The sequence below is a fragment of the uncultured Treponema sp. genome (genome assembly GCF_945873775.1).
Classification (GTDB): domain Bacteria; phylum Spirochaetota; class Spirochaetia; order Treponematales; family Treponemataceae; genus Treponema_D.
In genome coordinates this window covers 1-115,343 of the sequence record NZ_CAMCEC010000002.1, presented here as the reverse complement: position 1 = coordinate 115,343, position 115,343 = coordinate 1, and the positions used below count along the sequence as shown (strand labels likewise).

Sequence of the window (115,343 nt, the reverse complement as noted above, 5' to 3'; positions counted from 1 at the left end):
ACAAATACTGTTATTATAATCCTGTTATGAAAGTATTATTCAATAAAAACAGAAAATAAATTTTCTCCGTTATCGCGATATGATAGAGCACTGTGGTATTTTCTATCACAGTGCATTTTTTTTACGGAGGCTAATATGACTGGAATTGAAATGAGTATCATACAAGCATTGTCAAAATGTGGCGGAAAATCCAGATGTGTATCTTCTGCTACTGTAATAGGAGAAGTGCTTGCTAAGTATTGTGCAATTGGTGATGAAAAGATTTATTCGGCAATACTTAATATGGCAAAACAAGATGATTCACCAATACTGATTCAAGCAAAAGATAAGAGCAAAGAAAATGTCTTTGAATTAGCTTATAGATATACTGAGGTTAAATTATCTAAATTTGGTGAAAAATCAAGATTTTCAAAAATTTAAAAATATTTTTTTCCGCTATCGCGATATGATAGCGGAATCTGTTATAAGTAATCCAACATTAAATAAATAGTTGCTTTCGCAACGTTGGAGGACTTATGAAAAAACTCATTTCTTTGTTGGGGCTGTTGCTTATTGCTTCAGCAGTATTTGCACAAAAGTTCGAGCTGAAAACTGCGGATAAAACGCCATGTACAATTACTCTCAATGGTGATTTTATTGTCATTGAAGAAACTTTATTTGGCGGTTATATAAACCGTATCACAATCCCTAAATCACAGTTTACTTCCACAAAAGCAAAAATCGATTCTGAACAAGGCGGTAAATCTGTAATCAATAATCAGCCTTTTATGGAATCTGGTGATGTAATTTACATCATAGAAGACCAGAAAAATCCATCAATCGTTGGATTCCTTTCTGGAAGAGCTGTTTATCAACAGAATCCAGTTATTGGTATCTGGCTTTACAAAAAAGATATAGCTGCAATAGCTAAAAAATTGAAACTGTAAGCATTTCTACTTGCACGCGCTTCATTTTTCTATGTGAGGCGCATAATCAAGGTGGTTTCTATGAGCAAGATTTATCTGAAAAAAGTGAACCTTATTGGTTACAAAACTTTTAGTAAATCCGCAACAGTTGAATTACAGAAAAACCTAAATATAGTATTTGGTCCATCCGGCTGTGGAAAATCAAATCTTTTTAGTGCTATAAATTGGGTTTTATTCGATAACAATACACCAAAGAAGTTTGTAGATAAAATTCTTTTTCAAGGTAACGAAGAATTGCAAAAAGCAGACTTTGCCGAGGTGTCGTTATTTTATGGTGAAAAATGTGAGCCGTCTGATGAAGATATAATCATTACCCGTCGGTTAGAAAGAAATGGCAAGGAAAGTTTCTTCATTAAGAATAAGCGATTATCAGATTTTGAAAGTTTAAAAGAACAAGTAAGTAAACTTAATTTGCCAACTTTATGTATTCTCGATAATTTTGATAAGAATAAAAAACATTGTAAAACATCAAAAATTTATTCAGAAATCGCCTTTCGAAGCCAATGTGAGCAGACTGTTGTTGTTTATATCGCAACAAGAATATACGTAAATTCTCAATTGGCGGTTTAATTGGCATTTCTCATTGCGAAGGTACAACACAGTCTTATTGCATGAATATTGTTTTGTAGTTTCAGGGAAGTCAAACTATGAAAATTTTTTTTATTTCAATTACTAATTATTTTAAAGCATTATTCGCAATTATTGCAGGAGTTTTATTTCCTTTGTCTCTTATTTTGTTTGCATATCCAAAACTATTAGGTGAAATAATAGTTTTCGGGTTTTTCCTATTGTCCATAATTATTTGTGCTCTTATCAGGAAAAGAAAAATCAAACTGGATGTTTTGGAATTATTGACAATTTTTGCATTGATTGTTTATATCCAAGTAATTCATATTACCCTTTTAGCCCATGAATCAAATGTTCATCTTCTGATAGTAAAACTAGCTGAATTCAAACTTGGCACAAATGATGAAATAACAGCTGCTTTTTCAAATTTAATTATTGTCAGTTATTTGGTGATTTCAATCTTAGGTATTACCTGTCGGCATATTTCAGAGGCACATAAAGAATTCTCTCAAGATACATTAAATACAATGTTCATTGATATTGATAACAGATTAAAGAAAACTCAATTAACAGAAGAACAAGCAGTTTATGAAAGAGAAAAGATAAAATCAAATGCAGATTATTATTCAGATCGTGACGGTGTATTCAAAACAGTTTTCAAATGCATGGTTGCTTATATTATCTTAACTGCAATTCATTTTTTTGCTGGAATAGGTTCTGATATGTATATTCGTAAACTAATCCTCTCGGAAGCTTTTGGTAAAAATATTCCATTAACAATTGGCGCAGCATATCCTTTTATTGTCTTGTTTGTTCTTTTTGCAATTACTTGTTTCTGGAGCAAAAGTGAACAAACGTAATAAAAAGAAACATCTTCAAAAATTATGCTTGCGTTTTGTATGACTACATATATCAATTATTTAGGCGAGATAATTTTATATCAATAAGATGGGAGAATAATATGAAACATTTAGAATGGAAAAATTTTCACAGTGAGATTTTATTTTCATTGTTAAGCCGCAGCTACACAGTCTCAGATTTACAAGTTACAGAAAATTTTTATAAACAGTTTTATAATTTTATTGGATTAACAGAAGACGAAACAAATGTTTTTTGTTCAGATTTGGAAAATATTGAATACACAACAAATGAAAAACAAACTTTTCTTTTTATTCAACGTGCAAACAAGGGAGTTCTTTTTGAAAACAACCTTGATACAAAATATTCAGATGAAACAGAACTGAAAAAAAACTACAAAAGAGTTATTTCTGATGGTACAAATATTATCAAAATTGTTCGTTTTTTTCATAAAAAAGATGATTGTAAAAAATGTTCATATCAATTAAATAATTCAGTCTTTATTACTGCAGAGCAGTTATCTGATTTCTTTATAGATTGGTGTTATTCACAAGAATATGAATCGCTCGCTACAGGTATGTACCGTCAATATGCAAAAAAATTATTGAGAATGTAAAAAAATCCAAATTCTCTCCGCATAGTCATAAGAATAAGCCAGTTGCCTTTGGGATTACATTACAGAAAATATAGTTTCTTGAAGAAAGTTACAAATTTGAATTACAAAATCTCTAATAAAACCACAAATAAAATCCGTGTTTTTCATACCAAAAAATCTTTGCGTTTCTGATAAAAGTCGATATTTTCGATATAATAAAAAAGTTGAATATATGCGGTTGAGTTTTGCGTATACAACTGCGAAGCAGATGAAGCGGACAAAAAGCCATCCGGAAATTTAAAATCTGAACAAACTCAAAATGGAGCAAAAAATGACAATACGAAGAGCGAACGAAAAGGACATTCCTAGAATTATTGATTTGTTGGGACAGGTTCTGCAGATTCATGCGGAGATTCGGCCGGACATTTTTATTCCGGGAATGACAAAGTACACAAACGCGGAGCTTTCGCAAATGCTAAAGGACGAGTCGAAGCCGATTTATGTTGCCGCAGACGAGAACGGCATTTGCATTGGCTACGCTTTTTGTCAGATTCGCGAGCAGCCGTTTTCAAACAACATGGTGCAGTTCAAGTCGCTTTTTATTGATGATTTGTGCGTTGACAAAAGCACTAGAGGCCAGCACATCGGTGAAAAACTTTTTGAACACGTGAAAAGCGAGGCGAAAAGTCTTGGCTGCTACGAAGTTACGCTCAATGTGTGGGCAGGAAACACTTCGGCGGAAAAATTCTACGAGAAAATGGGGCTAAAGACAAAAGAGCGGCAGCTGGAATATATTTTGTGAGTGGGAAAATTTTGGATTTGGAATGACGGCAAGTTGCCGCTCGGTTTCGACAGGCTCAACCAGCGTGACGACTTCCAAAAACTTGATTGAAAATTAAAATCGAATCGGAAAAGACAAAATGACACAGACTGAAAGACGCGAATGGCTGATAAAGTATCTTCTTAACGAGCCGAATTCGCCGGATGAATACAAAAAAATCGAGATTCCGCCGAACGAAGGCAAAGACGTGCAAAAAGATTTGCTACGCTCGCTGATGAATGTGCGTCCGCCGCGGCCGGTTTCAGAAGAATTCTTTAAGATTCAGGATGAATATTTAAAAGAACGCAACAAAGAACGCGGAATCACCGATATTGCCACGCTGAAAAGCGTTCCGTCGGACAAAAGGCTTTTTTTGTGGCAAGGCGACATCACAACGCTGAACGCAGACGCAATTGTGAACGCCGCAAATTCCGCGCTGCTCGGCTGCTTTGCCCCGCTCCACGCGTGCATCGACAACTGTATTCACACATTCGCCGGAATTCAGCTGAGGCTTGCGTGCAACGAGATTATGCAAAAACAGGGCGCGTCTGAAAAAACTGGAAGCGCGAAAATCACGCCGGCGTTCAATCTGCCTTCAAAATACGTTCTGCACACGGTCGGTCCGATAATCCGCGCCGCAGTAACCGAACGCGACAAAATCCAGCTCGCTTCGTGCTACACAAGCTGCTTGAACCTTGCCGCACAAAACGAACTTGAAAGCGTAGCGTTCTGCTGCATTTCAACAGGTGTTTTCAGATTTCCGCAGAAGCTCGCCGCACAAATCGCCATAAAAACCGTGAAAAACTGGCTCGATGAGAACAAAAACTCAACTGTAAAAAAAGTAATTTTCAACGTGTTCGCAAGCAAGGATTTGGAGATTTACAGGGAAATTTTGGGAAAAAAGCCGGAACTGGCACAAGGCGAATGCTTAGGCTAGTCCGGCTTATTTTTTATGTGAGCTATAAATTTGAATATCCCATTAGGTATTCATCTATCTCCCTTGCGCATTCTCTTCCTTCCGCAATTGCCCAGACAACAAGCGACTGGCCTCTGTGCATGTCGCCTGCGGTAAAGACTTTGTCCGTTCCGGTGAAGTATGAGTTTGCGCCGGAAGTTGCGACTGTGTTTCTTGCGGAAAGCGGTGCGCCGAATACGTTTGCGGTGTAGTCCTCGCAGCCGAGGAATCCCGCGGCAATCAGAATCAGGTCGGCCGGAAGTTCTTTTTCGCTTCCTTCGATTTCGCAGAGAGTGCGTTTTCCGTCCACGTTCTTGAATTCAACCTGAACTGTTTTTATTCCGCAGACTTTTCCGTCTTTCTGATAAACTTCCTTGATTGTCGTTTTGTAGACGCGCGGGTCATGTCCGAACTTTTCGATTGATTCCTGTGCGCCGTAGTCTGTTTTGAGGACTTTTGGCCACTGCGGCCACGGATTGTCTGGCTGGCGTTCCGTCGGAGGGCAAGGCATCATTTCAAGCTGGGTTACGCTTGCCGCTCCGAGCCTTATGCTTGAGCCTGTGCAGTCGTTTCCCGTGTCGCCACCGCCAAGAATCACCACGTGCTTTCCTTTAGGATCAAAGAAATTCCTGTCCGAAAAGTCTGAGTCCAAGAGGCTTTTTGTAACGCTCTTGAGCCAGTCCACGGCGAACATTATTCCCTGCGCCTCGCTTCCCTGGGCAGACAGAGGACGCGCTTTCTTTGCTCCGCAGCACAAGGCGACCGCATCATATTCAGAAAGAAGCTGCTTGGCATCCACATTGCGTCCGACATCGGCGTTTGTTATGAACGTGACTCCTTCCGCCTTCATAAGCTCGACTCTGCGCTCTACAATTTTTTTGTCCAGCTTCATGTTCGGAATGCCGTACATCAGAAGTCCGCCGATTCTGTCATCCCTCTCGTAGACGGTTACATTGTGTCCGCGCCGGTTCAGCAAATCCGCGACAGCAAGTCCGGCCGGTCCTGAGCCGATTACCGCGATTTTTTTGTCACTTCTGACTTTCGGAATCTGCGGTTTCATGTAGCCTGACTCGAATGCCTTCTCGATTATGTAAAGCTCGTTGTCATGGATTGTTACGGCTTCATTTATGTCGCCGCCGTTTCCGCAGTTGCAGGCTTTTTCGCACAACGCGGGGCAGACTCTTCCTGTGAATTCCGAGAAGCTTGAGGTTTTCAGAAGCCGCCATGCCGCCATGTCGTACTGGCCTTTGTAAAGCGCGTCGTTCCATTCAGGAATAAAGTTGTGCAACGGACATCCCGTCACCATTCCTGCAAGCTTGATTGCGCTCTGGCACATCGGAACTCCGCAGTTCATGCATCTTGCCGCCTGTTCCCGCCGTTCCTTGTCGTCAAGATAATTGTGGAATTCCTTGAAATTCTTTATGCGTGAAGATGGCTCAATCCAGGAATCCTCAACGCGCTTGTATATCATAAATCCGTCGTTTTTACCCATAGTGTACCCCTGACTTTTTCCTATGCAGTGAGCTTTTTAAAAGCTTCAAGAACTGCCTCATCGTGATTCAAACCGCGCTCTTCGCCTTTTGCGATTTCCGTCATCATCTTCTGATAATCATTAGGAACGATTTTCTTGAAGTGCCTGATGTAGTTGTCGAAGTCCTTGAGAATTTTCTTCGCAAGCTCCGAGCCGGTCTCCTTTGCATGGCGCTGAATCAAGTCCTTTATGATTTCAATGTCGTGGCTGTCTGAAACTTCTGTCATTGAAACAAGCTGCTTGTTCAGTCTCAAATACAAATCGTGGTTCATGTCCAGAACATAAGCTGTTCCGCCTGACATTCCGGCGCAGAGGTTCTTTCCTGTTCCGCCCAGAATTACTGCGGTACCGCCTGTCATGTATTCAAGTCCGTGGTCGCCGCAGCCTTCTACAACCGCAACCGCCCCGGAATTTCTTACGCAGAACCGTTCGCCGGCAATTCCGTTTATGAACGCGCTTCCGCTTGTCGCTCCGTACAAGGCAACGTTTCCGATGATGATGTTTTCTTCGGCCTTGTAAGCTGCTTTTGCTGAAGGGTGGACTACGATTTTTCCGCCGCTCAAGCCTTTTCCGAGGTAGTCGTTTGCGTCTCCTGTAAGGTTCAGCGTGAGGCCTTTCGGAATGAACGCGCCGAATGACTGTCCGCCGCCTCCCATGCAGTTTACAACGTAGCTGTCTTCCTCAAGCGATGAGCCGAAATTCTTCTGGATTTCCGAGCCGAGTATTGTTCCCACGGTTCTGTCCGTTGAGGAAACTGAAAGCTCAAAAACACCTTTCCTTGCTTTCTTTGACTTTTCAAATGCCTTTAAAAGCTTTGACTCGTCTACGGTTTTTTCAAGCTGGAAGTCGAAAATGTCCGCTGGCTCAAAGTGTGTCTTCGCGTCTTCCGGAGTTTTCCATCCGATGATTCTGCTCATGTCCACAAGGTTTGCCCTAGGGAACGCACTTTTTTCCTTGAGAGCAAGAAGCTCCGTGTGTCCGCACATCTCGTCAATGCTGTGGAAGCCGAATTTTGCCATGATTTCGCGCAGCTCTTGTGCAATGAACTTCATGAAATTCTCGACGTATTCAGGTTTTCCGGTGAAGCGTTTTCTAAGCTCGCTGTTCTGGGTCGCCACGCCGAAAGGACAAGTGTCAAGATTGCACACGCGCATCATCGCGCAGCCCATCGTAATCAGAGGAGCTGTGGCAAATCCGAATTCCTCCGCGCCCAAAAGACAGGCAATTGCAACGTCGCGGCCGCTCATAAGTTTGCCGTCCGTCTCAATCACAACGCGCGAACGGAGTCCGTTCTGAATCAACGTCTGGTGAGTTTCCGCGAGCCCTAATTCCCACGGAAGCCCCGCATGGTGAATTGAAGAAATAGGAGCCGCTCCGGTTCCTCCGTCGTGTCCGGAAATCAGAATTACCTGTGCGCCGGCCTTTGCAACACCAGCCGCAATCGTTCCGACGCCCGCCTCAGAAACAAGCTTGACGGAAATTCTGGCAGCACGGTTCGCGTTCTTCAGGTCGTAAATCAGCTGCGCCAAATCTTCAATTGAATAAATATCGTGGTGCGGCGGCGGCGAAATCAAAGAAACACCAGGAGTTGCATAACGGGTCTGCGCAATCCAAGGATAAACTTTTTTTCCAGGAAGATGTCCGCCTTCTCCGGGCTTTGCTCCCTGCGCCATTTTAATCTGAATTTCCTTTGCGCTCAGCAGATATTCTTCCGTAACGCCAAAACGTCCAGACGCAACCTGTTTGATTGCGGAATTCGCCTCAGTTCCAAGACGCTCAGGTTTCTCACCGCCCTCGCCGGAATTTGATTTTCCGTGCAGATGGTTCATCGCCAAAGCCATGCAGCGGTGCGCTTCCTCGGAAATTGAACCGTAGCTCATCGCGCCAGTCTTGAACCGTTTTACAATTTCAGAAACCGGCTCAACTTCATCTATGCTGATTTCTTTTCCTTCCGGGAAACTGAATTTGAGCATCGCGCGCAAAGTGTGGGGATGAGAATTGTCGTCAACCAGTGCCGTGTATTCCTTGAATCTTTCGTAGGTTCCTGTGCGGGTGGCTTCCTGCAATGCGATAATCGTTTCAGGTGAATAAAGGTGATCCTCGCAGGTAGGACCTCGGCGCAGCTTGTGGTTTCCGACCGAATCAAGGTGGGTGTTCACGGCAAGTCCGAGCGGATCAAATGCCTTGTTGTGATGGAAGTTCACGTCCTCGTCAATTTCTTTAAGTCCGATTCCACCGACGCGGCTGACTGTGTTTGTAAAATATTCGTCGATTACGTCCTTGCTGATTCCGATTGCCTCGAAAATCTGCGCGGACTGATAGGACTGGATTGTCGAGATTCCCATCTTTGCGGCGATTTTTACAATTCCGTTTATGATTCCCTTGTTGTAGTCGTCGATTGCGGTGTGGTAATCCTTGTCCAAAAGCTTCTGGTCAATAAGCTCGGCGATACATTCATGCGCAAGATAAGGGTTAACCGCGCGCGCTCCGTAGCCCAAGCACATCGCAGCCTGATGGACGTTTCTGACTTCCGCAGATTCAAGGATAATTGAGATTGCCGTGCGCTTTTTTGTGCGGATCAAATACTGCTCGACTCCGCTTACAGCAAGAAGGCTTGGAACGGCAACGTGGTTTTCGTCAACTCCGCGGTCGCTCAAAATGATTATGTTGCTTCCGTTGTGATATTCACGCTCGATTGCGACAAAAATATTGTCCAGCGCCTCTTTAAGCGAAGTGTTCTTATAATACAAGAGCGAAACAACTGCGGTTTTCAGTCCGGGGCGGTTCAGGTTTTTAAGCTTGAGCATATCGACGCCGGTCAGAATCGGATTGTTTATCTCAAGAACCGTGCAGTTCGCGCTTTTAGGCTCAAGGAGATTTCCGTCTGTTCCCACATAAACTGTCGTGTCTGTGACGATTTTTTCACGCAGGGAATCAATCGGCGGATTTGTAACCTGAGCGAACAGCTGCTTGAAGTAGTTGTAAAGCGGCGGATGCTTGTCGCTCATAACCGCAAGTGGCGTGTCTATTCCCATCGCTCCGGTCGGTTCAACTCCGTTCTGCGCCATCGGAAGAATCATCTCGTTCACATCTTCGTAGTTCCAGCCGAACGCACGGTACATTATGTCGCGCTCTTCCTGCGTGTAGACCGGAATTTTCTTGTTCGGAATCACAAGATCCTTCAGCTTCAGAAGATTCAGGTTGAGCCATTCGCCGTAAGGATAAAGATTTATGTACTGCTTTTTTGCTTCCTCATCGGAAATAAGACGCTTCTGGACTGTGTCAACAAGAAGGATTTTTCCGGGCTGAAGGCGAGATTTTTTCACGATGTTTTCTTCCGGAATGTCAAGAACTCCCACTTCTGAAGAAAGAATGAGCATATTGTCTTTTGTGATGTAGTAGCGGCTTGGGCGGAGTCCGTTTCTGTCAAGAGTTGCCCCGACAAAATCTCCGTCGCTGAAAAGAATTGCGGCAGGTCCGTCCCAAGGCTCCATCATCGTTGCCCAGTAATGGTAGAAGTCGCGCTTCTGCTGGCTCATTGTCCCGTCGTTTTTCCATGGCTCAGGAATGCAGACCATGACGGCAAGCGGAAGAGGCATTCCGTTCATCACAAGGAATTCCAGAGTGTTGTCGAGCATTGCGGAGTCAGAGCCGGTCGCGTCCACCGCCGGAAGAATCTCACGCAGCTCCTCGTCCTTGAAAACCGGGGAATCAAGAGTTTCTTCTCTTGCCAGCATTCTGTCAACGTTTCCGCGTATTGTGTTGATTTCTCCGTTGTGCGCGATGAATCTGTTCGGATGCGCCCTCTGCCAGCTCGGCTGTGTGTTCGTGCTGAATCTTGAGTGGACAAGCGCAAGGGAGGAAGTGTAGTCCTCGGACTGAAGGTCTTTGTAGAAAGTCCTGAGCTGCTGAACAAGGAACATTCCCTTGTAGACAATCGTGCGGCTTGAAAGCGAAGCGATGTATGTGTTCAGGTGCGAATGCTCAAACTGACGGCGCAGAATGTAAAGCTTGCGGTCAAAGTCAATTCCGCGGCTGATGTTTTCCGGACGCTCGATAAAGCACTGCATTATGCAAGGCATACAGTCTCTTGCGCGCTGACCAAGAACATCGGGATTTACAGGAACTTTTCTCCAGCCGAGAAATTTGAGGTTCTCCTTTTTTGCAAGGACTTCAAGCATTTTCATCGCCTGCGAGCGGATGTATTTGTCCTGCGGAAAGAAGAACATTCCGACGCCGTAGTCGCGCGCTTCCTTCAGCTCGATTCCCTCCTGCTTTGCCGCCTGCTTAAAAAACTGATGCGAAATCTGAACAAGAATTCCAACGCCGTCGCCGGTCTCGCCGGTCGCATCTTTTCCCGCGCGGTGCTCCAGCTTTTCAACTATGCAAAGCGCGTTGTCCACGATTTTGTGAGTCGCCGTACCGTCAATGTTTACAACCGCCCCGATTCCGCAAGCGTCATGCTCAAATGACGGATCATACAAAGTTCTGTTTTTTTCAGTCATAGTAACCCCTTGCATAAAAAAAAGGCGCTTTGCAAAAAACAGACACTTAGCCTGTATTTTACAAAACGCCTTCGTTTCGTTCTTTAAACTATATAAAAAATCAAATAATTTATCAAGAGATTGACAGAAAATATTGTCAAAAATATTGCTGGCGGATTTAATTTGAAACTGCGTCAAAACCGCTTTCTTTGCTTTTTCCTTCTATATTAATGAATATTCCGTTTGGCAGACAGGCGGCCCATTGTCCGTGCGTGCTTATTTCTCCGCTTTGAATGCAGTTTTTATTTTCGCAAGGTGAATCTATGAATTTTGCTTTTCCGCTTTCAACTTGAATTGAGCTTTCTCCAAGAAGTCCTTTGAATTTATAAATTCCATCTTTTGAAAGGCTGTAGATAAATTTTTCGCTTGGAGTCTGCACAAAAAGTTCCGCCGCCTTTTCATTTTTTTTGCTGAACAAATTGAAAAACGAAAGAAAAATCACAATTAAAAAAATCAAGACAAACACAATGTCGAATGGTTTTAAGCGCAAGTTCATATAGATTTTTTTATAAATTCAAGAATTGTTTCTGCGTATTTTATGGCATTTTCGGTGTCAATTTCTGATATTTCCAAAGGGTATGGGTAGCGAGATGTAACAGAGTAGTTTTTTAATACAGCGCATTCAAGCGTTAAGGAGTCAAAATAATTCGAAATATTTTTACAATCGTTTTGTAAAAGCATTAAGTCATGGGTTCTTTTTACTTCGTGGTTATTTTTTATTAAAAATGCTTTTAATGCTTTTTCGGCACATTGCTGGCAGTGATAGCAAATGATTTCTAAAGGCTTTGGATGCATTGAGCAAAGATATTTTGCGGATGATATATCTTTGTTTGCATATTCAATCCATTCTTTGGCAGTTCCGTATATTTCATTAGGCATATATTTTAATTCCCTTGTTGAAAACTTCTTTTTCAATATATGGCAATGAACTTCGTTTTTTAAAATCACTTTGGCTGCCTACTAGAATGTCTACTGGTCGTTTTTGGTTTTTGCTTACCGCTATGTTTATTTTGGTCATTGCATCTAAAGGCCGCATTGTGTTGTCTGGAATTACAACATAAATATCAAAGTCGCTGTTTTCTGAAGGAGTTCCATTTGCATAAGAACCAAAAAGAAATATTTCTTTTACAGAAACTACACTTAAAATTGATTTCGTTATTTCTTCTAGTTCTTGCTGAATTTCTTTTGTTATAACTTTTTCTTTCATTAAATCAAATATAACATATATCGAATGAAAAATATAGTTTAGTTTTTTCACCTGGTAAACCGCAATGTTTTTACGCTGAAATTTCCGCGGAAATCTGCCGAAATATTTAAAATATGGCTAAGAAAAATTCTTTGAAAGTTGTTTTTGATTCTCCTGTTGTGCTTGTTTTTTCTGTTGTTTCAGCGGCGGTTTTTGTTGCTGATTTGATTTTAAAGCTCAATGTTTCCGAAAAAATTTTTGAATGCCATGGAGCAAAATCTGTTCCTGCGTTCGACTTTAAATCGGCGTTGGATTATGTAAAGCTTGTTATTTATCCGTTAGGCGGCACAAATTCAACTTCTTTCTTTTTGAATACTGGATTTATTCTTTTGCTCGGCCCTGTATTGGAAGAACGTTACGGCTCGGTTATGCTTGCCCTTATGATTTTTATAACTTCCCTTGTGGGCGGAGTTTTGACGGCTTGCGTTTCAACATTTGGAATTTCTGGATGTGGCGGAATTGTCTTTATGATGATAATTCTTTCGGTTCTTTCTGTGTTTATAAAAAAGCAGCTTCCGGTTTCATGGGTTTTTATTTTTGCCCTTTATCTTGCGTTCTCTCTTTTCAGCGGAAAAAAAGTTTCAGGATTTATGCCATTTATGCAGGAAAGCATTCCCGTTTTTATTCAGCTTGCGTCTGGAATCTGCGGAAGCCTTTTTGGATTTTTTGTCTGCCCAAAGAAACGTTCTTCGCAAACCCAGAAAAAGCAGCAGGAAAAAACAATTGAAAATGAGCTTGAATATTCTTCCAGCAGCGATGAAACTATAGTTGGAAACATCAGTTTGTAGCAAATTTTCTTTTAACCTTTTTTTAACTTTTTGCGCTATGGGTTTGTCTTTTCTAAATGCAATAATTGATATATAATTCAGTTTATGGAATGCAAGGTAAAAAGATTCGGAATTCTTACAAGTGGCGGAGATGCTCCTGGACTTAATGCTGCAATAAGGGCTTTGTGCCGTGCCGCAAAAAATAAGTATAATATGGAAGCTGTGGGAATTTTCAACGGCTACCGCGGGCTTATAAACGGAGACATGAAGGTTCTTTCTGAAAATGAGCTTTCTGGTCTTATAGCTCAAGGCGGAACAATTCTTGGAACTTCAAGGGAAAAGCCTTTTAAAAATCCTGTTGTGAATGAAGCGACCGGTCTTTTGCCAGTTGAAGCCATAAAAGAAAACTACAAAAAATGGAATCTTGATGCTCTTGTTTGTATCGGCGGAAACGGAACGAACACAACTGCAAGCCTTTTGTTTCAGTCTGGATTGAATGTAATTGGACTTCCAAAGACAATTGACAACGATATTGAAGGCTCTGATGTAACATTCGGATTTTATACAGCTTTGGATGTTGCGACTGATGCGATTGACAGAATCCACACTACAGCCTGCAGCCATGGCAGAGTTATGATTGTTGAAATCATGGGACACAAAGCTGGATGGCTTGGACTTTATTCAGGAATTGCTGGCGGCGGAGATGCTATTTTGATTCCAGAAATTCCTTATGATATAAACAGCGTTGCAAAAAAAATAAAGGAACGCAAAGCTTCTGGAAAGAATTTTTCGATTGTTGTTGTTGCAGAAGGCGCAAAGTCAAAAGAAGAATCTTTGCTTGACAAAAAAGCTTTTAAAAAGGCGAGGGCGGCAATGCAATGTTCTATAGGCGCAAGAGTTGCAAAAGAACTTGAAGAAGCAACTGGCTTTGAATGCCGTGCGACTGTTGTTGGCTACTTGCAGCGCGGAGGAACACCATCTCCTTATGACCGCCTTCTTTCCACACAGATTGGAGCTGCCGCCGCTGATTTTCTTGCTCAGGAAAAATTCGGAAATCTTGTTGCGGTTCAGAATGGAAAGATAAAGCCAGTTCCGCTTGACTGTGTTGCTGGAAAAGTAAAAAATATTCCTCTTGATCATCCTATGCTAAAAACTGCCAGAGACTTGGGTATTTGCCTTGGAGACTAATTTTAAATGCCGGTTCTGCGCTGAATGCCTTGGATTTGGCTGCGCTGGCGAGCTTCCCGGAATGGGCGGTGTAAATGTAAATAAAAATTTCATTTTGAACTGTGCCACTTGGAAGAAAATAGATTTCGGTCCGTTTGACTTTGGCAAAAAAGAAATCCGACTTGCTCCTATGACTGGCGCGGTTGAAAATGTAGGCTACTCTGACGAAAAGCAATTTTACTTTGACTTGATAAATGAATGTTCAAAGTTTGGAACAAAGCTTAGCATTGGCGATGGCGTTCCAGACACAAAGTTAAAGTGGGGAATTGAAGCCGTTCAGTCAGCAGGAAAAAAAGCGGCGGTTTTTATAAAGCCTTACAGCAACAAAAAAATTCTTGAGCGTTTTGAGTGGGCGCAAAATATTTCTGAATATTGCGGAATCGACATTGACGCATACAATATTGCAACGATGCGGAACAAAGTTTATCTTGAAAAAAAAGATTCGTCTTTACTGATTGAACTGAAAAAATATTTTTCAAAAAAAGGAATTCCATTTGTAATAAAAGGAATTTTTACAGATGAAGATTTAGAGCTTGTTAAAGAAGTAAAGCCGGATGTTGCTTTTGTTTCAAATCACGGCGGACGCATTGAAACACGTGAGGGCAGTTCCGCAGAATTCCTTTGTGTAAACTTTAAAATGCTAAAGTCAAACTGCGCGGAGCTTTGGGTTGACGGCGGAATACGTTCCTGGAGCGATGTGTTTAAAGCCCAAAGCTACGGAGCTTCAGAAGTTCTTGTTGGACGACCTTTTGCTTCTGCTCTTTGCAAAAAAATTTCTTTTGATAATATTTTAAAAAATTGAGGTAATAAATGAAAAACGAAAATAATTCCATGAACTACAAAATTGCTATGGCTGGCGTTTTTTCTGCGCTTAGCATTATTTTGAGTTTTACGCCGCTTGGATACATTCAGCTTGGAAGCGCAATTCAAATAACTTTAATGCACATTCCTGTAATTCTTGCAACTCTTTTGGCTGGGCTTGTTCCGGGGCTTGCAACTGGATTTATCTTCGGTGTTTCTAGCCTTGTAAAAAATCTTATGACTGGAGCCGCCGCGAGTCCGTTTTTTATGAATCCGCTTGTTTCTGTTTTGCCGAGGCTTCTTTTTCCTGTTGCTGTCTGGGGAATTTTTACTTTGCTCAATTTTATTCCGCGTATGCCAAAAATTATAAGCGGTGCTGTTGCTGCTGCACTTGGAACTTTTATTCATACAGTTCTTGTTATGGGCGCGATTTTTATTTTCTACGGAAACATTTTTCTTCCGCTTGTTCTTGGCGCAATTGAAAAAATCGGAATCAGCACAGAAAATATTTCAGGCTTCAAGGCGTTTGCCGCGATTATTGCAACAACGATGATTACAAACGGATTTTTTGAAGTTATTTGCGCGGTTGTCCTTTCATGCGCTGTTCTTGGAAGTGTTTATGCTGTCGGCTCCAGAAAGTCAAAGATTTCAAAATTTGAAGAATAGTTTTTCAACCTTAAAACAGAATTGACTTTTTATTTTCTTATGGATATATTTTTGCTATGAAAAACACTCAAAGAAATGAACTTGCAGTTTGCGGTTTTGCAGCTGTAAAAACATTGGAAAAAATCAACAGCCAGAAAATCCGCCGCTTATATTTTATGGAAGAAAAAAGCTCCTTTGTTTGGCGGACTTTGCAAGAAAATGGCTGCTTCAAAACGTCCTTACAATAAAGTCGCAGATTCTGTTGAGCTTGAAAAGCTTTGCGGAAGTGTTCACCATCAGGGCGTTGTTGCGATGATTGACACTCCTGTAATTCTTCCGCTTAATACAGAGATTACAGCGCGCTGGGTTGAACAAAAAGAAGATGCTGTGATTCTTGACCGTGTTGGAAATGCAAATAATCTTGGCGCAATTGTAAGAAGCGCGGCGTTTTTCGGCATAAAAAATATTGTAATTCCATTGGACGAATCCCAGTCTTCAATCACAACCAGCAGCTACCGGGTTGCAGAAGGCGGAATGGAATTTGTAAACATTTATTCTGTAAGGTCAATTCCGTTTTTGCTCAAAGACATGAAAGGAAAAATGGCTCGTTTTGGAACTTCACTAAAGGCGCAGAAAAAAGTTTCAGAAATGAAATCGCTTTGCCAGGAAAAACCGGCGTTGGTTGTGCTTGGAAACGAAGAAAACGGAATCAGTGAAGAAGTTGCCCAGAACTGCGATTCACTTGTAATAATTCCTTTTGCCGGAATGGGAGAAGCCGGTCCTAAAGTTGACAGTTTGAATGTTGCGCAGGCGGCTTCTGTAATAATGTACGAGCTTAAAAAATAAAATGAAAAGGTATTTGTTTTTAATTTCTCTTCTTTTTCAGCTGCTTTCCGCGGAACTTTTTGCACAAACAGAAAAATCTCCGTTTAAACTAAATCCTGTTGCGGACGGAATTATTCTTGGAGCCGGAATTGCTTTTACAACTTCTGCGGTTATTGCTGAAAAAACTCTGGACTTTCCTGAGTATACAGAACGAAGCTATGATTTGGATTCAGTAAATTTCATAGACAGAAAACTTTCCCAAAAATACAACCGTACTCTAGACAACCTTGGAACTGCAACTTGCACCGTGAGCCTTGCTCTTCCGTTTGCAGTTTATGGTGCTGGATTTTTTAATGATTTTCTTTCCACGGAAGATATTCTTACGCTGACTACGATGTATGTTGAAGCTTATCTTTTTGATTATGGTGCGAAAAATTTTTTGAAGATGGGAATAAGAAGAGTCCGCCCTTATATGTATTATGATGGCTACCCGAAAGACAAACTTGACGACTATGACTTTGAGTTTTCAAGTCCAAGCGGACACACAACGGATTCTTTTTTGGGCGCAGGATTTCTTTCGTATACATTTTGCCGTTATTTTCCTGAATCAAAATGGAAAATTCCTGTAATTGCGGCATCTTACTCAGTTGCTATTGGAACGGCGGGGCTAAGAATTGCAAGCGGAAACCACTTTCTTACTGACACAATTTTTGGCGCGGCTTTGGGCACTGTCTGCGGAATTGGAGTTCCGCTTGTGCATGAGCTGATTGCCTCGCATTCAGAAAAAAAAGAAACTGCATTCAAAAAAGGAAGCGTGCGTTTTTCTGTAACGCCAGTTTCCGTGAACTGGAAAATCGCCCTTTAAAACATTGTCATAAATATAGATTCCCGCATCAAGTGCGGGAATGACAAAAGTTCAAATCGGGAATGGCAGAACTTAAAGTCTGGAATGGCAGGAAAATGTATTGTCATTGTTGGGCTTGAGCCGATCGGCAATCTAATGAATGACATTAATAATTTTCTTTTATCACAACTGACCATTCTTTGCCTTTGTAGGAATTGTAGCCGGGCGTTTTTGAATATCCAAAAACTTCAAGCGCTCTGCTGGTTTTGTTTGTATAGAATCCCATTTTTTGTCCTTGCGAAATATGCTCAAATGCTTCCCAGTCTGTAAGCCGCCGTTTTAAAATTTCATCCTTGTTTTTTGAAGCTATTACAAGTCCGTCACTATTTATTATGAATATTTCGCCTGAATGGGAAACTTTCGCGCTTGAAATTATGTTCAGTATGAATTTCCAGTTGAACCTTGTTGAAATTATTCCGACAATTGTTCCGTCTTGGGCGCGCACAGGACAACTGTACGAAACTGTCCAGTCTTTTACCGATTCAGAGTAATACATATCTGAATAAGTTGTACTTTGTGATTCAGATGTTTCCTTGAACCATTTTGTGTTCTGCATTGAACGTCCGCGTAAATTTTTATTTACACCTACGCATACAACAATTCCGCTTGTGTCCGTAAGAAGAATATCATGGTAAACTTCATAAATTCTTACAAGACTTTCTATTGTGTGTTCTGCTGAAATTCTTTTTTCTTCAGTGGGATTTGCAAGGCAGTCGATTATTTTTCCGAATGTTGCCCAGGCTTGAACATCGCAGTAACGCTCAAAAAGGTTTCGGTCGACTTTGTCGATTGTGTCGAACGCCATTTCCGCAGTTCTTATTCCAATCAACTTGTGCATTTTTATTTCAATCTGGTCAACGACTTTTTGGCATGTCTGATTTTGCGTGTCGTTTTTTTCGGATATGTTTTTAATTTCGTTTGCAATTACGCGGAATCCTTTTCCGACTGTTCCGGCTCTTGCCGCTTCAATTGAAGAGTTAAACGAAAGAATTCTTATGTTTTGCGACTCGTTGTATATTTCATTGAGCGAGCTGTGCAATGATTCGTAGTCTTGAATAAGCCCGTCAAAAACTGTGCTTAGCTTTTCTGATTTTGTGTCTTCCATTTTGTTCCGCCTATATCTGCTGAAAAAAAAGGGACTGCGCACCAAGTGTACACAGCCCCATTGCTATTGTTTTCTATTATAATGAAAATAGAATAACTTTCAATAGTCAAGCTGAAGAATGACACAAACCAATTTGTCGTTGTTGGATTTGAATTTTCATTGTCATTGTCGCGCTTGACGCGACAATCTCTTGCAATAGATCTTCGGGTCAAGCCCGAAGATGACAGAGGAATCAATTCGAGTAATGACAGAGACTCAAGCGTGTGGGAATTGGCAATTTTTAATATACAAAAAGCCGTTAGGCTTTTCAAATCCGTGTGTCAAAAGAACCTGCCATTATTGAAAATTTAACTTGTCTGGTTTATACTCATGCCTATGGCGGAAAAGAATACAAAGAAAAAGAGAACGGGAATAGGGCTTGCGCTTTGGCTTTTGGCTGCTCTGCTCATTCTTATAATTTTCCTTATAAATCAAGATAAAATTGCAAGCAACTTAAAGGCGACTGGATTTTTCAGTAAGACCGGCTTAAAGACTCCTGAATTTGTAGAAAAGGCGGAAGCAAAAAGTTCTTCTATTGCTGACAAAAATGAAGTTGCACCTATTGAAACTATTGAAATTGACTTGAACGGCGTTGGCTCTCATGTTGAAGAGGAAAATGCGCAGTCAGCGGCTCAAGAAAATATATACGAAAACATAAAGGCGCAAAATGACGCTGCAAAAAAACAGCAGGAAGCCGCAGTTGAAGAAAAAGTAAATTCCAAAACAGAAAAGAAAGAATCCGCGCAGAAGTCTGAGGAAAAAGAAACAACAATAAGAAAAGAAGTTTCTGTAAAGACAGAACCAAAAACTTCCAGCATGAAGCTAAAACTTTATTTTATGACAATAAACAGCGATGGTTCAGTTTCAAGAAAAGAAATCACCCGCGAAATGAAAAAGTCCGACAGTCCGCTCATGGATGCAATAAACGCTTTGATAAAAGGTCCTGTCGCTTCTGAAGAAAATTCCGGCTGTCGTTCGCTCGTTTCTGAAAACACAAAACTTATCGGCGCTTCTGTAAAAAATGGAACTGCCACTTTGAATTTTAGCGGCGACTTTGAATTCAACCAGTACGGAATTGAAGGTTTGCGCGGACAGCTTCAGCAGATTGTGTTTACTGCGACCGCGTTTCCTACTGTTGAAAATGTTCAGTTTTTGGTGGACGGCGAAAAGAAAGAGTACCTTGGCAGCGAAGGCGTTTGGATTGGCACTCCGCTGAACCGCAACAGCTTTTAGCTTCTACTCGGAAACTTTGTAGCTTTCCAAAATTTTTGTAAAATAGCTTCTGTTTTTTTGATAGACGCTGTCGAATATTGTAAGCGTAAGAAGCGAAATTGTGCTATTGTTTTTATTCTGTGTGATGATTTTAAAATCGCGGGTTACATTTTCTGATTCAGGCTGATAAAAAACATTCATCACAGAAATTTTATTTTCGTTTACAGTTATTTTTCTTTGCGGCGCAATTGAATACGACAAGTCTGTGCTTTGGCAAAGGCGGCGCAAAAGTGTGTCCATCGCATGATTTTTTTGTTCTTCTGGAACTGTCATTGTTGTCATTGAAAGAATTGCAAAATCCTCAAGAATCCACAAGTTTTCCATTGACTGCTTCCACATTGAGTCCAGCGTGATTTTTTGCGAGCCGAACTCTGCCGCAATTTCTTGCGATTTTGTTTTCTTAAAGCTGCGTTTTTTGTCTTTTGGAAGTCCTTCAATTCCTTTGAAGAGTGAAAAGCTTTCGTCAGTTGAAGACACAAGATGGCCGGCTGTTTCCATTGAAAAAATGCTCTGTCCGTTAGCTTCTTTTATTTCTTCAATGTTGAAAATCGGAACATAAGGATTGAACAGAATGCTTACGTTTCCGCCGAACTGATGAAAATCCTGCTGGCTATTGATTTTTTTGCATGAATCAAGATTTTCTTTTTGCCTGCGCGAAGTGAATTCGTAAAACAAATCGTGCAGGTAGTTTATGATTTCTGTGTCTTGCTCGGAAGTTGCTCCCTGAATTTTTTCACCTGTAAATTCCATTCCGGCTTTTGATTCAGGATTTACAGAAACATAAATTGTTATGTCCTTTTCCGGCGTGCTGTTTTTTTCATCAGCAGGAGAATAAAAGCGTGCGGCGTAAGTGCTTTCATTGTAAAAAAGAAATCCGACTATGGCTTCATTTTTAAAGCTTCTGTCTCTGTAGTAAACGTATTCACCGGAAGTGTCGGGAATATATTGCTTTGCTCCCGGAAGAGAAAATGCAGAGAATGATGCAATAAAAATAAATGTCAAAGCCAGAATTATTCTTTTCAATGTTTTTTCCTTTGTATCAGTTTTTATGAATTCAATTTGTCGAATTCAGCCTTTACAATTTCACTAACTTTTGCAGCGGCGTTTTCAAGCGGAACAAGTTCTGCCTGTTCGCTTGATCTCATTTTTATTTCTACGTTTGGAAGATTTTTGTCTCCAACTGTAATTCTTACCGGGAAGCCGATTAAATCCATGTCGTTGAATTTTACACCAGGACGTTCATCGCGATCGTCAAGCAAAACTTCAACACCAGCTTTTAAAAGCTCGTCATAAATTTTGTCTGCCGCTTCTTTCATTGCTCCGCTGTATTTTATTGGAACAATTGCAACTTGATAAGGCGCAGTTGACATCGGCCAGATAATTCCGCGGTCGTCATGGAAGGATTCAATAATTGAAGCAAGCACGCGGTCAACTCCGATTCCGTAGCAGCCCATTGTCGGAACAGCGGACTTTCCGTTTTTGTCAAGGTAAGTTACGTTCATTGACTCTGTGTATTTTTTTCCAAGCTTGAAAATGTGTCCAAGCTCGTTTCCTTTTGTTGTGTAGAACGGTTTTCCGCAGACAGGACAGATGTCTCCGGCTTTTGCAGTTCTAAGGTCGGCTGTTTTCCATGCTGAGAAATCTCTGCCGTATTCAACGTGAACAAAATGAGTGTCGGCTTTGTTTGCTCCCACAAGGAAGTCATGCATATCAAGCACAGAATTGTCCGCGATTATAGGCACGTTTGAAAGGTTTATAGGACCTGCGAATCCGACTGGCGCGCCTGTGATTTTTGTGTCTTCTTCGGCGGTTGCAAGTTCTACTTCCGACGCTTTTAAGAATCCTGCAAGCTTTGCTTCGTTTATATCAAGATCGCCTCTTATGCAGACAGCAACAAAGACTTCTGGATAAAATTTTATGTTTCCTTCTGTAACTGTCTTTAAATTTTTGCAGCAGTCAAGCTCCCTAAGATCAAGGCAGACGTTTGTGGCTTTGTAAATCAAAGTTTTTAAAAGCTGATGCTTTGAGCATTTTAAATATTTTTCCAAGTCGTCAATTGTTCCAACGTTTGGAGTACTGATTGGCTCATAGCTTTTTTCTGTTGTCTTTACAGGATTTCCGTCTATATCAACTGGAACGTCTTTTGCGCATGAAGCTTTTTCAACATTCGCCGCATATCCGCATTTGCACAAAATAAGCGTGTCGTCTCCGATTTCACTTTCAACCATGAATTCTTCAGAGCCGCTTCCGCCCATTGCGCCGGTGTCAGCTTTTACAGTTATTACATCCAGTCCAAGCCTTTTGAAAATTCTAAGGTATGCTTTTGCGTAAGCCTGATATGACTGGTCAAGGGATTCATCGTCAGCATTGAGAGTATAGCCGTCCATCATATTGAATTCACGGCCGCGCATAACTCCGTATCTAGGACGGATTTCATCTCTGTATTTTGTGTTTATCTGATAGCAGTTGATTGGAAGCTGCTTGTAGCTTGTAAGACCCTGGCGCATAATTGCTGTGTATGCCTCTTCAGCCGTCGGGCTTACAACCATGTCCTGCTGCTGGCGGTTCTGCGCTTTGAGCATTTGTGGTCCCATAGTTTCCCATCTTCCGCTTTCTTTCCAAATGTCTCCGGGAACAATTACAGTCGGCTTAAATTCCATTGCGCCCGAAGCTTCAATTTCTTCCTTGATGATTTTTTCAAGTTTTCTGTATGCTCTTAAACCGAGCGGCATATATGTGTAAAGTCCGTTTCCGAGTTTTCTGATTAAGTCGGCGCGCATCATAAGCTGATGGCTAGAAATAATTGCTTCTGACGGAGAATCGCGAAGTGTCCTGAATGGAATTTGTGAAGTTTTCATAATCGGATATTTTAATGAAATTCAAGCCTATGTTCAATATTTTGTCTTCTATAAAATGCGCGCCGTTTTGCTAAAGTCGTTTTCTAAAATTCCGATAATCGAAAGTAGCAGTCTTGTTTTTGCAAAGCAGAAGCAAAGCTGTGGGAGGAAAAAATGGCGTATGGAAGCAATCCTTATGGCGGGTTCAGTGCTTACCGTGAAATCGGAGTAAAAACTGCCAGCCAAGGAAAACTTGTTGTAATGCTTTACGACGGTGCTGTTTCAAATTTGGAAAAAGCGATAGCCCTGATTTCTGAAGACGGAAAAATTGCACCAGGCAGCATTGAAAATTTTGGAAACTATCTGCAAAAAGTTATGGACATAATCACGGAACTTGAAGTGAGCCTTAATATGGAGCAGGGCGGTGAAATTGCAAAAAATCTTATGTCGCTTTACGTTTTTTTTAACAAGCAAATCTTGGATTGCACAATAAGCCATGACAAGAAAAAACTTTCGTTTGTGCGTGATATGCTTTCCCAGCTTCAGGATTCCTGGATTTCGGCTTCAAACAGCACTGCAAATGCCCAGACAAAAATTCCGGGAACTGCGCCGTCGCTTAACATAACAGGATAATTTTAGCTGCAAGTTTGCTTTGAATTTGCTGAATTATTTTTGATGCGGAGAAATTTTATGGAACAAAAAATTAGTAAAGAAGAACTTGACGAGCGTGTTGCGATTCTTAAAAAATTCAAAATGCTTCTTGAGCAGCAAAGAAAAAAGTTCCAGGAATATTTAAAAGTTCTGGAAGCTCAGGAAAATAAAATTTCAGAAGAAGATTCTGATTCCTTGATTGCGCACAGTGAGCTTGAAGCGCAGATTGTTCAGGGAATCGGTTCGTTGCAAAAAGTGATTGTTCCGATGCAGGAACTTTACAATAAATCTGGAGCGGCTTTTTATAATCCAAAGGAAGCTTTGCCGGTTTCACAGATTCAAGATGATTTGTCCAAACTTCAAAGCCAGGTTCTTGCGCAGAATGAAAAAAACCGTTCGCTTTTAAAAGTTAGAATGGTTCAGCTTAAAAAGCAAATTTCAGAATTTAGAAATCCGTACCGTTCTTTGAATTCAATCTATGCGCAGAAATCTTCTTCGTCTGGAACAAGAATTCAAATTGAAGTTTAACTTTTTATAAAGAGAAAAATTATGTCGGCAACAAAAAGAATTACCAAAAACATGATAGTTGATGCTGCCCTGGAAATTTTTAGGGCAGAAGGATTCGATGCTGTTACATCTCGCCGTGTTGCTTTTAAACTTGGATGTTCAACACAGCCGATTTATTTTGAATACAAGAATATGGACGAGCTTAAAAACGACATTGTAAAAAAAGTTGTCGGTCAGCTTAATGAGATTTTCAGTTCTGTATCTAATGAAGGTAAAGAAGAGCCCGATGAATTTGTTTACCGTTCGTTTGGACTTTCGTTTCTTAAATTTGTTCAGGCAGATCCTTTTGTTTTTAGGCAGATTTATATTGTGGACGGAAAAATCGGAAGGCAAGTTGACAATCTTAGAATGCCTATAATTCTTGACATACTTGAAAATAAATATGGCTATAAAAAAGAAACTGCGCTTGCAATTCACAAAATGGCATCTTGCTCTTTAATGGGCATGGCGGTTTTTGTCAGTTCTGGATACAAAAAAATTAGTGAAGATGAAATGCAGAAAAATCTTGGAATTCTTTTTGCTTCCATTTGTTCTGTTTACGGGCCGCCTCCAAAACTTATGAAAATCGAAAAATTTAGAAATCACTTTGAAAAGCTTATGACAAGCTTAAAAAAATAAAAATCCAACTGAATTTTTTCTTACATTGAAGAATTTTATTTTATACATTAAAATAGAGCGTTATGGGTGGAAAAACTGAAAAAAAAACTTCGGCAGTAAAAAAAACATCTGCAAAAATTTCAAAGGCATCTAAGCCTGAGCCAAAACAAAAAACTTCAAAGACAGCGGCAAAAACTGAAACAAAGACTGCAAAAAAAACAACAGCAGTAAAAAAATCCGCTGCAAAAGAAAAAGTTCCCGTAAAGAAAATTCCTGCATTAAAAAAATCAGAAATAAAAAAAGAAACAAACGTTGTTTCAAAAACTCCTGACGTTTCCGTTGTAAAAGCTTCCACAAAGCCAGTTGCCTTAAAAAGCAAAGACTACGGCGATGACAAAATTATTCACCTTGACGCGCTTGAGCATATCCGCTTGCGTTCTGGAATGTACATTGGACGTTTGGGCGACGGTTCAAATCAGAATGACGGAATTTATATTTTGCTAAAGGAAGTTGTTGATAATGCCATTGATGAATTTATCATGGGCTTTGGCAAAAAAATTGAAATCGAAGTAAAAGACAACCGTGTAAAAGTTCGCGACTATGGACGTGGAATTCCGCTTGGAAAAGTTGTTGAATGCGTTTCAGAAATTAATACCGGCGCAAAATACAATGACGATGTTTTTCAGTTTTCAGTTGGAATGAACGGAGTCGGAACAAAAGCCGTAAATGCGCTTTCTTCTTATTTCCGTGTGGTTTCTGTTCGTGCAGGTCAATGCGCGGAAGCTATTTTTGAGCAAGGAAAACTTGTAAGCCAGCGTTCTGGAAATTTAAAGCAAAAGCAGCCGGACGGAACTTATTTTGAATTTGTTCCTGATGAAGCGATTTTTGGAAAATACAATTTCAACATGGAATTTGTTGAAAAGCGAATTTGGAATTACGCTTATTTAAATGCAGGGCTTACTTTAAAACTTAATGGTCAGGAATACAAAAGCGACAACGGACTTTTCGATTTGCTTAACAAGGAAATTGAAGGAACTTCGCTTTATGCGATAGGAAGTTATCAGGGCGAACGATTGAAGTTTGCTTTTACGCATACAAATAGCTACGGTGAAAATTATTTTTCATTTGTAAACGGCCAGTACACTGCGGACGGAGGAACTCACCTTGCGGCTTTTAAAGAAGGATTTGTAAAAGGAATAAATGATTTTTACGGAACTTCATATAAAAGCGAAGACATACGCGAAGGAATGGCGGCAGCGGTTCTTGTAAAAGTCAAGGATCCTGTTTTTGAAAGCCAGACAAAAAACAAGCTTGGCAACACAGATATTCGCCAGTGGATTGTTTCAGAAACACAAAGCGGACTTGATGACTGGCTGCATCATAATCCTGAAGCTGCAAAAAAAATTCAGGAAAAGATTCAGGCGAACGAAAAGCTCCGCACAGAACTTAGCGCGGTAAAAAAAGAAGCTAAGGAAGCCGCAAGAAAAATCAGCATAAGAATTCCTAAATTAAAAGATTGCCGTTTTCATATTCAGGATGGCGCAAAAGGCGAAAACAGCATGATTTTTATAACAGAGGGAGATTCTGCTTCCGGCACGATGACGCATTCCCGCAACGCTGATTACCAGGCGATTTTTAGTTTGCGCGGAAAGCCTGAAAATATGTACGGAAAAAAGCAAAGCGAAATTTATAAAAATGACGAGCTTTACCAGCTGATGATGGCGCTTGGAATTGAGCAGGATGTTGAAAATTTAAAATATTCAAAAATTGTAATTGCAACCGATGCCGATAACGACGGCTTCCATATTAGAAATCTTGTAATGACATTTTTCCTTGGATACTTTGAAGAGCTTGTAACTTCCGGCAGAATTTTTATTTTGGAAACTCCGCTTTTCCGTGTAAGAAATAAAAAAGAAAATATTTACTGCTACAGCGAAGAGGAGCGAGACAAGGCTCAGAAAAAACTTGGGGCTTCTGCGGAAACAACGCGATTCAAAGGACTTGGAGAAATCAGTCCGTCAGAATTTAAAGACTTTATTTCGCCGGAAACAATTCACCTTACGCCTGTTGAAATAAGCCAGCTTAAAATGGTGCCAAAGCTTCTTTCATTCTACATGGGAAAAAATACGCCGGAACGAAGGGCTTTTATTGAAAAACATTTGCTTAGCAATGCTGACATCGATGCATGAGGATTTTTAAATGGCATTTGTAAAAAATTTATTCGACAAGAATTTTATAGAATATGCAAGCTACGTTATACGCGACCGTGCGATTCCAGATTTGGAAGACGGACTTAAGCCTGTTCAGCGCAGAATAATGCATACGCTTTTTAATATTGACGACGGAAGAATGCACAAGGTTGCAAGCGTTGTAGGCGACTGCATGAAATTTCATCCGCACGGAGACGCTTCAATTGGAGCGGCGTTAGTTGTTCTTGCAAACAAAGAAATTTTTATTCAGCGTCAGGGAAACTTCGGAAACCTTTACACTGGCGACACAGCTTCTGCTTCCCGCTATATTGAATGCTGCGTTCATCCTCTGGCAAAAAAATTTTTGTACAATCCAAACATTACGGAATATGTTCCAAGCTACGACGGACGAAGCAAAGAGCCTGTTGTTTTCCGTGCAAAAATTCCAGTTGTTCTTCTTGGCGGAGCGGAAGGAATTGCAGTTGGAATGTCCACAAAAATTCTTCCGTACAATATAAAGGAAGTTCTTGATGCTGAAATAAAAGCTTTGCGTGGCGAGCCGTTTGAAATCTATCCTGACTCTCCGACTGGCGGTCTGATGGATGTAAGCAATTACAATGATGGAAACGGAAAGATAATTACACGCGCAAAATTTGATTTGAGCGACGAAAAGAAGATTGTTATAACGGAACTTCCTCTTGAAACAACTTCCAAAGATTTGCTTGATTCAATTGACGCGGCTTATAAAGCTGGAAAAATAAAAATCAGTTCAGTTGAAGATTTTACAACTGACCACTGCAATATTGAAATAAAACTTCCGCGCGGCGTTTATTCCAAAGATGTAGAAAAAGCTTTGTATGCTTACACTTCTTGCGAAAAATCAATTGCCTGCCAGATGCTTGTTATAAAAGACAATATGCCGGTGGCAATGACGGCTACAGAAATTATAAAATATTACGCAAAAAAACTTACCGGCATTATAAAAGACGAGCTTGAATTTGAACGCGGTTCTTTGACAGAAGAACTTCATCAGCGCACGCTTGAACGCATTTTTATTGAAGAGCGGATTTATAAATCCATTGAGCAAATGAAAACTGCGGAAGCTGTAAACAAAGCTGTTAAAGATGGATTTGTTCCTTTTAAAGATGAGCTTATAAGAGATGTTACGGACGAAGATGTTGAAAAGCTTTTAAAAATTCCAATCAGGCGAATTTCACTTTTTGACATAAATAAAAACCGCGATCAGGTAAAAGCCATCAATGAACGTTTAAAGGAAATTGCGCGCCGGCTAAAGCATTTGACTGATTGCGCTGTTGAATATCTTGGCGGAATTCTTGATGAGCTTAAGAGATTTTCCGCGCTAGACCCAAAGCAGGATCACACGGCAATAAGCCCTGCGCTTCTTGAACGTCAGACAAAAATAACTTCATTTTCTGCAGTTGATGTAAAGCAGATTGTTCAGCGCGATACTCCGTTACGTTATGATGAAAAAGGCTACCTTGGAACTTCTGTTAACGGCGGAAGAGAAATTTTAAAAGTTACGCCTTTTGACAGAATCCTCATTGTGCGCAAGAGCGGACTTTGGAGCGTTTGCGATGTGCCGGACAAGCTTTTTGTTGATTCTGGAATTTGGTTTTGCAATTATGCGGACAAAGATATTATCAGCAAAATTCTTTTTACAATAATTTACCGTGATCCAAAAACGAAATTCTGCTTTATAAAACGCTGCCGAATTTCCGGCTGGATTATGAACCGCGATTACAATTTTGTGCCGGACGGAATGGAAGTTCTTCACGTTGATACAAGAGCTAAATTTAAATTCACTTTGAATTATACTAAAAGGCCTCGTGTAAAAATCACAGTTCAAGAATTTAAAGCGCAGGATTTTGAAGAAAAAGGATTAAAGACTAACGGAGTCCGGCTTGAGTCCAAAGAAGTTGATTCTATAAAAGTTGAAGATTCAGGTTTGCAGACAAAACTTGATTTATAAAATAAAACAGGAACAAAAAATTGGATAAGGAAAAATTAAAAAATCCTGAGTATAAAAGAATGTATCAGGTTTTAAGGGAGCGGCTGGCAAAAAATATTGCGCGTTCAGTTTTGCTGCTTTTGCTTTTTAATGTAATGCTGTCTTTTTTGCTTACAAGCGGATTTTCTCCTGCGATGCTTTTTAACGGTTCTGCTGCCGGATATGCAATTTCGTTTGTGTTTACTTCGCTGATACTTATTGTTGTTTTTACGCTTGCTTATGGAATTGTCGCTGACTTTACAAATGTTGTTCTTGGCAAGAAAAATTCTCCAGGCGGAATCTTCTGCGGATTTTTTGAAAAGTCAAAACGTATATTTTATTCTTCAGTTTTTTTTACGCTTGTTGTAATTTTTGTTGCATCTGTTTCTGCCGCACTAGTTTTTGTTTTTAAAGAGAAAATTATTTCCTGTTCAAGTTTTTTTGCTCAGGCATTTTCAAATGAAAATTTAAATCAGCTTGATTTTGAAAAAATTGCAAAGGCTTTTACGCTCGCTCTTTTTTACACGGGAATTTTCTTTTTGGTTTTTGTATTTTGTTTTCTTCCATTTATTTTTGTTTGGAATGCGCTTCTTGAAAATAAAAAAATCAGTTTGAAAACTGCAATTGAAAAAAGCCTTTTCATTGTCCGTGGAAGATATTTTCATTATTTAGGATTTGTGATTTTTGTCTGTCTGAAAAATTTTGCGGTTTTATTTGTTGCGGTTTTCCTTAATGCAATTCTCTCTGGAAAGAATAATTTCATTTCTCTTTTGCTCGGATTTTACGCATTCCTTCAGTATTACACAATTCTTGCAAAAATTTATTATTGTATTCCAATTTACTATTTTTCATTTTTGAGCGTTAACGGAATGATTGGCGGAGATAAAAATGAAGGTTCTTCTTGAAGAATCAAAAGCTGAGCTTGTCATAAAAAATTCCCGTTTTATTTCAGAAGTTTTTCCAGTTGAAACTCAAGCGCGGGCAAGGGAAAAACTTCACGAAGTTAAGCAAAAATATTTTGATGCGACTCACGTGGTTCACGCTTTTTCTGTTGGCTTAAAATCTGAAACTTTTGGCATGAGCGATGATGGCGAGCCAAGCGGAACTGCAGGGCGTCCTGTTCTTGATGTTTTAAAAGGAAGCGGAATTACAAATATTTTGCTTACGGTAACTAGATATTTTGGCGGGACACTTTTAGGAACAGGCGGACTTGTCCATGCGTACAGTGAAAGCGCAAAGCAAGTTCTTTCTATTTGCAAGGCGGAATCTTATGTTGAAAAATCTTCATTTTCGTTTTCATGCGGCTACGATTTGTATCAGACTATAAAACATTTATTTGAAGGCTTTAACATTTCAAATCTGACTGAAAATTTTGGAACAGATATTTCAATTCAAGGTGAAATCTTTTTATCCGAAAAAAATACATTTCTTGAGCAAATAAAAAATATTTCAAAAGGAACAATAAAATGCATTTGATTTTTATTCGTCATGGAGATCCGGATTATTCAATCGATTCTGTTACAGAAAAAGGGAAACGTGAAATAGAACTTTTAGGCAAGCGCATTTCAAAACTGAATGCGACAGAATTTTTTGTTTCTCCGATGGGACGCGCTCAGGCTACAGCAAAAGCCTGCTTGGAAAATATTCAGGCGGATTTTTCAAAGCCTCCGATGAAAGTTTCAACGTTGCCTTGGCTTAGAGAATTCAGCTACGACATAAAAGATTTTAAAACTGGAAAAAACAGAATTGCATGGGACTGGCTTCCGCGTGATTATTTCGGCGAAAAAAAATACAAAGACGTTCAAAAGTTTTTCCAGACGAAATCAATGAAAAGCGGAAACATAGAATTTCATTACAAGGAAGTTTGCCGCGGACTTGATGAAATTTTAGCATCTTATGATTACAACCGCATTGATTCAAAAATTCCTTTGTACAATTGTTTGCCGCATATTTCAAAAGAAGAATTTTTGATTGATACGCATCTTGAGCCTGAACAAAAAGATTTGGATGAAAAAAATCTTGTTTTTGTCTGTCATTTGGGCGTGATGTTCGTTATGCTGAGCCATCTTACGGGCATTAGTCCTGTTCAGCTTTGGCAGGGATTTTTTGTTGCTCCAAGTTCAGTTACAATTGTTGGCGCAGAAGAAAGAGTCCCTGGCGAAGTTGTTTTTAGAATTCAGCAGATGGGAGACGTAAGCCATTTAATCGGCGGAAATGAAAAAGTTTCTGCGTCCGGATTTTTTGGAAACTGTCTTTCTATTTAAATTTTTATTTTGGGAAAAATTGAATTTTTCATTGATTCTATTTATACTTGCCTTATGAATTATAATTCAATGACTTATGAAGAACTTGAACTTCCGAAGAAAGGCGACAGAGTTGTTGTTGGACTTTCTGGCGGTGTTGATTCTACAATGACCGCAATGCTTTTAAAAGAAAAGGGCTGCGATGTAACTTGCGTAACAATGTCTTTGTGGCAAGAAGCGGATTTAAATCTTCCCGATGATTATAAAATTCCAGACAGCTGCTACAGTCCCAAGGAAGTTGAAGATATAGAAGAAAATAAAAAGTTTTGCGCTGAACAAAACATTCCGTATGTTGTTGTTGATGTAAAAGAAAAATATCAGCAGGAAGTAATAGAATATTTTAAGCGTGAATACAGAAACGGCCGCACGCCGAACCCGTGCATAAGATGCAACCGCTTTATAAAATTTGGCGCAATGCTTTCCGGCTTAAAAGACTTGGGAATTGAATACGATTATTTTTGTACAGGACATTATGCAAAAGCCGTGCGCGGAACAGAACCGCTTTTTTCACTTTATGGAGAAAACGCTTCAAAAGATGAAAGGGGAAAATGCCGTCCAGTTCAAATTCACACTGCGCTTGATATTACAAAAGACCAAGCTTATTTTTTGTACAGAATCCCGAGTGCGATTTTAGAGAAAGTCAGGTTTCCGCTTGCAAGTTTCAGCAAAAAAGAAGTTTTTAAAATGGCTCGTGAACGCGGATTAAAGGCTGCTGAAAAAGAAGAAAGCCAGGATTTTATTCCAGCTCCGATGCTTGAATATATGTTCAAGGACAAGCCTTCTGTGCCAGGAGATTTTATTGATTTGGACGGAAAAGTTCTTGGCCGCCATAAGGGAATTGAGCATTATACAATCGGACAGAGAAGGGGACTTGGAGTGAGCGCGCCGTATCCACTTTACGTTGCTGAAATTGACAGGGAAAAGAATCTGGTGGTTCTTGGAAAAGACAGCGACTTGTTTTGTTCAGGGCTTATTGCGGACGATTTAGTTTGGCCTGCAGACTACGATCCTTGCTGCGAATTTGATGCAATGGTAAAAATCCGTCTTGCTTCAAAACCTGTAAAAGCTCATGTTGCGCCGTACCAGCCAATGGAAAATGAAGAGTTTTGCGGAAAAGCTTACAAGGTTGTGTTTGATGAACCGCAGAGGGCAGTTGCGCCAGGCCAGTCCGTTGTTTTTTATAAAGACGGAATAACACTTGGCGGCGGAATTATTTCAAAAGCAATCAAAGCCTAGTAAATGTCCAGTTTGTAGGAAATTGTTGAAGCTGAATTTAAAATGTTGACAATTGTAATTGTCAGTGTTGAAGAGCCTTTGTTCAGCTGAACAATTCCTGCCAGCTGCTTTGTGCTGTCTGGATAAATTTCTTTAACGCTGTAATGCTCGTTTCCTTTTACGCAAAGTTTTCCGTTGCTTTCTTTTAAAACATCGTAGGAAATATTTTCTACAGTCGCTCCGTTTACCGCTGTGATTGTTTTATATGGAACTGCAACATTTTGACGGGTTCTGTAAACATAATATTTTCCTGCTGGCAGTCTTCGTTCATTCAAAAGATTGTGCGAGACTCCGTTTTTGTCTGTTAAAGTTATTGTTCCCATTGTGAGCGGAAGCTCTCTTCCTGCACGCGGCATAAGAATTCTTGGGTTTACAGCGGAATTATTTTTTGAATCAAAGACTTTGAATTCCAAGCAGCTTTGTCCTTCCTGCCAGCCTGTGTTTCCGCTTGTTCCAAGATATTCGCCAGATTCAACAAACTGCTTTTCTTCTAATTCTTTTGAAATTGTGCTGTCGTCAAGATTTGCGTAAACTGTAGAAAGCCCGTCTTCGTGCGAAACAATCACGGAAGTTCCCAATGCGGATTCAAACCAGCCAAAGTCGTCGCTGTGGTCTGAAATTATGGCGGTTATTCTTCCCTTGTCTGCCGCCTTGACTTCGGAAGGATCTTTAAAAATCAACGATGAATTTATCGTGCCCCCGCGAAGCTGCCCAAAATATGAATAGAACGAATCTGCCTGAGTTTCTTTTTGCGGCCAGTCGAATGAAAATCCGCAGAAACCAAAAAATGCGCAGACCAAAGTTAAAATTATTTTTTTCATTTTTTTCTCCGCAAGAAATATTTAAGTTCAATTTCAAGCTTTTGTAATTTTATGTCATTATCAATCTATTGAAATTTTATAACAGATTCCTTTGTCGTAGCACAGGAATGACAAAAAACTTCTATTTTTTTGAAATTGAAATTTTTGAAATCTTTGTGTTTCTTCCAATGAAAAGTGAATTTTCATAAGTCTGAATAAACGAGCATTCGCCTTCAAAGCTGAACGATGCCATTGGATAAACAAAAGATTCAAGAATTGTTACTGTATATTTTTTTCCGTCTTTGCTAAGAACAAAAACAAGCTCGTTGTTGTCAGAAAATTCTATCTGGGAAATTTTTCCTTTAATTGGAATTTTTTTGCTTGTGGATTTTTTTGAGTTGACGATTCCAAGAAAATCTTTTCCGTTGAAATAAACGTAATCAGAATTGTTGTTGAACTTTACAAGCGTCTGGCGGGAAAGGGAATTCTCAAGATACTCATGGTAAATTACTTTTGAATGTCCGCCGTTTTTTTCTGCAACAATAAATCTTTGCTGGTCTTGCCCTGAAACACAGGCGATTTTGTTTCCGTCTTCGGAAATTGCAACGCCAAGAATTACATCGCAATTGCTTCCGCCCGGCGCAAACTTCTGGTCAATTTTTCCGTCCGGCAAAAAAGAAATAACAGTTCCGTCTGCATATCCTGCGGCAGTTCCGTTTTTGCTCGATGAAAAGGCTGTGATTGGCGAATAATGCTCGTAGTTCCATTCGCGTTTTCCTTCCGAATCGCATTTTACAAAAGAAGTTCCGCCCGGCTGCATTACAAAAATTCTGTCTTGATCAAAAAACGGAAATCCAGCTTCGTTGATTGTTCCTGCCAAAGTTCCGTCTGCGAAAAAAAAGTCAGTCTTCGTGCCGCTTGCCCCGAATGTTGCGTACCATTTTTCTGAAATTGCCGACTTGAAAGGAAATGTTATTGATGAAACAATTTTTCCGTCAGTTGTAAAATATCCTATGTTTTGTGAAAGCTTAAATGGAATTTTTTTTGCGTCATTTGAATTTTCTTGAATATGTGAAATGTCCTCTGTCCATTCCGGCGTAAAATGAATTTCCGAACCCATTGGCTGCACTGAAAAAATAATGTACAAGGCGCAAAATATAACAGCTATAGGAACAAGCAGATTCTTTTTTTTCTTATTAAAATTCATAATAGGCTATTTTATAGAAAGCAATGATAATTTTCAATGCCATTAGAATTTTGCAAATAAGCCGATTTATTTATAAACAGATTGCGCAATAAAAAAGTTAAAAAAAATGCCCTCCAATGCTGACAAATAGAATATTTTGAATCATAATTATAATAGACTGTTGCTTTACGGTGCAGATACTCCGGTCAAGCCGGAGTATGACATAGTGGCAAGCCCGAAGATGACAAAGAACAACTGCCATTACCGTGCAAAAATGAAATGTCATTACCGGGCTTGACCCGGTAATCCATGTGCAGTTTTTATAAACAAATTAAGGAGGAATCTTTATGAAAAAGCTAATTTTTTCTATTTTACCAGCATTTTTATTCGCATTCATTTCGTGCATGAATATGAGTTCGGGCTCTGGCGAAAACGGCTCTGTGCGTGTCGTTCTGCCCGGAAGTTCTCGCGCCGCCTACAATAAAGACAATGCAGACAAATTCACTGTGCGCCTTTATAATGATGATTTTGACAAAACAGAAGAAGGTTCTCTGGGGGGGTAATAGAGTTTGGCGACCTGGAGCCTGGAAAATACACTGCAGAAGCTGAAGCTTGGAACACAGCTGAAAACCTTCTTGAAGGAAGCGGAAGTGCAAAAATTACTGTAAAAGCCGGCGAAACTACAGACTGCAACATCAAAATGATTCTTGAGGGCATTTTCTATTCAAAGTATATGCTTCTTCCTGATTATTCCGGCAATATGTATGCCTACGACTATTTAACTTGCACTGAGAAGAAAACATGGTCTACTGATTCTATTTCTCCTCAATATTCCTATTTTGCAGAAGGCAATGATGGAAGCATTTATTATACGAAACTTGACCAATCCACTAGTAACTACAAAATATATAACTACAACTTTACAACTAATAACGAAGGAATAAAATTTACTATTACTAAAACAAATACAGGATTTTTTGACGGTTGCTATGACAGCACAACAGATATTTATTGGCTTATTCGTAATACAGACGGTGGTAATCTATATTTATACAAAAAAAATGCAGAAGGCGCTTCTGAAGAAGAATATAACACAGGAATTACCCAGAATAGTTTTGGAAATTGCGCAGTTAGAGGTGAAAATCTTTATTATTCATTTGATAATTCAATTGAATATGCGACATTCGACTACGCGAGTGGAACAACCGAAGTAAAAGCGAAAAAAACTTTAGCTGATTTTGGTGTTTCAGGCACAATAACAGACATGGCGGTTCTTGAAGACGGAACAGTGGCAGTCCTTGTGCGCTCTGTTGGCGTGGGTACTGAAACAGAAGGCTTTGGCAATATGTCGCTTAAAGATAAAGGCACTGTATACAGCCGCGGCGCGCTTGTTCTTTTGTCTTCGGACTTGTCAACTTATGAAGTTTATGGATGGAAAGATTCTTCAAGAGAAATAAGAGCAACTGGCAAAGATACTCAAACTGGCACTCTAACAGAGTGGACATCAATAACAGCATACATTCCAGAATATGAAGAGCGCAACTCGCACTTTTACGGACCGGTTAAAATTGTAGCAATCCGCCCTAAGGAGCTTGTGATTGCAGACTGCGGCGCAAACTTTGTCCTGCCGGATTATGACGGCAAAAAGAACGGCAAAAGGAACGGCAAAATGTACGCTCACAACAGGCTTATGACCGTAAACCTGCGCAACTTTGCCATAGGCTGCAAAAAAGAATTCAGTGAAAGCGAGCTAAAGTTCAAAGACCTGATGATCAGCGGTGGCAGCACAGACTCGTATACAATCCAAGCAAGCAGCAGTTACAATGCATGTGAAGGCGAAAAATAAAGCAACTATATTGCCTGAAAACTGTCATTCCCGCAGTTGATGTGGGAATCTGAAATAGATACTCCGGTCAAGCCGGAGTATGACATGGTGGCAAGCCTGAAGATGACATAAAAGATACCTTTACATTCTGTCATAAAAGCTGTTAGATTTTTCAAATTATCGCGGCAAGTATAACAGCGAATTTCCTTGTCCTGCTGAAAACCCTTGCGAATATAGGCAAAAATCAATTTATGTGTTAAAATCTGCAAATTGAATTTTATGCGGCACACACCAGTGTCGAAGATGAGGTTTTTATGGCAAAAGAAAAAGATGTGCATGCTTGCACTTTGGACAAAATCATCAGTCTTTGCAAGAGAAGAGGATTTGTTTATCAGGCTTCTGAAATTTATGGCGGAATGGCTGGCGCATGGGATTACGGTCCTCTTGGCGTTGAATTCAAGCGCAACATTCAGAACGAATGGTGGCATTATATGACTCAGCTTCATGATGATGTTGTTGGTCTTGATTCTGCGATTTTTCAGCATCACACAACTTGGGAAGCTTCCGGCCATGTAGGACATTTTTCTGATCCGATGATTGACTGTACAGAATGCAAGGCAAGATTCCGCGCTGATCAGCTTATTGAAGATTATTTTGACAAGACTGGCGAAACTCCTTCAAAGCCGGTTGATACAATGAGCCACGAAGAAATGAAGGCTTTTATTGATGAAAAAATCAACTGCCCGACTTGCGGAAAGCATTCTTGGACTGATGTGCGTGAATTTAACTTGATGTTCAAAACTCATCAGGGACCAGTTGCCACAGAAGCTTCTTTGGTTTATCTTCGCCCGGAAACTTGCCAGGGAATTTTTACAGACTTCAAGAATATCGTTCAGTCAAACAGAATGAAAATTCCGTTCGGAGTTGCCCAGGTTGGAAAGTCGTTCCGCAATGAAATTATCTTCAAGAATTTTATTTTCCGCACTTGCGAATTTGAGCAGATGGAAATGGAATATTTTTGCAAGCCGGGAACAGAAGATGAAACTTTTGCACGCTGGAGAAAAGACCGCTGGAATTTCTATTTGAAATACGGAATTGCAGAAGACCATCTTAACTGGCATCATCACGATAAGCTGGCTCACTACGCAAAGGACGCTTACGACATTCAGTACAAGTTCCCGATTGGCTTTGAGGAAATTGAAGGAATTCACAGCCGCACAGACTTTGACCTTTCGCAGCATGAGCAGTATTCAAAGAAAGATATGCACTATATCGATCAGGACGACGGAAACAAACGCTACATTCCTTACGTTGTTGAAACTTCCGCCGGACTTAACAGAAACTTCCTTATGTTCCTTTGCGAGGCTTACGAAGAGCAGAATGTTGCAAAAGAAGGCGAACCTGAAGACTTTAGAACAGTTCTTCATCTTGATCCTCGTCTTGCGCCTGTTACAGTTGCGGTTCTTCCTTTGATGAAAAAAGACGGACTTGCAGAAAAGGCAAAAGAAATTCAGCATATTCTAAAAGAAGATTTTGTTACTGATTACGATCAGAGCGGAACAATCGGAAAACGCTATAGACGCCAGGATGAAATTGGAACTCCATTCTGTGTTACAGTAGACCATGACACGCTTGATTCTTCCAGCGCGGATTTCAATACTGTTACAGTTCGCTTCCGTGATTCAATGGAGCAGAAAAGAGTTTCTCTTGACGATTTGATTCCTTTTATTCAGAAGGAAATAAAATCTTACGTTCCTGTAAAACGCTAACTGTTTAACTGTCATTTGTCATTGCCGGACTTGATTCGGTAATCTTATTTCAAATGACAGTTAGTAGTTGTATTGGCAAAATTCGTCATTAGACTTATTTAAGGCTGGTTGCAAGTTATGGAATACGTTGCTCTCGGAAAAACAAATCTTCTAGTTAGCCGCACTGCTTTTGGCGCGGAAAGCCTTGACTGCAAGGAAATCGAAAATTTCGGTGAAGATGCAGACGAAAAGGCTTGCGCTATTGTTCATCAGGCTTATGCTGGCGGAATGAATTTTTTTGACACATCGCATTCCAAGCCAGTCTGTGAAAAACGGCTGGGAGCTGCCTTGCATGGAATAAGGCATAATGTAATTCTTGCAACAAAAACTTCTGGCCAGGACTTGCATGAAATCCGCCGTGATTTGGATGAAAGCCTTATGTCGTTGGAAAGCGACACTCTTGATTTGTTTCAGCTTGAAAATCCGCTTATTGTTCCAAAGAAAAACGGCATGGACGGAATTTACAATGAGCTTTTGTCTTTAAAAGAAAAAGGAATTGTAAAGCACATTGGAATTGCAACGGAAAATTACGACATTGCAAAAGAAGCTATTGAAAGCGGACTTTATGAAGTTGTTCAGTTTCCGTTCAACATGATTTCTCCGGATTCAGTGAAGGCTCTTGTAAAATTGTGCCAGGAAAAAGAAGTCGGCTGCATTGCTTCACAGCCATTGAATGGCGGAGTTGTAAACGACATTCCTTTGGCTTTTGGCTTTTTGCATCAGTTTGAAAATGTTGTTCCTGTCTGGGGAACTCATACTCAGGAAGAGCTTCAGCAAATTCTTTTTTTTAACGACCATCCGCCAGTTGTTGACAAGTCATTTAAAGAAGAAGTACAAAAGGTTCAGAACTTTTTCAATTAACAAGTTAGAGCAATGTCATTATCGGGCTTGACCCTGCGATGTTTCTGAAATAAACTTGGTTAATAATTTGTTTTTTTTTGTCATTGCCGGACTCGATCCGGCAATCTAAAAATCTGCTAGATTTCCTAACCGAGTTTGCTAAGCAACCATCGCAGATCAAGTTGGAGAATGACAATTGACGTAGCATGAAAATGACAATTGTCGTGGCACAGGAATGACAGTATTAAATCAACTGATTTTACAAAGTGTCGCCAAGGGCTTTCCGCAAATCTGCGGACTCTTCTTTGTTCATTGTGCGCACAATTTTTATCGCATTGTCATCTGTCTGAATTCTTTTTGGCGTTCCGTCTGGATTTACGCTTCCCACAATTTGAACAATAGGATTTTTAGGGCTTGTTGGAGAAACATCAACAACTTGTCCGACTCTTCCATTTGAAAGAAAAACAAATGCTCCGATTGGGAAAAGCGAAATGCTGTACAACAGCGCTTTGATTACAGTTTCGTCATAAAGATGATTGCTGTTCTTTAGCATTTCAATCATGCCTTCGTAAGTTGTTCTTGCCTCTCTGAAATTTCTTGGAGCGGTGATTGCTTCAAATGAGCAAGCCACGCCGATTATTTTTCCGTAGAGCGAAATGTTGTTCTTTAAAAGATGCCGCGGATAGCCAGTTCCGTTTTCGCGTTCGTGGTGGTCTAAAACTCCCAGCTGAATTGTAAGCGGAAGCCCTGCGGTTCTCACAATATTATACCCGATTACAGTATGAGTTTGCATCTGCGCTTTTTCTGAATGGCTAAGCGGATTGTTGTTCATGTAAAGCTGAGGCGGAAGTCTTATCTGTCCTATTTCATGCAGAATGCTTGCGACTCCAAGTTCTATAAGTTTTTCATAAGGCATTTTTATTTGCAGTCCGATTATGATTGCAAAAATCGCAGTTCTAAGGCTGTGGCTTATTAAAAAGTTTTTATTTCTTGCTTCAAAGCTCGGTGAAATTCTAAGCAGGAATTTTTTATTTTCCCTTACAAAGTTGCAAAGCTCAAGCACTTTTCCGTTTAGCTCTGGCAATGAAATTATTTTTTGAGTCGCATATTTTGTGTAGACATAATTTATAAATTCCATAAATTTGTCGTAGGCGTTTTGTGATTCTAAAAGTTTTCTATTGTCTTCTTCTTTTGAAATAGAAGCCGGCTCGGAAGGGAAATTAAAAGGCTGCTGTGCTGTCTGCTGATTTGCGTTTGCAGAAAAATTTTGGTAAGCAGGTTGCACTTGCGCAGCTGGATTCTGAAAAACTGGCGTTGGGTTTTGCTGCTGAAAAATCTGCTGTGGCTGAACTTGCGGCTGGACTTTTTTTTCTGGCTCTGGAGTGTCTGAAGTAAATTCTGAAAGATCTACTTCTTCGCTTGTTTTAAATTTTTCAGGAATCTGTTCTTCTGGAACGGAATCTTCCTCATCTGTAAATTCAGAAAGATCTACTGATTCCGTTTCCCCAAGTGAAATTTTTTTGTGTTCTGTTTTTTCTGGATTTTTATCTTCTTCAATTTTGGAAAGAATTTTTTCATCTTCGCTGTAGACTTCAAGAAAGCCCCACTTTTTTAAACATGAAAGTACTTCTGGTGTTACTGCGCACGGTGGAGTTGCCAGCAAAAAAAGAGAGTCAAGCATTACATCTGAGTTGAAATGTGTGTCAGGTTTTATTTCTGCAACTTTGTATTTGACCATAATTCTTTCCTATTCATTTTATTATCGGCAGAATTTTAGAAAAGTTAATATATAGGGTATCTATAAAAACTCACTTTACAGTTCGCTTTTATAGATACCTGCAAGTTTTAATTCGTTATAATATCACGAATTAAAACATTGCATTCTCAGAGTTGCCTTTAAAAACTGAAGTTTTTAGAGGCTATTTATAAAAACTGGTCATGCAGTTTTATTTAAAAAAATGAAAAGACCAAAGGCAACTTCCTCTGATCTTTTCTCACGGAGATATTTAACATCTTTGTTTAGATGTATGTAAATTCTTTACAGGCGTCTGGATGTCCTCTAAGATTTCTCAAAGAACCGCCCGTAGTAAATTTCTATCACTGCACGTTTATATTATCGGTGAGGCTTGGAAAAACTTTAATTGGAATTAGGAAAAAATTTTTTATATAGGTTTATGGATTTTAAGAGTTCAGTGTAAATCAGATTTGAATAACGTATGCTGTAAAGTTTTTTTTCTGCTTCTGAATTATTTGGAATTTTTTCTGAAAGTGAATCGAGCTGTCTTTGCGTTGGAAATACAAGGGCTGCCGCATCTTTTGCGGAAGACGATGAGATTTTTTGATCTATTTCATTTAGCTTGCCAAAAACTTCTGGAATTGCAAGAGGAGAGCGGAGCGCTTTGTTGCAAAGATTGATTCCTCTTTTTGCAAAGGACTCAAGGATTTTTAAGTTTTCACCAAATTGACTTTTTTGCTGCTCAAAAGAAATTCCTTTTGAGTTTGACAGTTTTTTCTTATTCTCTTGGGCCTTTTCAAAAAATATTTTTTTTCTATCTTTTGCAATTGGCTTTAAAAGAAATTCTTCCAAGCTGAATTTTTCTATTCCATTTATTGCAAGGCTTTCTGGTGTAAGTGAAAAAGTTTTTATTCCTTGAGCAGATGCGCTTGTGCAATTTTTTTCAAACCACCATGAAAAAAGCTGCATTTTTTTATCTGTTAGAATTTCGTTTCCGTTGTAGTCTTTTGCGTAAAATGGCGCGGCGGAAAACAAAGTTTGAATATTTTTTGTTTCAGCTGTTTTTGTGCGAATACTTTCGTAATGAATTTTTTCTTCAAACTTTGAGCCTCTAATGTGAGTTTCTTTGTTTGGAAATCCTAAGTCCATTCCTGCTAAATAAATTTCAGAAGCTCCACACATTCTTGCAAAGTCCCATGCAGTTGTTGTTACGCTTCCTCCAGCCGCAAGCAAGCCTTTTTCTCCAATGTTCTTTTCAAAAAATTTTCCGATTGGAAACATCGAAGAAAACAAGACAATTTCTTTGCACTGAAACCTGAACACGGAAGGGTAAACTGCGATTTCTGTAACAAGAATAGATTCAGGTGATTTTAAAAATTCAAGATGAAGAGAGCAGTAATACTGCGGGTCGGCAAGAATTATAAAATCCGGCTCAACATTAAATTCCAAGCACGAATGAAGAGCCGTGTCTACGCAAACAATTATTGCTCTTTCTTTTATTTCGTTTAAATGCGGAAGAATTTTTTCTAGGCTAGGACCTGCCGCTATAATTACAAAAGGAATTCCGTTTGCTGTGTTTAAAAATTTATTTACTCCGTCCAGTTTTTCAATGTAGCCTAAATTTTTGCAGCTGTTGCTTAGCCAAAGCCTTGAAAATTTTTCGAGAGTGTTTGTGTTGACTTCTTCCTTTTGCTTGTTCTGAAATATTATGTTTTCAACTGAATCAAAATATTCTTGATTGTGTGCTGTATGAGATTTGGTTTTAAAAATATGAGTTTTAGAATATGAGCAATTTGAAATTAATGCGGCGGTTTGTTCAAGTGAAGCTCCAATTATGAATATCAGTTTTTTATGCTCAAAAACTGGCGACCAGTCTATTGCGTTTAATGCGGAAAAAAAAGATGCAGTGTCTTCTTCAATGATAATCAAAGTTGGCTCTGGAATTTTTTTTGCAAACTCTACAGGTCCGTAGCCTAAGCCAAACCCAAGAAAAATCGCAGTGTCTTTTTTTTCTGAGTCAAAACTATTTACAAGACTGCCAGCTTCTTTTTCTGGATTATATTTTGAATGAAGCAAAAGATTTTTTCTTTTTGCAGTAAGGCTTCCGTTTTTTGCAGTTTCAAATTCAATTTCATTTGAAAACTTAACTTCTAGTGAATTTGAAAGTTCCGGAAAACGCTCTTTAAACAAAGAATAATTTTTATTCCAAATCGAGTTCAATAGTCATATTCTCCGTTATTGGTGTTCCAGGCTCTGGGTTTTGATCGGCAACCCAGCCTTCGCCTTTTATTACAAAGTTTAAGTCATCTCTTGCCAAAAGCGGAATCAAATCTCTTTTTGGGCGTCCTGTAAAATCTGGCACGACTTTTCCAATTGAAAGCGGCAAATTTTCTTTTATTGTGATGCGGCCTGAATGTTCAAGGCTTGCGGCTCCTTCACGGTTTATTCCCAGATGATCGATTATTTCATCAGCGGCTTTTGCAATTACTGGAGCTACAATTCTTCCTGCGTAAGTTTCGCCTTTTGCTTTTTCAATAACGATGTACAAAACAATCTGCGGATTTTCGATTGGGAAAATTGCCATGCAGTTTGAAAGAAAGTCCGTATTGCTATATCCGCCGTTTACGGTATCTGCCATTTGCGCAGTTCCTGTTTTTACACCGATTGAAATGTCTCTTAACGAAGCTCTTGTTCCCGTTCCGCTTTTTGCAGTTGTTTCCATGCAGCTTAAAAGATAGTCCGCTGTTGAACTTTTTAAAACGCGGTTTCCGTAAGTCGGCTCATGCTCGTATTCAGTTTTTCCGTCTATGTCCGCTATTTTTTTTATAAATGTAAGTTTTATTTGAACGCCTTTGTTTGCAAGAACTGTTGCCGCCTGAACCATTTGCAGCGCGCTCACGCTTATTTCCTGGCCGATTGACATTGTGGGCTTGCTTCGTGCAGACCAGTATCTGTCGTTCTGATTTTTTACAGAGCCTCTTGTTTCTGACGGAAGCTCAACGCCAGTTCTTTCTCCAAATCCAAACCGCCTGATGTAAGACAAAAATTCTTCTGTTGTTATTTTTTCGCTCATCTGTGCCAGCGCATCATTGCATGAATATTTCAGCGCGCTTCTTGCGTTAAGCCAGCCGTGATGGTCAAGACAAGTTATTCTGATTGTTTCGCCTGCGGTAGTTTTTCTTTGATAAATTCCATCGCATAAAAAACTGTCATCAGCGGTAATTGATTTTGAATCAAGGAACGATGCCACTGAAAAAATTTTGAACACGCTTCCCGGCTCGTAAGCTGTAACAGATGCTCTGTCTGTCATTTCCTGTGTTGAAGCAGAAGTGTATTCATTTAAATTTGCGGATGGCAAGCTTATGTATGAGAGTATTTCTCCGTTTTTTGCATCTGCAGCAATCAGCATCAGACTTTCAGCTTGAGTTTCTTCCATTGATTGCTTTGCGATTTTTTCAAGTTTATACTGAAGCCCTGAGTCGATTGTTAAATAAACGTTGCTTCCGTGGATTGTTCCAGTTGCATCGGGATTTGGTTCTGGAGAAAGAATGTTTTGCTTGGAATATTCAATTCCGCTTAATCCAGTTCCGTCATCGCCCATGTAGCCTATTAGCTGGCTTGCCAAAGAATTTTCTGGATAAAGCCGGCCGGGAATTTTGTCAAAGCGGGTGAAGTTGTAGTAATTGTTTTCATCAATTATTTTTATAAGCTCGTCGTATTGTTCCTGGGAAATTTTTTTCTTGATATAAATGAAATTTGCGTTTTTTGCATTTTGAATTTTTTGTGTGATTTCTTGTATTCCCATGTTTAATGGAGAGCAAATTCTTTCAGCGAATTCATCTGGATATTTTATGAGTTTTGGAGTTACAACAAAGTGGTAGAAATTTGTCTGGACTGCGAGCGGTTTTCCGTTTCGGTCTGTGATTGAACCGCGCTCAATTGTTACTGGAGCTGTAATTGTTTTTTTCTGCGGATAAAAAGCCAGCTTTGCAAATTTCACATAAACATAAACTAGCCCGACTGCGCATATAAAAAAAATAAATCCAATGCGGAATTTATTAAAAAAAACACTCATTTAAAAATCACCTTGCCCAAAATATTTTTCTGTGCCACAAAGCCGTAAGTTCTTGAGTCAATTGAGTTTTCAAAATTATCTCCTATTGCAAGAATCATTCCTCGTGGAACACAAGGGCTGTTTTTTATCAGATTATACTGAAGTTCTGTAAGCGAGTAATTTTTTTCTCCTACGTGCAAAGTATATCCTGAATCTGATGAATATTCTAGGGAGTCGCCTTCTGTGGCAACACACCTTTTTACAACAAGACTGTTTTTATAAAAATAAATTACAATGTCTCCAGTTTTTGCATTTTTCCATCTGATTAAAGTTGAGTTGCCGAATGGATTTACGATTCCGTATGAAAGCTTGCAGGCTAAAATTTTTTCGTTGTTATGAATTGAAGGTTCCATTGAAATTCCTTGCACAGAAAGAATGTCAAAGGCGAAAATTTTTATTGCGGCTCCTATAAAAATTCCTGCGAGTATATATTTCCAAAAATTTGATTCTGGTGAGTTATTTTTCATTACTATATTCATCGTCAATAATTGCTAATATCAAAAACTTTTTTTGTCGATATTGAAAATATGGAAATAATAAATTGCTTGGAATCTTCTGCTTTTAGAAAAAATACTACACACTTGATTCGACACAATGTTTTGCGTAGCGTTCGTACTTCTGCAAAGCCTGTTTATAGAACACGAAATGTTTTTAGCGCAAATTCAGTTAGATCTGATTTTAATATTTTCTCATTTATTCAGAATCTTCGTGGGCAGATTGGAGTTGCAGGAAAGAGGATAAAAATTGCTTCCCGGTTTGCATGGCTTGTTCCTGTTTTTGTTTTGTGCGCGGCTTCACCTTTTTTTGTTTCCAAGTTTATTTCCTTTTCTGAAAGCTTTGCAAAAAATATAAATTTAAATCCTGTTTCAATGGACGAGTTTCAAGTTCTTGACAATGCGATGAGCGAATTTGCTTTTGACCGGACTTCGTACTTTGACAGTGAAGGAAATATTTTTTCAGAAGACGGAACTAAGGTTGTATCTAATTCTGTTTTATTAAAGCAGCCTGTTGTTTTTCAGAATTACACAGTAAAGCCGGGAGACACGATAATCGGAATTAGCTCAAAGTTCGGGCTTTCAAATATTTCAACTTTGATTGCTGTAAACAATATTGGAAACGTCCGCTCAATTTATGCAGGCCAGAAACTTTCCGTTCCTTCTGTAGACGGACTTGTTCATTCGGTTTTAAAAAGTGAAACTCTTGATTCTATTTCAAAAAAATATTCTGTTTCTGTTTCTGATTTGCTTGACATAAATGACTTGTCATCTGAAAAACTTCAAGAAGGTCAGAAAATTTTTATTCCGGGCGCAAGGCTCGACAGCAATTCTTTACGAAAGGCAATGGGCGAGCTTTTTGTAAATCCGCTGAAAACAAAATACAGGCTTAGCTCAAGGTTTGGCTCGCGCGCAGATCCGTTTACAGGCGTTGCTTCCCATCACACTGGAATCGACATGGCTTGTCCTACGGGAACTCCGATTTATGCTTCTATGAGCGGAAAAGTTGCATACACAGGATTCTCTTCTGTGTTTGGAAACTATGTGATTATAAATCATTATGACGGCTATCAGACTTTGTATGCGCACATGAGCAAAATCATTGCAAAAAAAGGCGAGAGTGTTGGTCAGGGCGCAAAGATTGGACTTGTTGGAAACACCGGATATTCTACTGGCCCGCATCTTCATTTTACGGTTTATAAAAATTCAAAGCTTGTAGATCCGCTTACAGTTTTAAAATAAATTTTAGAGGAAATTTATATGAACAAAAATTTCAAGTTGCGCAGTTTTGCTTTTATAGTTTTCTTTGCATTCATTTTCCCGGCTTTTTCTCAGATTGAATTTGGCAGTCTGGATTTAAATAATGATGATTTTCTTTTATTTTCTGCAGAACAAAATATTCCGGGAACGCCTTCTTACAAGTCGCTTTTTTTCACTCAGCTTGATGAACAAAAAATAAAAAAAGAGCCTGTGATTTTGACTTGCTTCCCGGAAAAAATGGAGTTGCTCAATGAAAATAAAATTCTTCAGATTAGAAACAGATACGGAACTGCAAAATATTCTGTTGAAGATAAAAATTTAAAATGGACTTCTCTTGCTTTTGGAATTCCAGAAAACTATAGCCGTGCGAATTTAATTTCTGCAAGTCCAGACGGAAATTATTTTTGCTATGTGAAGAAAACAAAAAACACAACTGGAAAACTTTTTGTTGTTGACTGCAAAACTCAGGAAGAAAAAGTTCTTCTTGAAAAAACACCTTTTAGCTATAAAAACATAAATGCAAAATGGTCGCCAGACAGCAAATTTCTTCTTTATGAAAAAGATGGCTGTGTATATTTTATAACTCCAAGCGAGCTTTTCAAAAAAATAAATTTGCCTGAAAGCTATAGAAAAATTGGAAACGGAACAATCAACAATGTTCAGTGGACTCAAAATGGAAATATAATTTACGTTTCAAATGATCTTGTTTTTTTAATTGAAGAAAATGAGCTTTACACAAGAGGTCTTTACGCATCTCTTATTGGAAGCGGAAAAATTATCGGGCGAATTCCAAATTCATTTGATCCGCTAAAAGATAAATTTTGGACAAATGAAGACGGAACAAAATTTGCGATAGTTTCAAGCAAAAATACTCTTTATATTTATTCTGCCACGGAAAGCGAGGAACTTAGCTATTTAAAGCCTGAAGGTGTTTTTCCTTTTTCAGAAACAGACGGAAGCGGCTATGATTTTAAAATCTTCTGGAGCGGAACTTCTTCACCTGTTTTGTGGTGCGATTCTTTTTCTTTTGAAAATCCAAAGAGAGTCAGCTATGCTTATTCTGTAAAAGAAAAAATGGAGCTTTTGTTTAAAGCTGAAAATTCCATTTCTCCAGTTGTTTCGCCGGATAGAAAAAAAATCGCTTATACAGATTCTGGAAAATTTTTTGTGTACGATATTTCTGCGCAGAAAATTGTTTTGTCAAAGCCAGCGGAAAAAATTGTCTCAGCTGTCTGGAACGGAAATTTTTCAATTTATATTGGCGGAGAAGAAACTGTAAGACTTGTAAATTTCCGCGGAGATGAAAAAGTTCTTTTCTTATCTTCTGCTTGCCAGCCATATTGGAGCAACGGAAAAATTTTATGCAAGTCTGAAATTTCAAAAGAGACATTTGTTTACGAGGCGGACAAAAATACTTGGAAAGCAACATTGCCGTCCTCTACAGAAAATTTTTCACGGCTAGAAAAAAATGGAAGGTACAGAGTTTTTCTTGGATCTTCTGTGAATTCAAAATTTTCAAATTCAATTTATGTAAGATCTCTTTCTGGAAAAACAAAAACATATTCTGTTTATAAAGAAACTGAAAAATATTCAGAGCCTCTAAAGAAAGCATCTATTGTTTTTGACGCATTGAAAAATTCAGAAGGACTTGCGGAAGTTCTTTATACGCTTGATGATTTTAGAGTAAAGGGAACTTTCTTTTTGAACGGAGAATTTATCCGGCGTTATCCGCACAAAGCAAAGCAGATTGCATTTTCTGGAAATGAATGCGCTTCAATGTTTTTTAGCTGTGCCGATTTGCTTGAAAATAATTTTATAGTTGATAAAGATTTTGTTCAGCGTGGACTTGCAAGAAATGAAGATGAATTTTTTACTGCGACAGGAAAAGAACTTTCGCTTTATTGGCATGCTCCGTTTTATCATTCAAATCAGCTTATGAAAAATGCGGGCGCAGAGGCTGGTTATAATTATGTTGAAGCCTTTAGCAAATTCAATGACAGAATTACATTTGAAGAAAGCAAGGAAAGCGGCAAAGAATATTTAGATGCAAGTTCTCTTGTGGATTCATTTGCTGAAAATCTTTATGACGGAATTGTGATTCCAGTTTCAATTGGAAAAATGGACGGAACACGCCGAGATTATCTTTACGAAAAACTGGATTTGCTGATTTCTTCTATTTTGGAAAACGGCTACGAAATTGTTTCGTTGAAAGATTTGCATTAAATAGAATTCAAGTTTTATGGTTTTCTGTCATTATCAGACTTGCCCCTGCAATGTTTCTGAAAAAACTCGATTGATAATTTATTGTAAGTTTATAAAAGATTCCCGTATCGTGGTACGGGAATGACAGTTTAGTAATTATTTTGAATCTATTTGACTAAATGTTTTCAATAACGTAAAGTTAAGTATGTTTGTGACTAACAAATGTCAGTGCAAGGAATGTCAGAATCCTGCGCTTTCAGTAATCCGCGACAATGAAATTATTCCGCATGAGCCAGGTTTTTGCTTTGAACATACGGAAGATAAAATCGGTCATCTTACATCGCTTTTGAATTATATAAATTCGCATGAAAAAATTATAGGGCTTTGCGCTTACGGAATATCCGTGAACGGCGTTGATCTTTCCGGCAAAAAATTTTACGGCTGCAATTTTCAGCATTCAACTTTTTCAAACATACATTCAACAGGCTTAAAATTTAAAATATGCACGCTTGATTTTTCAACATTTTCAGATTGCGATATGCTGAACAGCGACATTCAGTTTTCCTCTTTTTCCGGCTCGAAATTTATTCACGTAGTTTTTACAGGAAGCGATTTGGTGCATAACAATTACAACGGAATAACTGCTTACCAATGCAGTTTTGATGATTCTGATTTTTACAACAGCCGCTTTATCCGCGCAATTCTTATGAACACATCAATGAAAAACTGCAATCTCAAAAAAGCGATATTTTACAATTCAGCAAGGGAACACGTTTCGTTTAAGCTTTCAAATACGCGGGAAGCTTTAATTGACAGAAACAAAAGCGGCTTGATTGAAGACTTTTCGGAATCGGAAGGAGAAGACGAGCTATGAAACTTTATTTCCATTTGTGCATAGACGGATTTACAAATAGCTACACGATTTTAAATGACAGTCCAGATGTAAAAGAAGCGATTATTGTCGATCCCGGAAAAATCGACATGGAAACAATAAACTTAATTGAAGAAGGCGGTTACAAACTGTCTGCGGTTTTGATTACACATAAACATACTCATCATATACAAGGGCTTAGAACTCTTAAAAAAATTTATACTCCTGTAGTGTATGCGGCTGATGCTGGAATTTACGGAATGGACTGCTCGATTTTAAATGGAGATGGAATTATAAAGATTGCAGGTTTCAATGTTGAATTTTTTTCTGTGCCGGGGCATTCTCCAGACAGCATGGTTTATAAAATTGAAGACGTGATTTTTACAGGCGACACTTTGATTTCTGGAGTGACGGGAAGCACTTTGAGCCAGTATTCCCATAAGCTTCTTTGCAAAAAAATAAAAGATAAAATTTTTTCACTTCCTAATAGAACTGTTGTTTTCCCCGGACACGGTTCTCCAAGCACTATTGAAAGTGAAAAGCAATTTAATATCGATTTGATTTAAAACTATTCCAGCCTTTGAACAAGCGCAACTCTTCCGCAGGCAAGTCCCCAGTTGTCAAAAGCATAGCTGTTTAGAATTTCTGCCGCGTCAACAAAAGCCTGAGCATTCGTGCTTTGAATATATTCCGCGCTTTCTGGTTGAATTCTGTTTACTGAGCCGCGTCTTGCAACTTGAAGAAAATAATTTCTTACATTTGAAAAAGACTGCTGCATTATGTAAGCCATGAATTCATTTTGCATCAAGTATTCATCGTTTGTGTCATAACCAAGTCCCGGTTGTGTTTCCCAAAATTTCTTTAGAAAATTCAAAGAGCCTTCGTCGAACATATTATAGCAAGTTGCAACGATATTTCTAAAATCTTCATCAGTAAAATAAATTCCGTGCCAGCTTTCGTGCGCCATAAAAGTATGCCTAAGATATTCTGGAGATTCTCTGCTGAATGAAACAACCGCGCCTTTTCCGGCTTTAAATCCGTTTTTGTCTTTTTGTATGATTTTATTTGCAATAAGAATTTCTTTTAGGATTTCTTCGTAGCTGTTTATCTGGAAATTTTCCTGTTCAACTAAAGAAAAGAAATTCGCCAAGTCATCGGCTTTGTAGTCGTGCGCATTGTAGCCGTGCTTATTTTTTACAAAATCATCAGAAACTAAAGTTCCTTTGTAACCGGCTTTTTCAACAAAATATGCGATTCTTGTAAAAAATTGATTTTGAATTTTGTAATCTGAAAAATCAAAAAACAAAACTCCGGGAAAAAGCTCCCATTCAAAAATCTCATAGTCGCTTCGTCTCCAGTTTTTTTCCGGCCAGTTGTTTACAAGTCCCAAGTCAGTTTTCAATGGATACAAAACTTTTCCGGCTGTGTCTTGCGCAAGAATTGAATCCGAAGATTTCATTATGAATTTTTTTACAAGTTCTTTGTTTTCTTGCAGCGTAATTTTTTCAAAGGGATTTTTTAACGCAGATGCTTGCAATGTTTTTGAGCTTGCGTTTTTTGAAAGCCGGATTGAAAGTTTTTCACTTCCAGCTGTAAAAGTTATTCTTTCTTGATTTTTAAAAGTGCCGATGTTGTCTGTAGCTGAAATTCCAATTTCAATTTTTGGCATTATGCGCGTTGGAATATTTTGGTCTGGAAAAAGATTTTTTGCATCACTGAAATCCGCGGAATCAAAATCCCATTTTATTTTTCCTCCGCTCGGTCCGAATGCAAAAAGCGGAATATTTTCGTTTTCCCAGCCAAGAGCCGCTTCTGTTATCTGCGCTTCGGTTACTTTGAATTTTGCATTTCCGTATACAAAAAATCCGGCTGGCACAATGTCGTTTTGCGCAATTGAAAATACAACTCTAAAATCTTCGGATTCAAACTCTGAAAAATTTCCGGTTACAAGTTTTCTTGAATATATTGATGTCTTTAAAGTTCCGTTTGAAAAATCATCGTCAAATAAAAAGCCCAAAGCAAAAACGCTTTCTCCTGATTTTGGAATTGAATTTTTTGCAAATGAAATTCTTACAGAAAGTCCTGCGCCTGATTTTTTGTAGCGGACGTTGCTAAAATGCGCCTTTTGATTTTCTGTGAATTTAAAAAACATATATTGTTTTTTCTGCGGATTAGAAATTTTTGCTTCCGCCGCAGCTTTGTTCAATGCAATTAAATTTTCTCCGCTCATTCCGATTGAAGAATTTTTAGCTTTGAATGCGCAAGATGAAAATGCAATAACCAAAAACAATATTAAGGATTTAAAAAAAAATTTCTGCATGGAAACATACTAAACTTTTTTTTTAGTTTACGCTACACTGATAAAATGTTCGCTTTTGTTCCAGGAAAAGACGCGCTTTTGTTTCTTGCAAAAATTCAAAAGAAAATTATTTCTAATTTCAATTCAAATTGTTCTGCGGAATTTTTTGCAGTTCCTGTTTTTCCGCTGTGGGCATTCTTTGACTTTGCTTTGCCTGAAAAAATAATTTCCTGTGAATTTCTTGAGCCGATTCTAAAAGATGAGAAATTTATTTTTCCAGTAAAAATTATTTTCTTAAAAGATGGAACAGAAAATGAAATAAATCTTAAAGTTGTATTTGTAAAAATTCTTGGGGAAAGAAAAAGCAGCCTTGAATTTCATCTTGATTCAGACGAAATAAAAAACTGCTTTCCATATAAAATCAGAGTTTTTAAAACTGGAAATGTTCTAGTTCAAAATAACAGCTGGCAGTTGTTCGATGAAAAATGGGGCAAATGCCAGCCGCTTTAAACTAGCGCATTACTTTTTCGCCGCGATCCATTGCAATCAGTCCGGACTTTAAGAATTCAAGAATTCCGTAAGGCTCAAGCAACCGCTTCAATGAACTGATTTTTTCTTCGCTTCCAGTTGCTTCTACAATCAAAGTGTTTTCTGAAACATCAACGATGTGTGCGCGGTAAATGCTGCAAGTTTCAATAATTACGCCCCTGTTTTCTCCGGCGGCTTTTACTTTTATCAATGCAGTTTCGCGCTGGCAAGTTGAAGAAGAATCGCAGTGTTCAATAGAAATAACTTCCACAAGTTTTGAAAGCTGCTTTTCAATTTGCTCAAGAATATATTCGTCTCCGCGCACAACGATTGTCATGCGGGATTTTTCAGGATCTGCCGTTTCGCAAACTGTGAGCGAGTCTATGTTGTATCCGCGGCGGCTAAAAAGTCCAGACACGCGGCTTAATACACCTGCATGGTTTTCAACAAGAACAGAAAGCACATACTTTTTCATTTTAAACTCCTATAAAAAGTCAATGAGGAAATGTTATTTTCCTAATTCAGAGTAAATTCCAAGAAGCCGAATTTCTTCAACTTTATCTGAAAGTTTTTCCATTAATGATTTTACATATTCCGCCGCATTTTGATTTTTGATTTCAGCGTCCGCATAGAACCAGTATCTCCACGGCTGTCCTGCAATCGGGCGGGATTCAAGGCGTGTCATGTTCAGTCCGCAGTCGTTGAAAACTCCAAGCACGTTGTACAAAGCTCCCGGCTCATTTTTTGTCTTGAAGATAAAGCTTGCCATGTTTGCAGGAACATTTGCTTCTTTTGCTCCAGTTGGCTTTGCAGTGTGGTTTGCCTGAATTACAACAAAGCGCGTAAAATTTCCCGGATCATTTTCAATATCTTCCGCAAGAATTTCAAGCTTGTAAAGAGATGCGTTGAGTGAACTTGCGATTGCGGCATTTTCCTTTGAATTCTTTTCCGCTACAAACTGAGCTGCGGTTGCTGTGGAAACTGCGTCTATGAAATTCCAGTTTTTGTGGTTGTCCAAAAATTTCTTGCACTGGCTTAATGCCTGCGGATGTGAGTAGACATTTTTTATGTCAGCAATTGTTGCGCCTTTTATTCCAAGCAAAGCGTGGCGGATATTTAATGTTACAGCTCCGGCTATGCTTACGTCTTCAAATCTGCTGAAGTTGTCGTAGTTTTGGAACACGCTTCCTGCAAGGCTGTTTTCAATTGGAACCATTCCGTAGTCGGCTTTTCCGTCCACAACGCTTTGGAAAATTTCTTCAAATGAATCGACTGCAACGGCTTCAACATCATGCGAATCAAAGTAGCGTGAAATTGCCTGTTCCGCATAAGCGCCTCTTTTTCCGCTGTAAACGCAGACAATTTTTCCGCTTGAATTTTTTTGCTCGGAATGCACAACAGAAGAATTTTCTTCACGGATGTGTGCAACTGATTTTCCGATTACTGGAGCAAGTGCTTCAATATCATGCATCATTTTGTCGAACTGGGCAGGAAGCATGGACTGCGCTCCGTCGCTCATTGCTTTTTCAGGATGATTGTGAACTTCTACAATTATTCCGTCTGCTCCTGCCGCAATGGAAGCAAGTCCCATGGAAGGAACTTTGTCGCGGATTCCAACGGCATGGCTTGGGTCTACAATAATCGGAAGGTGAGTTAGAGAACGCAAAACTGGCACTGCGGAAATGTCCAGTGTGTTGCGTGTTGCGTGCTCAAATGTTCTTATTCCGCGCTCGCATAAAATTACGCTGTCTGTTCCGCTTGAAAGCAAATATTCCGCGGACATCAAAAGCTCTTCCAATGTTGCGGTGTAGCTGCGCTTTAAAATTACAGGCTTGCCGATTGCTCCAACTTTTTTTAGAAGATCAAAGTTCTGCATATTGCGCGCGCCAATCTGATAAACATCAACATAGCCTTTCATCAGCGGAATAAGAGATTCAGAAACTATTTCTGTAACAATAGGAAGTCCGAATTTTTCTCCAGCTTCTTTTAGGTATTTTAATCCTTCTTCGCCCAATCCCTGAAAACTGTATGGGGACGAACGCGGCTTGTATGCTCCGCCTCTGAGCATGACTGCTCCACTGGAAGCAACTGCAGCTGCAATTTCCATCATCTGCTCACGGCTTTCAACGGCGCAAGGTCCTGCAATGGAAACAACGTGCTGTCCGCCTATTCTTATTATTTGTCCGCGATTGTTTGGAACTTCAATTATTGTGTTTTCTTTTTTAAATTCCCGGCTTGCAAGTTTGAACGGCTTGCTGATTGGAATGACATTGTTTACGCCCGGCAGAAGCTCAACTTCTCTTACATCCATAGAAACTTTTCCTACGGCTGCAATAACGGTGTCTTCTTCTCCGACGATTTCGTTAAGCTTGAAATTTTTTTCTTTTAGAAACTGGCAGATGTGTTCTTTCTGTTCTTCAGTTGAATCTTTCTTTAATACAATAACCATTTCAAGAAAATCTAGCACAAACAGTTGAATTTTTCAATTCCTGCTTTTGTATAAAAAAAAGCCACTGCCGGTTTTATTCCAGCAATGGCATCTTGAATTTGGTGCCTGTATTGCAGCGAAAATTAACTGTGGCTGTTCCAGCTTACGGTTCTAAGAATGTCGCCAAAGACTCCTGCCGCTGTAACTCCTGCACCTGCGCCGTATCCGCGGACTGTAAGCGGAATTGGTGTGTAGCGCGCTGTGTGGAATACAAATGCGTTTTCTCCGCCGCGTACTCCAAAAAGCGGATCTTCTGGCCCGACTTCAAGCATTCCAACGGAAACTTTTCCATCTTTTATGCTTGCTCCCATTCTAAGAACTTTTTTGTCTTTTCTAAGTGAAGCCATTTTTTCTTCAAAGTAAGAATCCAGCTCAGGAAGCTTTGCAAGGAATTCTTCCACAGAACCTTCAAGAGAAAATCCTTGCGGGAAAATTGAACGCATTTCAATGTCTTCAAGCTCAATGTTCATTCCGCTTTCACGGGCAATGATTAAAGCTTTTCTTGCAACGTCAGTTCCCTTTAAGTCATCGCGCGGATCTGGCTCTGTGTAGCGCAGCTGCTTTGCTTCAAGGACGGCTTCGCTGAATTTTTTCCCTTCATCAAGTTTTCCAAAGATGTAGCTCAAGCTGCCGGACATAATTCCGTTGAAGCCTGTGAGCTTGTCGCCCGACTTGAACAGATTCTGCAATGTGTCAATAATTGGAAGTCCTGCGCCGACATTTGTTTCGTACAAAAATCTTACGTGCATTTCGTTTGCAGTGTCGCGGAGTTTTTTGTAGAAATCCATGCTCATTGAATTTGCGCGCTTGTTTGGAGTTGCAATGCTCATTCCAGCCTTGAAAATATCAAGATAGCGTTCCGGCAAATCATAGCTTGCAGTGCAGTCAACAAAAATTGGATTGATAGGCTTTGTCTCTTTTACAAAGTTGATTATCTCATCAAGGTTTGTCTTTGTTCCGTTTTTCTTAACTTGATCTCTCCAGTCGCCAAGAGAAATTCCTTCCGCATTGAAAATCATTCCATCGATATTTGCAATTGCCATAACGCGGATGTCGATTCCCTGCTCCAAAAGCATTTTCTGCTGCTCGCCAATCTGGTCAAGCATTGTTCCGCCGATTGTCCCAGCTCCGAATGCAAAAACCTGAATTGACTGAACTGTGTTAAAGAAGAACTGGTGGACAACGCGCACTGCCATGTCGCCGTCTTCAGCTTTTATTACAGCTGAAATTGAACGTTCGCTTGAGCCTTGCGCAATTGCAAGAATGTTTACATCGCGGCTTGCAAGTGAATCAAAGAAAGTTCCTGCAACGCCTCTTTTTTCTTTCATGCCGTCGCCGATTATTGAAACGATGGCGCAGTCAGCCTGGACTTTTATAGGATTTATAAGTTTTGTTGAAATCTCAAGTGAAAATTCTGATTTAAGAACATCCTGAACTTCATTTGCAAAAGCTTTGCGCACGCAGAATGAAATTGTATATTCAGAAGACGACTGGGTAATCAAAAGAATTGAAATGCCTGCATTGCTAACCGCAGAGAAAATCCGCGCCGCCATTCCTTTGCGTCCCTTCATTCCAGAGCCGCTTACAGAAATCATTGCGCAGTCTTTAAGGCAAGAGATTCCGCAGACAGGACCTTTCTTTGCGGAGTTTTCAAACGAACCTTTTCCGATTCTAGTTCCGCGCGCAGAAGGATTGTGAGAGTTCAAGCTCCAGGCTTCAATTCCTTTTGCGGCAAGAGGCGCCAATGTCTTTGGATGAAGAACTTTGCTTCCGAAGAATGAAAGCTCCATTGCTTCTTCGTAAGTCATGTCGTCTACAAGAACAGCGTCTTTTACAACTCTTGGGTCTGCTGTGTAGATTCCGTCAACGTCAGTCCAGAATTCAACTTTAGAAGAGCCAAGACAAGAGCCAACAATCGCCGCGCTAAAGTCAGAGCCGTTGCGTCCCAAAAGTCCCATTACAGGTTTTGCGCCAGTTCCAGAAATCCAGGAGCAGATAAATCCTGGGAACAAAAGAATTTGCGCTAAAGGAGCTGAACCGTCTCTGTAGTCAGCAAAAGCGTCCGCGCAGTGAGCATAGTCCGGCTCGCCTTCTTTCTGGTCGCCAGTTGTATAAATGAATTTGCGTGAATCCAAAAGTAAAACGCTCTGTTTTTTTGCAAGAAGGACTGCTTCAACAATCGGAGCGCAGATTAATTCGCCCATGCCCATGATGCGGCAGTGAACGGTGTCCGGACATTCTCCAAAAACCGTAAGGCCTGCAAGAAGTTTTTCAAGTTCAGAAAATAGCGGCTCGATTTTTGCATTTACAGATTCTGTGCTGAATTCTGGCAATGCTGATTTTATTTCTGCGCAAATGTCCGCGTGAATTCTACGAAGCTCGCTTACAAAAGATTCAGCTGTTCCGCCGGAAGCGCAGCCGTCAATGGCAGATTGAAGCTTGTTTGAAACTCCTGCAACAGCACTTACAACAACACTGATTCTGTCAGACTTTGCACGTCCGACCATAATTTCCACGCTGTCAAGAATACGGCGGGCAGAACCCATGCTTGTTCCGCCAAACTTTAATGTAAGCATAAAAATCCCCTGCTTAAAAAATATTTCGTTATACTACCATTAATAGAATGAAAATTCAATCAAGGGGAAATTTTACTGGGAAAAGAGAGGGTGCGGTTTTTCCGTAGCAGGATTTTTTCTTCCGCAAAAGACAAATTGCGATTTGCCAATATAAGCACAAGGACATTGCAGAATAACTTATTGCTCATGGAAAATAAAATACTCTCAGTCTTGAATGAATACATTCTCCTTTCCCTTTACACAATCGAGATGTCAAACAGTGAAGAGTTTGGCGGGGCTTCGTTGTTTATAAGCTGAAGAAGAATTCTTGCGTTTTGCGCGCCCATTTGTTTTATTGGCTGCCTTGCTGAAACTACAGGCTTTATGATGTAGTGAATCGGCTTGTAGTCATCGAAAACTGCGAATCCGATTTTGTCAAGGTTAAAGCCAGCTTTTCGCATTGTGTCAAATATAAAGAATAGAAAGTCTCCGCCGGCGGTTATAAAAACTGAATCAATCTTTGGATTTTGCTTTAGAAATGCGCTGATGTTTTTTACGGTTTCTTCCTCTGTGTATGGGCTGTGGACGACTGGCGGATTTTTTATTCCCTGCTCTTTGAGCGCGCTCTTGAATCCTTCAACACGTTCCTTGTTGTAAAGAAATTCTTTTGGCCCGGCAATGCAGGCTATGTTTTTTCCGCCGTTTTCAATCAGTCTTGAAGTTAGAAGATACGCGCCTTCTTTGTTCCGCACGTCAACGCAGTAGTGGTTGCAAAGCGGAGTCCGTCCTTGAATGACAAACGGAATTCCAGAAGTGTTTAAAAGCTTGATTAAATCCGCATGGACATATTCGGCAGGAACTACAAGTCCGTCTATTGATTTTTTGAATATTGCGTTTTCAAGCGACTTTAGCGGATCGTCTTTGTCCTGGGTAATGACAAGAAGGTTGTAGCCGTTTTTTTCAGCCTCGTACGAAACTGCGGAAATTATTTCTATCCAGTAGGAAGTTGAAAGCGTATATTCGTAATCCGCGGAAATTAAAATTCCTATTGTCTCGGACTTGTTGTGTGAAAGCGCTCTTGCCGCCGCATTTGGAATATAGTTATATTCTGAGGCGAGCTTCATTATTTCAATTCGCTTTTCTTCGCTTACGCCTTTTTGTCCGTTAAGGGCTTTTGATACTGTGCTTTTTGCAACGCCTGTGAGCTCTGCGATTTCTTTTATCGTATACTTCATATTCATTTTTTTGTAATAGTTTAAATGTTGAGCTTTTATCAAGTGCCATTCCCGTGCAACAACACAGCGATGTTTACGCAGTAAACTCGGTCAGGAATCTGTTGTTATAAGATTGCCTGGTCATGCCGGACAATAACATAAAAATTTTAAATCCGACAATGGCATTAAAATATAAACCCAAATTTTAACTTAATATTTTTTATTAAGGAAAATTTAGAGAAACTGTTTTCCTTTTGTTTCTATAAATATACAGGAAAATCCGTCTTGGAGCAAGAAAAAAATTTGTTAGCCTGATTAACTGTCGTTGCCGTATTTGCCCCTGCGATGTTTCTGAAAGAAAATCGGTTAACAATCGCTAAATGATTGTAGTATATACAGTCAGATTATCGGGTCGAGCCCGATAATGACAAACGCAGTAAAAAAAATGCTTCCCTGGAAACTCCAAGGAAGCAAGTGTATGTTAAGTTTTATTAAAATAGGAGGCTAAAATAAAACTTAAATTCTAAAGTCTAAAGCTGAATGTTCCTGTGATACATCCTTTGTCAGTGTCGTTGTCAGTGCTGTTTGTGTAAAGCTGATCCTGACGTTCATAGCGGAAGTCAACATTGAACTTTTCAGAAGGATAGATAACAAGACCAAGTCTTGAGTCCACTGTATACTGTCCAGTTCTCTGGAGATTTGCACCGCATCTCTGAATGCAGCGTCCAAGCGCATAAGGTTTGATTCCAACAGAAAGTCCGCTCTTTGTTACAGTTTTAATCATGTATTCAAGCTGGGCTGCTGCAAAGAATCTTGAATCTCCGCCGTCCTGCTCCGCAAAGTTTACCCATTCAAACTCAACGAATCCGCCGAGGTTTGGAATAAGCGCATTTTCATCAGGTGTTTCAAATGCTGAAACTACAAGGCTTGCGATTCCGTTGTTGTCTGTGTTTACACCAACAGAAGCTCCGATTGGGAACTGTCTGCCCCAGAAGTCAAGAGAGTCGTGTCCGGCTTTTGCGTCTGCACCGCGTGGATACCATGCCAAGCCGCCGCCAACTTCAAACTGGCTGTTCTGCTCTTCTGTCTTGCTTACTCCGTCATCGTAGTAAGTTCTTGTTCTTCCATCGCTATAGTTGTAGTCAATTCCAGCATAAGGAGCGATTACGCCTTTAGAAGTTTCAATGTTGTAAGTAATGTCTGCGCCGAATGCACGGATATCTTTTGCTGTGCTGAGTTCTGTGAAGTTGATATTTTCATTCTTTCTGTCTTGACCTTTGCGTCTGGACTCATAAGCTTTTTTGTAGTTGAAAGTTGTAAGTCCGCTCAAGTTAAGCTCAAGCTGCTCTGTTGGCTTAAACATAACATCGAGCTGAACTGCTCCGGCGTTTCCTTCGTTGAGCTTCTGATAAGTTTTTCCTCTCTTGATGTTTGCGCTTGAAGTGTAAGGACTGTCTGCGCTTCCGTAGCCGTCTGGTCCATCAAGGTTTGGATCCTGTGAGCTTATCCAAGAACCTGCCGCTCCTGTAGAAAGCTGAACTTTAAGATTGTCGAATTCAACTCCTGTGGAAATAACGCCTGTAAGTCCAAGGCTTCCAGTGTCTTTGTCAAGGAAGTTTCTTGTGTCCTGAATTCCGTTGTAGTACAAGAAGCCAAGAGTGTTGTCCTTGTCTGTGTCAAATGCCTTGTCGCTGCGGAAGTCGTCAAAGATTGACTTTAAGCTTGCGTGGTTGAATCCAACCTGAGCTCCGTCTTCGTAGTTGAAGTTGTAGAAGTCCATGAACCAGTTTCTGTATTTTACGCCAGCAACAATGCTTGAATAGTCAAAGTAGTTTGAAGCTTTGTCGTTCCAGTTTCCAGGACGTTCTTCCCATCCTGTTGACTGTTTTTTTGAATCTACAGTTCCTGACTGTGAATCGTCTCCGCCGTTGTAGCTGTCAAGGTAAGTTTTCTTTTCGTCATAGAATTTGAAAACGTATCTCAAGTCTTCAACTCTAAAGTAAACAGAAAATCCGTCGTTTTCTGAGCTGTAGCCGCGGTTTGCTCCAGGAAACAAGTCCCACCAGATTTGCGCTTGGTCAACTGTTGATTCCATTCCGTAGATTTTTTCTTCAAGGTTGTAGCCAACTGTGTTGTGCATTTTAAGGTCGAACCAGGCGTTCTGTTTAACAGGAGCATCATCTGCAAAAGCTGCCCCCCCCAGTGAAAGAAGTAAAGCCGATAAAGCCACAGGCATTTTTTTAATCTTCATAAAAACCTCATAAAATTTCGTTGTTCTAAGAAACCGTTTTCTCTTTTGTATGTTTATGATAAGCACGGAATTCTTGCGCTGTCAAGTTTTTTTTTCGCAAGTTTTAAATATTTTTTTGTGAATTTTGCACTTTTTTCTATTAATTGTTGTGCAAAATATAAATTTTTTCTTCAAAAAGTTTAAAAAATCTGTAAAAGGCTGCGTTTTTTCAGGAAAAAGCCAGTTAAAATTCTGTTAAAAAAATAATAAAAAAAAGATTGACAACTGGGTTTTCGGTGCTATAATAAAATAAATAAAGAAACCGTTTTCTCTATTTTCAAAAATTAACAAACAAATGGATTGGCTTAATCTTAGTTCTTTTATGTGAAATCCGTTTTAAAAACTGCGGCTGCTTCTGAATATTGGAAGTCGGCATTTTGGAGGAAAAATGAAAAGAAGTGTAGTTTTGTGCACAGCGGCGGCTTTGACGCTTTTGGCTTCGGGCTGCTCAAAAAACAATGGCGGTGAAAATTCCATTCACGGAAAAATCGGTGGAAACATTATCGTTCTTACAAACAGAACAGACATTGTAGACACTAAGCTTCAGGAATACAAGGAAGCCTTTGAGGAAAAATATCCGGGAACTTCTGTAGAGTTTGAGGCGATTACAGATTACGAAGGAACTGTAAGAACCCGCATGGGAACTCAGGAATACGGCGATGTTCTTTGCCGCCCGAATATTCAGTCAATTGACTTTGAAAAATATTTTGAGCCGCTCGGCAAGCTTGAAGATTTTGATAAAATAATGAACTTTACAAGAACTTCAAATGCAATTTCTTACAAGGATGTTGTTTACACATATCCGATGGTTGCAACTGTAAGCGCGGGAATTGTTTACAACAAGGCTGTTTTTAAAAAGGCTGGCGTTGGAGTTCCAAGAAACACAGAGGAATTCTACGAAGCAATGCAGAAAATCAAAGACAAGACAGATGCAGTTCCAGTATTTATGAACTATCCTTCTGGCTGGACTTTGAATCAGTGGGAAGGCGGACTTTTGAGCGCGTCTGGAGATCCAGAATACAAGAGAAAGATTATCCATGAGGATTCTCCTTTTGTTCCTGGCGACGGACACTATGAGCTTTACAAAATGATGTACGAAGTTGTAAAGCGCGGCTTGTGCGAAAAAGACTTGCTTGCTTCTGAATGGGAGCAGTCAAAGCAGGATCTTGCTGACGGAAAAATCGGATGCATGGTTCTTGGCTCTTGGGCAATTCAGCAGGTAAAAGATCTTGCAGCCCGCCCGGAAACAATCGGATATATGCCGTTCCCATTTGAAATCGACGGAAAAAAATATGCGGAAGCTCAGCTTGATATGCCTCTTTGCATTAACAAGTACAGCAAGAACAAGGCGACTGCTTATGCTTGGATAAAGTTTATGTCAGACGACACAGACTGGGTTCAGTATACAGAATCTATTCCTGTAAAGAAGGGCGAGCCTTATCCTGCAGTTTTGGATTCGTTCGGTGAAATGGGCGTTCAGTACATTGAGTCTGCTCCAGCAGAACCACAGTACGAAGGCGTTTACGATAAGATTGACAAGGAGTCTGAAATCGGCTTCTGGAACGATCCTGAAAAGAAAAGAATTATCGACGCTGCTATTGGAAGCACAAAAGAAACATTTGAAGGCATCATGGCAGACTGGAACAAACGCTGGGCAAAAACCAGAGCAGAATATTTAAACTAAAAAGTTTCAAGAATGCCATTGAAGATTGGGGAATGTCCAATAAGTTCTAAAAGTCATTGTCGTACTTGATAATGAGATGTTTCTGAAAGAAACTCGGTTAACAATCTCTAAATACGTTTAGATTTTCGGGTCGCGCCCGAAAATGACAAAAAGATACTTTTGGAACATCCCCAATAACAGGAAATTTCATGTCTTATAATGGCATTCATCTAAAAAAACAGTTTCATCTTTGGGCGCATAAAATGTTGTGCCTAAGGATGAAATGTAAAAAACTTTCGTGCATAAAGGCATTGGAATTTCTTTGTGGAAGTTCCGGTGCAAGGGAGCCACAATGAAAAACCAGATACAACTTTCAATTAAAAAACAGCAGAAAGTCGTGATTTTCACATTTTTGCTAGTTCCGCTTGTGCTTGTAATCGTCTTTGGATTTCTTCCAATCATAAATATGTTTGGCTACAGTTTTCTAAAGTGGGACGGTCTTGGACAGAAAAAGTTCATTGGAATTAAAAACTATATAGAAGTTTTTTCACGCCCGGAATATTTCAAGGTTTTTGCAGTCAGCATTTACTATCTTGTGGGCTCTTTTATTCAGCTTGCTCTTGCGCTTTTGTTTGCAGTTATTTTATGCACAAAAGTAAAAGGCGTTAACTTTTTTAAGGGAGTTTTGTTTTTCCCGAATCTTATAAACAGCGTAGCAATCGGTTTTATTTTTACATATTTTTTCAAGGACACAGGAACTCTGAATTCATTTTTGAATTTCCTTGGAGTAAAAAACACACCTCTTTGGCTTACAAATCCTAAGCTTGTAAACTACTCATTGTCGTTCACGTCTATTTGGCGATACATGGGATTTAATATTGTAATGTTTGTGGCGGCGATAGAATCTTTGCCAAAAGTTACTTTTGAAGCTGCAGCCTTGGACGGAGCGAATGCTTGGCAAAAGTTCCGCTTTATAATTCTTCCTGGAATTGCCCCAGTTCTTCAGATTAACGCAATTCTTGCTGTAAAAGGCGCAGTAAGCGTATTTGAAATTCCTTACATTATGACTGGCGGCGGAAACGGCTCTTCAACTTTTGTAATCAAGACAATGGATACAGCATTTAAATTCAACAAGATTGGACTTGCTTCTGCCATGGCGATTGTGCTTACCATTATGGTTCTTTTGATTTCGTTTATTCAAAATGCGGTTTTCAATACAGACGAGAAAAACTGACATAATTTTTAAGGAAGGTTGATTATGAATTCAAAAATCCACGAACGCCAGATTTCAAAATGGCTCAAATATATTTTGCTGTGCTTTTCCGCACTGACTGTTATTCTTCCGATTCTTGTTGTTTTCCTTGGCTCTTTTAAGACAGGCGAGGAATTCAACAGAAGCCGTCCGTTTGATCTTCCAAGGTTCAAGGCGAACAATGAAATATGGAAAGGCGCGGAATCTTTTGAAAACGGAAATAAAATTGCGCTGAATTCTTCTATATTAATGGAACACAATTTAAAAGGATTTTCGTTCCTTTATGACAAAATAGAAGACAGCTCAAAAGAAAGTTTTATTGTTGTTTCTGATTCTTTGGGAAACGAAGTTGCAAGAGTTGAGCTTCCGCTTGATTCCGAAGAAAGCTCTGTTTCCGTTGATAAAAAAACAGCCGCATCTTTAATGGTAAAAGGCGCTTATGTTTCTGGAGAAAACTGTACTGTGATTAGAGTAAAAGTTACAGAAGGATTTTTCCTTGAAAACTACAAGACTGCGTTTATAAAAGGAAACATGCTTCTTGGCTTTTGGAACACATTTATTCTTATTTTGTTTTCCGGCGTGGGAACTGTAATAACTGGTTCTATGACAGCGTTTGTTTTGAGCCGCTTTGATTTTAAGCTCAAGAAAATTGTCCGCCAGATGTTCCTTTGGATTTCTCTTATTCCTACAATAACAACTCAGGTTGCAACTTTCCAGATAATTCAGAAACTTGGAATGTACAATACGCATTTGTCTGTAATCATTCTTTCTATGGGCACTGATATTATTGCGATTATGATTTATCTTCAGTTCTTGAACAATATTTCAAAGTCTCTTGACGAGTCTGCGATTATTGACGGAGCCGGATATTTTCAGGTTTTTGCAAAAATAATTTTCCCTCTGCTTCAGCCTGCGACAGTTACAATTTTGATTTTGAAATGCGTAAACCTTTACAATGACTTTTACAATCCGCTTTTGTATATGCCGAAAAAATCATTGCAGGTTATTTCAACTTCGCTTTATAAATTCAAAGGTCCGTTTGGAACTAACTGGCCTGTAATTTGTGCCGGCGTTGTCATCGCTGTTATTCCGACTCTCATAGCTTTTATTTCTTTGCAGCGTTACATTTACGGCGGAATGGTTACTGGTTCTGTAAAAGAGTAGCGGAGGATTTTGTGAAACTTATAAAGAAATTGACTGCGGTTTCTGTTTTTGCCTGCTTTGGTCTGCTTGCTTCATGTTCTGCTTCCGGCGCAAAAGGATTTGTAACAGTTCAAAAAGACAAGTTTATGCTTGACGGAAAAGAATTCCGTTTTGTAGGCACAAACAATTATTATATGCATTATTCCCCGGACAAGATGATTACTGATGTTCTTGATGATGCGCAGGAAATGGGCGTAACAGTTTTGCGGTGCTGGGGATTTCAGTTTGGACCGAATGCTGATCATAATTCGCACGGAATGGATGAGCCTGGAATTTTTGGAGTTCCTCAAAAATTTATAAAGGAAAACACAAAAACGCCAGATCAGTTTGGCTATCCGCGTGATATTTTTGAACGGCTTGACTTTACAATTGCAGAAGCTTCCAAAAGAAACATTAAGCTTGTAATTGCCATGAACAATTACTGGGATGCTTTCGGCGGACTTATGAATGCGGCTACTTGGCAAAAATGGTTCGGACTAAAAAGCGCGGAAGAATTCTACACAAATGAAAATTGCCACAAAACTTACAAGGAATTTGTGGAGCATCTTGTTACAAGAAAAAATTCTTACACAGGAATTCCGTATAACGAAGATCCTACGATAATGACTTGGGAGCTTATGAACGAGCCTCGCAACCAGAAAGATACAAGCGGAAAAATTGTAAAAAACTGGGTTGCGGAAATGAGCGCTTTTGTAAAAAAACTTGCTCCAAACCAGTTGTGCGCAGTTGGCGATGAAGGCTTTATGAGGCAGCCGGGATTCACTCCTTATGCTGGTGAAGGCGGAACTTGCTACAACGGCTATGAAGGAACTGACTTTGATTCTCTTATCCGTATAAAAAATATTGACTACGGAACTTTCCATCTTTATCCAGAAACTTGGGGAATTCTTGACAGTGCGCAAATAAACTGGGGCGATGAATTTATAAAAAAACACGCAGCTTCCGGCCGTTCTGCAAAAAAGCCGATTGTGCTTGAAGAGTATGGAACTTCTTCCGGCGGAAATTTAAATCGTCTTGCGGCTTACGATATTTGGAATTCAACTGCATACAACGAAGGTCTTGCAGGCTCAATGTTCTGGATTCTTACGTCATCAAACACTTATGAAATTGCAGAAGGCGGAGATGGAATATATGATGACTACGACGGATTCAGAATAAGAAATGACAAGTCCAGCGTTTCAAATCTTTTGAGCGATTATGCAGCTTTGTTTTCTGGAAAAAATTCTCCTGAATATCTTTCCAAGCCTCGTGTTTATCTTTTGAATCCTGCACGTGATCAAGATGCAAAAGGTCTGTTTGAAGTAAGCGCAAAATTCATGCCGGGAAAAAATTCTTCTGTAAAGGCAAAGCGCGCGGAACTTTATATAAATGGAAATCCTGCGGCTTCTCCACGCACATTGAATTACAACGTTGCCTCGGACATTTATAGAATCAACTTTGACACGCTTGCTAATGCAAAAACTTTCCCAGACGGAAGTGTTCTTTCTATAAAAGTTGTGTTTACTTTGAGCGACGGAACAAAGCTTGAAACTGAATCAAATTCAATAACAATTTCAAATAAAATAACCTACAGCGTCATAAAACATTACGATTTTAAAAACGACATTGCGGACGCTTCATCTTTGGGCGGCTACATGGCTGAAATAAAAAGCATAAAGCACACAAAGCTCAATGGCGGAATGGTTGAAGTTGACGGCTCTTATTCAGGCGAAAATACTTGGGAAGAACTTAAAGTTAAGTTTGGAACAATGAAAGAATTTGCAGATGCTTCAAAACTTGATTTCACTTTTTACTATGAAAAAGACAAGGCTGTTCCTCATGCTACAAAGAAAAGCGAAGGGGAAAAACTTCCTGGAGTTCAACCTTATGTTGCCTTTGATCCGGGCTGGGTAAAAACAGGCTTAAAGGAAAACAATACTTTCTTAAAAGACTTGCCGGTTGTAACTCTTGACGATGGAAAATCTTATTACAAGGTTTCTGTTTCGCTTGAGTTCCAGCAAAATCCAACATATACATTTGTAACAATTTGTCCTACCATGGGTTATGTGAAGTATGACGGACCGATTTATATCGACGATGTTATTCTTTATAAAAAAGACTGAAAATTGGAGTAATGCAATGCTTGAAGAAATGTTTGCTGAAGTTGAGAGTGAGCTTATTTATCATATCATTCCTTTCTGGAAAAAAATGAAGGATGATGAGCGCGGCGGATTCTACGGACTTCTTGATTTCGACTTAAATCTGCACAAGGATGCTGAAAAAGGCTGTATACTTAACAGCCGCATTCTTTGGTTCTTTTCTAACGCATACAAACTGCTTGAAGATAAAGAACTTGTGGACTATGCCAAGCACGCTTATAAATTCCTTTGCGACAAATTCTACGACAAGGAAAATGGCGGAGTATTCTGGTCTGCAAATGCTGACGGAAGTGTTCTGGATTCAACAAAGCATACTTACAATCAGGCGTTTGCAATTTATGCCTTGTCTAGCTACTACGACATTTCGCATGACAGAAATGCCTTGGACAAAGCGTTTGAACTTTACAAGACAATAGAAACTAAATGCCGCGATTCCGAAGGCTACCTTGAGTCATTCACTGCTGACTTTAAGCCTAACGAAAATGACAAGCTCAGTGAAAACGGTGTAACAGCTGAACGTACAATGAATACTTTGCTTCATGTTCTTGAAGGCTACACAGAACTTTACCGTGTGAGCCGCAGTGCTGATGTAAAGAAAAATCTTGTTTTTATCTTGAATCAGTTTGCTGACAAAATTTGGAATCCAAAGGAAAAACGGCAGGAAGTTTTCTTTGATAAAAATTTCAATTCGCTGATTGACTTGTATTCTTATGGACACGACATAGAAACTTCTTGGCTTGTGGACAGAGCTCTTGAAGTTCTTGCCGATGACGAGCTTAGAAAGAAAATTGCGCCAATCACAGAAATCATTCCGTACAGAATTCTAAAAACCGCCTACAAAGATAATTCTGTTATGAATGAATGCGAGCGCGGAAAAAACAACGAAACTCGCGTTTGGTGGGTTCAGGCTGAATCTGTTGTCGGCTTTTTGAATGCATATCAAAAAACAAATGACAAAAAATTCCTTGATGCCGCCCAGTCAGTCTGGAGCTATATCAAGAATTATATAGTTGACAAGCGCGATGGCTCGGAATGGTTCTGGTGCGTTGATGCAGAGCGCAAGCCTTCAAGCCGCCAGCCTATAGTTGAGCCATGGAAATGTCCTTACCACAACGGACGAATGTGCTTTGAAACAATTTCAAGAATTAAGGTGATAAAATGAACTTTGAAGAAAAAGTAAAAATTCAGACAGAAAAATATGAGTCGCTTATTGCAATGAAAAATGAAAAGAGCGATTTTTACAACGGAATTTTTGACCGCTACAAGAATCCAGTTCTTACAAGAAATCATGTTCCGCTTTTCTGGAAGTACGACATGAATCCTTTGACAAATCCATTTTTTATGGAACGTCTTGGCGTAAATGCTGTAATGAATTCTGGCGCACTGTATATAGACGGAAAATTCTATCTTGTTGCCCGTGTTGAAGGCGCGGACAGAAAATCATTCTTTGCCGTTGCAGAAAGCACTTCTGGTGTAGACGGATTCAGGTTCTGGGATTATCCTGTTCAGCTCCCGGACACTTGCGCAGAAGAAACAAACGTTTATGATATGCGTCTTACTCAGCACGAAGACGGATGGATTTACGGAGTTTTCTGCTCAGAAAGCAAAGACACAAAATCAAAGGACTTGAGCGCGGCAGTTGCCTGTGCAGGAATTGTGCGCACAAAAGATTTAAAGAAGTGGGAGCGTCTTCCAAATCTAAAGACATTGCATTCTCCTCAGCAAAGAAACGTTGTTCTTCTTCCTGAATTTGTAAACGGAAAATATGCGTTCTACACACGCCCGATGGATGACTTTATCGATACAGGCAGCGGCGGCGGAGTAGGCTTTGGACTTTGCGACGACATAACAAATGCTGTGATTGATGAAGAAAAAATTTCAAGCAAAAGAAAATACCACACAATCACAGAAGTTAAAAACGGAGCTGGAGCAGTTCCAATAAAAACAGAGCGCGGATGGATTCATATTGCGCATGGAGTCCGCAACACTGCCGCCGGTCTTCGCTACGTGCTTTACTGCTTTGCAACTGATTTAAAAGATCCGTCAAAAGTAATCGCTGAACCTTCAGGGCTTTTCCTTGGACCGCTTGGAGAAGAGCGTGTAGGGGACGTTTCTAATGTTGTGTTTACAAACGGAGCTGCGGTTACGCCGTCGGGCAATGTATATATTTATTATGCTTCGAGTGATACTAGGCTTCATGTTGCGACAACAACGCTTGAAAAACTCACCGACTATGTATTCAACACGCCGTCTGACCCTGGACGTTCTGCTGACTGCGTAAAACAGCGGTGCGATTTTATTTCAAAAAACCTTGAGTTCATAAACAAAAAATAAATTTCGGAGAATAAAAAAATGATTAAAATTAAAGGCGAATCAATTCCAAATATGCCGTGGGAAGACAAACCAGCCGGCTTTGACAAACCTGTTTGGCGCTATTCAAAAAATCCTGTTATCGGAAGAAATCCTATTCCGAATGTAACCCGCATATTCAACAGCGCAGTCGCATTGTGGAAAGAGGGAGGTTTTGTCGGCGTGTTCCGTGCTGAAACTTGCAACGGAATTCCTTACCTTTACTACGGATTCAGTGATGACGCTCTCAACTGGAAATTCAGCAGCGACAAAATTAAAATCACTGACGAAAACGGAAACGATGTAAGCCCGAACTACGCTTATGATCCGCGCCTTGTAAAAATCGATGATGTCTATCACATAATCTGGTGCACGGACTTCCACGGAGCTTCAATCGGAATCGCAACAACAAAAGACTTCAAGACTTTCACTTCTAAAGGCAACGGTTTTCTTCCGTTCAACAGAAACGGTGTCTTGTTCCCAAGAAAATTCAACGGAAAATATTATATTATGACACGCCCGTCAGACAGCGGACACACTCCGTTTGGCGATATTTTCCTTTCTGAAAGCGATGACCTTTTGCACTGGGGCAACCACAAATGGATTATGGGAAAATCAAGCGAATGGTGGCAGTCTGTAAAGATTGGCGCGGGCTGTGCTCCAATTGAAACGGAAGAAGGTTGGCTTTTGTTTTATCACGGCGTTACAGGAACTTGCTCAGGCTTTGTTTATTCAATGGGCGCAGCTCTTTTGGATTTGAATGATCCTTCAAAAGTGATTCATCGCTGCGGAAACTTCCTTCTTACGCCTGAAGTTGAATACGAAGAGCGTGGTTTTGTTGCCAATGTTGTGTTCCCTTGTGCGGCTCTTGTTGATGCTGACACAAACAGAATTGCAATTTACTACGGCGCGGCGGATACAAACACGGCTTTGTGCTTTACCACTGTTGACGATGTTATTTCTTACATCAAAAAATATGACATCGTAAAGTGAGATGCAAAAATGTTAAAGCTTAATCCTATTCAGTGTGATAAAATCTGGGGATACGAAAGATGGATAGCTTCCACACATCCTGATGGCTGCCAGAAAGATTTTCTAAATGCCATCGGGAAGGACTATCCTCTTATTGTGAAAGTAATTCAGGCGAATGAAACGCTTTCTGTTCAAGTTCATCCTGATGATGAAACTGCAAAAAAACTTGAAGGGGATGGCGTGCGCGGAAAAACTGAATGCTGGTATGTTCTTGATGCAGAGCCTGATGCCAAACTTGCTTACGGAATAAAGGAAAATTTTTCCAAGGAACAGATTGCTTCTTCTATACAGCAAGGAACTTTTCAGAATGAACTGAATTTTGTCAGCGTAAAGAAAGGCGACTTTGTTTTTATTCCGTCTGGAACAGTTCACGCTATTGGAAAAGGAATCCGCGTTCTGGAAGTCCAGCAGTCAAGCAACATAACTTACAGAATGTATGACTGGGGACGTCCGCGCGAGCTTCATGTTCAAAAAAGCCTTGAATCTCTTAAGAACAACAATCTATTAAAGGCAGGTCCTTTCCCTGGAAAGTTTGAGTGCGAATACTTTTCACTTGAATTGTTTGAGGAAAAAAGTTTTGCTCCCAAGAAACTGACTTTGCTTTACTTGCTTGAAGGGCAGAATGCTGAGCTTTGCGGTTCTAATGGAACAAAAATTCCTATGGCTCAAGAAGATATTGCTGTTGTTTTCCCTGACGAAGCAATTTCTATAAGCGGAAATGCAAAATTCATGAAGATTTGCTAGTTCTGCAAAGTGTTTTATGGCTAGAAACAACTGTTTCTGGTTATAAAACACTTTATTTTTTGTTAAAACAAAGTGTTTTTATTAAAAAACTAGATGATTTTAGTTCAAAAACAACTAGTTTTTGTCAAAAAACAGATGAATTTTGTGCTAAAACAAGTGTTTTTGACTAAAAACTAGATGAATTTAGTGTAAAATGAAGTGTTTTTGGTTAAAAAACAGATGAAATTTGTGTAAAAACAAGTGGTTTTAGCCTAAAAACAGATGAATTTAGTGCAGAATGAAGTGTTTTTAGTCTAAAAATAGATGAATTTGTGTCATAAACAAGTGTTTTTCCTTTAAAAACAGATGAATTTGCTTATAAACAAGTTCTTTTTACTCTCTGACTAGAACTTAAATGCGTGCTGCTATTTAAAAGTGTTTTGAAGTATTTTTCTTTTAAATGTGTCCTATTTTTATGGACAAGTTGCCTTTGTTTTTTCCCTTGATAAATTCAGTCAAAATTTTATAATTAGAATTGAAATGAAGAGAATTTTTTTGCTTTTCGGTTTGATTTTCTCCTGCGCTTTTTGCTCCGCGTTTCCGCGCGTAACGCAGTTTGTCGAGGCTGGCACCGGCTACGTCGCGGCAAAAAATGTGGAGCGCGAATTCAATCCTTTTAATTTCACTTACGGATTTCAGGAGAAAGAAAATTTCTCGCCGGATTACAAGGCTCTTGCTTCCGTCCAGTTCTCCGACAAAATTTTTGACTTTGCAATGCTTGGAAATTATTTTTTCCCGCGGCTGAATCAGGAGACTGAAAACCAGAAAATCGGCTTCGGCGCGGAATTTGTCTATCATTTTCAGCGTTATTACGATTTGTATTCTGAGCACGACATTTATCTTGAAGGCGTTTTCCGCCTTGCCTTAAAAAATCGCTTTGACTTTCGTGCGAATCTTGGCTCTGGCTTGAAGTTTGCTCGAATTGACGCTGTTGACCGCGATTTTCTCTGGGATTTTTCTTTGAGCGGCTCTGTCGCCTTGAATTATTATTTTGATTCCGGCGCGGAAATTTACGGTTCTATCGTTTCGCACGAGCTTTACCGTTATCCGCTTGCGTTCACGCCGCTTTATTCTCTCGGATTCGCGTGGAATTTCAAAAGCGGACTTAGAATCTCTTCCGATTTTGGCTTGCGTTTGCGCGACCAGTTCGTTGTTGCGCCTTACATCGACCGCTACGAATGGAATTTGAAAGCGAGGTTTTCATTTTGAGAAAATTTAGAAGATTTTTCATCTTGGCTTCATTTTTGATTCCGCTTGCATTTTCTTCATGCGCGAACTACGGATTCTACCAGCTTTTGTTCGGCGAGGAAGACGTTGACGAGCGTTTCAGCGGATTTTCAGATTTGAGCGGTGAAACTGTCCTTTCTTCGGATTTAGGATTGGGCGGAAAATACAGCTTTATCGTTGTGACGGACGTTCACATTGGCGCGAGCGACGTTCATTCATCAAAAATGAGCGAATTCTTAGACGAGATTTCATCGCTTTTTGAAAGCAGCGACAAGACAAAAATTCCGAGGTTCATAATAAATTTGGGCGACACTGCCGACGGCGGGCATTTGTCCGAGTGCAGCGACTACAATTCATATCTTGAAAGAATCAGAAATCTTGCAGTGAAAAAAAATGTTGTGGATTCGGCGGAAGACTTTAAGATTTACACGATTCTTGGAAACCACGACCTTTACAACAACGGCTGGACAAACTGGAAAAAAACGATTTATCCGTACAAGTCAACGTATTATTTTTCGCTTTCGGCTGGCTCAGACGATTCTGATTCGTTGCCGTTCAGCTTTTATTTTGTGGACACAGGAAACGGCGCGTTTGGAACAGACCAGCTTGATGATTTTGAAAAACTGCTGAAATCGGATTCAAATCCGAAAATGGTTTTCTCGCATTATCCTTTTTACAGCGACAACGTTCCGTTCATGGCTCTTGAAGATACAACCGAGCGCAACTATCTTCTTTCGCTTTTTGCGAAAAACAACGTGAAAGCACTTTTCGGCGGCCACGTCCACACGGTTTTTGAGCATGGATTCGGCGATTTCTCGCAGATAAACACTTCCGCGCTCTTTAAGAACGGCGCGTTCCGCCTTGTAACTGTGGATGAAAGCGCCGCGAGCATCTCAACCAAGCTGATTGAGTTTTAGCTTGCGTTGTTTGCCATGTTGAAATGAAAATGAAGCTCAGCATTAGAACTTAAATGCGCGCTGTTGTTTTAAAAGCGATTTGAGTTTTTTAGTTTTAAGACGTTTTTCTTTTGAAGCTGCGGTTGGCTTTGTTTTTATTCGCTTTTTGTTGATTTTTACAGCTGAAACGATTTTTGATTCGAGCCGTTCCAGTGCAATTTTTCTGTTTTGCTCTTGAAATCTTGAGTCTTCACAGTCAATGAAAATTTCAAAGTCCTTGTTGATTGAAGATTTTAGTTTGCTTGTTAAAAGCTCCAGTTCTTTTTCAGAAAGTCCTGAAAGTTTTGCAAGCGGAATTGCGATGTGGACTTTTGTATTTACTTTGTTTACATTTTGTCCGCCCTTTCCGCCAGAACGTGCAAATGAGAAAAGCGCGTTGCTGCAAATTGAATTATGAAGTTCTTGTTTATCCATTGAATTTTTCCGTAAAAATATTTCAGCCTGAAAAAAAAGAGCCGCCTGTGTTCAGACAGCTCCATGTTTTTTATTGAAGATTTTTCTGCTAGATTGCCCGGTCGCGCCGGGCAATGACACAAAAGTTCTTGCCAGTCAATGACACGAAATTTCATGCTCGGCAATGACATTGAAGTTCAGTCTTTATGTCATTCCCGTGCTGCGACACTGCGATGTTTACGCAGTAAACTCGGTCAGGAATCTGCTTTTAGAGATTGCCGTATCAAGTACGGCAATGACAAAACCGGAATTCTTCCTACAGATTGTCAAAAAATCCTTTTGCCTTGAGCAATTCTGCGTTCAGTATTCCGCCAAGTGCCGCTCCGCGCTTTGTGTTGTGGCTAAGCGAAACAAACTTTATGTCAAACACATTGCATGGGCGAAGGCGTCCGATTACGCAAGCCATTCCTTTTTCTGTCTCGCGGTCGCGGCGTGGCTGCGGTCGGTTTTCTTCGTGGCGAACAACAATCGGATGTTCCGGCGCGCTCGGAAGATTCAATTCCTGCGGAACTGATTTATAAGAAGTCCAGATTTTCTCAATTTCTTCAAGGCTTGGCTTTTTGTCCGCAAATTCAAGCGAAACGCAAGCTGTGTGTCCGTCAATTACAGGAACGCGTGTGCAAGTTGAAGAAACAACCGGATATTCAGCGTTAACGATTTTTCCGTCCTGAACTTTTCCAAGAATTTTAAGACATTCTTTTTCAGTCTTTTCTTCCTCGCCACCAATAAACGGAACGATATTATCAATCATGTCAAAAGAAGGAACGCCCGGATAACCTGCGCCGCTTGTTGCCTGCAAAGTTGTTACAATCATTCTTTTAATCGGGTAGCCGGCCTGAATCAGCGCGTGAATCGGCATCATGTAAGTCTGGAGCGAGCAGTTCGGTTTTACTGCAATAAAACCTTTGTCCCAGCCGTGGTGCTTTTTCTGTTCAGCAATCACATCAAGGTGGGAATAGTTGATTTCCGGCACGAGCATTGGAACGTCTTCCGTCCAGCGGTTTGCAGAAGCGTTAGAAACAACCGGAATTCCTTCCGCAGCGTAAGCGGCTTCAAGAGCCTTTATTTCTTCCTTGCCCATTTCAAGCGCAGAAAAAACAAACTGGCATTTTCCAAGAGCCTTTTTCTCGTCATTTGCGTCCTCAACAATCAAATCTGCAACGCCAGCAGGAATTTCAGCGCCAATAAGCCAACGGTTCTTTACCGCATCTTTATACGCTTTTCCTGCAGAACGAGGACTTGCCGCAACATAAGTTACTTCAAACCACGGATGATTTTCCAACAATTTTATATAACGCTGACCAACCATTCCAGTTGCGCCCAAAACACCTACTTTCAATTTGTCTGCCATAATATTTCCCCTAAAAACTGATTAAATTTATAATTTACATTCAGCCAAAGCATCTTTTATAATCTCTTTAGCTTTTTCTGTAACTTCAACAAGCGGAAGCCTGCACGGACCAGCTGGAAGTCCTTTGAAATTCATAGCGTACTTTATTGAAGTCGGGTTTCCGTCACAGAATTCAGCTTTAAAGAAAGGCGCAAGTCTGTAGTGAATCTCACGGGCTTTCTCAAAGTTTCCTTTTAGAGCCGAATCCGCAAGCTCGTGCATCAGGGCTGGAATTAAATTTGAAGCAACAGAAATAATTCCATCTCCTCCAGCTGCAATAAGCGGAAGCGTAAGTCCGTCGTCTCCAGAAAGAACTGCAAAGTCAGGCTTTTTTCTCTTTATCTGCCCGATTACTTCCATCATCTGAGCCACATTTCCGCTTGCTTCTTTTACACCGGCAATATTTGGAAGTTCCGCAATTCTTTCGAGCAAGTCTGTAGGAATATTAAGTCCTGTTCTTCCTTGAATGTTGTAAACGATAATCGGAATTCCGACTTTTGAAACTGCTTCAAAGTGGCGGAAAATTCCTTCTTTTGAAGGTTTGTTATAATACGGAGTTACAACAAGCGCCGCGTCTGCCCCGGCTTTTTTTGCTCTTTCGCAGTAAAGAACCGCGTCCTTTGTGTTGTTTGAACCAGCTCCAAGAATTACAGGAATTTTTTTACCAGAGGTTTCTTCAAATTTGCGGACTTCCTCGAATACAATTTCGATAATTTTGTCTTCTTCGCTTCCAGGTTTTTCATCAAGAGTCGGAGTTTCTGCCGTTGTTCCAAGAGGAACCAGACCGTCTATGCCCTGTTCAAGCTGAAATTTTACATTTTTTCTGAAGCCCTCGTAATCTATTGAACCATCACCGTTCATTGGTGTAATCATTGCTGTAAAAGCACCGCGCAATTTAATCATAGGGACCTCCAAATATTTTTGCGTAATTATTGCATTTTTATAGAAAAAAAGCAACGCAATGAAAATTCCATCATTGCTTTATAAAACAAAAAAGACCGCTCTGAAAAACGAAGTGTGAATTGCACTTCAATCAGAACGGCCTTTGTTTTTCAATTTATATGTGAAAAACTATATATTTAATCTCTTCAACTTTATTGATTTGAATGATAGAGATGTGAAAAACCGCTTCAAATACCATGCAAATGGTAGTTTTATACCTAAAATATGGTAAATTTTATTTGATTTTAAAATAACTTGGGTTATAATTCAGTTATGAAAAACAAAAAATATCTGCTTTTTTTATCTGTGCTTTTGGTATGCAGTTTGTTGCCTTTATTTGCAAAATCAAGAAAATCAGCAGGAAAGGAAATTCCAATTCATGTAAAACAGTTTATCGACGCAACTGCGCAAAAAGATGTTGATGAGCTTGATGACAATTTGTTTAAGACTGCAAAAAATCCTATAAATCCGGGATTTTATGATGGAAACTTATGGATTGAAATAAAGCCTGAAATTTCAGAAATTCAGCATTGCGTCATAAGCCTTGGAAATGAATATATAGATTCCGCGGAATTTTATGAAAAGCGTGGAGGAAAATTTTTTTACATTGGAAAAGTCGGACATAAAATTTCAACAGATAAAATAGAAGCACCAGACAGTTTGCAGGCGTTTCCGGTTTTTAGAAATTCAGGATACGATGATGACACTTGCTTTAGGATAAAAATAAAAAATCACAATGGAAATTTTATATATATCAAGTTTGTTACGGAGCTTGATTTTTTTAATTCACGGAGAATTTATTTTGCAAAACTTTATATTGTTTTGGGAATAAGCTTTTGCATTTTTGCCTTGCTTTTTATATATGCGGTTGCTGTGCGCCAGCCAATGCCGTTTTTCTTGTCAATGGCGGCTTTGTTTTATATTTTGCTTCAGCTTCAGTTGAAAGGAATCGGGCCTGTATTCTTGTGGAATTTTTTAAATCCGTTTTCATTTTCAACAAGGCTTGCGTATTATTTTGAAAGTTTTATCCTGATGTTTTTAATTCTTTCTGCTGATACAGTTTTAAAAGGAAATTCAAAATCAGTTTATAAAAAACTTTCTCCAGTTGAAATTCAGCTTATAGTTGTTATGTTTTGTGTTCTTTTAACGGTGAGGGCTGACCAGACAATGCTTTATTCTTACGCCGCGCTTTCTATAACAACAAAAGTTTTTTTTATTGCTTCTATATTTATGTGCTTGAAGTCGATGCAAAAAAGCGCACGGATAATTCTTTTGCTTTGGATTCCGCAGATTTTGTTTTCAATGCTGGCTCAAGTTGTAAGGATTTTAAGATTTAAAGACAACAATGTTTTTTTTGATTTTATATGCGCTGATGAATTTTTAATTTTGTTTTTATCTTACTTGCTGATTACGATGCCTTCGCTTTGTTTTATAACTTATAAAATTCGGCAGGAGTCTCATAGTTCAAAAGTTGAGCTTGAAAAAATAAAGGCGCAGAATTCAGATCTTCTTAAGCAAAAAAATCTGATTGAACGTCTTATGAAAAATATTTTATTTGATTCAGCACAGACTTTGAGCATGGCAGATATTCTTTCTGGCCAGGTTTTCACTCCGAAAAACACTTCCTATATAGAAAGGATTAAAATCAATTCTGCAAAAATAAGCGACACGCTTGCAACTCTTAGAATGTGCAATGATGAAACTGAAATTGAAAACCAGCCGATTCTTCTTGCGGATTTTTTTAAAAGCTGCATTCAGGCTTCTAAGATTTTTTGCTCAGCTAAGCCAAATGCAATTTCTTATTCAATGGACATTCAGCCGGAAACGGTGATTCTTGCGGACATGAGAGTTGTGGAGCTTTTCTTTATATCGTTTTTGAATTCTGTTATTGAAGTTTCTGTTCCGAATACTGAAGTTTCTGTTTCGCTGAAAGGCGATGAAGAAAATTTTGTTTTTTCAGTTTCGAATACGATGGATTCCCAGACAGTTGAAGAAGCTCTTTCGCGCATGGAAACTGAAAATGAAAAACGCAATTTTACATTTCTTATGCGCATTGCAAAATTTTACCGAGGAGATTTGTCTGTTTCAAAAAATGACAGCAAGTTTAAATTTTCAGTTGTGTTTGATTTTAAGCGTGTTGAAAATTCAAAAGATTCCAGCGTGATAATAAATAAAACTAGATTTTCTCCGTCTAAGAAAAAAGAGCAAAAACATGAAAAGAAAAAGGAAGTAACTTTAATAAAAACTGGCGAAGAAAAATCCGAGGACTTTATGAAAAAATTGTCTTCAAGAGAAAAGCAGATTGCAGAACTTATAATTTCTGGAAAAAGCGACAAAGACATTGCAGAGGAACTTTTTATAAGTCTTGGAACTGTTGCGAGCCACAACAAAAAGATTTTCAAAAAACTTGATGTTCATAGCCGTGTTGAGTTGATGAATAAATTGCGTTAAAATCTTTTGAGAATTTTGTATTTATTTTAAGGAAAAATTATGTCAGGAAATATATTTGGAGAAATTTTTAAAGTTGCAACATTTGGAGAAAGTCACGGCGCAGGACTTGGCTGCATTATAGACGGATGCCCTGCTGGAATTTCTGTGGATGAAAAATTTCTTCAGCATGAAATGGAACGGAGAAAGCCTGGAGCAAAAAGTGCGGCGGTTACTGCAAGAAAAGAAGATGACTTTGCGGAAATTTTAAGCGGCGTATTTGAAGGAAAAACAACAGGAACTCCGATAGCTATTTTAATCAGAAATTCAAATCAGCATTCATCAGATTATGAAAATATAAAAGACAAATTTCGGCCTGGTCATGCTGATTTTACATATTATAAAAAATACGGCGTAAGAGATTACAGGGGCGGCGGAAGATCCAGCGGAAGGGAAACCTGTGCAAGAGTTGCGGCTGGAGCTTTTGCAAAAATGTTTTTGAAAAATTTAGGAATTCAAATTTTTGCATATACAAAAGAAACTGCGGGAATAAAAAGTGGCAAAGTTGATTTTTCTGAAATTGAACAGAATGCGATGCGCGCCGCGGACAAAGATGCTGCCGTTTTAATGCAGAAAAAAGTTGAAGAGTTTAAGCAGAAAAAAAATTCTTGCGGCGGAATTGTTGAGTGCGTTGTAAAAGGCGTGAGCGCTGGGCTTGGCGAGCCAGTTTTTGACAAGCTTGATGCAGTTTTGTCCCATGCGGTTATGTCTATTGGCGCGATAAAAGGAATTGAATTTGGAAGCGGATTCAACTGTGCGGATTCAAATGGACTTGAGAACAATGATTTTATGGAAAGCAATTTTTCATTTAAAACAAATAATGCTGGCGGAATCCTTGGAGGAATTTCCAGAGGCGATGATATAGTTTTTAGAGCTGCCGTAAAGCCAGTTCCAAGCATTTATCTTTCGCAGGAAACTGTTGATGTAAACGGAAATGAATGTGATATTCTTATTGAAGGAAGACACGATGTTTGTCTTTGTCCAAGAATTGTTCCTGTTGTAGAAGCCATGACGGCAATCACTTTAGCAGATATGATTTTAAGAAATAGGAGCAGCAGAGTTTAGTAATGGAAACTTACACATCAGATTTTTTTAACAGCATAGAAGAAAATAAAAATTTCAATAACAATAAAAAGAAAAAAAAACGCATAATAATTTTTTCTGTTTTAGCTGTTGTTTTTATTTTATTTTCGGCGCAAGCAGTTTCTGTTTATAAACTTTTAAATCCCAAAGAACCGGCTCCTCTTTCTTTGGAGCAGCAGAATTTTCTTGAGCAGTCGCTGAACAAAAAATTTCCTGAGCGCGCAGATATTGTTTCAGAACTTCCGTTTCAGTATGTTCCAGCGGATTTATTTGTAAATGCAGAAAGCGCAATTGTTATTGACTTTGCAACAGGAAATATTCTTTTTGAAAAAAATGCTGATGTTCAAATTCCACCGGCTTCAATGACAAAGCTTGTGGAAATGTATGTTGTTTTTGAGGCTGTTGAAAATGGTGAAATTTCCCTTGACGATGTTGTTCCGCTTCCGCCTGAAAGCTGGGCCAGAAATCTTCCAAGCGATGCTTCAATAATGTTTTTGGACGAAGGGCAGAAAGTAACGCTTAGAGAACTTTTGCTTGGACTTGCGATTGCCAGCGGAAATGATGCTTCGATTGCTGTTGCCAAATATGTCTGCGGAAACATGGATTCGTTTGTTGAGCGGATGAATCAAACTGTAAAAAAAATGGGCTTGGTAAAAACTGAATTTGTGGAATCAAGCGGCTACAGTGAAAAAAATATTACAACTGCAAAAGAGTTTTCAGCTTTCTGCAGAAAATACATAGAAAGATTTCCGTTTGCAATCACTGAATTTCATTCCCAAAAAGTTTTGCGTTATCCGCTTGCAAAAAATCTTCCAAGAGAATCTGCGCAACGAGTCGGCGACAGTCAGGCTGTGATTCAGTACAACACAAACAAATTGCTTGGCTCTCTTGAAGGCTGCGATGGATTGAAAACTGGTTTTATTTATGAAAGCGGATTTAACATTGCTCTTACTGCGGAACGAAACGGTGTCCGCTATATTTCTGTTACGATGAAAGGTCCTGGAATTGGAAGCGCGCAAGGAAATATTTACAGAGTGAAAGACGGAACTAATTTGATGGAATATGCGTTTTCAAAATTTTCTCCGTATATTGCAAAACGGCCTCATAGTTTTTGTGTTGGAGTTGCAGGCTCTTCTTTAAAAAGCGTTTGCCTTGTTCCTGCAAAAAGTGAAAATTTTTCTGTTCCATTTATTTCTGGAATTTCACCACAAGAAGCGGCGCAGAAAATTCATGTTACGGCAAATATTCCAAAAAGTATTTTTGGAGAATTCGAGGAAGGAACTCAGTTTGGAACTTTGTCATATTCACTTGACGGAAGAGTTTTAAATACAGTTCCTCTTGTTGCTGACAGAAAAAGTGAAAAGATAAATTTCTTTGCGAGAATCTGGGGCGCACTTGCATATAAAATTTCATCTTTAAAATAAAAATATTCTGTGGTTTTTATGAGTGAAAAAATTGACTTTGCATTTTTAGACAGCGGAACTGGCGGCATTCCGTATATGCTTTTGCTGAAAGAAAAATCTCCTGGCTCAAGATGCGTTTATCTTGGCGACACTGTTCATTTTCCTTACGGAGAAAAATCAGCGGAGGAAGTAACATCTTGCGCTTCTGAATCAATAGAAAAAATTCTTGACTTGTGGAATCCGCGTCTTGTTGTCATTGCCTGCAACACAATCAGCGTAACGGCATTGAATCAGCTTAGAGAAAAATTTCCTGATGTTCCGATTGTTGGAACTGTTCCTGCAATAAAGCTTGCTGCGAAAGTTACGGAAAACAAAAAAATCGGACTGCTTGCAACTAACGCAACTGTAAAGCATCCTTACTGCAAAAAACTGATTTCTGATTTTGCTTTTGGATGTGAAGTGTTCAATCGAGGCGACCCTGACTTGATAAGTTTTATAGAGCACGATTTGTTTTATGCTTCAAAAGAAGAACGTCTTGATGCGGTAAAGCCTGCCGTGGATTTTTTTTGTTCATGCGGCTGCGATACTATAATTCTTGGATGCACGCATTTTACGCATATGGCGGAAGATATAAAAGAATATTTTTCTAGTGCGGGCGGAAAAAAAGTTTTTGTTGTGGATAGCAGGGACGGAGTTTCAAATCATGCTCTTGAAGTTATAAAAAATACATCGTTAAAAAATCAACATGAGCCAAAATTTCTTCCGCCTGATATGAGCTTTTTTGTAACAAGCCTTAAAAATAAAAATGACCAAAAAGAATATGAAACTCTTTGCAGAAATTTCAATATTCCTTTTGGCGGACTTTTAAAGCTTTAAGAAGTTCATAAAGTTAAATTTTATTTTGCCATTCTTGTCGCAATTTCATCGATGTATTCCCAGCTGTTTACAATTTTCTTTGCTGGCGGATTTGCAAGGCGGGCAAGATCTCCTGTCATTGTTCCTTCTTCAATAACATCGAGAGTTGCCTTTTCAAGTTTGCGGGCAAACTCTGCAAGTTCTGGAGTTCCGTCTAGTTCGGCGCGTTTTGCAAGTGCTCCTGTCCAGGCAAAAATCAATGCGACTGGATTTGTAGAAGTTTTTTCACCTTTTAAATATTTGTAGTAGTGCTTTTGAACTGTTCCGTGGCTGGCTTCGTATTCAAATTCTCCATTTGGGGAAACAAGAACTGAAGTCATCATTGCAAGGCTTCCGCAGGCAGATGCAATCATGTCGCTCATAACATCTCCGTCGTAGTTTTTGCAAGCCCAGAGAATTCCGCCTTCGCATTTCATTATGCGTGCAACTGCGTCATCGATGAGCGTATAAAAATATTCTATTCCGGCTTTTTCAAATTTTTCCTTGAACTCGGATTCAAATACTTCATTGAAAATTGCCTTGAAGTTTCCGTCGTAGATTTTGCTGATTGTGTCCTTTGCTCCGAACCATACATCGATTTTTTTGTCCAAGGCGTACATAAAGCAGCAGCGCGCAAAGTTTCTTATAGAATCGTCCAAGTTGTGAATTCCCTGAATTATTCCTGGACCGCGCATAACTTGAATTGTTTTTCTGATTTCTTTTCCATCGTCGCCTGTGAAAACAAGTTCGGCTTTTCCTGCTCCTGGAGTTTTTATCTCACAGTTCTTGTAAACATCGCCGTAAGCGTGGCGGCCAAGAACAATCGGCTTTTTCCATGAAGAAACATTGCACTGAATGTTCTTTACAAAAATCGGCGCGCGGAAAACTGTTCCGTCAAGCTCTCCACGGAGAATTCCGTTTGGTGAAGGTGTAAGCTGCTTGAGCTTGTATTCTTCCATGCGGGCGGCATTGCTTGTGATTGTGGCGCATTTTACTCCAACGCCAAGACGCTTGATTGCTGCCGCGGCTTCATAAGTTACTTTGTCATCTGTGTCATCGCGGTTCTTTAAGCCAAGATCGTAGTATTCAACATTAAGCTCAACGTAAGGCTCAAGAAGTTTTTCCCTGATGACCTTCCACAGAACTCTTGTCATTTCGTCTCCGTCAAGCTCGGCGATCGCATTTTTCATTTTGATTTTTTCCATAATTAAACTCCTGAAAATCTATTCAAATTTTTATGTCTTATTTTAAACATGAATTTCCGTTGTAGTCCAAGTCGGTGAGAACTTCCGTGTGGTCTTTAAAGACTGCTACAGTGTGTTCTTCGTGGCAGCTCCAAGAACCGTCCGCAGTAACAACAGTCCAGTCGCTTCCTTCTTCAATGTCAACGTCAGCAGTTCCTTCGTTAATCATCGGTTCGATTGCAAGAACCATTCCAGCTTGAATGCGCGGATTCGGACCAGTTGAAGGACAGTTGCAGACGCTTGGATCTTCGTGGACTTCAAGGCCGACTCCATGTCCGCAGTATTCATAGACAACGCCGTATTTGTTCTGGTTGTACGCAATGTCATATACTGCGTTTGAAATGTCGCTGATTCTGTTTCCTGCCTTGCAAGCGTCAATTCCAGCCAAAAGACATTCGCGTGTAACCCGGCAAAGTTTTTGGTGTGCAGGTTTTACGTTTCCAACAAGAACTGTGTGCGTGCTGTCTGAAATGTAGCCTTTTAAATTCAGCCCGATGTCAAGCGAAACAATGTCGCCGTCTTTTACAATCCGTTTTTTGGAAGGAACTCCGTGGATAACCTGATTGTTTATGCTTATGCATGCGCATCCCGGAAAATCCTCTTCGTACCATGCCGGAGTCGCCCCGAACTTTCTTGCAAAGTTTACGCACCAGTCGTCGATTTCTTTTGTGCTTACCCCGGGCTTTACCTTTGGAATAATTTCGTTGAATAAATCAGCAAGCAAGTGGCAGCTTTTTCTGATTCCATTGATTTGCTCTTCATTTTTTAAACGTATCATATATAAACTCCATGATTTCCTATTTTGTTTCCGCGGAAATTCTTGCGGCTTCGTTTCTGCATATTTTTGCAGTCTGAAAATCCCCAATCCGCTCATAAGAATCCGCAATCTTTAAAAGAAAAAACGCGTCATCATTTTTTCCGAACCTAAGCTCAAGCGCGCGCTCCCATGCGTCTATTGCAAGCTCGTCGTTCACGGCTCCTTCAATGTTGTTGCGCAGAATATGGCGTGCAAGGCTCTTTACTTCCGGAAAAAAAAGCTTGAAATATTCAAACGAAAATTCCATCCGTATAATCTGATCCAGAAGAATGACAGCATCGTAGTATTCCTGCCGCAGAACAAGTTCTTCCGCAAGAATAAATCCGTAGTCCATAAAGTCTTCCCGCGTGAACCACCTTGACAGTCTGAATCCAACGCGCTCCATGTTCATTCTTTTGAATTCCCTTACAGCTTCGTCCTCGTTGTTGTGCAGAAGATCAAAAAAAATCAGCTTGGCGCGGCTTTCATCATCTGTGCGCTCCAAAAGCCATTTTCTGTAGTCGAATGATTCAAAATTTTTTTCTCGGTGGAAATTGCTCTGCTTGAATAAAACTGACTCGTCAAAAAGTCCGCGTGATTTTATGTCGGACAAAACTTCGTAGGCTGCCACAAGCTCGCGGAAGGCCTTTGAGTCTTCACCCGTTATGTCCGGATGTAGAATCTTCGCCTTCTTTCTGTATGCGCGCCGGATTTCTGCGATTGTCGCTGTTCTTGAAACGCCTAGGATTTTGTAATAGTCTTTCATCTTTTTTTTCAGGCGGAAAAAATTCACGCAAAATGAAGTTTACATTTTTTTTTGCATTTAAGCAATTAAAGCCGTTTTTCATAAAAGAAATGCTTCTGTCCTTAAATTGCTTAAACGTTCTAAATTTTGTATAATCGCAACATGAGTGAAAATAAACGTACCGTTGACGAATCAACATTGGAAAAACTTTTATACCTTTCACGTCTTTCCCCGGAAAGCACAGATATGGCTACTTTAAAAAAGCAGGTGGACGAGATTGTAGGATACTTTGATATTCTTTCTAAATACGATGACAGCGAAAATCCCTATGACGCTTATCCTACAACAAAGGCTGAATGTCTACGCGAGGACGAAATTGTTCCAGGGCTTGAGATGCACGATGTCAAGAAAATAAACGAGCCGAATTTCATGGACGGATATTTCCAGGTTCCAAAAGTTCTGGGAGAAGGTGCGTAAGATGAAGTACAAGACTATAAAAGAAACTGTAGAGGCGTTAAAAAGTGGAGAAACTTCAAGCGTGGCTTTGGTAAAGGAATCCAAGGAAACTTTTGAAGCTGACAAAAATTCAGCATTGCCTCTTAATGCCTTTCTTGAGATTTATGACGATATTTTAAAGTCTGCGGAAGATGCCGACCAGAAGATTGCAGAAGCTAGAAATAACGGTTCTCTTGAAAAGCTTTTTGATGAGCAGCCTCTTCTTGGAATTCCGTTTGCGGTAAAAGACAATATTTCTGTTCGCGGAAAAAAACTTACCTGCTCAAGTAAAATTCTTGAAGGCTATGTTGCTCCGTACAGCGCGACTGTAATAAACCGTCTTGAAAAAGCCGGCGCAATTCCGATTGGAAGATGCAATCAAGATGAATTTGCAATGGGTTCTTCCACTGAATATTCTGTTTACGGTCCTACAAGAAATCCTATTGACCGCGCTTATGTTTCAGGTGGATCTTCCGGCGGTCCTGCTGCTGCAGTTGCTGCGAATCAGGCTTTATTTGCTCTTGGCACTGAAACTGGAGGTTCTGTCCGTCTTCCTGCAAGCTACTGCGGAATCTACGGTCTAAAAACTACTTACGGTGTTCTAAGCCGCTGGGGAGTTGTTGCTTACGGCTCTTCTTTGGATCAGGTTGGAATCCTTGGACACACTCCGCAGGACATTGCGCTTCCGTTGAGCGTTATGAGCGGCGTTGATTTTTATGACGACACTTCCGCTGATTTGCCTGATGCAAAGCCTTCTGTTCAAGCTTTCTCTGATTTTTCAAAACTGAAAATAGCAGTTCCAAAGCAGTTCCTTGAGTCAAAAGGAATGGACGCGGATGTTGCAAAAGTTTTTGAAGAAACCCGCGGCTGGTTTGAGTCCAAAGGCGCAAAAATAGAAGTTGTTGATCTTCCGATTCTTGATGCCGCCATTGCAAGCTATTACGTAATCGCTTTGTCTGAAGCCGCGTCGAATTTGAGCCGCTTTGATGGAATTCGCTACGGAAATAGAATTGACAACGGCAAGGGATACGATGAGCTTTATGTGGACACAAGAAGCAATGGTTTTGGTCCGGAAGTCAAGCGCAGAATTATAATCGGAAACTACGTTTTGTCGGAGCAGTTTTCAGGCGACACTTACAAAAAAGGAATGTCTGTGCGCGCCCGCATTCAGAGTGAAATTGCAAAGCTTTTTGAGCAGTTCGATTTGATTCTTTGCCCGACTTGCCCGACTCCAGCTTTTAAGCTTGGACAGAAAGTTGACGATCCGCTTGCCATGTATCTTAGCGACTTGTTCACGACATTTGTAAACCTTGCCCGCATTCCGTCTTTGTCTGTTCCGGCTGGAAGAACTTCGGCGGAAAACGGAAATATGCCTGTTGGAATTCAGTTTGCAGGACCTATGTTCAGCGAAATGAAAATTCTTGAAATTGCCCAAGCCTGGGAAAACGAGCATAAGGGATGCGGAATTCCTGTTGCGGAGGAAAAGTAAAAATGCCTTCTATTGATAAATATGAAATTGTAATCGGCTGTGAAATTCATACGCAGCTTTTGACAAAAACAAAGGCGTTCTGTGCCTGCGAAAACCGTTACGGAGGAATGCCGAATACCCGCGTTTGTCCTGTTTGCCTTGGACTTCCGGGAGCGATGCCTCGTGTTTCAAAAGGATATGTTGAGCTTGGTTCTGTTGCGGGGCTTGCTCTTAACTGCGAGATTTCACGCTTTACAAAATTTGACCGCAAGCATTATTTTTATCCTGACCTTGCGAAAGGCTATCAGATAACGCAATACGATATTCCGCTTTGCCACGATGGATATGTAGACCTTCCGATGCACAAGTATCCAAAGGAACAGCAGTTCGGTTCGGAAAAATGCCGCGCAAAAAATTTCATCGGTCAGGACTGCATTATTGAAAACGGAAAATACCGGCGCGTCCGTGTTGAGCGCATTCACCTTGAAGAGGACGTAGGAAAGTCATTGCACTTGCAAGGCGCACATTCTTACATCGACTACAACCGTTCTGGAACTCCGCTTATTGAAATTGTAACAAAGCCGGATATGACAAGCCCGGAAGAAGCCGCTCTTTTTATGGAAACTGTTCAGGAAATTCTGCGCTATGTGAAAGTTACAAACGGAAACCTTGAAGAAGGAAATATGCGATGCGATGCCAACATCAACTTGAATGTTTGGGAAGACGGAAAACTTTACCACACTCCAATTTCTGAAATCAAGAACCTGAACTCGTTCCGTTCAATCCGTGATGCCTGCACTTATGAAGCACAGCGTCAGCTTAAAGAATTTCAGGAAGACCGTCAGGAATTCAATCCGGGATTTAAAGTTACAATGGGCTGGGACGAATCAAAAGGCCAGACTGTTGTTCAGCGCACAAAAAATTCTTTTGTTGACTATCGCTTTGTTGTTGAGCCGGACATAAAGCCGTTCAGCGTAAGCGAAGAGCTTATTGAAAATGCAAGGTCAAAAGTCGGAGAGCTTCCAGAAGCAAAGCGCACAAGATTAAAGAAGGACTACGGACTTTCTGATTTTGATGTGGAAACTTTGACTTCTAGCCGCGACTTGGCTGTCTGGTTTGAAGAAGCTGCTGCCGGAACAAAAAATCCAAAGCGCACTGCAAATATAATCCTCACCGAGCTTCTTGCAAAACTGAATGAAGACAAAAAAACAATCAACGATGTTTCTATAACGCCTGCCCATATTGCGGAACTTGTAAATGCAATTGACTTAAAGAAGATTTCAAGCGCGCAGGGAAAAGTTGTTTTTGCAAAAATGCTTGAGACAAATAAAATGCCGGCGGAAATTATAAAATCTGACGGCATGGAAGTTGTAAGCGACAGCGGAGCAATTGAAGCGATTGTTGACAAGGTAATTTCAGCAAATCCAAAAGCTGTAGCTGACTTTAAGTCTGGAAAAACAAATGTTGTTGGCTGGCTTATGGGACAGGTTATGAAAGAATCCAAAGGAAAGGCGAATCCTGCAGAAGCAAGTTCTCTTGTTCAAAAGAAACTTTCAGAAATCTAATTTTTCTTGAAACGTAAATTTTTGAATCCGTTGTTCTGTTTTAGAATGGCGGATTTTTTTTGTTTAAAATTTTTCCCAGAATGATTGACAATCTTTTTTAGTTACTATATGCTAACTTTTGTAAGTTAGTTTAGTCTAACTTATATTTATTACTAGCGGGCATATAAACTTGCGGTTCTTAATCCTAAGTTTACATCTCCTTACACAGCCACTGATGTGATATGCCCGCATTTTTTTTGAGGTTGTATGAAAACTTTTGAGCAGACAGTAATTCACTTGGGGGCGCCGACTTTATGCGGAGCAAAGCCTTCAAGTCTTGTTTCTGTTTCAAAAAAAGTGCTGTTTTGTGAATACAAAAAAATCCTTCTGTGGAATAAAATCCTTGAGGGCAGCCAGAAAAAAATAAAAATTGCAAGAAGGGGAGAGAATCTTTTTTTGCTTTTCATTTATGATGAAAAACTTGTTCAGGAAATTCTTTCAAAGCCTGAAGTTTTGTCGTACTTGAATTTAAAAGGCTATTTTACAGACAAGGGGATTTCAAATGTTCTGAATGAGCTTTTGAATCGCCTTTCTTATTGCGAAATTTTTCCGCATGAGATTGGAGTTTTTCTTGGTTATCCTTTGGAAGATGTTGTTGGATACGAAAAATATTCCGGAACAAAAACAAAATTTTCCGGGGCTTGGGCGGTCTACGGAAATGTCGCGGAAGCTGTAAAAAAAATGGAGCTTTACAAAAAATGCTCTGCTTTGTGTTCAAGCCTTTTAGAAGCTGGAAATAATTTTGAAGCAATTTGCAAAACAATAAATTTTATGTGAGGTAAATATGAAGAAAGCTGTAATCTATGCAAGCACAACTGGAAACACAGAGGCAATGGCAAACGCTGTAGCTGAAGGTGTAAAATCTTGCGGCGCGGAACTCTTGATGTCAACTGCAAGTGAAGCAAATGTTTCGGATGTTCTTGCTTGCGATGTTATTATACTCGGAAGCCCTGCGATGGGAGATGAAGTTCTTGAAGATTCGATGGAAGAATTTTTCACAAATCTTGAAGGCGGCTTGAGCGGAAAAAAAGTTGCTGTATTCGGCTCTTATGACTGGGGCGATGGACAGTGGCTTAGAACTTGGGTTGAACGTCTTTCGGCAGCTGGCGCAACTGTTGTAAATGGCGAAGGCTTAAAAGCTCAGCTTGCTCCAGATGAAGCTGCTCTTGCTGAATGCAAGTCTCTTGGCGAAACTGCATAAAAAAAATAGACTGCTTTGCATTTGCATTGCAGTCTTATAAAAAGTGCCAGCAACAGGCACAGGTTTAAACTAATTCCTCGAGTTGGTTTAAAAGTGTGTGTGTTTGGTTTTAACTCCATTCTGAGTTTCAGACTGGAGTTTTTTATTTTTAAATTCTGTGCATTTCAGAAAAAACTTTCTCGTTCATTATGTTGACTTCAACGCCAAGTGTTCCCAGCTCTTCAACAAGTTCTTTTCTTGCAGTGTCAATTCCAATGTCTGAATTGTCAAAATCAACCATCATCATCATGACGAAATTTCCGCTTAAAATTGTCTGAGAAATATCCGCAATGTTTATAGAATGCTTTGCAAGATACGCTGAAACTTTTGCAATTATACCGACTTTATCTGCGCCAACAACAGTAACTATAGCTTTCATAATGAAATTATTTTAATAAAAAAAAAAGTTATATACAAGAAGCCGCAATGGAAATTGTGATGAGTGGGTTTTTCAAATAGTGGCATATTTTGAAACTTCCACTGCGGCATTTTTTTACTCAGATTTTAAATAATCGATTCCAGATGAAACAGAAACATCTCTTGACAATGCAACGAATTTTATTTCGATTCCGGGCTTTGTATGCTCAAGCGAAATTTCATAGTTGCCTTTTTCAAGCTGAACCTGCCCGATTACAGCGCCTGTTTCTTTTCCTTCTGTGGAACGACATTCAAATGCGAATGTTGGTTTTTCATCGATAAGCACATTGCATACAGACTGCGAAACTTTGTCCACTTCTGCTGGCTTTGAATAAACTCCAAGCACATTGTAAACTCCATTTTCTGGCGCAAAGAAAATCCTTTTTGTTTCCCCGTTGCAAAGAAATCTGAAATTTTCCTGCGCTGGATTTTTTGCGTTCTGATTTTCAGCTTTTGGAGCCAAGACTGGAATATTGTTTAACGGACGAAGCTTGCGTTCAGCGACAAGAGTTTTTGCAAGGAATTTTATAATGTCCATTGCGCAAACTTGAAGTTCCGCAGTTGTGAGCTCGCCGTTTTTTAAGCTTGACTTTATATTGTCGTTGTTTCCGTCTTTTTCCGCAGTGTCGTTGTTTACAATCATGTAGATGTCGTTTCGCGCGCGGACCATCGAAGCTGTAAGTTCAATTTCTCCTTTTCCGCCTTTTACGCAGTCGTTTATTCTTGCCCACCAGTCGGTCATAACAATGCCTGTGTATTTCCAGTTTTTGCGGAGAATTGTTGAATTTAAATCATAGTTGCTTGCCGCAAAATGTCCGTTGATTTGATTGTAGCTTGTCATAATTGACTGGGCATTTCCACGTTTTACGGCGGCTTCAAACGGCTTGAGATAAATTTCTCGTAACGCGCGTTCTGAAACTATTGAGTCGTGCTCGCGTCTTTGCGTTTCCTGGCTGTTCGCGGCAAAATGTTTTATTGTTGCAAACGGTCCTTCTTTTGAAACACCTTTTAAAATTGCAAGCGTCATTTCGGAAGTTAAAAGCGGATCTTCGGAAAAATATTCAAAGTTTCTTCCGTTGAGCGGATTTCTGTGAATGTTTATTCCAGGCCCAAGAACTGTGTCAATTTGATTTTGCATTAGCTCTTGGCTTTCAAATTCAAAAAGCTCCTGAACAAGAGGCGGATTCCAAGTGCAAGCTAGCAAAGTTCCTATCGGCATAAGAGAAGCTTCTTTTCCTGTGTCAAGTCTTATGCCAGAAGGTCCGTCCGCGCATCCTGCAACAGGAATTCCGTAGTCATAAAGAGATTCGCTTACGCCCCCGAAAACTGATGCGATTCCCATTGTCGCTTTGCGGCTCATCATCCCTTCTCCGCGCACAAGAGTTGCAAGCTCTTCATTGTTCAGCTGCGCAACAAATTTTTCAAGCAGCTCAGGATTTTTCTTTACGTCTTGAAATTTTATTCCTTTGTTTCCCGTGAACGGAAGTTCTTTTGGAAGATTTTCTTTTATGCGCTGTTCAAGGCTGAATGATTCGAGCGGAACATTTTCTTCTTGAATTGAATAATTTCCGTCCGATTTTAATTGCGCTGGCTTGATTCTTGAAAAAGCTTTTCTTGGAGGAAGAGCCTGGCAAAGTTTTTCTGTGGCGTAAGTTTTTTCAACTGAAATAAAATCGCTGCTTCCCACAGGAATTTTTTTTGCGCTTTCAGAATCAGTTCCCAAGAACACAAAATATTTTCCTTCTTCAAGAACAAATGAAAATTCAAATCCAGAAATTCCAGAGTCGTCATAAGAAGCTGTGGATTCCAAATTGAACGAAAGCTCAAGCTCTTCTGACTGTCCCGGTTTTAGCAAATTTGATTTTTTGAATGCGACAAGAACTTTTGAAGGCTTTCCGAGTTTTCCTTGCGGAGCTTGAATGTAAAGCTGGACAATTTCTTTCCCGCTGAATTTTTTTCCAATGTTTTCTACGCGGACTTTTACGTTTACATTTTTTCCGTCCACAGAAGAAGAAACAAATTCAGTTTTAAATTCTGTGTAGGAAAGTCCGAATCCAAATGGAAACAAAATTTTTTCTTTTGCGAATGTTGAAAAATATCTGTAGCCGACATAAATATCTTCCATATAAAAAGATTCATTTGGCGTTGCGAAATTTTTTGTGGAAGGATAGTCGTCTATTGATTTTGCGATTGTGTCTGTGAGTTTTCCGCATGGAACTGATTTTCCGCACAGAATGTTTGCGCAGGCTCTTCCAGATTCTTGACCGCCTTGCCAAGCATAAACTACGGATTTTATTTTTCCAGAAAATTCTTCATCGTCAATCCAAGCTGTGTCGATTATTCCGCATGAATTGAAAACAATTATAACGCTTTCAAATGCAGCGCAAATTTCTTTTATTGCGTTGCGTTCTTCGTCAGTTAAAAACCAGCAGCCTTTTTCTTTTGTGAAGTCTTTGTCTTCGCCGGCATTTCTTCCTACAACAAAAACTGCTTTTTTTGAAACTTTTGCGGCATTTTTTGCAAGTTCCGCTGAAACAGGAAATTCCTTTTGAAAATAAGGTTCCATTGCCCAGCCGCCTCCGCCATTGTCAAACGGATTTTCTTTTATCCAGTTTCTGTAAATTTCTGCAAGCTCCTTGTTCGCCATTGGAATGTTGTCTGTTAAATTTGTGGAATAAGGCGCGCGTACTGAACCTCCAGAACCCATTCCGCATTTGTAAAAATCAAACTGGCATCTTCCAAAAATAGAAACAGTTTCATTTTCTTCAAGCGGAAGCGTATTTCCATTGTTCCTAAGAAGTACGATTCCTTCCTGTGCGGCTTCAAGAATTTTTTCTGCAAATGTCATAAAATCCCCCGTAATAATTTTTAAGTAAAAAAATGCTATAAAAACAACACCTGTTTTTTATCAATATTACCACTGGTTGCTTTCAAAATCTTTAACTATATGCTAAATTAATATAACAATCTTCCATTTTTTTTTAAGAGGCAGTTTTTGAAGCGTTATTCAACTTTCAATGTGGATTTGTCAGAAAATGTTGCGTACAACGATCCGGCTTTTCCTGCGTATATTACAAGCGGATTTTTATCTTGCTATCCTGATTTAAAAGGCTGCACTCACTGGCATGAGGACTGGGAATTTATAGTTGTTCTTGAAGGCCTTGAAACTTACAACGTAAATGGAAACTTAATTGAAATTGAAGCGGGAGACGCAATCTTTGTAAACAGCCGGCAAGTTCACTACGGATTTTCAGCAGACCGCAAAGACTGCGAATTTATCTGCATTTTGCTTAATCCTTCGTTGCTTTGCTCCAATAAGGATTTTGATGAAAAATTTGTAAAGCCGTTTACGTACAATGCAAATTATCCATTTATAAAATTGAGCCGGAAAATCCAGTGGCAAAATAAAATTATAAAACTTCTAAAAGAAATTCATTTAAAAAAAGACACAAAGACTTGGCAGTTTGTAACGCAGCGGAATTTTTTCAGCATATTCGAGCTTGTCTATTCTAACGTGGACATAAAATCTGAAAGTTCGGCACAAAATTCAGCGGGACTTAACGCTTTAAAGCTGATGATAGTTTTTATTCAGGATAATTATAAGAAGAAAATTTCACTTGAAGACATTGCTTCCGCCGGATTCTGCTGCAAAAGCAAATGCTCTTCAATTTTCAGCCAGTATTTAAAGGAATCTCCGATAATTTATCTTATAAAATACAGGCTAAAAATCAGCACAGAGCTTCTTTGCAAGACTGACATTCCGATTACTGAAATTGCCTATGAATGCGGTTTTTCTGGAACAAGCTACTTTTGCGAAACTTTTCACAAATATTACAAGACAACGCCTCTTGATTTTAGAAAGGATTCCGCGCAGATTTCCTGAAAAATTTACATTTAGGTTTTGCCCAAACTGATTGTTAAAAATTTTAACATTGCATATTTAAACCTTGACAAATTTTTCATGTGAACATAAGATATTAATATGGACTTAAGAACTGTATTAACACCTGACACAGTAGACCTTCATTTAAAGGGAACTACAAAAGAAGAAATTATTGACGAGCTTCTCGATATTCTCGTGAAAGCCGGGAAAGTAACAGATAAAGCAGTTGCAAAGGAGTGTGTTCTTGACCGTGAGCGCAAGATGTCTACCGGTATGAAGCATGGAATTGCAATTCCGCATGGAAAAACTGACACAGTTTCTGACTTGGTTGCTTGTATTGGAGTTTCAGACAATCCTGTTGATTTTGACAGCTTGGATCAGGAGCCTTGCCGTATATTTATTATGACATTGTCGCCTGTAAACAAAACTGGTCCGCATCTTCAGTTCCTTGCTGAAGTTAGCCTTTTGTTTAAATCTGCTGACAAGCGCGCTCAGATTCTGAATACTCAGGACAAAGCGGAAGTTATAAAGATTTTAACTGAATAGTTTATTTTATCTATTCTATAGAAGCTCTTGCTAAATGCAGGGGCTTTTTTTGTTTTTACTGAATTTCATTTTTGCACAGAAAAACAGAGGCTCGTTTAAAAGAAAATACTTGACATTTTGTCTTTTTTTGTCATAATAAAATAAAATTTATAGAAGAGGTAATTATGGCTGAAAAATACGCATTTTTGTTTCCAGGACAAGGCGCACAAGCTCCAGGAATGGTAAAAGACGTTGCTGAATCTTTTTCTTCGGCAAAGAAAGTTATTGATGATGTTTCTTCCATTGTAAATTTAGATATGGCAAAACTTTTGTGGGAATCAGATGCGGCGGAACTCAGCCGTTCTGACAACAGCCAGATTGCCATAACAGCGGCTTCTCTTGCTTTGATGGCTGCTTTAAAAGATAAAAATATTGAGCCTTCTGCGGCAATGGGATTCAGCCTTGGAGAATTTCCGGCTCTTTACGCTGCAGGAGTTTTGTCATTTGAAGATGTTGTAAAAGTTGTACGCCAGCGCGGACTTATAATGCAGAAAGTATGCGAGGAAATCGCGGCGAAAAATGAAGGCCATGCGCCTGGAATGACAGCGGTTCTTGGACTTCCTCCTGAAAAAGTAAAAGAAATTGCTTCCGGTATAAAAGATGCTTATGCGGCAAACATGAACAGTGTAAAGCAGACTGTTGTAAGCGGAACTTTTGATGCTCTTGCTGCTGTTGAAAAAGCTGCTTCTGAAGCTGGCGCGCGCCGTGCAGTCCGCTTAAAGGTTGCAGGTCCTTTCCATTCGCCTTTGATGCAGGATGCCGCTGTGGAATTTGAAAAAGCTATTGCAGATGTTAAGTTCAACGATCCTAAAATCAAGCTGTTTTCAAATGTAACAGGAAAAGAATGTGTTTCCGGCGAGGAAGCAAAAAAATCCGCAGTTCTTCATCTTACAAATCCAGTCCTTTGGACAGACGAAGAGGACTGCCTTGCTTCTGTTATGAAAGCTGACGGTTTTGGCAAGTGGGCTGCTCTTGAAGTTGGACCTGGAAAAGTTCTTTCTGGACTTTGGGGAAACACTGACTACAACGCTTCGATTGCAGTTTTGCCAGTTAACACAGCTGAATCTGTAAATAATCTTTAATAATGAGGATAATATGCTTTTAAAAAACAAAAAGGCTTTGGTTACTGGTTCTTCACGCGGAATCGGACGCAAGATTGTTGAAGTTTTTCTTGCAAATGGATGCGAAGTCTGGGGAATGTGCACAAAAGAATCCGCAGGAAAAGCTGAGCTTGAAAAACTTGCAGCGGAAAACGGAACTGCTTTCCATGAATTTTATGCAGACGCTGGAAATGCGGAAGTTCTTACAGCGGCGGTAAAAAATGCGCTTGGCGAGTCTGGCGGTTTTGATGTTCTTGTAAACAACGCAGGAATTACACGCGACACTTTGAGCTTTAGAATGAAAAAGGAAGACTGGGATTCAGTTCTTGCCGTAAATCTTACTTCGGCTTTTCTTGTTTGCCAGATTGTTTCAAGTGATATGATTCACAAAAAATCAGGCTCTATAATCAACATGGCTTCAATTGTTGGAATTCATGGCGGAGCTGGCCAGGTGAATTATTCTGCAAGCAAAGGCGGACTTATTGCGTTTTCAAAATCGCTTGCAAAGGAAGTTGGAAGCCGCGGTGTTCGTGTAAATTGCATTGCTCCAGGATTTATTGAAACAGACATGACAAATGCTGTAAAAGAAGAAATCCGCAAGGCTTGGATTGAAGGAATTCCTTTAAAGAGAGCTGGAAAGCCTGAAGATGTTGCAAATGCGGCATTGTTCCTTGCTTCTGACTTGAGCCTTTACGTAACTGCTCAGGTTATTGGTGTTGATGGTGGAATGGGAGCCTAAGGCTTTCATTTATAAGTTTATCTACTATAATTAACTAATTTATTTTATGGAGAAAATTATGCGCAAAGTTGTTGTAACAGGACTTGGATGTGTTTCGCCAATCGGAAACAGCGTTGAAGAAACTTGGGCTTCTATAAGAGCTGGAAAAAGCGGAATCGCAACTATAACACATTATGATGCTTCTGCTTTTAAAGTAAAATATGCTGCCGAAGTAAAGAATTTTGAAGCTGACAAATACATGGATCCTCAGTCAGCACGCAAAATGGCAAGATTTTCAAAGTATGCTGTAGCCGCTGCAAAAATGGCTTTGGATGATTCAAATCTTACAGACAACAAGGAAGCCTTGGATAATGCCGCTGTTTATCTTGGAGTTGGAATCGGCGGACTTGAAATCACAGAATCAAGCATGAAAAGCTATTTTGACTCTGGATTTAAGCGTATGCCTCCAATGACAATTCCTCAGCTTATTCCGAATGAAGCCGCTGCGAACATCAGCATAAAGTTTGGACTTCACGGAGTTGCGCATACAATCGCTACAGCTTGCGCTTCTGGTTCAGACGCACTTGGACAGGCTTTGGACAATATCCGCGCAGGAAGAAGCGACATTATTCTTGCCGGCGGTGCTGAATCTACACAGAACGGATTTGCAAACCTGGGCTTTACAGTTCTTCAGGCTTTGAGCTCAAAATGGGCAGACGATCCTTCAAAAGCTTGCCGTCCGTTTGATAAGCAGCGCGATGGATTTGTTATGGGTGAAGGCGCGACAATTCTTGTTCTTGAGGAATACGAGCACGCAAAAGCCCGCGGTGCAAAAATCTATGCTGAATTTGCCGGATATGGCGCAACTTGCGACGGTTATCATCTTACAGCTCCTAATCCAGACGGAATCATGGGAGCACGCGCAATGACTTTGGCAATGAAAGATGCCGGAGTAAAACCAGAAGATGTTACATATTACAATGCGCACGGAACTTCAACTCACTTGAATGATTCTGGCGAAACTGCAATGCTCCACATGGCGTTCGGCGAGGCTGCAAAAAAACTTCACATTTCTTCAACAAAGAGTATGCACGGACACTGTCTTGGAAATGCCGGCGCTCTTGAAGCTATGGTTTGCGTAAAGGCAATTCAGGAAGGATATATTCCTCCGACAATCAACCTTGATGAAGTTGATGTTGAAGGCGGCTGCGACCTTGACTACACACCGAACAAAGGAATCGACATGAATATTGATGTTGCTATGAGCGGAAACTTCGGATTCGGCGGACACAACGGAATTGTTGTATTCAAAAAAGTCAGCGAGTAAAAACATGGAAAGATTTACTGATATAGAAAGCCTTCTTCCGCACAGAAAACCGTTTTTATTTGTGGATTCAATTGAAAGCTACGATGAAAAAGGCTGCGTCTGCACAAGAAAATTTACAGACGAAGACTTTTTCTTTAAAGGACATTTTCCGCAGTATCCTGTAGTTCCAGGCGTAATTCTTATTGAAACTATGGCGCAGGGTGGCGGAGCAGCATTGAGCTTGCAGAAAACTTTTGCTGAAGGCAGCTTGTTTTTCCTTGCTACAGTTGACAAGGTTAAATTCCGCAATCAGGTTCGTCCGGGCGACACTGTAAGAATGGAAGTTACAAACTTGCGTGTAAGCCCAAAAATGGTAAAGCAGTCGGGCAAAGCTTTTGTAGGCGATGTTCTTTGCGCTGAAGCCGAATGGATGTGCCTTGTAGGTTCTGCAAATTAAACAGACTTAGTTGATTTTGTTCTTTTAGCCGTTGTCTTTTTGGCAGCGGCTTTTTTTGTTTGCTGGGGATTTTTTGAAGGACGTCCGCCTTTTTTTCCGTTTGCGCGGGAAGCGGCTGCTTTTTTTTCGGATTTTATTTTTCCAAGGATTTTTCCGGCATTTGAAACAGGCAGCGGAATTTCCTGTGTCTGCCAAAGCTTAAGATTTTTCTTTCCTTCATTTTTTAAAAAGGCAATCTGCTGAATTAAACTATATGCGGAATCCAGACGGGCTTTTAAATTTGTGCAGAAAATTTTTTCCGTGGAATCTTCAATCCGCTCTTCAAACTGATCTATTAAACTTAAAATTTCGTTTGCGGCAGTTGCGGCTTCTTTTGCGAAAGTTTCAATATCGATTTCTTTTGTTGAGCCGCTTCTGAATTTTTTTAATGCTTCTATAATCAGCTTGTCGCTCGGCTTTAATTCAACCGGGTCATCTTTGAATTCCGCGGCAAGAAGAAAAAGCGAGATGTTTGAGTCAAGCATATTCAAATCGAATATTTGAGCTGAATCTGGTTTGGCAGAAAGCTGAAGCTCTTCGATTTTTCGCTCTACGGATTTTTGAAGCTCGATGATTTCCTTTTTTTCTATAGTCATTCTGCTGCTAGTATAGATTAGGTTTTTGCGAAAGTCTATTACCCGTTGAAAAACAAGGGGATTTCTGTTAAAATCAGAATATGAGTACAAGATGTTTTACAATGTTAAAGCCTGGTGTTTTGAATCGCAGGCTCGTGGGTGAAGTTGTTAGCCGCCTTGAAAAAAAAGGTCTTAAACTGATCGGACTGAAACTTATGAATATAAGCCAGGATCTTGCTTCCCAGCACTATGCAGAGCACAAGGGAAAAGCTTTCTATGATCCGCTTCTTGATTACATAACAAGCGGTCCTGTTGTTGCGATGGTTTGGCAGGGCGATGACTGCGTTACTTTGGTTAGAAAAATTACTGGCGCAACAAATCCTGCAGAAGCAGCTCCGGGAACTATCCGTGGAGATTTCTGCTGCCATACTTCTCATAATATAATCCATGCTTCAGACAGCGATGAAAGCGCAGAAAGAGAAATCGCATTGTTCTTTAAGCCAGAAGAACTTGTTGACTGGGAAGACCAGGCTGGAATTTGGTATTAATTCTTTCTATTAAAATTACAAGGCATTGCATAGGCGCATTTTGTCTCATTGCAGTGCCTTTTTTTGTTTTTCTCTTAAGTTGATTTTTTTTGCATTGAGGAATTGTTTTTTCTGTAGTAATATTGAGCTAGCTGCAAATTAGGTTGAAGAGTAAAATTCAGTCAGCTTTATCAAGGGAATTTGATATGGAAATTTTTGAAGTTGGAATAATTGGAGCGGGTGCCTGGGGAACAGCTTTGGGAACTGCGATTGCGCGCGGCGGACATAAAGTTCAGCTTTGGGCAATGGAAGAAGACGTTGTTGAGTCTATAAACAATCAGCATGAAAACAAAAGGTATCTTCCGGGATATGCGCTTGAGCCTTCAATGACTGCAAGTTCTGACATAAGGGCTGTTGCTGCGGGAAAGCAGTTTTTGATTATGGGAAGTCCTTCTCTTTATCTTGCTTCTACAATAAAAAAATTTACTGATGTTCCTAATATTGCGGACGGCTCTACAATAATCGGCGCATTGACAAAAGGCTTTGTTCCTTCTGAATCTGGAACTCCTGAATTTGTTTTGGATACAATGGAAGAGGCGCTTCCTGAATGCTATAAAAATGCGACAGTTTATATTGCCGGACCTAGCCACGCCGAGGAAGTTGCGCTTGGAAAAATAACTGGACTCATTGCGGCAAGCCAGCATCATAGAAATGCGGTTCGTATGCGTGATCTTTTGCGCGTAAAAGGAATCATGGCTTATGCTTCTTTTGATACGATTGGTGTTCAGGTTTGCGCGGCTGCTAAAAACGTAATTGCTGTTGTTTACGGGGCAATGGATGCTCTTGCTGAAAACAGTCCGATTTTTGGAGACAACACGGAAAGCCTTTTGATGGCGGCAGGACTTAATGAAATTCAGACGCTTGGTTTTGCAATGGGCGCAACTCATGCGGCTACGTTCACTTCAATCAGCGGAGTCGGAGATCTTGATGTAACTTGCAAATCGAAATATGGGCGCAACAGAAGATTCGGACAGGACTTGATAAAAACCGGAATGCTGGATCAGTTTAAAAATCTTGATGATTTGATTGCGAATGTAAAAAAAGTCGGATATTTGCCGGAAGGCGCGATTGCCTGCAAATATGTGCATAAAATTATGGAGCAGAAAAATCTTAAGCTTCCTATTTGCAATGCCTTGTACAAAGTTCTTAATAAGGAAATCAATGCGGAAGAATGCCTTAAAGAGCTTTTGCTTAACAGATAGCGATATTTCAAAAACGGAGTAAAAAATGCTTGAAAAAATAACAGGAACTTTCAGCGGAATAATCCGCACTTTAAGCGGAAAATCTTCAATTACAGAAAAAAATATAGAGGAAACCGTAGAGCAGATAAAAATGGCTCTTTTGGAAGCGGACGTAAATTTGCGCGTTGTCCGCCGGTTTGTAAACAGCACAATTGAAGAAGCAAAAGGAGAAAAAGTTCTAAAGGCAGTAGATCCAGGCCAGCAGTTTGTAAAAATCATTTACGACAAGCTTGCGGCGATGCTCGGCGATAAAAAAACTGACCTTGCGTTAAAAGGTCCTGACACTCAGTCTGTAATTCTTTTGCTTGGTCTTCAGGGCGCGGGAAAAACAACTGCGGCACATAAACTTGCGGCTCGTCTTAAAAAAGATGGAAGGCGGCCTTTGCTTGTTGCCTGCGACTTGATTCGTCCGGCGGCGGTTGAGCAGCTTTGTGTCCTTGGCGAAAAAATCGGAGTTCCTGTTTACAAAGAAGACTCAAAAGACGCTGTAAAAGTTGCGGAGCATTCAGTTGATTTTGCAAAGAAAAACGGACTTGATACAATAATTGTCGATACAGCCGGACGCCTTCAGATTGATGAAGACATGATGACTGAACTTGTTTCTATAAAAAAGAAACTTAATCCTGTGGAAACTGTTCTTGTTGCGGATTCCATGACTGGCCAGAATGCTGTTGACATTGCAAAAAGTTTTGATGAGCAGCTCGGACTAACCGGCGTTATTCTTACAAAGTTTGATTCTGATGCGCGTGGCGGTGCGGCTCTTTCTTTGAAGTCGATTACGCAAAAACCGATTCTCTTTATTGGCACTGGCGAAAAAACAGAAGACTTTGAGCCTTTCCATCCAGACAGAATTGCAAGCAGAATTCTTGGAATGGGCGATGTTGTTTCGCTTGTTGAAAAAGCCCAGGAAACTGTGGATCAGGAAGCTGCTCTTAAAATGCAGAAAAAAATGCAGCGCAATGAATTTACGTTGCAGGATATGCTTGAGCAGCTTGAGCAAGTTGAAAAAATGGGAAGCATAAAATCGCTTCTTGACATGATGCCTGGACTTTCTGGACAAATCAGCGAAGAGCAAATCAATAAGGCTGGAATGAAGCATCAAAAAGCTATTATTCAAAGCATGACATACAAAGAGAGAATGAACCATTTGATTATTGGTCCTACCCGCCGCAAGAGAATTGCAAAAGGAAGCGGAACAAGTGTTCAGGAAGTGAACAAGCTTATAAAGCAGTTTGAAAAGACAAAGCTCACAATGAAAAAACTTGCACGCAACCGCGGCGCGCAGGCAAAGCTTATGCAGCAAATGGGAGCTATGGGAATGGGCGGCTCTATGCCAAATCTTCCGAAAGGCTTTAATATGCCGGGCGGATTTAAGTTCTAGTCCAGGACAATCAGAGATGCTGTTTTTCCATCGGGAGTGTAGCATTTCTGAGGATTTCCTGAGTCTGGAAAAGAATTTATTCCAGTGTAAAAGGCGTATTCATATTTTCCAGGCGGAAGCGGAATTTCAAACTGATAGATTCCCGGCGCGACTTCGCTCATCTGGTAAATCCAGCTGTCCCAGTTTGTAAAGTTTCCGCCTACACGAACTTTCTGTCCGGATTTTCCTTTGTAGACAAAACGAATTTTTCCGCCGCTGATTTTTTCAGTTACCTGCGGAATTTCACGCGATGCATTAAAATGTGAAAGCACAAGATTTGTTTCCCTGCTGAAAACGGTTTCATCATTGAGCGGATCAATTGTCCAAAGTCCGTCTATAATCAGCCTGTAATTTATTTCAAGAACATTTTTGGGAACTTTTAAAATATAAAAATAAATTGAGCCGGCTTCTTTGTATTCCATGTCGATGAATTTTTTTATCTTGAATGAATGGATTGTCTTGAATCCTTCAAAGTCAAATGCGATTCCAATGTGGCGCGCGTTGCTTTTTGATGTGAAAATTGCATAGTCACCTTTGAGATATGGAGAGCCAACATCTTGAATTGTGTTCACGAGTTCGGCGTAGTCAAGTTCTTCATCTGTGAGCATGACTTTTGATTCCGCGCAAAAAAGTTCCGCAGAAGATAAAAAAAGAAAAACTGAAAAAATAGCGCAAAGTAATTTCTTCATATATGTATTTTCGGAATTTTTTATTTTAAAGTTGAATTCTATTTTTTTAGCTGAAACTTCCCTGATTTCAATTTTCTAAACTCGGCGGATTTGTGTGCCGATATTAGACTTGAAACCATGTCGCTTTGAGGAGTATAATTTTTAACCATGCCAGGACTAAAGCAGCTGCAGCAGTTTAATTCGGATATGTTGAATCTCGGTGATGAAGTAAAAATCCGGGCTGCCCGCGGAGAAAAACCAGTAACAGTAAAAATCCCCAAAGATGTCGCAGACATAGATGATTCTGAAGATTTTGTAAATGGACTTCCTGCTCTTTCAGAAGAAGATCAGGCGCAAGCTGCCGCGGCCGCAGAAGAACGCAAGCGTGAAGCAAACGATTTTTCTGATTTTATGGACGATGATTCTGAATCTAGTTCTGAGCAAAAACCGGCTGCAACTGAAGAAGAGGCGGTTCCTGATGTTTCAGATCTTTTGCCTTCTGCCGGCGACATGGATTTGTCCGATCTTGACTTATCTGAATTTGAAGACGAAAAAGAGCCGGAGCCTGAACCAGAGCCAGAAGAAATTGGAATTGAAGACATGGACTTGGAATCTCTTCTTGCATCCAGCCCGGAGCCTCAAGCGCAAGACGAGCCGCAAATTTCCAATGATGAAAAAAAATCCGAAGAAAGCGAAGAATCTATAAATCCTGATATTTTTAACATGGATTCTTTTGATGCTGGTTCTGCTCCTCAAAATTCTATTCCTGCTTCAGAGCCGGACGGAACTGCTTTTGACGAGTCGCTTTTTGATATGCCGTCTGAATCTGATTCGAGCCAGGAAAATGTTCTGCCGGATCTTGACACCGATTCTCTTGCAGATTCCTTGAGCGGAATTGGCGAGATGGATTTTCCTTCAGCAGATAAAAAGCCAGAAATCAAGAAAGAAGAAATTTCGCAAGAAATTCCTGCGGATGAAAATTCACTTGACTTGGGTTCGCTTGACCTTGACAGCTTGAATGACAAAAATTCTTCTGAGCCAAAATCAGAAACTTCTGATGCGCCTCAAGAAAATATTTCAGAGCCTTCCGCAGAAAATGCAGAAACTAAAGCTGACGATTTTTCTGACATTGATTTGCCTGATTTTGATATGCCGTCGGACAATGCGGATTCCTTGCCTGATTTTAACGAAGAACTTTCTGTGCCGAATTTCGACAAGTCAGAAAATGAAAATACAGAGCAAAATGCTTCTGCTCCGGCCGCAACTGATGGCGAACTTTTTTCCCCGGAAATGGATGTTCCAGAAGATGAGCCAGTTGAAACTTTTGACACGAGCGACATAAACGACCTTGACTTTTCGAATCAGGAAGACAGTGGATTTGAGCTTGGCGGAGTTGATTCTGATGGCGATGACGAATTTCATATTCCGGGATTTTCTGACATTGCGACTGCCGACCTTACAAAAAAGCCAGATGTTGCGACTGCTGATTTTTCCAATGCCGCGGAAGCCAAAGAAAGTGAAAAGCCAAAGAACACTTTTACAGATGCGGAATACAAAAGATTCCAGAAAAATCTTGCGACTTATCCACTGAATGTAAGAATTGCGCTTGAAGATTTTGTTGTAAAAAATGAATTTACAGACGATGCAATTTTTTCAGTTCTTGAAAAAGTTTTGAGAAAAGCTCCTGCGCGCCAAGTTGCCTCTGAACTTGAAAAGCTCCTTGATATTTCGCTCGATGTTCCGCGGGATTTTGAACGCCGTTCCGCCGCCGAATATGAAGCCTACAAAAAATCAATTGAGTATCAGCTTAAAAACAGAATAATTCCTAGCGCGATTTTTACAACTGCCGCTGCGATTCTTGTTTTCTGTATTTTTACGCTTACAAACAATTTTATTTACAAACCGGCAAGAGCAAGCAGCCTTTACAAACAGGGATACGCGCTTTTGCAGGACAATCAGTATCCTCAGTCTGAAAAAAAATTCAATCAGGCTTTGACATATAAACCTGTAAAAAAATGGTTTTTCCGTTTTGCCCAGGGCTACAGAAATCACAGGCAGTACGACCGTTCCAGAATGATGTACCGCGCAATTCTTCAGCGTTACAATCATGACAAAAAAGCCGGACTTGAATGGGCGGACATGGAAACTTCAGATTTGTACAACTACGAGGAAGGCGAGCGGATTTTAAAGCGTGAAGTTCTTGATTATCACATAAATGATTCAGACGCTTTGCTTGCTTTGGGCGACTTGTACCTTGAATGGGCTTCGGACAGAAATGCTGAAAAATTTCCTTTGGCAAAAGAACAGTACGATTTGCTCACTCAGCTTTACGGAATCAACGACCTTTATCTTTCACGCCAGATGAGATATTTTATCCGCACAGATAATTTGCGCCAAGTTCTTATGTACAAAAATATTCTGATGGGAAAAAAGAATGCTCTTTCTTCAAAGGACTTGATTGAGCTTAGCGGATATATGCTCGACAAGCGTTATGGAAAACTTCGGCCGTCAGAAGAAAATTTAAGATTTTCTATAGAAGATGTCAGAAAGCTTTTGGAAACTGCGCTGAAATCTGCACCGGAAAATTCAGTTGCGCTTTACAACATGGGACGTTATTTTGTTGAAACTAGAAGCGGACGCAATGCTGCAAAACTTCTTGAGGCTTCTATAAATTCCTTTGAGAATCAGCCAAAGAGAAACCGCAAGGACACTTACAAATATATAAATGCAGTCAGGCTTTTGGGCGAAGAAATGCGGAATCAGCGTGAATATCTTACTGCGGAAGAATTGTACGGAAAGGGAATTGAAATTTTTGAGCGCGAGCGTGATTCCAGCGGATTTGAAAGCGATGAAAATGTCGGAACTTTATATTCTGATTTGGCGGACTTGGACTATTTTATTTCCGGGGATAATGCGGCTGCTTTAAAGAATTATCAGAACGCGGTGAACAACAAGCACGACACTTCATCTGTGCGCTATAGAATTGGATATATTCAGTATCAGAATAGAAATTATCCTGCCGCCTTGGGCTCATTTATAAAAAGCCAGGACACAAATGAAAACGACACTCATCTTTTGCTTGCCCTTGCGAACACTTTGAATTTGAGTGGAGACAATTATATTGCGCGCGGATATTACGAAAGGCTTCTTTCTATTCTTGATGTTGAACGCGAAAAATATGGAGTTGTGCTTCCGCAGATTCGCGATGACCATGCTGATATTGTTGACACTTACATGAAGGCTTCTAACAATCTTGGAGTTACGCTTTCAAGAATTGCGTCTGCAACAGGAAACAGCTCGTTGAATGCAAAGTCAATTGTTTGTTTGCAGGAAAGTCTTAGAGCATGGGACGCAATGACAAGAAACCAGACAACGATGATAAGGCTTGACGGTTCAAATCTTGCCGAGCAAAATATAAAATACATAACGCGCCCTGTTTCTGGATACGAACCTGAAATCTATACAGAAATTCCGCGGCTTTTAAATGGAGAGGAAGGACTGGAGTAATTATGATGGCTCTTTTCTCAAAAAAATACAGCGGAATAATTTCTCGCCAAAAAATAATTGGAATTTTAAAAGAGCTTTTCAGAAAGTCGATTCATCTGTGCAGCGCGTTTGTTCCATGTTTTCTTTGGATTGCATATAAGCCGACTATTGTCTGTCTTTTTGCGCTGGTTGCTTTTTATTCTGCTGCGGAAATTCTGCGTCTGAATGGAAAAGAAGTTTTTTTGATTTCCGCTGTAACAGAAGCTGCCGCCAGAAAACGCGATGAAAACAAATTTGTTCTAGGTCCTGTAACGCTAGTTTTGGGAATTATTTCGAGCGCGATTTTGTGGGAAAAACTTCCGGCTGCAATTGGAATTTACGCTCTTGCATTTGGAGATGGACTTGCAAGTCTTGCTGGAAAACTTTTTGGAAGAGTTCAGATTCCGTTTACAGAAGGAAAAACGGTTGCAGGAAGCCTCACTTGTTTTACTGCGATTTTTATTTCGTGCTATCTTGCTTGCTTTTTTATGCTTAAAGGCCAAGCGGACATAACAAAGGTTTCGCTCATAATTGCAGGAGCCGGAATGCTTATTGAAATTCTTCCGTTAAAAGATTTTGACAATCTTTTTATTCCGATTTTGCTCGGCGGATTGGCTCAGTATTTGCTTTGCTAGTTAGTTCCAAGTATTTTCCAAATAGTGAACGGTTTTTAAGTAAAGAAAACATCCTGAAACATAAAGAATAATCGCGATAAAAAATTCAAGCCAGCAGTCTGTGTTGCATAAAAGTCCATAGCCGGCCGCAAGAACTACAACGCCAAATGCCTTTATGTAAATCCCTTTTATTCCTTTTGTGTATGCTTCTGCCAAAACTGAAAAAATTGTTACAACAACAATAAAAACTCTTATGACCGCAAAAAATTTTCTAAAGCCCCAAAGAACTGTGCAAGTTGAAGTTGTTATAGTTGTGTCCATTGGATAAAAAAATCCGAATGCGCAAGTTGAAGCAAGCAAAATAAAAATATTCCGTTCCGCATTTTGAAGTTCTTCCGCGGAAGAAAAAACTGTCGCAAAGAAAAGACTCATCGGCGCAAGAAATCTTCCGGCTGCCACAATCCGTCCGATGTAAATTAAAAAAAGTGAATTTGTTTTCCAGAATCCAAACAGCGGCAAAAGAATTCTTGCGCTTTCTGTAACGCAACTGATTATGAATCCGGAAAAAAATAAAATTTCAAGAGAAGGCGTTTTTTCAAATCCTTTGAAGATTGCGATTGAAAGTGCTGGAGCTGAAAGACTGAATGTAATTATTGCCGCTAGCGATGAATTAAAATTGTACGGACACAATCCGCCTTTTGGAATAAGAACAAACGGACGCATCGGGTTTATCGGCGGAACTATTGATTTTGCCGCAGCCGCAATGCAAAGAACTGTAATATTGAACAAAAAAAATATCGCGCTGAATATAAATAGAAAAAGAAAAATTCTGTTCTTGTTTTTTAAAGTCATGTCTAAAGAATACTCCAGCGGTTTCTTTTTATCAAGGGAAACTGTTTTGCCTTTCTGCGGAATTCTTTCCTAAAGATTTATTTTTGCTTGCCGAAAATTTATCTGTGGGAACTTCCAGCATTTTCTTGCGAAGTTTTTTCCGGGAGGAATAAAATGAAAAAGATTTTAGTTTGCGCATTTTCTGTTTTTTTTGCCGTGTGCAGTTCATTTGCAGGAGACGCCGCTTCTTTTGACGATATAGGTTTTTCTGAGGACGGAAAATATTATCTTTTTGGCCAGTATGGAAAAACAGATAAAACTTACGAGCCTTGGGCGGAAATTTACACGGTTGATGTTGCCGCAAATGATTTTGTAAAAGGCGAAGTTTTCAAGTCAAGAGATTCTTCCTTGGATATTTCAGGAAAAACTGCTTATGAAAATTTAAAGGCAAAATGCAACTGGAAAATTTCAAAGTACAACGCAAAGCCAGCCGGAGTTGGAACACTTTTATATTTGCGCGAGTCAGAAACAAAATCTCCTACAGAAGAAATTGTGTTCAAGGATTTTGAAGGAATTTCCGACGTATCCGGAATTCTTTATCACGTGCGCCTTGTTCCGTCTTTTAATGGAAGCGGAAAAAATTGCCGGTCGAAATTTTTTATTGAAGTTCTAAAAAAAGATTCTTCTGGAAACACAGTTTCTTCTTTTGCTGTTGGAACTCCAGATTTTGAGCGCAAGGGAATAACTGCATATCAGATTGAAAGAATTTTTGCAGACAAATCAGGAAAAAGCCTTGTCTTCGTTGTAAAGAAAACTCTTGAAGATGACACTGGAACTTCAATCAGATACATGGTTGAAACTTACCGCATAAAATAATTTTCCTTATTACATAAACCTCCTTCGTTTTTGGCCTTCTGTTTTTCAGAAGGTCGTTTTTTTGCCTTAATTTTTTCATTGTAGCAAACTTGCAAAAATGCTAAACTTTTCAAAAATTGAACAGAGGAAATCAAAATGATAAAGAGAAACAAAAATTACACAAATCTTGCAAAAGGCTATCTTTTCCCTGAAATTGCAAAAAGACGAAAGGCGTTTCAGGCTCAGCATCCAGAAGCAAAAATAATCAGCCTTGGAATTGGAAACACAACAGAGCCGCTTGCTCCTCACATTGTTGAAGAAATGAAAAATTTTGTGGAAGCTCTTGGCACAAAAGAAGGCTATGAAGGCTATCAGGATGACAGCGCAGGAATGCCAAAACTTCGTGAGCGCATTTCAAAGGCAATTTACAATGGCGAAATCAAGCCAAGTGAAATTTTTGTTTCGGACGGAGCAAAGTGCGACCTTGGACGGCTTCAGGCAATGTTTGGCGCGGATGTGAATGTTGCAGTTCAAGATCCTTCTTATCCGGTTTATGTTGACGGAACTGTAATGGCTGGTGCCGGCGGAAAAGAGCCTGTTACAGAAAACGGATTCAAGGACATAACTTATATGCCGTGTCTTCCTGAAAACGGATTTTTCCCGGATTTGTCTGTTGTAAAAAAAGACAGCTTGATTTATATATGCTCGCCGAACAATCCTACCGGCGCAGTTGCAACAAAAGAAAATCTCACCGAGCTTGTAAAGTTTGCAAAAGCGAATGGATGTGTTGTTCTTTTTGACGCGGCGTATTCAGCGTTTATCTGTGATGAAAATCTTCCTAAGTCAATTTATGAAATTGAAGGCGCAAAAGACTGTGCAATTGAAATGCAGTCATTTTCAAAGCCAGCAGGATTTACAGGAGTCCGCCTTGGATGGTGCGTAGTTCCAGAAAATTTAAAATTTGACGATGGTTCAAAAATTGCAGACGCTTGGGCGCGCATAACAAACACTGCATTCAACGGAGCAAGCAATATTGCGCAGGCTGGAGGATTTGCAGCATTGGATGAAACTGGCCTTAAAGAAATGCAGGAAACAATAAGCTATTATCTTGAAAACGCCGCATTGATCCGCTCTGCTTTGGAAAGTGAAAATTTCAAGGCGATGGGCGTTGAAGTTTATTCAGGCGGAAACGCTCCTTATGTCTGGGCGAAATTTCCGGGAAAGAAAAGCTGGGACGTGTTTGATCAGATTCTTAGCCAGTGCAATGTAGTTGTAACTCCGGGCGCAGGATTCGGACCAAGCGGTGAAAGTTTTATCCGCTTCAGTTCATTCGGACACCGCGAAAATATTCAGGAAGCCTGCGAAAGACTAAAATCATTTAAAATTTAGCTAAAAAAAATCTGCTGCTTTTTATGCGGCAGGTTTTATAAATCTTGAATCCGCATATTTTTTTTCGAGGTAAAAATGTTATCTGAACGGTTAGAAAATCTTCATCCTTATGTTCCCGGCGAGCAGCCAAAGGACAGAGTTTATATTAAGCTGAACGCAAATGAAAATCCGTATCCGCCGAGCAAGAACGTTGCAAAAGCTGTAAAAAAAGCTGCGTCTTGCCACCGTGAAAAACTTGGACTTTATCCAGATCCAGATTCAGTTGAACTTAGAACTGCGATTGCCGATATGCTGAATTCCACAGGCGGAGTTCTTTGCAATTCCCAGAACGCAAAAAATGAACTTGGATTTAAAATAACTCCGCAAATGATTTTCTGCGGAAATGGAAGCGATGAAGTTCTTTCTTTTGTTTTTTATACATTTTTTGGCAGCAGCTGTCCGCTTGTTCTTCCTGAGTTTACTTACAGTTTTTATCCCGTTTACTGCGGATTCTACAATATTCCGATGCAGAAAATTCCGCTAAAAAATGACTGGAGTTTGGACACAGACAAAATGCTTTCCGAGTCTGAAAAAAACAACAGCTCGATAATTTTCGCTAACCCGAATGCTCCAACTGGAATTGCCTTGAAGCGCGCGGAAGTTGAATCTCTCCTGAAAAAAAATTCTTCGGATCGAATTCTTGTTGTTGATGAAGCTTATGCGGATTTTGGTGAAGAAAGCTGCCTTTCACTTTTAAAGGATTACAAAAATCTTGTCATTGTGCGCACGTTCAGCAAAAGTTTTTCGCTCGCCGGAATGAGACTTGGTTTTGCCGTTGCGAATCCAGAACTTATAAATTCAGTTTTTACAGTAAAAAATTCATTCAATCATTTTCCAGTTGATTTTCTTGCGCAAACAGCCGGAAAAGCCGCTTGTGAAAATTATTCTTATTATGAAGAAAATGCAAAAAAAATTGTGAATGAAAGAAACCTTCTCACTGAATTTTTGCGTTCAAAAAATTGGTTTGTTATTGAAAGCAAGACAAATTTTATTTTTGCAAAAAAAGATGGAATAAGCGGAACTTCAATTTACGAAGCTGTAAAAAAAGCCGGAATTCTTATCCGCCATTTTGACACGCCGGGCATTGAAGATTTCGTGCGCATAACGATTGGAACAAAAGAACAAATGGACAAACTGAAAAAAGTTCTTGCTGAAATTTAAATCAATTTTTTCGGAGGCATTAAAATGAAATTTTTAGTAATATCAGATTTGCACGGAAATTTAGAAGTTCTTGATAAAATGAATGAAATTTTTAAGCAGGCGGACGGCGTTATTTTTGCCGGCGACTTTGCAAAATTTGGCAGCGAGGAAACAGGACTTCCTGCTCTTGAAAAACTTTGCTCCAAGCACGATACAATCTTTTCTGTAATCGGGAACTGCGACAATCCTTCTTTTATTGAAGAAACTGAAAAGCGTGATATTTCCGTAGAAAAACAGCTTGTGATGTACGAAGGACTTGCGTTTGCAGGAAGCGGCGGCGGAAGTAAATTCACCGGCACAACTCCGAATGAAAAATCAGAAGAAGAACTCATGGAGGATTTTAAAATTATCACGGAGCAAGGTGAGCAGGAATGGAGCAACTTGATTGCGGTTAGCCACAATCCTCCAAAGAACACGGACTGCGATAAAATTTCAGGAGGCATTCATGTTGGAAGCCAGCTTTTTACGCAGTTTATTGAGCAGTACAAGCCGCTTGCAGTTGTTACCGGGCACATTCACGAAAGCGCAGGAATTTGCAAAGTTGGATCTACAACTGTCATAAATCCCGGTCCGCTTCTTGAAGGAAAATACGCTTGGCTTGAAGCTGCAAAAGAAAACGGCGAATGGAAAGTTGTTTCCGCTGAATTAAAGTCGATTTAAAATTTCTGGCTGAAAAAATCCGCATTGAAACTTGTTTCATTTCTTGTATAATTTCAATGTGGACAAAAAATATTATTCAAATGAAAATTCCGCAGAATCAATTGATTCCGATTTTTATTACGACGGAAATGACCTTGGCTTAACACTTAACGGAACTTCTGCGTCTTTTAAATGCTGGGCGCCGACCGCTGACAATGTTCGTCTTTTGCTGTTTAAAGATTCAGCTGCAAAAAAATTATGCGTCGCAAAGCAAATGGAACGCAAGGAAAAAGGCATCTGGTTTTTTAGCGGCTCTTATGAAGGCTGTTCTTACTATCAGTATGAAATTTCTTTTGGCGCGGAAGTTTATAAAGTTGCTGACATTTGGCACACAGTCGCATCTCCGGATTCTGTTGCCTCTCAAATCGCAGTCATGGAAAAATCTGAATATAAAAATCCATTTAAAGAAACTGATTATTCAAAAGCTGTAATTTATGAAATGCACATCCGGGACTGGAGCCGCGCTGTAAATCCGGCTTCAACTGGAAAATTTCTTGAGATGACCGATCCAAAAATAATTTCGTATTTAAAAGAGCTTGGCGTAACTCATGTTCAGATTCTTCCGATGTTCGATTATGCGCAAAAAAATTCAGATCTTTCATACAACTGGGGCTACAATCCTTTTCACTACAACGTTCCAGAAGGCCGCTACGTTTCGCAAGGATACACTGACGGACTTCAGGCTGTAAAAGAAATGCAGCAAATGGTAAAGTCGTTCCATGACGCGGGAATCGCCGTGATAATGGATGTTGTTTACAATCACACTGACGGCACGGAAAACAATTCGCTTTATGATATGACTGTTCCAAAATATTTTTACAGGCTTAATTCTGAAGGCGGATATTCCAACGGTTCAGGCTGCGGAAACGAAATTGCCACAAATCACAAAATGGTAAAAAAATATGTGCTCGATTCACTCAAGCACTGGATGAAAGATTTCCATATAAACGGATTCCGCTTTGATCTTATGGGCGTTCAGGAGCAGGAAACGATGTCGGAAATTTTCTGCGAGCTGAAAAAAATTGATCCGTGCGTAATGGTTTACGGAGAGCCTTGGACTGGCGGAGAATGCGCTGTAAAAAATGGATGCCCAGGTTCAGTTGCTTGCGGCGAAAATTGCGGAGTCGGAGCGTTCAATGATGATTTTAGAGACGCAATAAAAGGAAGCGAATTCGGCGGATTTGCGAAGGGGCAGGTTCAGGGAAACTTCTGCGATTTAGAAATTGAAAAAGGACTTCTTGGCGCGACTGGAAAAAACAACCGGAATCCAAGTGGCATTCCAAGCCTTTCAATTCATTACGTTGAATGCCATGACAACTACACTTTGTTTGACAAGCTTGCAATTTCGTATCTTGAAAAAACTTCGTATTCAGGAAATCTTTTTGAGGCAATCGGAAATGACGGGCTTGAAAAAGTGAAAAGGCAGGACATCCTTGCGGCGGCGTATATCATTCTTGCGCAGGGAACTCCTTTTCTAAACGGCGGCCAAGAATTTCTTCGCACAAAGCAGGGAAATGAAAACAGCTACAATTCGAGCGATGAAATAAATCAAATCGACTTGGAATTTAAAACGCGCTATTCTGATATTTTCAATGCGTATAAAGGTCTTCTTGCCTTCCGCCGGGAAAATTCTGATTCGTTCGGCTCAAAAACTGATTGTTCAGCGCAGACAATTTTTCCTGGATTTACAAAGTATACTGCCGGAAAATTCTGCATATATTTTAACGCTACGGATTCTTCTGCAAGAATCGATTCAGCCGGATTTACGAATTCTATAGATGTTTTAAGCGGAAAACCAGAGCAAAAAGATTTTGTTCCAAACACCATGGAAGCCAAAAGTTTTGTGATTTTAAAGAAAAGCAGCTGAAAACGCTTTGTCATTCCTTGGATTAGACTGTGGAATCCTATGCAATAGATCTTCGGGGCAAGCCCGAAGATGACAAGTTTTAATATTCATTTTGCTCATTTATCATTGCCGTGCATTGACACGGCAATCCCCTTTGCTAGACAAACTTTTTTCACTTTTTCTTCAATTTAAGTTGTCATTTCAAATAAACATACTATAATTATAAAACACAACAAATTATATTTTTATGGAGACAAAATGAAAATCAACCACAAGTTCTTTACCCCCCCCATGCGGTCATAGCGTGCATTCTTGCATTTAGCTTTGCGCTCTCATTCACTTCTTGTTCGGACGGCTCAAGCGGCTCGGATGACGACAACGGACAAGTAACAACGCCTGTAGAAAATCCTTCAGATTCCGGCGGAAACGGCGGCGGCTCAGACACAAATCCTTCAAATCCCGAAACACCAAAAGTAACCTACACCGTAACCTTTGACGTGAACGGCGGAACTGGCACAATCGCAAGCATTACCGAAGTTACTGGAACTGAAATCACGCTCCCGGCTGGAACTGAGTTTACCGAAAACGGATTTGACTACACTTTTGCAGGCTGGAATACAAAGCCGAATGCGACCGGCAAAAACTATGCGGCCGGCGAAAAAATCACTCTGGACGCAGACCTTACTCTCTACGCAAAGTGGGGACTTACGGCTGAGAACGCGCTCAAAAAAATCGAAGGCATTACAGAAAGCGGCGTGCATACGGTCAGTGTTGTGGGAAACGTCGCGGACTATCTGGCAAAGACTGACATAGATACTCCTTCTAAAATAGTGGATGCGCTTTTGGCGTTGCTGGAAAAGAGCTCGGATGCAAGAATCATACTTGACCTGAGCGGAACTGATGACCTTACGGCGATTCCGGATAATGCGTTCAGGGGCAATTCTAGCTTTAACTGCGAAAATCTTGCGGGAATCATTCTTCCACAAAGCGTCAAAAGTATTGAAGTCTACGCATTTAATACGTGTATAAATCTTGTGGATGTGGTTCTGCCAAAAACGCTTGATTCTATTGGGAATTTCGCCTTCAATTTATGCTCTAACTTGACGGAAATCGTCGTGCCGGAAGGCGTTCAGGAACTTGGTGCTACTTTTGAAAACTGTACAAGCCTGAAGAATGTGTCGCTTCCCTCATCCTTGAGAAAACTTTATAGGGCATTTAATGGCTGTAGTTCACTAGAAAAAATCGTAATTCCCGAGGGAGTGGAAAGTTTAGGATATTATGTATTTGAATATTGCAGTTCACTTGTAGATGTAACGCTTCCTTCCACGTTGAAGGAATTTGAAGAAGATAATTCTGGTCAGTCTGGTGCTTTTATGTCTTGCAGCAACCTTAAGAATATCGTGATTCCGGACGGTGTGACTAAACTGTCAGTCGGACTTTTCTATGAATGTTCCTCGCTCGAAAGCATAACAATTCCCGCCAGCATTACAGAAATAGGTATAGCTGCATTTTACTCTTGTACAAATCTAAAGACGGTAAAATATCAAGGTACAAAATCCGACTGGGAAACAAAAGTCAAGCCTAATATTAGCAGTGTTCAAGCCTATGGAGAAAATGGAAACATCGCGCTGTCCAGAGCAACCATAATCTGCACCGACGGCGACATTCCTCCGAGTGAGTGAAAGAGATAGCCCAGTTACGCCAGGCAATGACAAAAGGCAACCTGTCATTGCCGTGCCCCGACACGGCAATCCAATCTGTCATCTTCGTGGCTTGACACGGTAATCTTTTGCATAAAAAGCAAAAAAAACTGAGAAAATCACAAAAAAAGTTTGAAAAAATCATAAAAAAAGGAAATTTAGTGTTGACAAGGAGGGTGGAGGCGCGGTATATTAATGTC

The 115,343-nt window shown here is 39.8% G+C and carries 100 protein-coding genes and 2 pseudogenes (1 of these 102 running past the window's edge); 70 read left to right on the top strand and 32 right to left on the bottom strand.

Annotation, left to right across the window (positions count from 1 at the left end):
• The 8 genes from Q0N70_RS02005 to Q0N70_RS01970 all read left to right on the top strand — a co-directional run.
• Positions 1 to 59, top strand: the 3' end of a protein-coding gene (locus Q0N70_RS02005) for a hypothetical protein (protein WP_294013075.1). 757 nt of this gene lie to the left of the window's left edge; 59 of the gene's 816 nt are visible here — the last part of the coding sequence; the start codon falls outside the window, past its left edge; its stop codon occupies positions 57 to 59.
• A gap of 76 nt (positions 60 to 135) precedes the next feature.
• Positions 136 to 420: a hypothetical protein gene (locus tag Q0N70_RS02000; protein ID WP_294013072.1), complete on the top strand. Its 285-nt coding sequence runs from the start codon at positions 136 to 138 to the stop codon at positions 418 to 420.
• Positions 421 to 515: 95 nt separating this feature from the next.
• Positions 516 to 926: a hypothetical protein gene (locus tag Q0N70_RS01995; protein WP_294013069.1), complete on the top strand. Its 411-nt coding sequence runs from the start codon at positions 516 to 518 to the stop codon at positions 924 to 926.
• A gap of 60 nt (positions 927 to 986) precedes the next feature.
• Positions 987 to 1,535, top strand: a complete 549-nt coding sequence (locus Q0N70_RS01990) for an AAA family ATPase (RefSeq protein ID WP_294013066.1) — start codon at positions 987 to 989, stop codon at positions 1,533 to 1,535.
• A gap of 77 nt (positions 1,536 to 1,612) precedes the next feature.
• Positions 1,613 to 2,392, top strand: coding sequence for an FHIPEP family type III secretion protein (locus Q0N70_RS01985; RefSeq protein WP_294013063.1), 780 nt, complete (start codon positions 1,613 to 1,615; stop codon positions 2,390 to 2,392).
• 101 nt (positions 2,393 to 2,493) lie between these two features.
• Positions 2,494 to 3,006 carry a hypothetical protein gene (locus tag Q0N70_RS01980; protein ID WP_294013060.1) on the top strand — a complete coding sequence of 171 codons (513 nt, stop codon included), beginning with the start codon at positions 2,494 to 2,496 and terminating at the stop codon, positions 3,004 to 3,006.
• Between the two features lie 310 nt (positions 3,007 to 3,316).
• Positions 3,317 to 3,787, top strand: coding sequence for a GNAT family N-acetyltransferase (locus tag Q0N70_RS01975; RefSeq protein WP_294013057.1), 471 nt, complete (start codon positions 3,317 to 3,319; stop codon positions 3,785 to 3,787).
• A gap of 118 nt (positions 3,788 to 3,905) precedes the next feature.
• Positions 3,906 to 4,742: a protein-ADP-ribose hydrolase gene (locus tag Q0N70_RS01970; protein ID WP_294013053.1), complete on the top strand. Its 837-nt coding sequence runs from the start codon at positions 3,906 to 3,908 to the stop codon at positions 4,740 to 4,742.
• A 22-nt stretch (positions 4,743 to 4,764) separates the two neighbouring features.
• Here Q0N70_RS01970 and Q0N70_RS01965 read toward each other — a convergent pair whose 3' ends face one another.
• The 5 genes from Q0N70_RS01965 to Q0N70_RS01945 all read right to left on the bottom strand — a co-directional run bounded on the left by Q0N70_RS01965 (position 4,765) and on the right by Q0N70_RS01945 (position 12,042).
• A complete protein-coding gene (locus Q0N70_RS01965) occupies positions 4,765 to 6,252 on the bottom strand; it encodes a glutamate synthase subunit beta (RefSeq protein ID WP_294013050.1) in 1,488 nt (495 codons plus the stop codon).
• Between the two features lie 20 nt (positions 6,253 to 6,272).
• Entirely contained in the window at positions 6,273 to 10,796 is a 4,524-nt protein-coding gene (gene gltB, locus Q0N70_RS01960) for a glutamate synthase large subunit (protein ID WP_294013047.1), read from the bottom strand.
• 157 nt (positions 10,797 to 10,953) lie between these two features.
• Positions 10,954 to 11,331: a NusG domain II-containing protein gene (locus tag Q0N70_RS01955; RefSeq protein WP_294013044.1), complete on the bottom strand. Its 378-nt coding sequence runs from the start codon at positions 11,329 to 11,331 to the stop codon at positions 10,954 to 10,956.
• Positions 11,328 to 11,750 carry a HEPN domain-containing protein gene (locus tag Q0N70_RS01950; protein ID WP_294013041.1) on the bottom strand — a complete coding sequence of 141 codons (423 nt, stop codon included), beginning with the start codon at positions 11,748 to 11,750 and terminating at the stop codon, positions 11,328 to 11,330. The genes Q0N70_RS01955 and Q0N70_RS01950 overlap by 4 nt, the downstream gene beginning before the upstream one ends.
• Positions 11,707 to 12,042, bottom strand: coding sequence for a nucleotidyltransferase domain-containing protein (locus Q0N70_RS01945; RefSeq protein WP_294013037.1), 336 nt, complete (start codon positions 12,040 to 12,042; stop codon positions 11,707 to 11,709). Before Q0N70_RS01945 ends, Q0N70_RS01950 begins: the two co-directional genes overlap by 44 nt.
• A 113-nt stretch (positions 12,043 to 12,155) precedes the next feature.
• Here Q0N70_RS01945 and Q0N70_RS01940 point away from each other — a divergent pair, with 113 nt between their 5' ends.
• The 6 genes and pseudogenes from Q0N70_RS01940 (at position 12,156) to Q0N70_RS01915 (ending at position 17,211) form a co-directional block, all read left to right on the top strand.
• Positions 12,156 to 12,869, top strand: a complete 714-nt coding sequence (locus Q0N70_RS01940; RefSeq protein WP_294013034.1) for a hypothetical protein — start codon at positions 12,156 to 12,158, stop codon at positions 12,867 to 12,869.
• Between the two features lie 84 nt (positions 12,870 to 12,953).
• Entirely contained in the window at positions 12,954 to 14,036 is a 1,083-nt protein-coding gene (locus tag Q0N70_RS01935; protein ID WP_294013030.1) for a 6-phosphofructokinase, read from the top strand.
• A complete protein-coding gene (locus Q0N70_RS01930) occupies positions 14,026 to 14,877 on the top strand; it encodes an alpha-hydroxy-acid oxidizing protein (protein WP_294013026.1) in 852 nt (283 codons plus the stop codon). The genes Q0N70_RS01935 and Q0N70_RS01930 overlap by 11 nt, the downstream gene beginning before the upstream one ends.
• An 8-nt stretch (positions 14,878 to 14,885) precedes the next feature.
• Positions 14,886 to 15,542, top strand: a complete 657-nt coding sequence (locus tag Q0N70_RS01925) for an ECF transporter S component (protein WP_294013023.1) — start codon at positions 14,886 to 14,888, stop codon at positions 15,540 to 15,542.
• A 56-nt stretch (positions 15,543 to 15,598) separates the two neighbouring features.
• A pseudogene (locus Q0N70_RS01920) lies at positions 15,599 to 16,367 on the top strand (TrmH family RNA methyltransferase).
• 1 nt (position 16,368) lies between these two features.
• Entirely contained in the window at positions 16,369 to 17,211 is an 843-nt protein-coding gene (locus tag Q0N70_RS01915) for a phosphatase PAP2 family protein (RefSeq protein WP_294013020.1), read from the top strand.
• Positions 17,212 to 17,356: 145 nt separating this feature from the next.
• Here the strand turns inward: Q0N70_RS01915 and Q0N70_RS01910 are convergent, their stop codons facing one another.
• Complete coding sequence (locus tag Q0N70_RS01910) at positions 17,357 to 18,355, bottom strand: cache domain-containing protein (protein ID WP_013700613.1); 999 nt, start codon at positions 18,353 to 18,355, stop codon at positions 17,357 to 17,359.
• A gap of 375 nt (positions 18,356 to 18,730) precedes the next feature.
• Here Q0N70_RS01910 and Q0N70_RS01905 point away from each other — a divergent pair, with 375 nt between their 5' ends.
• A complete protein-coding gene (locus Q0N70_RS01905; RefSeq protein WP_294013015.1) occupies positions 18,731 to 19,627 on the top strand; it encodes a GerMN domain-containing protein in 897 nt (298 codons plus the stop codon).
• Between the two features lie 3 nt (positions 19,628 to 19,630).
• On the opposite strand, the gene Q0N70_RS01900 is transcribed toward Q0N70_RS01905, so the two are convergent.
• On the bottom strand, positions 19,631 to 20,689 hold the full coding sequence (locus tag Q0N70_RS01900; RefSeq protein ID WP_294013012.1) for a hypothetical protein: 1,059 nt from the start codon (positions 20,687 to 20,689) through the stop codon (positions 19,631 to 19,633).
• Between the two features lie 23 nt (positions 20,690 to 20,712).
• Positions 20,713 to 22,524 carry a proline--tRNA ligase gene (locus Q0N70_RS01895; RefSeq protein WP_294013009.1) on the bottom strand — a complete coding sequence of 604 codons (1,812 nt, stop codon included), beginning with the start codon at positions 22,522 to 22,524 and terminating at the stop codon, positions 20,713 to 20,715.
• Between the two features lie 153 nt (positions 22,525 to 22,677).
• Here Q0N70_RS01895 and fliS point away from each other — a divergent pair, with 153 nt between their 5' ends.
• The 9 genes from fliS to mnmA all read left to right on the top strand — a co-directional run bounded on the left by fliS (position 22,678) and on the right by mnmA (position 32,054).
• Complete coding sequence (gene fliS / locus Q0N70_RS01890) at positions 22,678 to 23,136, top strand: flagellar export chaperone FliS (protein WP_013700617.1); 459 nt, start codon at positions 22,678 to 22,680, stop codon at positions 23,134 to 23,136.
• Positions 23,137 to 23,193: 57 nt separating this feature from the next.
• Positions 23,194 to 23,682: a flagellar biosynthesis protein FlgN gene (locus Q0N70_RS01885; RefSeq protein WP_294013003.1), complete on the top strand. Its 489-nt coding sequence runs from the start codon at positions 23,194 to 23,196 to the stop codon at positions 23,680 to 23,682.
• Between the two features lie 21 nt (positions 23,683 to 23,703).
• Entirely contained in the window at positions 23,704 to 24,339 is a 636-nt protein-coding gene (locus tag Q0N70_RS01880; protein WP_294013000.1) for a TetR/AcrR family transcriptional regulator, read from the top strand.
• A 62-nt stretch (positions 24,340 to 24,401) separates the two neighbouring features.
• Positions 24,402 to 26,507, top strand: coding sequence for a DNA topoisomerase IV subunit B (locus Q0N70_RS01875; protein ID WP_294012997.1), 2,106 nt, complete (start codon positions 24,402 to 24,404; stop codon positions 26,505 to 26,507).
• Positions 26,508 to 26,517: 10 nt separating this feature from the next.
• Positions 26,518 to 28,497, top strand: a complete 1,980-nt coding sequence (locus Q0N70_RS01870) for a DNA topoisomerase IV subunit A (protein WP_294012994.1) — start codon at positions 26,518 to 26,520, stop codon at positions 28,495 to 28,497.
• Between the two features lie 20 nt (positions 28,498 to 28,517).
• Positions 28,518 to 29,420: a hypothetical protein gene (locus Q0N70_RS01865; protein ID WP_294012991.1), complete on the top strand. Its 903-nt coding sequence runs from the start codon at positions 28,518 to 28,520 to the stop codon at positions 29,418 to 29,420.
• Complete coding sequence (locus Q0N70_RS01860) at positions 29,404 to 29,991, top strand: YigZ family protein (protein ID WP_294012988.1); 588 nt, start codon at positions 29,404 to 29,406, stop codon at positions 29,989 to 29,991. Before Q0N70_RS01865 ends, Q0N70_RS01860 begins: the two co-directional genes overlap by 17 nt.
• Positions 29,982 to 30,779, top strand: coding sequence for a histidine phosphatase family protein (locus Q0N70_RS01855; protein ID WP_294012985.1), 798 nt, complete (start codon positions 29,982 to 29,984; stop codon positions 30,777 to 30,779). The genes Q0N70_RS01860 and Q0N70_RS01855 overlap by 10 nt, the downstream gene beginning before the upstream one ends.
• 54 nt (positions 30,780 to 30,833) lie before the next feature.
• Positions 30,834 to 32,054: a tRNA 2-thiouridine(34) synthase MnmA gene (mnmA, locus tag Q0N70_RS01850; protein ID WP_294012982.1), complete on the top strand. Its 1,221-nt coding sequence runs from the start codon at positions 30,834 to 30,836 to the stop codon at positions 32,052 to 32,054.
• On the opposite strand, the gene Q0N70_RS01845 is transcribed toward mnmA, so the two are convergent.
• Together Q0N70_RS01845 and Q0N70_RS01840 are read right to left on the bottom strand one after the other, a co-directional pair.
• Positions 32,051 to 32,914, bottom strand: coding sequence for a M23 family metallopeptidase (locus Q0N70_RS01845; protein ID WP_294012979.1), 864 nt, complete (start codon positions 32,912 to 32,914; stop codon positions 32,051 to 32,053). The two genes, mnmA and Q0N70_RS01845, sit on opposite strands and share 4 nt — an antisense overlap.
• Positions 32,915 to 33,035: 121 nt before the next feature.
• Positions 33,036 to 34,100, bottom strand: coding sequence for a hypothetical protein (locus Q0N70_RS01840; RefSeq protein WP_294012977.1), 1,065 nt, complete (start codon positions 34,098 to 34,100; stop codon positions 33,036 to 33,038).
• 326 nt (positions 34,101 to 34,426) lie between these two features.
• Here Q0N70_RS01840 and Q0N70_RS01835 point away from each other — a divergent pair, with 326 nt between their 5' ends.
• The 4 genes from Q0N70_RS01835 to Q0N70_RS01820 all read left to right on the top strand — a co-directional run bounded on the left by Q0N70_RS01835 (position 34,427) and on the right by Q0N70_RS01820 (position 38,573).
• Complete coding sequence (locus Q0N70_RS01835) at positions 34,427 to 34,642, top strand: hypothetical protein (RefSeq protein ID WP_294012973.1); 216 nt, start codon at positions 34,427 to 34,429, stop codon at positions 34,640 to 34,642.
• Positions 34,643 to 34,779: 137 nt separating this feature from the next.
• Entirely contained in the window at positions 34,780 to 35,925 is a 1,146-nt protein-coding gene (locus Q0N70_RS01830; protein WP_294012970.1) for a hypothetical protein, read from the top strand.
• Between the two features lie 293 nt (positions 35,926 to 36,218).
• Positions 36,219 to 37,673 (top strand): glycine--tRNA ligase, encoded by a 1,455-nt coding sequence (locus tag Q0N70_RS01825; RefSeq protein WP_013700630.1) that lies wholly within the window; start codon positions 36,219 to 36,221, stop codon positions 37,671 to 37,673.
• 117 nt (positions 37,674 to 37,790) lie between these two features.
• A complete protein-coding gene (locus tag Q0N70_RS01820; RefSeq protein WP_294012966.1) occupies positions 37,791 to 38,573 on the top strand; it encodes an aldo/keto reductase in 783 nt (260 codons plus the stop codon).
• Positions 38,574 to 38,811: 238 nt separating this feature from the next.
• Here Q0N70_RS01820 and Q0N70_RS01815 read toward each other — a convergent pair whose 3' ends face one another.
• The 4 genes from Q0N70_RS01815 to lepB form a co-directional block, all read right to left on the bottom strand.
• The gene (locus tag Q0N70_RS01815; RefSeq protein WP_294012964.1) at positions 38,812 to 40,290 is read right to left on the bottom strand and encodes an HD-GYP domain-containing protein; all 1,479 of its coding nucleotides are present in this window, start codon (positions 40,288 to 40,290) and stop codon (positions 38,812 to 38,814) included.
• Between the two features lie 399 nt (positions 40,291 to 40,689).
• On the bottom strand, positions 40,690 to 42,507 hold the full coding sequence (locus Q0N70_RS01810) for a 6-hydroxymethylpterin diphosphokinase MptE-like protein (RefSeq protein WP_294012962.1): 1,818 nt from the start codon (positions 42,505 to 42,507) through the stop codon (positions 40,690 to 40,692).
• On the bottom strand, positions 42,488 to 44,362 hold the full coding sequence (locus Q0N70_RS01805; RefSeq protein ID WP_013700633.1) for a penicillin-binding protein: 1,875 nt from the start codon (positions 44,360 to 44,362) through the stop codon (positions 42,488 to 42,490). The genes Q0N70_RS01810 and Q0N70_RS01805 overlap by 20 nt, the downstream gene beginning before the upstream one ends.
• Entirely contained in the window at positions 44,359 to 44,868 is a 510-nt protein-coding gene (gene lepB / locus Q0N70_RS01800) for a signal peptidase I (RefSeq protein ID WP_013700634.1), read from the bottom strand. Before lepB ends, Q0N70_RS01805 begins: the two co-directional genes overlap by 4 nt.
• Positions 44,869 to 44,928: 60 nt before the next feature.
• On the opposite strand from lepB, the gene Q0N70_RS01795 reads away from it, so the two are divergent.
• The 4 genes from Q0N70_RS01795 (at position 44,929) to Q0N70_RS01780 (ending at position 49,794) form a co-directional block, all read left to right on the top strand.
• Positions 44,929 to 46,137, top strand: coding sequence for a peptidoglycan DD-metalloendopeptidase family protein (locus tag Q0N70_RS01795; RefSeq protein ID WP_294012957.1), 1,209 nt, complete (start codon positions 44,929 to 44,931; stop codon positions 46,135 to 46,137).
• Positions 46,138 to 46,155: 18 nt separating this feature from the next.
• A complete protein-coding gene (locus tag Q0N70_RS01790; protein ID WP_294012954.1) occupies positions 46,156 to 48,378 on the top strand; it encodes a polysaccharide deacetylase family protein in 2,223 nt (740 codons plus the stop codon).
• Positions 48,379 to 48,562: 184 nt separating this feature from the next.
• The gene (locus Q0N70_RS01785; protein WP_273466506.1) at positions 48,563 to 49,231 is read left to right on the top strand and encodes a pentapeptide repeat-containing protein; all 669 of its coding nucleotides are present in this window, start codon (positions 48,563 to 48,565) and stop codon (positions 49,229 to 49,231) included.
• Positions 49,228 to 49,794, top strand: coding sequence for an MBL fold metallo-hydrolase (locus tag Q0N70_RS01780; protein WP_294012946.1), 567 nt, complete (start codon positions 49,228 to 49,230; stop codon positions 49,792 to 49,794). The genes Q0N70_RS01785 and Q0N70_RS01780 overlap by 4 nt, the downstream gene beginning before the upstream one ends.
• A gap of 2 nt (positions 49,795 to 49,796) precedes the next feature.
• Here the strand turns inward: Q0N70_RS01780 and Q0N70_RS01775 are convergent, their stop codons facing one another.
• Complete coding sequence (locus tag Q0N70_RS01775) at positions 49,797 to 51,548, bottom strand: hypothetical protein (protein ID WP_294012943.1); 1,752 nt, start codon at positions 51,546 to 51,548, stop codon at positions 49,797 to 49,799.
• A 45-nt stretch (positions 51,549 to 51,593) separates the two neighbouring features.
• On the opposite strand from Q0N70_RS01775, the gene Q0N70_RS01770 reads away from it, so the two are divergent.
• Positions 51,594 to 52,037 carry a hypothetical protein gene (locus Q0N70_RS01770; RefSeq protein ID WP_294012941.1) on the top strand — a complete coding sequence of 148 codons (444 nt, stop codon included), beginning with the start codon at positions 51,594 to 51,596 and terminating at the stop codon, positions 52,035 to 52,037.
• A 1-nt stretch (position 52,038) separates the two neighbouring features.
• Here Q0N70_RS01770 and ilvN read toward each other — a convergent pair whose 3' ends face one another.
• The 5 genes from ilvN to Q0N70_RS01745 all read right to left on the bottom strand — a co-directional run bounded on the left by ilvN (position 52,039) and on the right by Q0N70_RS01745 (position 60,563).
• The gene (ilvN, locus tag Q0N70_RS01765) at positions 52,039 to 52,530 is read right to left on the bottom strand and encodes an acetolactate synthase small subunit (protein WP_013700641.1); all 492 of its coding nucleotides are present in this window, start codon (positions 52,528 to 52,530) and stop codon (positions 52,039 to 52,041) included.
• Positions 52,531 to 52,563: 33 nt separating this feature from the next.
• Positions 52,564 to 54,504 (bottom strand): 3-deoxy-7-phosphoheptulonate synthase, encoded by a 1,941-nt coding sequence (gene aroF, locus Q0N70_RS01760; protein ID WP_294012934.1) that lies wholly within the window; start codon positions 54,502 to 54,504, stop codon positions 52,564 to 52,566.
• Between the two features lie 122 nt (positions 54,505 to 54,626).
• Positions 54,627 to 57,119, bottom strand: a complete 2,493-nt coding sequence (gene thrA, locus Q0N70_RS01755; protein WP_294012931.1) for a bifunctional aspartate kinase/homoserine dehydrogenase I — start codon at positions 57,117 to 57,119, stop codon at positions 54,627 to 54,629.
• A gap of 236 nt (positions 57,120 to 57,355) precedes the next feature.
• Positions 57,356 to 58,339, bottom strand: coding sequence for a LacI family DNA-binding transcriptional regulator (locus tag Q0N70_RS01750; protein WP_294012928.1), 984 nt, complete (start codon positions 58,337 to 58,339; stop codon positions 57,356 to 57,358).
• 496 nt (positions 58,340 to 58,835) lie between these two features.
• Positions 58,836 to 60,563: a hypothetical protein gene (locus Q0N70_RS01745; RefSeq protein WP_294012925.1), complete on the bottom strand. Its 1,728-nt coding sequence runs from the start codon at positions 60,561 to 60,563 to the stop codon at positions 58,836 to 58,838.
• A gap of 427 nt (positions 60,564 to 60,990) precedes the next feature.
• On the opposite strand from Q0N70_RS01745, the gene Q0N70_RS01740 reads away from it, so the two are divergent.
• The 10 genes from Q0N70_RS01740 (at position 60,991) to Q0N70_RS01695 (ending at position 73,166) form a co-directional block, all read left to right on the top strand.
• Complete coding sequence (locus Q0N70_RS01740) at positions 60,991 to 62,286, top strand: ABC transporter substrate-binding protein (RefSeq protein WP_294012922.1); 1,296 nt, start codon at positions 60,991 to 60,993, stop codon at positions 62,284 to 62,286.
• 331 nt (positions 62,287 to 62,617) lie between these two features.
• Entirely contained in the window at positions 62,618 to 63,499 is an 882-nt protein-coding gene (locus tag Q0N70_RS01735; RefSeq protein WP_294012919.1) for a carbohydrate ABC transporter permease, read from the top strand.
• A 24-nt stretch (positions 63,500 to 63,523) separates the two neighbouring features.
• Entirely contained in the window at positions 63,524 to 64,681 is a 1,158-nt protein-coding gene (locus Q0N70_RS01730; protein WP_294012916.1) for a carbohydrate ABC transporter permease, read from the top strand.
• Between the two features lie 11 nt (positions 64,682 to 64,692).
• Positions 64,693 to 66,822 (top strand): cellulase family glycosylhydrolase, encoded by a 2,130-nt coding sequence (locus tag Q0N70_RS01725; protein ID WP_294012912.1) that lies wholly within the window; start codon positions 64,693 to 64,695, stop codon positions 66,820 to 66,822.
• A gap of 16 nt (positions 66,823 to 66,838) precedes the next feature.
• Positions 66,839 to 68,020, top strand: coding sequence for an AGE family epimerase/isomerase (locus tag Q0N70_RS01720; RefSeq protein WP_294012909.1), 1,182 nt, complete (start codon positions 66,839 to 66,841; stop codon positions 68,018 to 68,020).
• Complete coding sequence (locus tag Q0N70_RS01715; RefSeq protein WP_294012906.1) at positions 68,017 to 69,192, top strand: glycosidase; 1,176 nt, start codon at positions 68,017 to 68,019, stop codon at positions 69,190 to 69,192. Before Q0N70_RS01720 ends, Q0N70_RS01715 begins: the two co-directional genes overlap by 4 nt.
• 18 nt (positions 69,193 to 69,210) lie before the next feature.
• Positions 69,211 to 70,200, top strand: a complete 990-nt coding sequence (locus tag Q0N70_RS01710; RefSeq protein WP_288569227.1) for a glycoside hydrolase family 130 protein — start codon at positions 69,211 to 69,213, stop codon at positions 70,198 to 70,200.
• A gap of 9 nt (positions 70,201 to 70,209) precedes the next feature.
• Positions 70,210 to 70,983, top strand: coding sequence for a type I phosphomannose isomerase catalytic subunit (locus tag Q0N70_RS01705; protein WP_294012897.1), 774 nt, complete (start codon positions 70,210 to 70,212; stop codon positions 70,981 to 70,983).
• A gap of 519 nt (positions 70,984 to 71,502) precedes the next feature.
• Positions 71,503 to 72,231 (top strand): hypothetical protein, encoded by a 729-nt coding sequence (locus Q0N70_RS01700; RefSeq protein ID WP_294012894.1) that lies wholly within the window; start codon positions 71,503 to 71,505, stop codon positions 72,229 to 72,231.
• Positions 72,228 to 73,166 carry a metallophosphoesterase gene (locus Q0N70_RS01695; protein WP_294012890.1) on the top strand — a complete coding sequence of 313 codons (939 nt, stop codon included), beginning with the start codon at positions 72,228 to 72,230 and terminating at the stop codon, positions 73,164 to 73,166. The genes Q0N70_RS01700 and Q0N70_RS01695 overlap by 4 nt, the downstream gene beginning before the upstream one ends.
• Positions 73,167 to 73,208: 42 nt before the next feature.
• On the opposite strand, the gene arfB is transcribed toward Q0N70_RS01695, so the two are convergent.
• The 3 genes from arfB to dapA all read right to left on the bottom strand — a co-directional run bounded on the left by arfB (position 73,209) and on the right by dapA (position 75,951).
• Positions 73,209 to 73,619, bottom strand: coding sequence for an alternative ribosome rescue aminoacyl-tRNA hydrolase ArfB (arfB, locus tag Q0N70_RS01690; RefSeq protein WP_294012887.1), 411 nt, complete (start codon positions 73,617 to 73,619; stop codon positions 73,209 to 73,211).
• A gap of 295 nt (positions 73,620 to 73,914) precedes the next feature.
• Positions 73,915 to 75,009 carry an aspartate-semialdehyde dehydrogenase gene (asd, locus tag Q0N70_RS01685; RefSeq protein WP_294012884.1) on the bottom strand — a complete coding sequence of 365 codons (1,095 nt, stop codon included), beginning with the start codon at positions 75,007 to 75,009 and terminating at the stop codon, positions 73,915 to 73,917.
• 27 nt (positions 75,010 to 75,036) lie between these two features.
• Positions 75,037 to 75,951, bottom strand: a complete 915-nt coding sequence (dapA, locus tag Q0N70_RS01680) for a 4-hydroxy-tetrahydrodipicolinate synthase (RefSeq protein WP_294012881.1) — start codon at positions 75,949 to 75,951, stop codon at positions 75,037 to 75,039.
• Positions 75,952 to 76,263: 312 nt separating this feature from the next.
• Between dapA and Q0N70_RS01675 the strand changes: the two genes are divergently transcribed.
• Genes Q0N70_RS01675 through murI form a run of 4 tightly spaced genes read left to right on the top strand, consistent with a single transcriptional unit; the run spans position 76,264 to position 81,839 of the window.
• Positions 76,264 to 78,441 carry a LuxR C-terminal-related transcriptional regulator gene (locus tag Q0N70_RS01675; protein ID WP_294012878.1) on the top strand — a complete coding sequence of 726 codons (2,178 nt, stop codon included), beginning with the start codon at positions 76,264 to 76,266 and terminating at the stop codon, positions 78,439 to 78,441.
• Positions 78,442 to 78,480: 39 nt separating this feature from the next.
• Complete coding sequence (gene aroC / locus Q0N70_RS01670; protein WP_294012876.1) at positions 78,481 to 79,542, top strand: chorismate synthase; 1,062 nt, start codon at positions 78,481 to 78,483, stop codon at positions 79,540 to 79,542.
• Positions 79,543 to 79,544: 2 nt separating this feature from the next.
• On the top strand, positions 79,545 to 80,984 hold the full coding sequence (locus Q0N70_RS01665; protein WP_294012873.1) for a D-alanyl-D-alanine carboxypeptidase family protein: 1,440 nt from the start codon (positions 79,545 to 79,547) through the stop codon (positions 80,982 to 80,984).
• An 18-nt stretch (positions 80,985 to 81,002) separates the two neighbouring features.
• On the top strand, positions 81,003 to 81,839 hold the full coding sequence (gene murI, locus Q0N70_RS01660) for a glutamate racemase (RefSeq protein WP_294012870.1): 837 nt from the start codon (positions 81,003 to 81,005) through the stop codon (positions 81,837 to 81,839).
• A gap of 20 nt (positions 81,840 to 81,859) precedes the next feature.
• On the opposite strand, the gene Q0N70_RS01655 is transcribed toward murI, so the two are convergent.
• From Q0N70_RS01655 to Q0N70_RS01645, 3 genes are read right to left on the bottom strand one after another with little or no spacing between them, the layout of a single operon-like run.
• Positions 81,860 to 83,062 carry an NADP-dependent isocitrate dehydrogenase gene (locus Q0N70_RS01655; protein ID WP_294012867.1) on the bottom strand — a complete coding sequence of 401 codons (1,203 nt, stop codon included), beginning with the start codon at positions 83,060 to 83,062 and terminating at the stop codon, positions 81,860 to 81,862.
• Positions 83,063 to 83,099: 37 nt separating this feature from the next.
• On the bottom strand, positions 83,100 to 83,879 hold the full coding sequence (gene map / locus Q0N70_RS01650) for a type I methionyl aminopeptidase (protein WP_294012864.1): 780 nt from the start codon (positions 83,877 to 83,879) through the stop codon (positions 83,100 to 83,102).
• A gap of 19 nt (positions 83,880 to 83,898) precedes the next feature.
• A complete protein-coding gene (locus Q0N70_RS01645; protein ID WP_294012861.1) occupies positions 83,899 to 84,663 on the bottom strand; it encodes a J domain-containing protein in 765 nt (254 codons plus the stop codon).
• A 141-nt stretch (positions 84,664 to 84,804) separates the two neighbouring features.
• On the opposite strand from Q0N70_RS01645, the gene gatC reads away from it, so the two are divergent.
• From gatC to Q0N70_RS01620, 5 genes are all read left to right on the top strand, one after another.
• Positions 84,805 to 85,119 (top strand): Asp-tRNA(Asn)/Glu-tRNA(Gln) amidotransferase subunit GatC, encoded by a 315-nt coding sequence (gene gatC / locus Q0N70_RS01640; protein WP_013700656.1) that lies wholly within the window; start codon positions 84,805 to 84,807, stop codon positions 85,117 to 85,119.
• 1 nt (position 85,120) lies between these two features.
• A complete protein-coding gene (gene gatA, locus Q0N70_RS01635; protein ID WP_294012856.1) occupies positions 85,121 to 86,626 on the top strand; it encodes an Asp-tRNA(Asn)/Glu-tRNA(Gln) amidotransferase subunit GatA in 1,506 nt (501 codons plus the stop codon).
• A 2-nt stretch (positions 86,627 to 86,628) separates the two neighbouring features.
• Entirely contained in the window at positions 86,629 to 88,170 is a 1,542-nt protein-coding gene (gene gatB, locus Q0N70_RS01630; RefSeq protein WP_294012854.1) for an Asp-tRNA(Asn)/Glu-tRNA(Gln) amidotransferase subunit GatB, read from the top strand.
• A 246-nt stretch (positions 88,171 to 88,416) separates the two neighbouring features.
• A complete protein-coding gene (locus Q0N70_RS01625) occupies positions 88,417 to 88,986 on the top strand; it encodes a DUF3793 family protein (RefSeq protein ID WP_294012851.1) in 570 nt (189 codons plus the stop codon).
• A gap of 7 nt (positions 88,987 to 88,993) precedes the next feature.
• Positions 88,994 to 89,410 carry a flavodoxin gene (locus Q0N70_RS01620; protein ID WP_294012848.1) on the top strand — a complete coding sequence of 139 codons (417 nt, stop codon included), beginning with the start codon at positions 88,994 to 88,996 and terminating at the stop codon, positions 89,408 to 89,410.
• Between the two features lie 148 nt (positions 89,411 to 89,558).
• On the opposite strand, the gene Q0N70_RS01615 is transcribed toward Q0N70_RS01620, so the two are convergent.
• Together Q0N70_RS01615 and Q0N70_RS01610 are read right to left on the bottom strand one after the other, a co-directional pair.
• Positions 89,559 to 89,828 carry an ACT domain-containing protein gene (locus Q0N70_RS01615; RefSeq protein ID WP_294012845.1) on the bottom strand — a complete coding sequence of 90 codons (270 nt, stop codon included), beginning with the start codon at positions 89,826 to 89,828 and terminating at the stop codon, positions 89,559 to 89,561.
• Positions 89,829 to 89,942: 114 nt separating this feature from the next.
• Positions 89,943 to 92,714, bottom strand: a complete 2,772-nt coding sequence (locus Q0N70_RS01610) for a glycoside hydrolase family 3 N-terminal domain-containing protein (RefSeq protein ID WP_294012843.1) — start codon at positions 92,712 to 92,714, stop codon at positions 89,943 to 89,945.
• Positions 92,715 to 92,861: 147 nt separating this feature from the next.
• Here Q0N70_RS01610 and Q0N70_RS01605 point away from each other — a divergent pair, with 147 nt between their 5' ends.
• From Q0N70_RS01605 to fabZ, 6 genes are all read left to right on the top strand, one after another.
• On the top strand, positions 92,862 to 93,749 hold the full coding sequence (locus Q0N70_RS01605) for an AraC family transcriptional regulator (RefSeq protein ID WP_294012839.1): 888 nt from the start codon (positions 92,862 to 92,864) through the stop codon (positions 93,747 to 93,749).
• 99 nt (positions 93,750 to 93,848) lie between these two features.
• Complete coding sequence (locus tag Q0N70_RS01600) at positions 93,849 to 94,295, top strand: PTS sugar transporter subunit IIA (RefSeq protein ID WP_013700664.1); 447 nt, start codon at positions 93,849 to 93,851, stop codon at positions 94,293 to 94,295.
• Positions 94,296 to 94,459: 164 nt separating this feature from the next.
• Positions 94,460 to 95,416 carry an ACP S-malonyltransferase gene (locus Q0N70_RS01595; RefSeq protein ID WP_294012834.1) on the top strand — a complete coding sequence of 319 codons (957 nt, stop codon included), beginning with the start codon at positions 94,460 to 94,462 and terminating at the stop codon, positions 95,414 to 95,416.
• Between the two features lie 13 nt (positions 95,417 to 95,429).
• Complete coding sequence (gene fabG, locus Q0N70_RS01590; protein WP_294012831.1) at positions 95,430 to 96,173, top strand: 3-oxoacyl-[acyl-carrier-protein] reductase; 744 nt, start codon at positions 95,430 to 95,432, stop codon at positions 96,171 to 96,173.
• Positions 96,174 to 96,231: 58 nt separating this feature from the next.
• Positions 96,232 to 97,479 (top strand): beta-ketoacyl-ACP synthase II, encoded by a 1,248-nt coding sequence (fabF, locus tag Q0N70_RS01585; RefSeq protein WP_294012828.1) that lies wholly within the window; start codon positions 96,232 to 96,234, stop codon positions 97,477 to 97,479.
• Positions 97,480 to 97,483: 4 nt separating this feature from the next.
• A complete protein-coding gene (gene fabZ / locus Q0N70_RS01580; RefSeq protein WP_013700668.1) occupies positions 97,484 to 97,915 on the top strand; it encodes a 3-hydroxyacyl-ACP dehydratase FabZ in 432 nt (143 codons plus the stop codon).
• Here the strand turns inward: fabZ and Q0N70_RS01575 are convergent.
• On the bottom strand, positions 97,912 to 98,550 hold the full coding sequence (locus Q0N70_RS01575) for a hypothetical protein (RefSeq protein WP_294012817.1): 639 nt from the start codon (positions 98,548 to 98,550) through the stop codon (positions 97,912 to 97,914). The two genes, fabZ and Q0N70_RS01575, sit on opposite strands and share 4 nt — an antisense overlap.
• Positions 98,551 to 98,630: 80 nt before the next feature.
• On the opposite strand from Q0N70_RS01575, the gene ndk reads away from it, so the two are divergent.
• The 3 genes from ndk to ffh all read left to right on the top strand — a co-directional run bounded on the left by ndk (position 98,631) and on the right by ffh (position 101,738).
• On the top strand, positions 98,631 to 99,077 hold the full coding sequence (gene ndk, locus Q0N70_RS01570) for a nucleoside-diphosphate kinase (RefSeq protein WP_273352696.1): 447 nt from the start codon (positions 98,631 to 98,633) through the stop codon (positions 99,075 to 99,077).
• 185 nt (positions 99,078 to 99,262) lie between these two features.
• Entirely contained in the window at positions 99,263 to 100,318 is a 1,056-nt protein-coding gene (locus Q0N70_RS01565) for an NAD(P)H-dependent glycerol-3-phosphate dehydrogenase (RefSeq protein WP_294012810.1), read from the top strand.
• A gap of 25 nt (positions 100,319 to 100,343) precedes the next feature.
• Positions 100,344 to 101,738 carry a signal recognition particle protein gene (ffh, locus tag Q0N70_RS01560; protein ID WP_294012807.1) on the top strand — a complete coding sequence of 465 codons (1,395 nt, stop codon included), beginning with the start codon at positions 100,344 to 100,346 and terminating at the stop codon, positions 101,736 to 101,738.
• Here ffh and Q0N70_RS01555 read toward each other — a convergent pair.
• Positions 101,735 to 102,466 carry a glycogen-binding domain-containing protein gene (locus Q0N70_RS01555; protein ID WP_294012804.1) on the bottom strand — a complete coding sequence of 244 codons (732 nt, stop codon included), beginning with the start codon at positions 102,464 to 102,466 and terminating at the stop codon, positions 101,735 to 101,737. The genes ffh and Q0N70_RS01555 overlap by 4 nt on opposite strands.
• 186 nt (positions 102,467 to 102,652) lie before the next feature.
• On the opposite strand from Q0N70_RS01555, the gene Q0N70_RS01550 reads away from it, so the two are divergent.
• Together Q0N70_RS01550 and Q0N70_RS01545 are read left to right on the top strand one after the other, a co-directional pair.
• On the top strand, positions 102,653 to 105,952 hold the full coding sequence (locus tag Q0N70_RS01550) for a hypothetical protein (protein ID WP_294012801.1): 3,300 nt from the start codon (positions 102,653 to 102,655) through the stop codon (positions 105,950 to 105,952).
• Between the two features lie 2 nt (positions 105,953 to 105,954).
• Complete coding sequence (locus Q0N70_RS01545) at positions 105,955 to 106,605, top strand: phosphatidate cytidylyltransferase (RefSeq protein ID WP_294012798.1); 651 nt, start codon at positions 105,955 to 105,957, stop codon at positions 106,603 to 106,605.
• On the opposite strand, the gene Q0N70_RS01540 is transcribed toward Q0N70_RS01545, so the two are convergent.
• Positions 106,606 to 107,436 (bottom strand): hypothetical protein, encoded by an 831-nt coding sequence (locus Q0N70_RS01540; protein WP_294012795.1) that lies wholly within the window; start codon positions 107,434 to 107,436, stop codon positions 106,606 to 106,608.
• Between the two features lie 153 nt (positions 107,437 to 107,589).
• On the opposite strand from Q0N70_RS01540, the gene Q0N70_RS01535 reads away from it, so the two are divergent.
• The 5 genes from Q0N70_RS01535 (at position 107,590) to Q0N70_RS01515 (ending at position 113,464) form a co-directional block, all read left to right on the top strand.
• Positions 107,590 to 108,291: a DUF2259 domain-containing protein gene (locus Q0N70_RS01535; protein WP_294012792.1), complete on the top strand. Its 702-nt coding sequence runs from the start codon at positions 107,590 to 107,592 to the stop codon at positions 108,289 to 108,291.
• A gap of 135 nt (positions 108,292 to 108,426) precedes the next feature.
• Entirely contained in the window at positions 108,427 to 109,659 is a 1,233-nt protein-coding gene (locus Q0N70_RS01530) for an LL-diaminopimelate aminotransferase (RefSeq protein ID WP_294012789.1), read from the top strand.
• Between the two features lie 75 nt (positions 109,660 to 109,734).
• The gene (gene hisC / locus Q0N70_RS01525) at positions 109,735 to 110,859 is read left to right on the top strand and encodes a histidinol-phosphate transaminase (RefSeq protein WP_294012786.1); all 1,125 of its coding nucleotides are present in this window, start codon (positions 109,735 to 109,737) and stop codon (positions 110,857 to 110,859) included.
• A 24-nt stretch (positions 110,860 to 110,883) separates the two neighbouring features.
• The gene (locus Q0N70_RS01520) at positions 110,884 to 111,558 is read left to right on the top strand and encodes a metallophosphoesterase (protein WP_294012783.1); all 675 of its coding nucleotides are present in this window, start codon (positions 110,884 to 110,886) and stop codon (positions 111,556 to 111,558) included.
• Between the two features lie 58 nt (positions 111,559 to 111,616).
• On the top strand, positions 111,617 to 113,464 hold the full coding sequence (locus Q0N70_RS01515; protein ID WP_294012780.1) for an alpha-amylase family glycosyl hydrolase: 1,848 nt from the start codon (positions 111,617 to 111,619) through the stop codon (positions 113,462 to 113,464).
• A 259-nt stretch (positions 113,465 to 113,723) separates the two neighbouring features.
• Here Q0N70_RS01515 and Q0N70_RS01510 read toward each other — a convergent pair whose 3' ends face one another.
• On the bottom strand, positions 113,724 to 113,888 hold the full coding sequence (locus tag Q0N70_RS01510; protein WP_294012777.1) for a hypothetical protein: 165 nt from the start codon (positions 113,886 to 113,888) through the stop codon (positions 113,724 to 113,726).
• Positions 113,889 to 113,934: 46 nt separating this feature from the next.
• On the opposite strand from Q0N70_RS01510, the pseudogene Q0N70_RS01505 reads away from it, so the two are divergent.
• A pseudogene (locus tag Q0N70_RS01505) lies at positions 113,935 to 114,777 on the top strand (leucine-rich repeat protein); the annotation flags it as partial.
• Between the two features lie 39 nt (positions 114,778 to 114,816).
• Entirely contained in the window at positions 114,817 to 115,125 is a 309-nt protein-coding gene (locus Q0N70_RS01500) for a leucine-rich repeat protein (RefSeq protein WP_294013305.1), read from the top strand.
• Positions 115,126 to 115,343 lie beyond the last annotated feature (218 nt).

Bases quoted from the DNA above. Each gene is read 5' to 3' on its own strand.
- Q0N70_RS01910 (WP_013700613.1), bottom strand. From the start codon at position 18,355: ATGGAAGACACAAAATCAGAAAAGCTAAGCACAGTTTTTGACGGGCTT.
- Q0N70_RS01540 (WP_294012795.1), bottom strand. From the start codon at position 107,436: ATGACTTTAAAAAACAAGAACAGAATTTTTCTTTTTCTATTTATATTC.
- Q0N70_RS01720 (WP_294012909.1), top strand. From the start codon at position 66,839: ATGCTTGAAGAAATGTTTGCTGAAGTTGAGAGTGAGCTTATTTATCAT.
- hisC (WP_294012786.1), top strand. From the start codon at position 109,735: ATGTTATCTGAACGGTTAGAAAATCTTCATCCTTATGTTCCCGGCGAG.
- Q0N70_RS01915 (WP_294013020.1), top strand. From the start codon at position 16,369: ATGAAAAGGTATTTGTTTTTAATTTCTCTTCTTTTTCAGCTGCTTTCC.
- Q0N70_RS01715 (WP_294012906.1), top strand. From the start codon at position 68,017: ATGAACTTTGAAGAAAAAGTAAAAATTCAGACAGAAAAATATGAGTCG.
- gatB (WP_294012854.1), top strand. From the start codon at position 86,629: ATGCCTTCTATTGATAAATATGAAATTGTAATCGGCTGTGAAATTCAT.
- Q0N70_RS01555 (WP_294012804.1), bottom strand. From the start codon at position 102,466: ATGAAGAAATTACTTTGCGCTATTTTTTCAGTTTTTCTTTTTTTATCT.
- Q0N70_RS01820 (WP_294012966.1), top strand. From the start codon at position 37,791: ATGGAATACGTTGCTCTCGGAAAAACAAATCTTCTAGTTAGCCGCACT.
- Q0N70_RS01965 (WP_294013050.1), bottom strand. From the start codon at position 6,252: ATGGGTAAAAACGACGGATTTATGATATACAAGCGCGTTGAGGATTCC.
- Q0N70_RS01535 (WP_294012792.1), top strand. From the start codon at position 107,590: ATGAAAAAGATTTTAGTTTGCGCATTTTCTGTTTTTTTTGCCGTGTGC.
- lepB (WP_013700634.1), bottom strand. From the start codon at position 44,868: ATGAAAAATAACTCACCAGAATCAAATTTTTGGAAATATATACTCGCA.
- Q0N70_RS01700 (WP_294012894.1), top strand. From the start codon at position 71,503: ATGAAGAGAATTTTTTTGCTTTTCGGTTTGATTTTCTCCTGCGCTTTT.
- arfB (WP_294012887.1), bottom strand. From the start codon at position 73,619: ATGGATAAACAAGAACTTCATAATTCAATTTGCAGCAACGCGCTTTTC.
- Q0N70_RS01885 (WP_294013003.1), top strand. From the start codon at position 23,194: ATGGAACAAAAAATTAGTAAAGAAGAACTTGACGAGCGTGTTGCGATT.
- Q0N70_RS01830 (WP_294012970.1), top strand. From the start codon at position 34,780: ATGATTCTTGAGGGCATTTTCTATTCAAAGTATATGCTTCTTCCTGAT.
- Q0N70_RS01935 (WP_294013030.1), top strand. From the start codon at position 12,954: ATGGAATGCAAGGTAAAAAGATTCGGAATTCTTACAAGTGGCGGAGAT.
- Q0N70_RS01710 (WP_288569227.1), top strand. From the start codon at position 69,211: ATGATTAAAATTAAAGGCGAATCAATTCCAAATATGCCGTGGGAAGAC.
- Q0N70_RS01620 (WP_294012848.1), top strand. From the start codon at position 88,994: ATGAAGAAAGCTGTAATCTATGCAAGCACAACTGGAAACACAGAGGCA.
- Q0N70_RS01840 (WP_294012977.1), bottom strand. From the start codon at position 34,100: ATGAATTTTAATAAGAAAAAAAAGAATCTGCTTGTTCCTATAGCTGTT.
- Q0N70_RS01595 (WP_294012834.1), top strand. From the start codon at position 94,460: ATGGCTGAAAAATACGCATTTTTGTTTCCAGGACAAGGCGCACAAGCT.
- Q0N70_RS01955 (WP_294013044.1), bottom strand. From the start codon at position 11,331: ATGAACTTGCGCTTAAAACCATTCGACATTGTGTTTGTCTTGATTTTT.
- Q0N70_RS02000 (WP_294013072.1), top strand. From the start codon at position 136: ATGACTGGAATTGAAATGAGTATCATACAAGCATTGTCAAAATGTGGC.
- gatA (WP_294012856.1), top strand. From the start codon at position 85,121: ATGAAGTACAAGACTATAAAAGAAACTGTAGAGGCGTTAAAAAGTGGA.
- Q0N70_RS01625 (WP_294012851.1), top strand. From the start codon at position 88,417: ATGAAAACTTTTGAGCAGACAGTAATTCACTTGGGGGCGCCGACTTTA.
- Q0N70_RS01750 (WP_294012928.1), bottom strand. From the start codon at position 58,339: ATGAATATGAAGTATACGATAAAAGAAATCGCAGAGCTCACAGGCGTT.
- Q0N70_RS01945 (WP_294013037.1), bottom strand. From the start codon at position 12,042: ATGAAAGAAAAAGTTATAACAAAAGAAATTCAGCAAGAACTAGAAGAA.
- Q0N70_RS01610 (WP_294012843.1), bottom strand. From the start codon at position 92,714: ATGACATTTGCAGAAAAAATTCTTGAAGCCGCACAGGAAGGAATCGTA.
- Q0N70_RS01880 (WP_294013000.1), top strand. From the start codon at position 23,704: ATGTCGGCAACAAAAAGAATTACCAAAAACATGATAGTTGATGCTGCC.
- Q0N70_RS01905 (WP_294013015.1), top strand. From the start codon at position 18,731: ATGGCGGAAAAGAATACAAAGAAAAAGAGAACGGGAATAGGGCTTGCG.
- dapA (WP_294012881.1), bottom strand. From the start codon at position 75,951: ATGATTAAATTGCGCGGTGCTTTTACAGCAATGATTACACCAATGAAC.
- aroF (WP_294012934.1), bottom strand. From the start codon at position 54,504: ATGGTTATTGTATTAAAGAAAGATTCAACTGAAGAACAGAAAGAACAC.
- Q0N70_RS01940 (WP_294013034.1), top strand. From the start codon at position 12,156: ATGGCTAAGAAAAATTCTTTGAAAGTTGTTTTTGATTCTCCTGTTGTG.
- Q0N70_RS01520 (WP_294012783.1), top strand. From the start codon at position 110,884: ATGAAATTTTTAGTAATATCAGATTTGCACGGAAATTTAGAAGTTCTT.
- mnmA (WP_294012982.1), top strand. From the start codon at position 30,834: ATGAATTATAATTCAATGACTTATGAAGAACTTGAACTTCCGAAGAAA.
- gltB (WP_294013047.1), bottom strand. From the start codon at position 10,796: ATGACTGAAAAAAACAGAACTTTGTATGATCCGTCATTTGAGCATGAC.
- fabG (WP_294012831.1), top strand. From the start codon at position 95,430: ATGCTTTTAAAAAACAAAAAGGCTTTGGTTACTGGTTCTTCACGCGGA.
- Q0N70_RS01705 (WP_294012897.1), top strand. From the start codon at position 70,210: ATGTTAAAGCTTAATCCTATTCAGTGTGATAAAATCTGGGGATACGAA.
- Q0N70_RS01785 (WP_273466506.1), top strand. From the start codon at position 48,563: ATGTTTGTGACTAACAAATGTCAGTGCAAGGAATGTCAGAATCCTGCG.
- ffh (WP_294012807.1), top strand. From the start codon at position 100,344: ATGCTTGAAAAAATAACAGGAACTTTCAGCGGAATAATCCGCACTTTA.
- ndk (WP_273352696.1), top strand. From the start codon at position 98,631: ATGAGTACAAGATGTTTTACAATGTTAAAGCCTGGTGTTTTGAATCGC.
- Q0N70_RS01575 (WP_294012817.1), bottom strand. From the start codon at position 98,550: ATGACTATAGAAAAAAAGGAAATCATCGAGCTTCAAAAATCCGTAGAG.
- Q0N70_RS01835 (WP_294012973.1), top strand. From the start codon at position 34,427: ATGAAAAAGCTAATTTTTTCTATTTTACCAGCATTTTTATTCGCATTC.
- Q0N70_RS01545 (WP_294012798.1), top strand. From the start codon at position 105,955: ATGATGGCTCTTTTCTCAAAAAAATACAGCGGAATAATTTCTCGCCAA.
- Q0N70_RS01530 (WP_294012789.1), top strand. From the start codon at position 108,427: ATGATAAAGAGAAACAAAAATTACACAAATCTTGCAAAAGGCTATCTT.
- Q0N70_RS01985 (WP_294013063.1), top strand. From the start codon at position 1,613: ATGAAAATTTTTTTTATTTCAATTACTAATTATTTTAAAGCATTATTC.
- Q0N70_RS01775 (WP_294012943.1), bottom strand. From the start codon at position 51,548: ATGCAGAAATTTTTTTTTAAATCCTTAATATTGTTTTTGGTTATTGCA.
- thrA (WP_294012931.1), bottom strand. From the start codon at position 57,119: ATGCTTACATTAAAGTTTGGCGGAACAAGCATGGGTTCTGCCCGCCGT.
- aroC (WP_294012876.1), top strand. From the start codon at position 78,481: ATGTCAGGAAATATATTTGGAGAAATTTTTAAAGTTGCAACATTTGGA.
- Q0N70_RS01500 (WP_294013305.1), top strand. From the start codon at position 114,817: ATGTCTTGCAGCAACCTTAAGAATATCGTGATTCCGGACGGTGTGACT.
- Q0N70_RS01665 (WP_294012873.1), top strand. From the start codon at position 79,545: ATGGAAACTTACACATCAGATTTTTTTAACAGCATAGAAGAAAATAAA.
- Q0N70_RS01990 (WP_294013066.1), top strand. From the start codon at position 987: ATGAGCAAGATTTATCTGAAAAAAGTGAACCTTATTGGTTACAAAACT.
- Q0N70_RS01730 (WP_294012916.1), top strand. From the start codon at position 63,524: ATGAATTCAAAAATCCACGAACGCCAGATTTCAAAATGGCTCAAATAT.
- Q0N70_RS01870 (WP_294012994.1), top strand. From the start codon at position 26,518: ATGGCATTTGTAAAAAATTTATTCGACAAGAATTTTATAGAATATGCA.
- asd (WP_294012884.1), bottom strand. From the start codon at position 75,009: ATGGCAGACAAATTGAAAGTAGGTGTTTTGGGCGCAACTGGAATGGTT.
- Q0N70_RS01805 (WP_013700633.1), bottom strand. From the start codon at position 44,362: ATGAGTGTTTTTTTTAATAAATTCCGCATTGGATTTATTTTTTTTATA.
- Q0N70_RS01645 (WP_294012861.1), bottom strand. From the start codon at position 84,663: ATGAAAGACTATTACAAAATCCTAGGCGTTTCAAGAACAGCGACAATC.
- Q0N70_RS01855 (WP_294012985.1), top strand. From the start codon at position 29,982: ATGCATTTGATTTTTATTCGTCATGGAGATCCGGATTATTCAATCGAT.
- fabZ (WP_013700668.1), top strand. From the start codon at position 97,484: ATGGAAAGATTTACTGATATAGAAAGCCTTCTTCCGCACAGAAAACCG.
- Q0N70_RS01875 (WP_294012997.1), top strand. From the start codon at position 24,402: ATGGGTGGAAAAACTGAAAAAAAAACTTCGGCAGTAAAAAAAACATCT.
- Q0N70_RS01860 (WP_294012988.1), top strand. From the start codon at position 29,404: ATGAAGGTTCTTCTTGAAGAATCAAAAGCTGAGCTTGTCATAAAAAAT.
- Q0N70_RS01735 (WP_294012919.1), top strand. From the start codon at position 62,618: ATGAAAAACCAGATACAACTTTCAATTAAAAAACAGCAGAAAGTCGTG.
- map (WP_294012864.1), bottom strand. From the start codon at position 83,879: ATGATACGTTTAAAAAATGAAGAGCAAATCAATGGAATCAGAAAAAGC.
- Q0N70_RS01550 (WP_294012801.1), top strand. From the start codon at position 102,653: ATGTTGAATCTCGGTGATGAAGTAAAAATCCGGGCTGCCCGCGGAGAA.
- Q0N70_RS01845 (WP_294012979.1), bottom strand. From the start codon at position 32,914: ATGAAAAAAATAATTTTAACTTTGGTCTGCGCATTTTTTGGTTTCTGC.
- Q0N70_RS01565 (WP_294012810.1), top strand. From the start codon at position 99,263: ATGGAAATTTTTGAAGTTGGAATAATTGGAGCGGGTGCCTGGGGAACA.
- Q0N70_RS01895 (WP_294013009.1), bottom strand. From the start codon at position 22,524: ATGAAAACTTCACAAATTCCATTCAGGACACTTCGCGATTCTCCGTCA.
- Q0N70_RS01815 (WP_294012964.1), bottom strand. From the start codon at position 40,290: ATGGTCAAATACAAAGTTGCAGAAATAAAACCTGACACACATTTCAAC.
- murI (WP_294012870.1), top strand. From the start codon at position 81,003: ATGAGTGAAAAAATTGACTTTGCATTTTTAGACAGCGGAACTGGCGGC.
- Q0N70_RS01675 (WP_294012878.1), top strand. From the start codon at position 76,264: ATGAAAAACAAAAAATATCTGCTTTTTTTATCTGTGCTTTTGGTATGC.
- Q0N70_RS01745 (WP_294012925.1), bottom strand. From the start codon at position 60,563: ATGAAGATTAAAAAAATGCCTGTGGCTTTATCGGCTTTACTTCTTTCA.
- Q0N70_RS01615 (WP_294012845.1), bottom strand. From the start codon at position 89,828: ATGAAAGCTATAGTTACTGTTGTTGGCGCAGATAAAGTCGGTATAATT.
- Q0N70_RS01780 (WP_294012946.1), top strand. From the start codon at position 49,228: ATGAAACTTTATTTCCATTTGTGCATAGACGGATTTACAAATAGCTAC.
- gatC (WP_013700656.1), top strand. From the start codon at position 84,805: ATGAGTGAAAATAAACGTACCGTTGACGAATCAACATTGGAAAAACTT.
- Q0N70_RS01980 (WP_294013060.1), top strand. From the start codon at position 2,494: ATGAAACATTTAGAATGGAAAAATTTTCACAGTGAGATTTTATTTTCA.
- Q0N70_RS01825 (WP_013700630.1), top strand. From the start codon at position 36,219: ATGGCAAAAGAAAAAGATGTGCATGCTTGCACTTTGGACAAAATCATC.
- Q0N70_RS01975 (WP_294013057.1), top strand. From the start codon at position 3,317: ATGACAATACGAAGAGCGAACGAAAAGGACATTCCTAGAATTATTGAT.
- fliS (WP_013700617.1), top strand. From the start codon at position 22,678: ATGGCGTATGGAAGCAATCCTTATGGCGGGTTCAGTGCTTACCGTGAA.
- ilvN (WP_013700641.1), bottom strand. From the start codon at position 52,530: ATGAAAAAGTATGTGCTTTCTGTTCTTGTTGAAAACCATGCAGGTGTA.
- Q0N70_RS01970 (WP_294013053.1), top strand. From the start codon at position 3,906: ATGACACAGACTGAAAGACGCGAATGGCTGATAAAGTATCTTCTTAAC.
- Q0N70_RS01600 (WP_013700664.1), top strand. From the start codon at position 93,849: ATGGACTTAAGAACTGTATTAACACCTGACACAGTAGACCTTCATTTA.
- Q0N70_RS01655 (WP_294012867.1), bottom strand. From the start codon at position 83,062: ATGGAAAAAATCAAAATGAAAAATGCGATCGCCGAGCTTGACGGAGAC.
- Q0N70_RS01770 (WP_294012941.1), top strand. From the start codon at position 51,594: ATGTTCGCTTTTGTTCCAGGAAAAGACGCGCTTTTGTTTCTTGCAAAA.
- Q0N70_RS01925 (WP_294013023.1), top strand. From the start codon at position 14,886: ATGAAAAACGAAAATAATTCCATGAACTACAAAATTGCTATGGCTGGC.
- fabF (WP_294012828.1), top strand. From the start codon at position 96,232: ATGCGCAAAGTTGTTGTAACAGGACTTGGATGTGTTTCGCCAATCGGA.
- Q0N70_RS01740 (WP_294012922.1), top strand. From the start codon at position 60,991: ATGAAAAGAAGTGTAGTTTTGTGCACAGCGGCGGCTTTGACGCTTTTG.
- Q0N70_RS01795 (WP_294012957.1), top strand. From the start codon at position 44,929: ATGGAAATAATAAATTGCTTGGAATCTTCTGCTTTTAGAAAAAATACT.
- Q0N70_RS01995 (WP_294013069.1), top strand. From the start codon at position 516: ATGAAAAAACTCATTTCTTTGTTGGGGCTGTTGCTTATTGCTTCAGCA.
- Q0N70_RS01790 (WP_294012954.1), top strand. From the start codon at position 46,156: ATGAACAAAAATTTCAAGTTGCGCAGTTTTGCTTTTATAGTTTTCTTT.